This is a genomic window from Streptomyces luomodiensis (assembly GCF_031679605.1).
GTDB lineage: Bacteria > Actinomycetota > Actinomycetes > Streptomycetales > Streptomycetaceae > Streptomyces > Streptomyces luomodiensis.
Genome location: NZ_CP117522.1, coordinates 2690887 through 2806229 on the forward strand (window position 1 = coordinate 2690887; position 115343 = coordinate 2806229).

The 115343-nt window shown below is 71.6% G+C and carries 99 protein-coding genes, 1 tRNA gene and 2 pseudogenes (2 of these 102 only partly in view); 42 read left to right on the forward strand and 60 right to left on the reverse strand.

Annotated features, from left to right (window positions below; all coding sequences use genetic code 11):
• On the reverse strand, positions 1–1282 hold the start of the coding sequence (uvrA, locus tag PS467_RS11555) for an excinuclease ABC subunit UvrA (RefSeq protein WP_311035194.1). It extends 1721 nt beyond the left edge of the window; only the first 1282 of its 3003 coding nucleotides appear in the window; its start codon is at positions 1280–1282; the stop codon falls past the left edge of the window.
• Positions 1283–1589: 307 nt separating this feature from the next.
• Between uvrA and PS467_RS11560 the strand changes: the two genes are divergently transcribed.
• Positions 1590–2246, forward strand: a complete 657-nt coding sequence (locus PS467_RS11560; RefSeq protein WP_268971355.1) for an MBL fold metallo-hydrolase — start codon at positions 1590–1592, stop codon at positions 2244–2246.
• A 103-nt stretch (positions 2247–2349) separates the two neighbouring features.
• Positions 2350–3657 carry an MFS transporter gene (locus PS467_RS11565; RefSeq protein WP_311039828.1) on the forward strand — a complete coding sequence of 436 codons (1308 nt, stop codon included), beginning with the start codon at positions 2350–2352 and terminating at the stop codon, positions 3655–3657.
• Positions 3658–3745: 88 nt separating this feature from the next.
• Here the strand turns inward: PS467_RS11565 and PS467_RS11570 are convergent, their stop codons facing one another.
• The 4 genes from PS467_RS11570 to uvrB all read right to left on the reverse strand — a co-directional run bounded on the left by PS467_RS11570 (position 3746) and on the right by uvrB (position 10012).
• Positions 3746–4750, reverse strand: coding sequence for a TerC family protein (locus PS467_RS11570; protein ID WP_311035195.1), 1005 nt, complete (start codon positions 4748–4750; stop codon positions 3746–3748).
• A 221-nt stretch (positions 4751–4971) separates the two neighbouring features.
• Positions 4972–6888, reverse strand: a complete 1917-nt coding sequence (locus PS467_RS11575; protein WP_311035196.1) for a TerD family protein — start codon at positions 6886–6888, stop codon at positions 4972–4974.
• A 110-nt stretch (positions 6889–6998) separates the two neighbouring features.
• Positions 6999–7577, reverse strand: a complete 579-nt coding sequence (locus PS467_RS11580) for a TerD family protein (protein WP_268971358.1) — start codon at positions 7575–7577, stop codon at positions 6999–7001.
• 296 nt (positions 7578–7873) lie between these two features.
• Entirely contained in the window at positions 7874–10012 is a 2139-nt protein-coding gene (uvrB, locus tag PS467_RS11585; RefSeq protein ID WP_311035197.1) for an excinuclease ABC subunit UvrB, read from the reverse strand.
• 213 nt (positions 10013–10225) lie between these two features.
• Here uvrB and PS467_RS11590 point away from each other — a divergent pair, with 213 nt between their 5' ends.
• From PS467_RS11590 to PS467_RS11605, 4 genes are all read left to right on the forward strand, one after another.
• Positions 10226–11104 (forward strand): glycerophosphodiester phosphodiesterase, encoded by an 879-nt coding sequence (locus PS467_RS11590; RefSeq protein WP_311035198.1) that lies wholly within the window; start codon positions 10226–10228, stop codon positions 11102–11104.
• Positions 11105–11185: 81 nt separating this feature from the next.
• On the forward strand, positions 11186–11821 hold the full coding sequence (locus tag PS467_RS11595; RefSeq protein WP_432280571.1) for a methylated-DNA--[protein]-cysteine S-methyltransferase: 636 nt from the start codon (positions 11186–11188) through the stop codon (positions 11819–11821).
• A gap of 194 nt (positions 11822–12015) precedes the next feature.
• A complete protein-coding gene (locus PS467_RS11600; RefSeq protein ID WP_311035199.1) occupies positions 12016–12669 on the forward strand; it encodes a DUF4360 domain-containing protein in 654 nt (217 codons plus the stop codon).
• Positions 12670–12720: 51 nt separating this feature from the next.
• On the forward strand, positions 12721–13383 hold the full coding sequence (locus tag PS467_RS11605; protein ID WP_311035200.1) for a DUF4360 domain-containing protein: 663 nt from the start codon (positions 12721–12723) through the stop codon (positions 13381–13383).
• A gap of 36 nt (positions 13384–13419) precedes the next feature.
• Here PS467_RS11605 and PS467_RS11610 read toward each other — a convergent pair whose 3' ends face one another.
• Positions 13420–14067, reverse strand: coding sequence for a nucleoside/nucleotide kinase family protein (locus PS467_RS11610; protein ID WP_311035201.1), 648 nt, complete (start codon positions 14065–14067; stop codon positions 13420–13422).
• Positions 14068–14145: 78 nt separating this feature from the next.
• Here PS467_RS11610 and PS467_RS11615 point away from each other — a divergent pair, with 78 nt between their 5' ends.
• Positions 14146–14688, forward strand: a complete 543-nt coding sequence (locus PS467_RS11615) for a DUF1697 domain-containing protein (RefSeq protein ID WP_311035202.1) — start codon at positions 14146–14148, stop codon at positions 14686–14688.
• Between the two features lie 29 nt (positions 14689–14717).
• Here PS467_RS11615 and PS467_RS11620 read toward each other — a convergent pair whose 3' ends face one another.
• Positions 14718–15188, reverse strand: a complete 471-nt coding sequence (locus tag PS467_RS11620; RefSeq protein WP_432280572.1) for a type II toxin-antitoxin system PemK/MazF family toxin — start codon at positions 15186–15188, stop codon at positions 14718–14720.
• Between the two features lie 70 nt (positions 15189–15258).
• Here PS467_RS11620 and PS467_RS11625 point away from each other — a divergent pair, with 70 nt between their 5' ends.
• Complete coding sequence (locus tag PS467_RS11625; RefSeq protein WP_311035203.1) at positions 15259–16482, forward strand: FUSC family protein; 1224 nt, start codon at positions 15259–15261, stop codon at positions 16480–16482.
• 53 nt (positions 16483–16535) lie between these two features.
• On the opposite strand, the gene PS467_RS11630 is transcribed toward PS467_RS11625, so the two are convergent.
• On the reverse strand, positions 16536–17744 hold the full coding sequence (locus PS467_RS11630) for an ADP-ribosylglycohydrolase family protein (RefSeq protein WP_311035204.1): 1209 nt from the start codon (positions 17742–17744) through the stop codon (positions 16536–16538).
• Positions 17745–17888: 144 nt separating this feature from the next.
• Here PS467_RS11630 and PS467_RS11635 point away from each other — a divergent pair, with 144 nt between their 5' ends.
• Together PS467_RS11635 and PS467_RS11640 are read left to right on the forward strand one after the other, a co-directional pair.
• Positions 17889–18182 carry a DUF6343 family protein gene (locus tag PS467_RS11635; RefSeq protein ID WP_311035205.1) on the forward strand — a complete coding sequence of 98 codons (294 nt, stop codon included), beginning with the start codon at positions 17889–17891 and terminating at the stop codon, positions 18180–18182.
• Between the two features lie 126 nt (positions 18183–18308).
• The gene (locus PS467_RS11640; protein ID WP_268971370.1) at positions 18309–18515 is read left to right on the forward strand and encodes a hypothetical protein; all 207 of its coding nucleotides are present in this window, start codon (positions 18309–18311) and stop codon (positions 18513–18515) included.
• A 55-nt stretch (positions 18516–18570) separates the two neighbouring features.
• Here the strand turns inward: PS467_RS11640 and PS467_RS11645 are convergent, their stop codons facing one another.
• The 3 genes from PS467_RS11645 to PS467_RS11655 all read right to left on the reverse strand — a co-directional run bounded on the left by PS467_RS11645 (position 18571) and on the right by PS467_RS11655 (position 20833).
• Positions 18571–18951: a tetratricopeptide repeat protein gene (locus PS467_RS11645; RefSeq protein WP_268971371.1), complete on the reverse strand. Its 381-nt coding sequence runs from the start codon at positions 18949–18951 to the stop codon at positions 18571–18573.
• 290 nt (positions 18952–19241) lie between these two features.
• A complete protein-coding gene (coaE, locus tag PS467_RS11650; RefSeq protein ID WP_311035206.1) occupies positions 19242–19850 on the reverse strand; it encodes a dephospho-CoA kinase in 609 nt (202 codons plus the stop codon).
• A 38-nt stretch (positions 19851–19888) separates the two neighbouring features.
• On the reverse strand, positions 19889–20833 hold the full coding sequence (locus PS467_RS11655) for a PAC2 family protein (protein ID WP_268971374.1): 945 nt from the start codon (positions 20831–20833) through the stop codon (positions 19889–19891).
• Between the two features lie 288 nt (positions 20834–21121).
• Here PS467_RS11655 and PS467_RS11660 point away from each other — a divergent pair, with 288 nt between their 5' ends.
• On the forward strand, positions 21122–21583 hold the full coding sequence (locus PS467_RS11660) for a right-handed parallel beta-helix repeat-containing protein (RefSeq protein ID WP_311035207.1): 462 nt from the start codon (positions 21122–21124) through the stop codon (positions 21581–21583).
• A gap of 156 nt (positions 21584–21739) precedes the next feature.
• On the opposite strand, the gene rpsA is transcribed toward PS467_RS11660, so the two are convergent.
• Positions 21740–23242 carry a 30S ribosomal protein S1 gene (gene rpsA / locus PS467_RS11665; RefSeq protein ID WP_268971376.1) on the reverse strand — a complete coding sequence of 501 codons (1503 nt, stop codon included), beginning with the start codon at positions 23240–23242 and terminating at the stop codon, positions 21740–21742.
• Between the two features lie 370 nt (positions 23243–23612).
• Between rpsA and PS467_RS11670 the strand changes: the two genes are divergently transcribed.
• Positions 23613–24476, forward strand: coding sequence for a class I SAM-dependent methyltransferase (locus PS467_RS11670; RefSeq protein WP_268971377.1), 864 nt, complete (start codon positions 23613–23615; stop codon positions 24474–24476).
• A gap of 10 nt (positions 24477–24486) precedes the next feature.
• Complete coding sequence (gene hrpB, locus PS467_RS11675; protein WP_311035208.1) at positions 24487–27081, forward strand: ATP-dependent helicase HrpB; 2595 nt, start codon at positions 24487–24489, stop codon at positions 27079–27081.
• Between the two features lie 20 nt (positions 27082–27101).
• On the opposite strand, the gene pgfA is transcribed toward hrpB, so the two are convergent.
• From pgfA to polA, 4 genes are all read right to left on the reverse strand, one after another.
• Positions 27102–28118, reverse strand: a complete 1017-nt coding sequence (pgfA, locus tag PS467_RS11680; protein ID WP_311035209.1) for a cell envelope lipid trafficking protein PgfA — start codon at positions 28116–28118, stop codon at positions 27102–27104.
• A gap of 16 nt (positions 28119–28134) precedes the next feature.
• Positions 28135–28269, reverse strand: coding sequence for an SPW_0924 family protein (locus tag PS467_RS11685; protein WP_268971380.1), 135 nt, complete (start codon positions 28267–28269; stop codon positions 28135–28137).
• Between the two features lie 176 nt (positions 28270–28445).
• Positions 28446–30203, reverse strand: a complete 1758-nt coding sequence (locus PS467_RS11690) for a lytic transglycosylase domain-containing protein (protein ID WP_311035210.1) — start codon at positions 30201–30203, stop codon at positions 28446–28448.
• A gap of 113 nt (positions 30204–30316) precedes the next feature.
• Positions 30317–33055: a DNA polymerase I gene (polA, locus tag PS467_RS11695; protein WP_311035211.1), complete on the reverse strand. Its 2739-nt coding sequence runs from the start codon at positions 33053–33055 to the stop codon at positions 30317–30319.
• Between the two features lie 279 nt (positions 33056–33334).
• Between polA and PS467_RS11700 the strand changes: the two genes are divergently transcribed.
• From PS467_RS11700 to PS467_RS11730, 7 genes are all read left to right on the forward strand, one after another.
• Complete coding sequence (locus tag PS467_RS11700; protein WP_311035212.1) at positions 33335–35641, forward strand: FdhF/YdeP family oxidoreductase; 2307 nt, start codon at positions 33335–33337, stop codon at positions 35639–35641.
• Between the two features lie 87 nt (positions 35642–35728).
• Positions 35729–36244 (forward strand): hotdog fold thioesterase, encoded by a 516-nt coding sequence (locus PS467_RS11705; protein WP_311035213.1) that lies wholly within the window; start codon positions 35729–35731, stop codon positions 36242–36244.
• A 585-nt stretch (positions 36245–36829) separates the two neighbouring features.
• Complete coding sequence (locus PS467_RS11710; protein ID WP_311035214.1) at positions 36830–38062, forward strand: branched-chain amino acid ABC transporter substrate-binding protein; 1233 nt, start codon at positions 36830–36832, stop codon at positions 38060–38062.
• 104 nt (positions 38063–38166) lie between these two features.
• Positions 38167–39099 (forward strand): branched-chain amino acid ABC transporter permease, encoded by a 933-nt coding sequence (locus PS467_RS11715; protein WP_311035215.1) that lies wholly within the window; start codon positions 38167–38169, stop codon positions 39097–39099.
• 12 nt (positions 39100–39111) lie between these two features.
• The gene (locus PS467_RS11720; protein ID WP_311035216.1) at positions 39112–40866 is read left to right on the forward strand and encodes a branched-chain amino acid ABC transporter permease; all 1755 of its coding nucleotides are present in this window, start codon (positions 39112–39114) and stop codon (positions 40864–40866) included.
• Entirely contained in the window at positions 40863–41771 is a 909-nt protein-coding gene (locus PS467_RS11725; protein ID WP_311035217.1) for an ABC transporter ATP-binding protein, read from the forward strand. Before PS467_RS11720 ends, PS467_RS11725 begins: the two co-directional genes overlap by 4 nt.
• Positions 41768–42484, forward strand: coding sequence for an ABC transporter ATP-binding protein (locus PS467_RS11730; RefSeq protein WP_268971389.1), 717 nt, complete (start codon positions 41768–41770; stop codon positions 42482–42484). The genes PS467_RS11725 and PS467_RS11730 overlap by 4 nt, the downstream gene beginning before the upstream one ends.
• A 69-nt stretch (positions 42485–42553) precedes the next feature.
• On the opposite strand, the gene PS467_RS11735 is transcribed toward PS467_RS11730, so the two are convergent.
• Complete coding sequence (locus PS467_RS11735; RefSeq protein WP_311035218.1) at positions 42554–43192, reverse strand: ANTAR domain-containing response regulator; 639 nt, start codon at positions 43190–43192, stop codon at positions 42554–42556.
• A gap of 99 nt (positions 43193–43291) precedes the next feature.
• Here PS467_RS11735 and PS467_RS11740 point away from each other — a divergent pair.
• Both PS467_RS11740 and PS467_RS11745 read left to right on the forward strand, forming a co-directional pair.
• A tRNA-Leu gene (locus tag PS467_RS11740) sits at positions 43292–43365 on the forward strand.
• Positions 43366–43475: 110 nt separating this feature from the next.
• Positions 43476–43580: pseudogene (locus PS467_RS11745) on the forward strand (transcriptional regulator); the annotation flags it as partial.
• Between the two features lie 60 nt (positions 43581–43640).
• Here PS467_RS11745 and pyk read toward each other — a convergent pair.
• Both pyk and PS467_RS11755 read right to left on the reverse strand, forming a co-directional pair.
• Complete coding sequence (pyk, locus tag PS467_RS11750; protein WP_311035219.1) at positions 43641–45071, reverse strand: pyruvate kinase; 1431 nt, start codon at positions 45069–45071, stop codon at positions 43641–43643.
• Positions 45072–45205: 134 nt separating this feature from the next.
• Positions 45206–45922 carry an SIMPL domain-containing protein gene (locus tag PS467_RS11755; RefSeq protein WP_311035220.1) on the reverse strand — a complete coding sequence of 239 codons (717 nt, stop codon included), beginning with the start codon at positions 45920–45922 and terminating at the stop codon, positions 45206–45208.
• A gap of 371 nt (positions 45923–46293) precedes the next feature.
• On the opposite strand from PS467_RS11755, the gene PS467_RS11760 reads away from it, so the two are divergent.
• The 3 genes from PS467_RS11760 to PS467_RS11770 all read left to right on the forward strand — a co-directional run bounded on the left by PS467_RS11760 (position 46294) and on the right by PS467_RS11770 (position 51517).
• Complete coding sequence (locus tag PS467_RS11760; protein ID WP_311035221.1) at positions 46294–48105, forward strand: bifunctional metallophosphatase/5'-nucleotidase; 1812 nt, start codon at positions 46294–46296, stop codon at positions 48103–48105.
• A 314-nt stretch (positions 48106–48419) separates the two neighbouring features.
• Positions 48420–49730 carry an MFS transporter gene (locus PS467_RS11765; RefSeq protein ID WP_311035222.1) on the forward strand — a complete coding sequence of 437 codons (1311 nt, stop codon included), beginning with the start codon at positions 48420–48422 and terminating at the stop codon, positions 49728–49730.
• Positions 49731–49798: 68 nt separating this feature from the next.
• The gene (locus PS467_RS11770) at positions 49799–51517 is read left to right on the forward strand and encodes a long-chain fatty acid--CoA ligase (RefSeq protein WP_311035223.1); all 1719 of its coding nucleotides are present in this window, start codon (positions 49799–49801) and stop codon (positions 51515–51517) included.
• Positions 51518–51608: 91 nt separating this feature from the next.
• Here the strand turns inward: PS467_RS11770 and PS467_RS11775 are convergent, their stop codons facing one another.
• Entirely contained in the window at positions 51609–52307 is a 699-nt protein-coding gene (locus tag PS467_RS11775) for a GntR family transcriptional regulator (RefSeq protein ID WP_311035224.1), read from the reverse strand.
• Positions 52308–52440: 133 nt separating this feature from the next.
• Between PS467_RS11775 and leuC the strand changes: the two genes are divergently transcribed.
• The 5 genes from leuC (at position 52441) to PS467_RS11800 (ending at position 58318) form a co-directional block, all read left to right on the forward strand.
• Positions 52441–53841 carry a 3-isopropylmalate dehydratase large subunit gene (leuC, locus tag PS467_RS11780; RefSeq protein ID WP_311035225.1) on the forward strand — a complete coding sequence of 467 codons (1401 nt, stop codon included), beginning with the start codon at positions 52441–52443 and terminating at the stop codon, positions 53839–53841.
• 5 nt (positions 53842–53846) lie between these two features.
• Entirely contained in the window at positions 53847–54437 is a 591-nt protein-coding gene (leuD, locus tag PS467_RS11785; RefSeq protein ID WP_311035226.1) for a 3-isopropylmalate dehydratase small subunit, read from the forward strand.
• Between the two features lie 11 nt (positions 54438–54448).
• Positions 54449–55342, forward strand: coding sequence for an isocitrate lyase/PEP mutase family protein (locus tag PS467_RS11790; RefSeq protein ID WP_311035227.1), 894 nt, complete (start codon positions 54449–54451; stop codon positions 55340–55342).
• 66 nt (positions 55343–55408) lie between these two features.
• A complete protein-coding gene (locus PS467_RS11795) occupies positions 55409–56860 on the forward strand; it encodes an MmgE/PrpD family protein (RefSeq protein ID WP_311035228.1) in 1452 nt (483 codons plus the stop codon).
• Between the two features lie 66 nt (positions 56861–56926).
• Positions 56927–58318: an MmgE/PrpD family protein gene (locus PS467_RS11800; RefSeq protein ID WP_311035229.1), complete on the forward strand. Its 1392-nt coding sequence runs from the start codon at positions 56927–56929 to the stop codon at positions 58316–58318.
• A gap of 21 nt (positions 58319–58339) precedes the next feature.
• On the opposite strand, the gene PS467_RS11805 is transcribed toward PS467_RS11800, so the two are convergent.
• From PS467_RS11805 to PS467_RS11845, 9 genes are all read right to left on the reverse strand, one after another.
• Complete coding sequence (locus tag PS467_RS11805) at positions 58340–59827, reverse strand: lysine N(6)-hydroxylase/L-ornithine N(5)-oxygenase family protein (RefSeq protein WP_311035230.1); 1488 nt, start codon at positions 59825–59827, stop codon at positions 58340–58342.
• Positions 59824–61224 (reverse strand): pyridoxal phosphate-dependent decarboxylase family protein, encoded by a 1401-nt coding sequence (locus PS467_RS11810; protein ID WP_311035231.1) that lies wholly within the window; start codon positions 61222–61224, stop codon positions 59824–59826. The genes PS467_RS11805 and PS467_RS11810 overlap by 4 nt, the downstream gene beginning before the upstream one ends.
• A gap of 186 nt (positions 61225–61410) precedes the next feature.
• Positions 61411–62172: a respiratory nitrate reductase subunit gamma gene (gene narI / locus PS467_RS11815; RefSeq protein ID WP_311035232.1), complete on the reverse strand. Its 762-nt coding sequence runs from the start codon at positions 62170–62172 to the stop codon at positions 61411–61413.
• Positions 62169–62804, reverse strand: coding sequence for a nitrate reductase molybdenum cofactor assembly chaperone (gene narJ, locus PS467_RS11820; RefSeq protein ID WP_311035233.1), 636 nt, complete (start codon positions 62802–62804; stop codon positions 62169–62171). The genes narI and narJ overlap by 4 nt, the downstream gene beginning before the upstream one ends.
• Positions 62801–64441, reverse strand: a complete 1641-nt coding sequence (gene narH / locus PS467_RS11825) for a nitrate reductase subunit beta (RefSeq protein WP_311035234.1) — start codon at positions 64439–64441, stop codon at positions 62801–62803. Before narH ends, narJ begins: the two co-directional genes overlap by 4 nt.
• A 1-nt stretch (position 64442) precedes the next feature.
• Positions 64443–68129, reverse strand: a complete 3687-nt coding sequence (locus PS467_RS11830; RefSeq protein WP_311035235.1) for a nitrate reductase subunit alpha — start codon at positions 68127–68129, stop codon at positions 64443–64445.
• Between the two features lie 361 nt (positions 68130–68490).
• Positions 68491–69513, reverse strand: a complete 1023-nt coding sequence (locus PS467_RS11835; RefSeq protein ID WP_311035236.1) for a tellurite resistance/C4-dicarboxylate transporter family protein — start codon at positions 69511–69513, stop codon at positions 68491–68493.
• A 362-nt stretch (positions 69514–69875) separates the two neighbouring features.
• Positions 69876–72515, reverse strand: coding sequence for an aminopeptidase N (gene pepN, locus PS467_RS11840; protein ID WP_311035237.1), 2640 nt, complete (start codon positions 72513–72515; stop codon positions 69876–69878).
• 302 nt (positions 72516–72817) lie between these two features.
• Entirely contained in the window at positions 72818–73171 is a 354-nt protein-coding gene (locus PS467_RS11845) for a chorismate mutase (protein ID WP_268971409.1), read from the reverse strand.
• A 1154-nt stretch (positions 73172–74325) separates the two neighbouring features.
• Here PS467_RS11845 and PS467_RS11850 point away from each other — a divergent pair.
• A complete protein-coding gene (locus tag PS467_RS11850; protein ID WP_311035238.1) occupies positions 74326–74706 on the forward strand; it encodes a VOC family protein in 381 nt (126 codons plus the stop codon).
• A gap of 100 nt (positions 74707–74806) precedes the next feature.
• Here the strand turns inward: PS467_RS11850 and PS467_RS11855 are convergent, their stop codons facing one another.
• Positions 74807–75604 carry a S1 family peptidase gene (locus tag PS467_RS11855; protein WP_311035239.1) on the reverse strand — a complete coding sequence of 266 codons (798 nt, stop codon included), beginning with the start codon at positions 75602–75604 and terminating at the stop codon, positions 74807–74809.
• 237 nt (positions 75605–75841) lie between these two features.
• On the opposite strand from PS467_RS11855, the gene PS467_RS11860 reads away from it, so the two are divergent.
• Together PS467_RS11860 and PS467_RS11865 are read left to right on the forward strand one after the other, a co-directional pair.
• Positions 75842–76732, forward strand: a complete 891-nt coding sequence (locus PS467_RS11860; protein ID WP_311035240.1) for a hypothetical protein — start codon at positions 75842–75844, stop codon at positions 76730–76732.
• Positions 76733–76984: 252 nt separating this feature from the next.
• The gene (locus PS467_RS11865; RefSeq protein ID WP_311035241.1) at positions 76985–77458 is read left to right on the forward strand and encodes a PPOX class F420-dependent oxidoreductase; all 474 of its coding nucleotides are present in this window, start codon (positions 76985–76987) and stop codon (positions 77456–77458) included.
• Positions 77459–77614: 156 nt separating this feature from the next.
• Here the strand turns inward: PS467_RS11865 and PS467_RS11870 are convergent, their stop codons facing one another.
• The 14 genes and pseudogenes from PS467_RS11870 to hisI form a co-directional block, all read right to left on the reverse strand.
• Positions 77615–79075 carry a glutamate synthase subunit beta gene (locus tag PS467_RS11870; RefSeq protein ID WP_268971414.1) on the reverse strand — a complete coding sequence of 487 codons (1461 nt, stop codon included), beginning with the start codon at positions 79073–79075 and terminating at the stop codon, positions 77615–77617.
• A complete protein-coding gene (gltB, locus tag PS467_RS11875) occupies positions 79068–83618 on the reverse strand; it encodes a glutamate synthase large subunit (protein ID WP_311035242.1) in 4551 nt (1516 codons plus the stop codon). The genes PS467_RS11870 and gltB overlap by 8 nt, the downstream gene beginning before the upstream one ends.
• A gap of 309 nt (positions 83619–83927) precedes the next feature.
• On the reverse strand, positions 83928–84659 hold the full coding sequence (locus tag PS467_RS11880) for a VIT1/CCC1 transporter family protein (RefSeq protein ID WP_311035243.1): 732 nt from the start codon (positions 84657–84659) through the stop codon (positions 83928–83930).
• 188 nt (positions 84660–84847) lie between these two features.
• On the reverse strand, positions 84848–85894 hold the full coding sequence (gene lgt, locus PS467_RS11885) for a prolipoprotein diacylglyceryl transferase (protein WP_311035244.1): 1047 nt from the start codon (positions 85892–85894) through the stop codon (positions 84848–84850).
• Between the two features lie 72 nt (positions 85895–85966).
• The gene (locus PS467_RS11890) at positions 85967–86800 is read right to left on the reverse strand and encodes a DsbA family protein (protein ID WP_311035245.1); all 834 of its coding nucleotides are present in this window, start codon (positions 86798–86800) and stop codon (positions 85967–85969) included.
• A gap of 115 nt (positions 86801–86915) precedes the next feature.
• Positions 86916–87734: a tryptophan synthase subunit alpha gene (gene trpA / locus PS467_RS11895; protein ID WP_311035246.1), complete on the reverse strand. Its 819-nt coding sequence runs from the start codon at positions 87732–87734 to the stop codon at positions 86916–86918.
• Complete coding sequence (gene trpB, locus PS467_RS11900) at positions 87734–89002, reverse strand: tryptophan synthase subunit beta (protein ID WP_311035247.1); 1269 nt, start codon at positions 89000–89002, stop codon at positions 87734–87736. The genes trpA and trpB overlap by 1 nt, the downstream gene beginning before the upstream one ends.
• Before the next feature lie 197 nt (positions 89003–89199).
• Positions 89200–89352: a tryptophan biosynthesis modulator TrpM gene (gene trpM, locus PS467_RS42105; RefSeq protein WP_432280573.1), complete on the reverse strand. Its 153-nt coding sequence runs from the start codon at positions 89350–89352 to the stop codon at positions 89200–89202.
• Between the two features lie 20 nt (positions 89353–89372).
• Positions 89373–90182, reverse strand: coding sequence for an indole-3-glycerol phosphate synthase TrpC (gene trpC / locus PS467_RS11905; RefSeq protein ID WP_268971421.1), 810 nt, complete (start codon positions 90180–90182; stop codon positions 89373–89375).
• A gap of 157 nt (positions 90183–90339) precedes the next feature.
• A complete protein-coding gene (locus PS467_RS11910; RefSeq protein ID WP_268971422.1) occupies positions 90340–90750 on the reverse strand; it encodes a DUF2752 domain-containing protein in 411 nt (136 codons plus the stop codon).
• Positions 90751–90867: 117 nt separating this feature from the next.
• On the reverse strand, positions 90868–91128 hold the full coding sequence (locus PS467_RS11915; protein WP_311035248.1) for an HGxxPAAW family protein: 261 nt from the start codon (positions 91126–91128) through the stop codon (positions 90868–90870).
• Positions 91129–91462: 334 nt separating this feature from the next.
• Positions 91463–92110 (reverse strand): annotated as a pseudogene (locus tag PS467_RS11920) (TIGR02234 family membrane protein); the annotation flags it as partial.
• A gap of 110 nt (positions 92111–92220) precedes the next feature.
• Positions 92221–93711: an anthranilate synthase component I gene (locus PS467_RS11925; protein ID WP_432280574.1), complete on the reverse strand. Its 1491-nt coding sequence runs from the start codon at positions 93709–93711 to the stop codon at positions 92221–92223.
• Between the two features lie 142 nt (positions 93712–93853).
• Entirely contained in the window at positions 93854–94219 is a 366-nt protein-coding gene (gene hisI / locus PS467_RS11930) for a phosphoribosyl-AMP cyclohydrolase (protein WP_268971426.1), read from the reverse strand.
• Between the two features lie 108 nt (positions 94220–94327).
• Here hisI and PS467_RS11935 point away from each other — a divergent pair, with 108 nt between their 5' ends.
• Together PS467_RS11935 and PS467_RS11940 are read left to right on the forward strand one after the other, a co-directional pair.
• Entirely contained in the window at positions 94328–95311 is a 984-nt protein-coding gene (locus PS467_RS11935; protein WP_311035251.1) for a hypothetical protein, read from the forward strand.
• A 91-nt stretch (positions 95312–95402) separates the two neighbouring features.
• On the forward strand, positions 95403–96035 hold the full coding sequence (locus PS467_RS11940) for a TIGR03085 family metal-binding protein (protein ID WP_311035252.1): 633 nt from the start codon (positions 95403–95405) through the stop codon (positions 96033–96035).
• 118 nt (positions 96036–96153) lie between these two features.
• On the opposite strand, the gene PS467_RS11945 is transcribed toward PS467_RS11940, so the two are convergent.
• The 3 genes from PS467_RS11945 to PS467_RS11955 form a co-directional block, all read right to left on the reverse strand.
• Positions 96154–96990, reverse strand: coding sequence for an endo alpha-1,4 polygalactosaminidase (locus PS467_RS11945; RefSeq protein WP_311035253.1), 837 nt, complete (start codon positions 96988–96990; stop codon positions 96154–96156).
• Positions 96991–97307: 317 nt separating this feature from the next.
• On the reverse strand, positions 97308–98051 hold the full coding sequence (locus PS467_RS11950) for an SDR family oxidoreductase (protein WP_311035254.1): 744 nt from the start codon (positions 98049–98051) through the stop codon (positions 97308–97310).
• A gap of 264 nt (positions 98052–98315) precedes the next feature.
• Positions 98316–98441: a hypothetical protein gene (locus PS467_RS11955; protein ID WP_311035255.1), complete on the reverse strand. Its 126-nt coding sequence runs from the start codon at positions 98439–98441 to the stop codon at positions 98316–98318.
• A 19-nt stretch (positions 98442–98460) separates the two neighbouring features.
• On the opposite strand from PS467_RS11955, the gene PS467_RS11960 reads away from it, so the two are divergent.
• The 3 genes from PS467_RS11960 (at position 98461) to PS467_RS11970 (ending at position 100740) form a co-directional block, all read left to right on the forward strand.
• On the forward strand, positions 98461–98931 hold the full coding sequence (locus PS467_RS11960) for an OsmC family protein (RefSeq protein WP_268971431.1): 471 nt from the start codon (positions 98461–98463) through the stop codon (positions 98929–98931).
• A 133-nt stretch (positions 98932–99064) separates the two neighbouring features.
• Complete coding sequence (locus PS467_RS11965) at positions 99065–99706, forward strand: RNA polymerase sigma factor (protein ID WP_311035256.1); 642 nt, start codon at positions 99065–99067, stop codon at positions 99704–99706.
• Positions 99703–100740, forward strand: coding sequence for a CU044_5270 family protein (locus tag PS467_RS11970; protein ID WP_311035257.1), 1038 nt, complete (start codon positions 99703–99705; stop codon positions 100738–100740). The genes PS467_RS11965 and PS467_RS11970 overlap by 4 nt, the downstream gene beginning before the upstream one ends.
• 132 nt (positions 100741–100872) lie before the next feature.
• On the opposite strand, the gene hisF is transcribed toward PS467_RS11970, so the two are convergent.
• From hisF to hisD, 8 genes are read right to left on the reverse strand one after another with little or no spacing between them, the layout of a single operon-like run.
• Positions 100873–101643: an imidazole glycerol phosphate synthase subunit HisF gene (gene hisF / locus PS467_RS11975; RefSeq protein WP_268971435.1), complete on the reverse strand. Its 771-nt coding sequence runs from the start codon at positions 101641–101643 to the stop codon at positions 100873–100875.
• The gene (locus PS467_RS11980; protein WP_311035258.1) at positions 101640–102050 is read right to left on the reverse strand and encodes a Rid family hydrolase; all 411 of its coding nucleotides are present in this window, start codon (positions 102048–102050) and stop codon (positions 101640–101642) included. The genes hisF and PS467_RS11980 overlap by 4 nt, the downstream gene beginning before the upstream one ends.
• A complete protein-coding gene (gene priA / locus PS467_RS11985) occupies positions 102047–102778 on the reverse strand; it encodes a bifunctional 1-(5-phosphoribosyl)-5-((5-phosphoribosylamino)methylideneamino)imidazole-4-carboxamide isomerase/phosphoribosylanthranilate isomerase PriA (protein WP_268971437.1) in 732 nt (243 codons plus the stop codon). The genes PS467_RS11980 and priA overlap by 4 nt, the downstream gene beginning before the upstream one ends.
• 52 nt (positions 102779–102830) lie before the next feature.
• Positions 102831–103487, reverse strand: coding sequence for an imidazole glycerol phosphate synthase subunit HisH (hisH, locus tag PS467_RS11990; RefSeq protein WP_311039830.1), 657 nt, complete (start codon positions 103485–103487; stop codon positions 102831–102833).
• Positions 103488–103501: 14 nt separating this feature from the next.
• Positions 103502–103666, reverse strand: coding sequence for a CG2302 family histidine operon protein (locus tag PS467_RS11995; protein ID WP_268971439.1), 165 nt, complete (start codon positions 103664–103666; stop codon positions 103502–103504).
• 1 nt (position 103667) lies between these two features.
• Positions 103668–104261 (reverse strand): imidazoleglycerol-phosphate dehydratase HisB, encoded by a 594-nt coding sequence (hisB, locus tag PS467_RS12000; RefSeq protein WP_063732372.1) that lies wholly within the window; start codon positions 104259–104261, stop codon positions 103668–103670.
• Complete coding sequence (locus PS467_RS12005; RefSeq protein ID WP_311035259.1) at positions 104258–105376, reverse strand: histidinol-phosphate transaminase; 1119 nt, start codon at positions 105374–105376, stop codon at positions 104258–104260. The genes hisB and PS467_RS12005 overlap by 4 nt, the downstream gene beginning before the upstream one ends.
• Positions 105373–106698 carry a histidinol dehydrogenase gene (hisD, locus tag PS467_RS12010; RefSeq protein ID WP_268971441.1) on the reverse strand — a complete coding sequence of 442 codons (1326 nt, stop codon included), beginning with the start codon at positions 106696–106698 and terminating at the stop codon, positions 105373–105375. The genes PS467_RS12005 and hisD overlap by 4 nt, the downstream gene beginning before the upstream one ends.
• A 156-nt stretch (positions 106699–106854) precedes the next feature.
• Here hisD and PS467_RS12015 point away from each other — a divergent pair, with 156 nt between their 5' ends.
• From PS467_RS12015 to ybaK, 3 genes are all read left to right on the forward strand, one after another.
• Positions 106855–108450 (forward strand): oxidoreductase, encoded by a 1596-nt coding sequence (locus PS467_RS12015; protein ID WP_311035260.1) that lies wholly within the window; start codon positions 106855–106857, stop codon positions 108448–108450.
• Positions 108451–108484: 34 nt separating this feature from the next.
• Complete coding sequence (locus tag PS467_RS12020; protein WP_268971443.1) at positions 108485–109225, forward strand: LON peptidase substrate-binding domain-containing protein; 741 nt, start codon at positions 108485–108487, stop codon at positions 109223–109225.
• 79 nt (positions 109226–109304) lie between these two features.
• On the forward strand, positions 109305–109802 hold the full coding sequence (ybaK, locus tag PS467_RS12025) for a Cys-tRNA(Pro) deacylase (protein ID WP_268971444.1): 498 nt from the start codon (positions 109305–109307) through the stop codon (positions 109800–109802).
• 284 nt (positions 109803–110086) lie between these two features.
• Here ybaK and PS467_RS12030 read toward each other — a convergent pair whose 3' ends face one another.
• The 4 genes from PS467_RS12030 to PS467_RS12045 all read right to left on the reverse strand — a co-directional run bounded on the left by PS467_RS12030 (position 110087) and on the right by PS467_RS12045 (position 114339).
• Positions 110087–110830, reverse strand: coding sequence for a magnesium transporter (locus PS467_RS12030; RefSeq protein WP_311035261.1), 744 nt, complete (start codon positions 110828–110830; stop codon positions 110087–110089).
• A gap of 59 nt (positions 110831–110889) precedes the next feature.
• Positions 110890–111768, reverse strand: coding sequence for an ABC transporter permease (locus tag PS467_RS12035; RefSeq protein ID WP_432280737.1), 879 nt, complete (start codon positions 111766–111768; stop codon positions 110890–110892).
• A 133-nt stretch (positions 111769–111901) separates the two neighbouring features.
• Entirely contained in the window at positions 111902–112942 is a 1041-nt protein-coding gene (locus PS467_RS12040) for an ABC transporter ATP-binding protein (protein ID WP_311035262.1), read from the reverse strand.
• A 77-nt stretch (positions 112943–113019) separates the two neighbouring features.
• Positions 113020–114339 carry an NYN domain-containing protein gene (locus tag PS467_RS12045; RefSeq protein ID WP_311035263.1) on the reverse strand — a complete coding sequence of 440 codons (1320 nt, stop codon included), beginning with the start codon at positions 114337–114339 and terminating at the stop codon, positions 113020–113022.
• Positions 114340–114643: 304 nt separating this feature from the next.
• Here PS467_RS12045 and PS467_RS12050 point away from each other — a divergent pair, with 304 nt between their 5' ends.
• Complete coding sequence (locus PS467_RS12050) at positions 114644–114811, forward strand: hypothetical protein (RefSeq protein ID WP_268971448.1); 168 nt, start codon at positions 114644–114646, stop codon at positions 114809–114811.
• Between the two features lie 134 nt (positions 114812–114945).
• On the opposite strand, the gene dnaE is transcribed toward PS467_RS12050, so the two are convergent.
• A protein-coding gene (dnaE, locus tag PS467_RS12055) for a DNA polymerase III subunit alpha (RefSeq protein WP_311035264.1) crosses the window boundary here: on the reverse strand, positions 114946–115343 show its 3' portion. Its footprint extends 3148 nt past the window's final position; the window shows 398 of its 3546 coding nt (coding positions 3149–3546); its start codon lies off the right edge, out of view; the stop codon is at positions 114946–114948.

A 115343-nucleotide genomic window follows, 5' to 3' on the forward strand; every position in this document is an offset into this window, starting at 1 on the left:
CGGTGACCGCCAGGACGATCGGCTTGAGGCGGGTGCCCTCACAGGTGGGGCAGGGCACCTCGCGCATATAGCCCTCGAACCGCTCCCGGCTGGTGTCGCTCTCCGCCTCCGAGTGGCGCCGCTTCACATACGGCACCGCGCCCTCGAAGGCCGTGGTGTACGCCCGCTGGCGGCCGTAGCGATTGCGGTAGCGGACCTCGATCTGGGTGCGGTGGCCATTGAGCAGCGCCTTCTTGGCGCGCTGCGGAAGCCCGGCCCAGGGGACGTCGGTGCGGAAGCCGAGCGCGTCGGCGAGCGCGCCGACCAGCCGCCCGAAGTAGTCCTTGGTGTGGCCGTGGGACCAGGGGTGGATGGCGCCCTCGTCGAGCGACTTCTCCTCGTCCGGGATGATCAGCTCGGGGTCGACCTCCATCCGGGTGCCGATCCCGGTGCAGTCCGGGCAGGCGCCGAAGGGCGAGTTGAAGGAGAAGGTGCGCGGCTCCAGCTCCTCGAAGGACAGATCGTCGTACGGGCAGTACAGATGCTCGGAGAACATCCGCTCCCGCTGCGGGTCGTCCTCCTCGAGGTCCACGAAGTCGAGGATCACCATGCCGCCGGAGAGGCCGAGCGCGGTCTCCACCGAGTCGGTCAGCCGGCGCTTGGCGCTGTCCTTGACGGTGAGGCGGTCGACGACCACCTCGATGGTGTGCTTCTCCTGCTTCTTCAGCTTCGGCGGATCGGCCAGCTGGATGGTGGTGCCGTCCACCCGGGCCCGGCTGTAGCCCTTGGTCTGGAGATCGGAGAAGAGGTCGACGAACTCCCCCTTGCGCTCGCGCACCAGCGGGGAGAGCACCTGGAAGCGGCTGCCCTCGGGGAGCTCCAGCACCCGGTCCACGATCGCCTGTGGCGACTGGCGGGCGATGGGGCGGCCGCACTCGGGGCAGTGCGGCTTGCCGATCCGGGCGAACAGCAGCCGGAGGTAGTCGTAGACCTCGGTGATGGTACCGACCGTCGAGCGCGGGTTCCGCGAGGTGGACTTCTGGTCGATCGACACCGCGGGGGACAGGCCCTCGATGAAGTCGACATCGGGCTTGTCCATCTGCCCCAGGAACTGACGGGCGTAGGAGGAGAGCGACTCCACGTAGCGACGCTGCCCCTCGGCGAAGATCGTGTCGAACGCGAGGGACGACTTGCCCGACCCGGACAGCCCGGTGAAGACGATGAGCGAGTCGCGAGGAAGGTCGAGCGAGACGTTCTTGAGGTTGTGCTCGCGAGCGCCACGAACGATGAGACGGTCGGCCACGCCGGTCGGCACCTTTCTTGAGAGAGACGGGGTGCGCCGAGCCCGCTCGCGGGGCGGCCCTGCCGGATGGAGCAGAGGCGGAGCGGAGCGAAGCCCCCGACCCAGGGTATGGGGGCACGACGACGATGTCTTAAGGATGCAGCACACCGAGCCTATAGCACGCACATTCGATTCGCGGGAGATGGGAGCGGACTTCACCCGATCGTGTGGCGCGCGGGCGTACTCATCGGTACAAGCTTCGCCGGGTGCCCGGGTATTCCCCGCCCCGACGGTCCCTCGCCCGTTCCCCCCGGACTAGGCTGAGGCCATGACCTACAGCGGAGTGGTGACGGTCGGCGGACCGGCGGACGTGCATGAACTGCCCGATCTCATGATCTCGAAGGTCGCGGTGGGCCCCATGGCCAACAACGCGTACCTGCTGCGCTGCCGGGCCACCGACGAGCAGCTCCTGATCGACGCCGCGGCGGAGCCGCACACCCTGCTGTCCCTCATCGGCGAGAGCGGGATCGCCTCCGTGGTCACCACCCACCGCCACCAGGACCACTGGGGCGCGCTGCGCGAGGTGACGGAGGCCACCGGCGCCCGCACCTACGCGGGCCGCTACGACGCGGAGGGCATCCCGGTGCCGACCGACGTCCTGGTCGAGGACGGCGACACGCTGCGGGTCGGCCGGGTCGAGCTGACCGCCCGCCACCTGGTCGGCCACACCCCGGGCAGCATCGCCCTGATCTACGACGATCCGCACGGCCATCCGCATGTGTTCACCGGCGACTGCCTCTTCCCGGGCGGGGTCGGCAACACCCGTAAGGACCCCAAGGCGTTCGAGAGCCTGATCAACGACGTCGAGACCAAGCTCTTCGACCGGCTTCCGGACGAGACCTGGGTCTACCCCGGCCACGGCGACGACACCACGCTCGGCGCCGAGCGCCCGCACCTCGGGGAGTGGCGCGAGCGCGGCTGGTAGCGGCACGCGCACGGCCCCCGCGCGCCGCGCACCCCCGTACGCCCCGTGACTCCCGGCGGGCCGTGACGGTTGGCGCGTCATGCAGCATGACCGCCCTGTGTCCATGGCCCGCCTCGCCACCGCCTCCCTGGCCGGCACCGCGATCGAGTTCTACGACTTCTTCGTCTACGGCACGGCCGCCGCGCTCGTCCTCGGCCCACTGTTCTTCCCCACCTTCTCCCCGCTGGCCGGCACCCTCGCCGCCTTCGGCACCTTCGCCGTCGGTTTCGTCTCCCGGCCGCTGGGCTCGATGCTCTTCGGGCCCATCGGCGACCGCCACGGCCGCCGGCCGGTGCTCATCGCCTCACTGCTGCTGACGGGAATCGCGACCGTCGCCGTGGGCTTCGTCCCGTCCTACGGCACGATCGGCATCGCCGCCCCCGTACTGCTGCTCGTGCTGCGCTTTCTCCAGGGGCTGGGGCTCGGCGGCGAATGGGGTGGCGCGGTGCTGCTGACCGCCGAGCACGCGCCCGCCGGGCGGCGCGGGCTGTGGTCGGGCTTTCCGCAGGTCGGCCCGGCCATCGGCTTTCTGCTCGCCAACGGCACCATGCTGGCCCTGTCGGCCACGCTGAGCGAGGGCGCGTTCCGGTCCTGGGGGTGGCGGGTGCCGTTCTGGGGCGCGGGGCTGCTGGCGGGCGCCGGGTTGCTGCTGCGGGCCCGGCTGACCGAGAGCCCGCGCTTCCAGGAGCTGGCCGAACGCGACGGCCGGGCCGCCGCGCCGCTGGCCGAGGTGGTGCGCGGCCACTGGCGGCTGGTCCTGCTGACCGCGGGCGGGCTCGCGGTGGGCTATGCCGTCTTCTACACGGTCACGACCTGGTCCCTGGCGTACGGCACGGAACGGCTCGGCATGGCGCGCACCACCGTGCTGGGCTGTGTCATGGCGGCCGTGGCGGCCATGGGGGCCTTGACGCCCCTGGCGGCCCATCTCGGCGACCGCTTCGGGCGGCGGCCGCTGTGCCTGGTGGGCTGTGTGGCCACCGCGGTGTGGATGTTTCCGCTGATCGTGCTGTTGCGCACCGGGGAGCCGCCGCTGATGTTCCTCGGCTTCCTGGGCGCGCTGCTCGCCTTCATCACCATGTTCGCCGTGACCTCGGCCTATCTGCCCGAGCTGTTCGAGGCGCGGGTGCGCTGCACGGGCGCGGCGCTCGGCTACAACCTCGCGGGCGTCCTGGGCGGGGCGCTCACCCCGATCGTGGCGACGGCGCTGTCCCACGGCGACGGCCCGCCCTGGGGCGTCGCCGTGTATCTGACCGCCGCCGCGCTGCTGAGCCTGGGCTGCTTCGTGCTGCTGCCGGAGACACGGCCGACGGCCGACCGTCCGGAAGGACGATCGGCCGTACGGCCTCTGGAGGCCGGGGAGGCGGCTGCGTGAGCCGGTCTCCCGGGTCCGGGACGCGGACGTCGCCGCACGCCCTCGGTCGCCGCCGGGCGCCGTCAGGGCGGTGACGCCGCGGGCGCCGTCAGACGTCGACGCTGTCCTTGTCCCGAGCCCGGCTCTCCCCGTTCCCCGCCTCCACCAGGGCCTGTTTCCTCGAGGCGTGCAGACTGGTGACCGTCGTGACGGCGAGCACCGCGCAGATCACCCCGAGCGAGACCGGGATGCTGATCTCCGGGACGTGCACCCCGGACTCGTGCAGCGCGTGCAGCACCAGCTTGACGCCGATGAAGCCGAGGATGATCGACAGCCCGTACGAGAGGTGGACCAGCTTCTTGAGCAGGCCGCCGATCAGGAAGTACAGCTGGCGCAGGCCCATCAGGGCGAAGGCGTTGGCGGTGAAGACGATGTACGGATCCTGGGTGAGGCCGAAGATCGCGGGTATCGAGTCCAGCGCGAACAGGACGTCCGTGGTGCCGATCGCCAGCATGACGATCAGCATCGGGGTCATCAGCCGCTTGCCGTTCCGCACGATGAACAGCTTGGTTCCGTGGTACTCGTCGGTGGACGGGAACCGCTTCTCGACCGCCTTGAGCAGCCGGTTCTCCTCGAACTCCGCTTCCTCCTCATCGGCCCGCGCCTCCTGGATGAGCTTCCAGGCCGTCCAGATGAGGAACGCGCCGAAGATGTAGAAGACCCAGGCGAAGGTCGAGATGATCGCGGCGCCGGCGGCTATGAAGACCGCGCGCAGCACCAGGGCGATGAGCACTCCCACCATCAGCACACGCTGCTGATAGACCGTCGGCACCGCGAACTTCGCCATGATCAGCACGAAGACGAAGAGATTGTCGACGCTCAGCGACTTCTCGGTGATGAAGCCGGCGAAGAACTCGCCGGAGGGCCCGCCGCCGGCGAAGACCAGCAGCCCGAGCCCGAAGAGCGCGGCAAGGGCGACCCAGACGGCGGTCCAGATCCCGGCCTCCTTGAGGGAGACCTCATGGGGTTTGCGGCCGCCTATGAAGAAGTCGGCGGCGATGAGGGCACACAGCCCACCAATGGTCAGGCCCCACATGGCCCACGAAACGTCCACGGTTCCTCCGGCATTCGTACGGCAATCTCAGCGTCGTCGCTGCCGGAGGTCTCCTCCGCCCATGGCCGAACCGTGGACCGGTGCCCCGGGATGCCGTCCGGTCTCCTGGGGCCGGACGGCATCCGTGGTGACGGGAACACCGCTACAGGAGTACTCCCCTCCGCGTAAAGAAGAGTACAGGAATTCCCATGGGAGAGTAAAGAGATGGGCAAAAGAGCTGGTCAATGCCCATACGACTGGCGGGCCCTCACCATCTGCCGCAGCACCTGGTCCAGCACCTGACTGCCCCGCGGCACCATCGACGGCTCATACGTCCACGCATGGCCCACCCACGGGTCGGCGAGATGGTCGTCGGCGACCGGAGTGAGCCGCAGCAGCGACCGCCACAGCGGATCGAGCACCGGACCGTAGTCCCGCGCGTCCTCACGGTCGGCGACCATCATCAGATGCACGCCCACCGAGGGCCCCTCGTCCGCCAGATAACGCAGCTGAGTGACGGCCCGGTCGTCGAAGCCGTGCGGGAAGTCATGGACGAGCAGCAGCTGCTCGGCGGTGTCCAGATCGGGCGGCAACGCGTCCGTGGCACCGCTGCGCATCGCCATCTGCACCAGGTCGACACGCCGGGTCAGCGAGGCGAGCACCGCGGAGACCCCCTGGGCGCCGGCCGCCGGCGGCTCGCCCAGCGCACCCGACCCCACCAGCGGGGCGAGCGAGCCCGCGGCCGAACCCGCCGGGTCGATCACACACACCGAGAACTCCCCCGCCGGATAGACGGCCAGCAGCCGCGCGGCGATCGTCACCGCCGTGTCCGCGGCCAGTCGGCGCAGCTCGCCAGGGTCGGCCGGCCCCCCGTCGAACGAGCCCGAACGCCCGGCGTCGATCCACAGCCCCCGCTCCAGGGGCAGCCGCACCAGCATGGGGATGCGCAGATCGGCGCGTTCCGGGAGGTGCAGCTCGCCCAGGCGCAGGGCCATCGGCATCTCCATCGGCACCTGGTACGCCTGCCACACCGGGCTGTCCCAGCGGGCGTAGGCGGGCGGCAGCGCCGGCTCCACCACCTCGGCCTCGGCCGTGAGCTGCGCCAGATCGCGGTCGAAGGCGGCGCGGGCCTGCTCGACGAGGTCGGTGTGCTTGGCGCGCGCCGCGGCGCGGGCGGAGTCGGCCGCCGGGCCCACCCGGGTGCGCGGATCGGAGAGCACCCGGTCCAGCTCCTGCTCCATCCGGGACTCCGCGAAGTCCACGGCGCTGCGATAGGCCGCGGTGGTGCGGGCCAGGTCCTCGAACATCCCCCAGACCTGGTTGTAGAGCCGCTCGTCCATGGTCCAGCCGGAGGCGTCGCCCGCGACCGGCCGGGCGGGCTGTCCGGGCGCGGCGGGCGGCGCGGACGGCGGGGGCGGGGGCGGCGCGGCCGTACGGCGGCCGGGGTGCTGGTAGTTGACGGGCCCTTGGCCGGAGGGCGCGCCCTGCGGCTGCTGCTGCGGGGTCTGCGGCTGGGCGGGGGCCGGGGCGGCACCGCCGCCCGCGGTGGCCGTGCGCACCCGGCCGTCGTCCTCGGAACGGGGCGGGGGCTGGGCGACCGAGCGGGCCATGCCCCGCACCACCGCCTCGTTGATCCGCGCCGCGAGTTCGGCGCCCTGCTCGAGCCCCTGGTCCCGCAGCATGGCCGCGAGCCCGTCCGCGTACCCCTGGCCGACGGCGCGCACCTTCCAGGCACCCTGCCTGCGGTAGAGCTCCAGGGCGGCCACCGCGGACTCCGAGTCCAGGCCGGTGATGGTGTAGCCGGCGATCTCGGTGCCGTCGAGGCCGGTGACGGCGACGAACGGCGCGGCCGTGGCGCCGAACCGGTCCGGGCCGCCGACACCGGTCGGCAGCGCGAGCAGCACGGTGACCCGGTGGACGTTCTCGGGCATCGCGTCGAGGTCGACGGCGAGCCGGTGGTCGGCCGCCGCCTGTCTGGGCACCTCTATCCCGGCCAGCTGGGGCGAGGCGGGGTGCGCGACCCCTTCGGCGCCGTGCACCGTGCCCCGCTCATCGCCGAGGGTGGCCCCGGCCACGATCGGATGGCCCGCCGAGATCCGGATCTCCAAACGGGTCTGGGGCAGGGGGTGGTTCTGCCCTCGGACCAGCTCGGCCGTCATGGCTTGCGTCCCCTCGTTGTGTTCCGCGGTGTGCCGTGGATCCGCATGCGTGCGGCTGGTACGGCGAGCGCGCGGGCCCACCGGGACACACGCGCTCGCCGAACGGCGGATTACAGATGCGGCAGGATATGCGGCATCAGGTCCTGGAAGGTGCGTCCGTTGGCCGGCTCGCCGATCGCCCTCATCTGCCAGGCGCTGCCCGCCCGCTGGACGGTGGCCATGATCTGGGCGGTGTACTGCCCGCCGCCGGTGAGGGTGTAGCGGGCGAGCTCCTGGCCATTGGTCTCGTCCACCAGCCGGCAGAACGCGTTCTGCACCTCGGCGAAGGTCTGGCCGGTGAAGGAGTTCACCGTGAAGACGATCTTGTCGATGTGGACCGGCACCCGCTGCAGGTCGACCAGGATCGCCTCGTCGTCGCCGCCCTGCCCGGCGCCGCCGACGAGGTTGTCACCGGTGTGGCGGACCGAGCCGTCGTCGCTGACCAGGTGGCGGAAGAAGACGACATCGGTCGGCTGCTTGTCGGCGAAGAGGACCGCCGACGCGTCGAGGTCGATCTCCCGCGTACGGGAGCCGAACAGCCCGCGGCGGGGCGCCGCCTGCCAGCCCAGCCCCATCCGCACCGCGGTCAGGGTGCCCCCGTCGGCCTTCTGCAGGCTGATGGCCTGTCCCTTGGACATGTTGACCGTCACGCGCTGTCCCTACTCTCGTCTCTCGATTCCCCGTGGCCGCCGCGGGAGTGCGGCCGTGGCCGCGCCGTGTGCACGGCCCTGTCGAAAACCCTATGCACTGCGACCAGGACTCCGGCCGGACGAGCGGGCTTTTGTGTCGGTCTTGCAACACAGCGGAGCAGGTGCGGGTTCGCGGCACGGCAGAGCAGGGGTACGGCCTTGCGCAGGGATGCGGCGTTACGGCACGGCAGGGCAGCCGGGCCGTCCTGTGGCACGGAGAGGGGCGGGCGCCCCGGCGGGTCCGGGGCGCCCGGCCGTCAGGAGACCCCGGCCTCCCGCATCTGCCGCAGCTCCTTCTTCAACTCCGCCACCTCGTCGCGCAGTCGGGCCGCCACCTCGAACTGGAGCTCCGCCGCCGCGGCCCGCATGCGGTCGGTCATCTCCTCGATCTGCTCGGCGAGTTCGGCCGCGGGCCGGTCGGTCAGCACCGGCTCCTTGGCCTTGCCCTTGGCGCCCTTGCCGCCCTTGGCCGCCTTTCCGCCCGCCGCCCCCTCGGGGGTCTTGGCGCCCTTGCCGTCCTTCGTCTTGCGGTAGCCGGTGCCGAGCAGCTCCTCGGTGTCGACGTCCTCGCGAGCGATCTGCGCCACGATGTCGTTGATCTTCTTGCGCAGCGGCTGCGGATCGATCTTGTTGGCCTTGTTGTACGCGATCTGCTTCTCGCGGCGCCGGTTGGTCTCCTCGATGGCCTTCTCCATCGCCGGGGTGACCTTGTCGGCGTACATATGCACCTGGCCCGACACGTTACGGGCGGCCCGGCCGATGGTCTGGATCAGCGAGGTGCCCGAGCGCAGGAAGCCCTCCTTGTCCGCGTCGAGGATGGCGACCAGCGAGACCTCCGGAAGGTCGAGGCCCTCGCGCAGCAGGTTGATCCCCACCAGCACGTCGAACTCGCCGGCGCGCAGCTCGCGCAGCAGCTCGACCCGGCGCAGGGTGTCCACATCGCTGTGCAGATAGCGCACCTGGATGCCGAGCTCCAGCATGTAGTCGGTGAGGTCCTCGGCCATCTTCTTGGTGAGGGTGGTGACCAGCACGCGCTCGTCCTTCTCGGTACGCGTGCGGATCTCGTGGATGAGATCGTCGATCTGGCCCTCGGTCGGCTTGACGACGACCTCGGGGTCGACCAGACCGGTCGGGCGGATGATCTGCTCCACGAAGCCGTCGCCCCGGGAGAGCTCGTACGGGCCGGGGGTCGCAGAGAGGTAGACGGTCTGGTCGACGCGCTCCAGGAACTCCTCCCACTTCAGCGGGCGGTTGTCGAGCGCGGAGGGCAGCCGGAAACCGTGCTCGATCAGGGTCCGCTTACGGGAGGCGTCGCCCTCGTACATCGCGCCGATCTGCGGCACCGTGACATGCGACTCGTCGATGACCAGGAGGAAGTCCTCCGGGAAGTAGTCCAGCAGGGTGTGCGGCGGGGAGCCGGGCTCACGGCCGTCGATGTGCAGCGAGTAGTTCTCGATACCCGAGCAGGTGCCGATCTGCCGCATCATCTCGATGTCGTAGGTGGTGCGCATCCGCAGCCGCTGGGCCTCCAGCAGCTTGCCCTGCTTCTCCAGCCGGGCCAGGGTCTGCGTGAGCTCGGCCTCGATCCCGGCGATGGCCTTCTCCATGCGCTCGGGCCCGGCCACATAGTGGCTGGCCGGGAAGACATAGAGCTCCTGGTCGTCGCTGAGCACCTCGCCGGTGAGCGGGTGGAGCGTGGAGAGCGCCTCGATCTCGTCGCCGAACATCTCGATGCGGACCGCGAGCTCCTCGTAGACCGGGAAGATCTCGACGGTGTCGCCGCGGACCCGGAAGGTGCCCCGGGTGAACGCCATGTCGTTGCGGGTGTACTGGATGTCGACGAAGCGGCGCAGCAGCTGATCGCGGTCGATCTCCTCGCCGACCTTGAGCGGCACCATGCGGTCCACGTACTCCTGCGGCGTGCCGAGGCCGTAGATGCAGGAGACGGATGCCACCACGACCACGTCACGCCGGGTGAGCAGCGAATTCGTCGCCGAGTGGCGCAGCCGCTCCACCTCTTCGTTGATCGAGGAGTCCTTCTCGATGTAGGTGTCCGACTGCGGGACGTACGCCTCGGGCTGGTAGTAGTCGTAGTACGAGACGAAGTACTCGACCGCGTTGTTCGGCAGCAGCTCGCGGAACTCGTTGGCCAGCTGGGCGGCCAGCGTCTTGTTCGGAGCCATGACCAGCGTGGGCCGCTGAAGCTTCTCGATCATCCACGCGGTGGTGGCGGACTTGCCGGTGCCGGTCGCGCCGAGCAGGACGACGTCCTTCTCGCCCGCGCGGACGCGCCGGTCGAGGTCGGCGATGGCCGTGGGCTGGTCACCGCTGGGCTGATAGGGGCTGACGACCTCGAAGGGCGCCACCTTGCGTTCGAGCTGAGTTACGGGCCGCATGTCACCCACGGTACGACTCGCCACTGACAACGGCGGGCGTTCCGCCGCGCCGCCCGCTGCCCGGCGCTCGTCCGGATTGGCATGATCACGCGGGCGATGCCGCCCGCCACGCGAATTTTCCGTCCATCCGATACCTATCCCCCGCTACCGCGCATCTGGGACCCTCTGCCCGTCCATGAGTCAGACGCACGTCAGACGATGCGAGGAGTCCGTATGCAGATCCGCCCGGCCGCCGCGTTAACCGGCGCGCTCATCGGGATGTCCGCGCTCTTCCTCCCCACGGCCGCGGCCCAGGCCACCGGCCATCCGCACCACCACACGGTCACCGTGGCCCACCGGGGGGCCTCCGGGTACGCCCCCGAGAACACCCTGGCCGCCGTCGACGCCGCCGACGACCTGGGCATCGACTGGGTGGAGAACGACGTCCAGCGCACCAAGGACGGCGAGCTGATCGTGATGCACGACACCACGCTGAGCCGGACCACCAACGCCGAGGAGGTCTTCCCGGACCGCGCCCCCTGGAACATCTCCGACTTCACCCTCGACGAGATCGAGAAGCTGGACGCCGGAAGCTGGTTCGGCCCGGAGTTCCAGGGCGAGGCGGTGCCCACCCTGGAGGAGTACATGGACCGGGTTTCGGACAACCACCAAAAGCTCCTCCTGGAGCTCAAGTCCCCCGAGCTCTATCCCGGGATCGAACGCCAGACGCTGCGGGAGCTGCGCAGAGAGGGCTGGCTGGACCACCGGCACAAGCGGCGGCTGATCGTCCAGAGCTTCGACGCCGCGTCCATGCGGACGGTCCACCGGCTGCGGCCGGACGTCAAGACCGGCTTCCTGGGCACCCCGGCCGTCGCCGACCTTCCGGAGTACGCCGAGTTCTCCGACCAGATCAACCCCAGCTACAAGACCATCAACGCCGACTACGTGGCCGCGGTGCAGGCCGTGAAGGGGGCACACGGCAAGCCGCTGGAGGTCTACACCTGGACCGTCAACGACGGCCCGTCGGCGGTCTCGGTCGCGGGCATGGGCGTGGACGGCATCATCACCAACAAGCCCGATGTGGTCCGGGACGCCCTCGACGACGCTTCGTGACCCACCGCTCCTCGAAACGAGGCGCCCCGTCGGCCGAGCGGCCGGCGGGGCGCTGTCGGTGGTGGGTTCTACGCTGAACGCGTGACCATCGCACAGCGGCAGACACGGCGGGACCCGCGGGAGCGACCCGAGCGGGCGGACGCGCGCGCCTGGGCCTGGGCCGTGCCGGCCACGCCCATCGGCCCACTGCTGCTCGCGGCCACCGACGAGGGGCTGGCCCAGGTGGTCTTCCACGCGACGGAGAAGACGGCGGCCGAGGCCGTGGCCAGGCTCACGCGCCGCCTCGGCGCCGGGCCCACGGCCGGGCCGTCCGCGTCCTCCGCCGCCGCGGCCGCCCGGCCGGCGCCTCGGTGCGCCGAGCATCTCGCCGCGGCGATACGGCAGGTGGAGAGCTATTTCGCCGGCGAGACCACGGCGTTCACCCTCCCCCTGGACTGGTCGCTGATCACCGGCTTCAACCGCCGGGTGCTGCGCGAGCTGGCCGCCCATGTCCCCTATGGCACGGTCGTCGGCTACCAGGACCTCGCCGACCGGGTGGGCGAGCCGGGCGCCGCCCGCGCCGTCGGCGTGGCCATGGGGAGCAATCCGCTGCCGGTCGTGGTCCCCTGCCACCGGGTCGTGGAAAGCGGCGGCGGCATCGGCGGCTTCGGCGGGGGGCTGGAGACCAAGCGCGCCCTGCTGGCGCTGGAAGGCGTTCTTCCGCAGCCGCTCTTCTGAATCGTCCGGCCACCGGCCGGGACGGAAATATCTTGTTCCGGAATTCCTCGGCCGTCTTGTGGCGCTTGCCTTTCGCCCTTATCTTAACAGCGGCCTTCCTGCCCTTCGCGCACTTTCCGCTCTTCGCAGTCCTTCCCGCTCCTGGGAAATTCACGGCTCAACTACGTCCCCACAGATGATCGAATTGGAGAGCCATGTCCGGTGTTCTGCTCGCGGGCGGCGCGGTCGCGGCGTTATTCGCCTCCGCCCTTTCCGCCCAGGGGGTTTCCCCGGCCCCCGATGCGCCGTCGGAAAAGATCCAGATAAGCGTCAGGACGGTGAACGGTTCGGGTTGTCCCCAGGGCACCGCCGCCGTGGCCGTGGCCGCTGACAACACGGCCTTCACCGTGACCTACAGCGACTATCTCGCCCAGGTCGGCCCCGACTCGGCCCCCACCGACATCCGCAAGAACTGCCAGCTCAACCTGGGTGTGCACGTACCGCAGGGATTCACCTACGCCATCGCCCAGGTCGACTACCGGGGCTATGGCCACCTCGAAAAGGGCGCCCAGGGCACCGAGAAGGCGAGCTACTACTTCCAGGGCTCGGCGGACACCGCGTCACGGACCCATGACTTCAGCGGTCCGTACGACGACAACTGGCAGACCACCGACAGCACCGACTACAGCGCCCTGGTGTGGGCCCCCTGCGGCCAGGACCGGAACGTCAACATCAACACCGAGCTGCGGGTCAGCGCCGGCACCTCCCCCACGGGCAGCACCAGCTTCATGGCCATGGACTCGACGGACGGCGGGGTCAACACCATTTACCACCTCGCCTGGAAGGAATGTTCCTCCTCCGTCCAGTAACACGGTAAATCCACCATCGCACCCAGAACCTCGAACATCGAATGGAGAATCATGTCCGGTGTTCTCTACGCAGGCGGCATGGTCGCGGCGTTATTCGCCTCGACGCTTACTTCCCAGGCATATGCACAACCGCCGTTCGACACCGTGCCACCCGACAAGATCGTGATTACGGTCGCGACCGTCAACGGATCGGGCTGTCCGGCGGGCACCGCGGCGGTCGCCGTTTCCCCCGACAACACGGCCTTCACCGTGACCTACAGCGACTATCTCGCCCAGGTGGGCAAGGGGTCCACGCCGACGGACTTCAGAAAGAACTGTCAGCTGAGTCTGGTCACGCATGTGCCGCAGGGCTTTTCCTACGCCATCGCCAGTGTCGACTACCGTGGTTTCGCCCATCTGGAAGATGGCGCGTCCGCCACCCAGAAAGCGTCGTACTACTTCCAGGGCCAGTCGCAGACCTCGTCCAACTCGCACGACTTCACCGGCGTCTACGACGACAACTGGCAGACCACCGACGTCTCGGACATCGCTACCGTGGTGTGGTCGCCCTGCGGTGAACTCCGCAACTTCAACATCAACACCGAACTGCGGGTCAACGCCGGAAGCTCCGACACCACCAACACGACGAGCTTCATCACCATGGACTCGACGGACGGCGATGTGAGCACCACCTACCACTTCGCCTGGAAGGAATGCCCGCCGGCCCAGGGGTGACCTCCTGCCCCCGCGCACCGCCCCGGGGCGTCCCCCCTACGGCTCCGGGCGGTGCCAGGCCGGATGCCGGGGGTCGTCCACCCGCACCACCACATCCGCCGCCTCACCGGGTCCCACCTCGTCCTCGTAGCGGGCGAAGGCCGGCAGGGTCCAGTGGTCGTCCTCCTCGGTGCGGCGGGCGAGGGCGGCCGGCGACAGCCGCAGATGCACCGACAGATCGAACGGGAACCAGTGCCCCAGCAGCAGCGCACCGTGCAGCAACAGCACCCCGCCCCGGGGCAGTTCGGCATACGGGCTGCGGGTGGCCCGGTCGGTCACCGGATCCCACAGGTCGGGCAGCACCCGCCCGGTGCCGCCCGGCCCCGGCTCCAGCGGGGTGAAGACCTCCCGCCACAGGGCGCCGGTGTCCAGCCAGCGGTCGTAGTAGGCGTCGGGGTCGCGCTTCCCGTACTCGAAGCGCAGCGAAGCGGGCCGCCAGAACCCCGCCGACGCGACCATCAGCACCGGACGCCCCCGGACCCGCAGCGCCTCCGACAGGCCCCGCGCCAGCTCGGCGGTGGGCGCCGCCGGGGCACCGTCGACGGCCACCCTCAGCCAGGGGCTGCCGTCCGCCGCCGTCAGTCCGGCGATGCGGTCGGCGGTCGCGTCGGTCAGCCGTTCCCAAGTGATCGCTTCGAGCCGCACGCCCCCATCATGCCGTGGCCCCCACGGCATGGGCCGCGGGGCCCGGCTCAGCGGCCCGGGGCAGGTTACGCTCCGGCCATGGCATCTCAGATAGCGCTGCTCCGCGGCATCAATGTGGGCGGGAAGCGGAAGTTCCCCATGGCGCGGCAGCGCGCGCTGATGGCCGAGCTGGGCTTCGGCCGCGTCACCGTCCACCTCCAGACCGGCAACATCGTCTTCGCGGACCCCGGCACCCCGCCCGAGCGGACGGCCCGTACGCTCGAGGACCACTTCGCCGCCGACGTCGGCTTCCCCGTGCCCGTCATGGTCCGTACCCGCGACGAGCTGGCCGCGGTGATCGAGGCCAACCCCTATCCGGAGGCCGCGGCCGAGCCCAGGACCCTGCATGTGGTCTTCCTGGCGGACGTGCCCGCGGACACCGCCGCGCTGGACGCGCTGGATCCGGCCGCCTACGCCCCGGAGGAGTTCCGCCTCGTCGGCCGGGAGATCTTCCTGCGCTGTCCGGACGGGATCGGCCGCTCCAGGCTCGCGGCGAAGGTCACCAACGCCCGGCTCGGCGTGCCGGCCACCGCCCGCAACTGGAACACGGTCACCAAGCTGCTGGCGCTGGCCGACATCTGAGTCCGGGTTCCCCTCGGTCCACGGTTCCCTCAGCTCCAGCCGTACCGCCGCCGCAGCCGCATCACCACCAGGTCGAAGCGCGGCCGGTCCAGGGCGCACGCCTCCCGCCGCATCCCTTCCGGGTGCACCCGCAGCACCCGGTCCAGGTCGACCCAGGACTCGCGCCCGGCCCGGTCCCACGGCCCGGAGCCGATCGCCACCCACTCGCGGTCGTCGTCGTGCCGCTTGCTCGACAGCTGCACGGCGAGCAGCGTCCCGCCCCGCTCCCGCGCGACCACCAGCACCGGCCGGTCCTTGCCGCGGCCGTCGTTCTCCTCGTACGGCACCCAGGTCCAGACGATCTCCCCCGGGTCCGGGTCCCCGTCCGGATCCGGTGCGTACTCCGTCCGCACCCGCCCGACCTGGCGCGGATGGGCCTCGACGGTGGCGGCGGGGCCGGTGCTCCCGGGAAGCACCGCGCCGTCCTCCGTCCCCTGCGTTGCGTTGAATGGCCTGATCACGCGCGACACGTTAACCCGTCCGCGACCGCCGGTGACATGGCGGCCCCCTCGGCGTGGAAGGGGCTAGTACGTGCCCGATGTTCTCGACCCAGTGGCGGAACTCGTCAAACGGCGCCATGACCCGGTCGTCGTCCAGACAGTGCGGTCCACGGCGGCCGCGATCATCGCGTACGTCGTCGCTCTCAAGCTCAGCAAGGAACCCGCTCCGCTCACCGCCCCGCTCACCGCCCTGCTCGTCGTCCAGGTCACCCTCTACGCGACCCTCACCAGGAGCCTGCGCAGGGTGCAGGCCGTGGTCGTGGGTGTCCTGATCGCCATCGGCTTCAGCATCCTGGTGGGGTTGACCTGGTGGAGTCTGGGCCTGATCATCCTCGCCGCGCAGACCGCCGGTTATCTCACGCGGGTGGGCGACTGGGTCCAAGAGGTGGCGATCAGCGCCATGCTGGTCCTCGGCGTCGCCCAGGTGACCACCTACGCCTGGGACCGGGTGCTGGAGACCCTCATCGGGGCCGGCGTCGGAATGGCCTTCAACTTCTTCCTCGCCCCTCCGGTCTGGGTCCAGACGGCCGGCCAGTCCATCGAGGACCTGGCCCGCCGGATGCGTCAGCTGCTGCGGCACATCGGCGAGGAGCTCGGCAGCCAGGTCGCCGTCGACCGCGCCGCCGCCCGCCTCCACGAGGCCCGCCGCCTCGACCACGACATCGCCCAGGTCGACGCCGCGCTCCGCCAGGCGGAGGACAGCGTGCGGCTCAACCCCCGGGTCAAGGAGGGCCTGCTGTACCGCGTGGTGCTCCGCACCGGCCTGGACACGCTGGAGATCTGCACCGTCATCCTGCGCGTGATGACCCGCACCCTGACCGACCTCGCCAAGAAACGGATGGAAGAGCCCCTCTTCCCCCCGGACGTGGCGGACGCCCTACAGGATCTCTTCGTCCACCTCGCCGCCGCCATCGAGAGCTTCGCCATCCTGGTCACCACCCAGGTCAGCGCCAACGCCGAGGAGGCCGAATCCCGGCTGGCCAGCGAGCTCGTCAAGGCCCACGCCAGCCGCGACCGCGCCGCCAATCTCCTGCTGCGCCGGGTCCAGGAGCACCCCCGCCAGTGGCAGCTGCACGGAGCACTGCTCGCGGAGATCGACCGCATCCTCGACGAACTCGACATGGAACAGCGCTCCACCCGCCTCATGGAGGAGCTCGACCGCAGCACCCGGGAGAAGCGCGAGCGCTTCCCCCTCCTCCACAAGCTCCAGCGCTATGTCCGGGGCGAGGACACGGACGGCTCCATGAGGACCTGAGCGGGCGCCCCCGCCGAGGCCGGGGCGCCCGCGCACCGGCTGCCGGGCGCGGGTCAGCTGAGCGGGTAGCGGTCGCGGGGGAAGACCACGTCGTCGTAGGGCTCGTACAGCTCGACGGAGCGGTGGAACTCGGCGGCGAAGTCGTCGGCGAGCTCCGCGATCGTGGCGCGGCCCTCGATCCGGGCCAGCCAGGACGGCGGGAGGCGGAGGTCGCCGTGGTGGGCGCCGAGGAGATTGCCGCAGATGGCGCCCGTCGAGTCGCTGTCGCCCGAGTGGTTGACGGAGAGCAGAAGGGCCGCCTGGACGGGGGTGCGCGGCGGCGCCGGCTCGTAGCTGATCTTGCCGCCGGGGCCGTAGAGGATCTGCTGGGCGGGAGTGCGGGCCAGGGCGCTGTAGACCGCGATGGCCAGCGCCTCCTCGGCGACCCAGCCGCCGCCGAGCGATTCGGCCTTCTCTGCGGTCGGTTCGCCCTCGGCCGCCAGGTCGACCGCTTTGCGGAGGACGGCGGTGGTCTCCTCGTGCCCGGGGTAGCGGGCGAGGAGTTCCAGGGCGCGCAGGGCCGCGCCTTCGAGGGACTCGCCGTCGAGCAGACACGCGATCATGGCGGCCAGGGCCCCGGCCGCGTAGTAGCCCGTCGGATGGCCGTGGGTGATCTGGGCGCAGCGGGCGGAGAGTTCGAAGCAGTCGCGGGGGTCGAGCCCGGTGAGGCCGAACGGCGCCGAGCGCATCACGGTGCCGCAGCCCTTGGAGCCGGGGTTCACCGGGCCGGGGGTGCCGTCGAGGGGGCCGCGCGGGGCCGGGACGTGCTTCGCGGCGAGACCGGAGAGGCAGGCGTTACCGGGAGCGCGGCGCGCGTACAGCCAGGACTGGGTGCGCAGCCAGCCGGACCGGACCACGTCCCCGGCGCCCTCGGCGGGCGGCGGCCCGGGGTGGTTCTGGGTGTCCAGCCAGCGCAGATAGGCATGGCGGACAACGGCGCTGTCGGACCCGTCGGCGCCCTTGGACGAGGACCTGGCATGGGCCCGTATCAGGCCCTCCGCCGTGAAGAGGGTCATCTGGGTGTCATCGGTGATCCGGCCCACGAAACCGCTGTCGTCCGGGACCAGGGTGGTGACACCCGCGGCGCCGTGGGTCTCGCGGATCGCCCGCAGGGAGAGGAACTCGATCGGGTTGCCGAGGGCGTCCCCGATCGCCCCGCCCAGCAGGCAGCCGCGGATACGGGCCCGCTTGGCGGCCGATTCGTCCCATGACTGACGGATCACTGGCAGCTCCTCATCGTTCTCGTCTCGCGCCGTCCCGTCCGGACGCCCAGAACATGATCTCAGGTGTCGGGGCGCGTCCCCCGGCGGTAGATTCGAAATGGCAGAAACCAGGAGGAATCGGGAACAAACGGGAGATGCGCTGCCATGTCGATGAGGCTGATCCGAACGGGTGATGAACCCCTGCACGCGCGCAGCCCCCTGCGCATGCGGCTGGGGCTGGCCACGTGGGGGCTGCTCTGGACACTCGGCGGCGCTGTCGCCTTCGCGCTCGCGGGCCGGCCGGGATGGGCGGCCGCGTGTGCCGCGCTCGCCGTCGTCACGCTGGTCGATCTGGTCCTGGTCATCCGGCACATCCGGCAGGGGCCGCACTATCAGCCCGGCCCGGACGTGCCGCCGTACGCACCGATCATGGAGCGCGGGAATCGCGGGCGGCGCTGAGCGCCGTGGCCGCCGCTTCGGCGGTGACGGGATTGGATATCGACGGCCGGGAGCGCCGCGTTCCGGGAGATACTGCCGAGTACCAGCTGCATACCTGCTGAGTACCTGCCGCGACAGGGGGCCGTCATGGGGGTGCTGGCGATCGGCGTCGCGCTCTGTGCGCTCGGGCTGCTGTTCTCCGGAACCGGAGAGCCGTACGGGCGGCGGGAGGCGCGGCGGGGCCGGGCGGCCGACCCGTACGACATCGCCCGGCAGCGTGGGGTGGCGCTGGGGCTCGGCGGAGTGGTGCTGTTGGGCGCGGTGGTGCTCGGCGGGTTCGCCCTCTGGCGCTGACGGAATCCCCGCCCCGCTCATCCGCGCCCGCTCCCCAGCCCCGCTTGCCCGTCCCCTATCCGTCCCTTCCGCCCTTTTCGCCGAACCGGGCCGCCTCGACGAAGTCCGGGCGGGGGTCGAGCGCCGCCGCCAGCCGGAAGTGGCGGGTGGCCTCGGCCGGGCGGTTGGCCCGCTCCAGGGTGCGGGCCAGGGCGAAGTGGGCGAAGGCGTTGTCCGGCTCGCGCTCCAGGACGAGCTGGAACTCCAGCTCCGCCGAGCGCAGCTGCGCCGCGCCGAAGAAGGCGCGCGCCCGCAGCAGCCGGGCCGCCGTGTTCTCGGGGTGGGCGCTGATGACCGAGTCGAGCAGCTTCACGGCGCCCCGTGGGTCTCGGGCGGCGAGCAGCTGCTCCGCGGCGCGGTAGTCGATGACATGGGTCTCGGGCGTGGGCTCGCGCACAGCCGTTTCCTTCCCCGGGTACGTGCTCGGTGATGAGGCGGTGGATCGAGTGAGGGGATGGGGGAACCGTCACGGTGATCGTTCAGTGATCATTCGTTACGGGGAGCACAACAAGCACCCCCCACGTCGCATTCCCCGCCGCGCTCACCCGCACGCGCCGTACCCCGCCTCCGCTGGTCCCGCACGCTCCGCACCACGCCTCGCTCGGCCCGCACGCGCCGTACCCCACCCCCGCTGGTCCCGCACGCTCCGTGCCACGCCCCCGCCGGTCCCGCGTGCCGGCCGCCCGCTCAGTCCCGCGTGCCGGCCGCCTGCTCGACCAGATCCGCCCAGACCTTTCCGACCTGCGGCTCCAGCGCCTCGATCGGGCCATTGTTGTCGATCACGACATCGGCGACCGCCAGCCGATCCGCACGCGTGGCCTGCGCCGCCATCCGGGCCCGCGCCTCGTCCTCGGTCATGCCGCGCAGCCGTACCAGTCGGTCGAGCTGCGTCTCGGGCGTGGCGTCCACGACCATGACCAGGTCGTAGAGCGGGGCCAGCTGGTTCTCGGCCAGGAGCGGGACGTCATGGACGACGACGGCGTCCGGGGCGGCCGCCGCCTGGAGCTCGGCGGAGCGGTCCCGGACCAGGGGGTGGATGATCGCGTTCAGCGCGCTCAGCCGCTCGGGGTCGTTGAAGACGATCCCGCCGAGCCTGGGCCGGTCCAGGCGGCCGTCTGCGGTCAGCACCTCGGGGCCGAACTCGGCCACGACGGCGGCCAGTCCCGGCGTCCCCGGCTCGACCACCTCCCGAGCGATCCGATCAGAGTCGATCAGCACCGCTCCGTATGAGGTCAGGATGCGTGAGACCTCGCTCTTGCCCGCGCCGATTCCGCCCGTGAGCCCCAGCTTCAGCATGGGGCCCACGCTATACGGCGCGGCGGCGGAGCCATCGCTCAGGCTCCGCCCTCGCCCTCCCGCTCGGCCAGGAACCGCTCGAACTCCGCCCCCAGCTCCTCCGCCGAGGGCAGCTCGGCCGGCTCCGCGACCAGATTGCCACGGCTCTCGGCCCCGGCCACCGCGTCGAACTGGTGCTCAAGCCCCCGGACGAGCGCGACCAGCTCCTCGTCCCCCTCCGAGATCTGCCGCTCGATCTCCTCCTGCGTCTTGAGGGCCTCGTTGCGCAGGGTGTGCGCCGGCCCCGGCAGGACCAGACCGGTGGCCGCGGTGATGGCCTCCAGCGCGGTGAGCGCCGCGTCCGGGTAGGCCGACCGGGCCAGATAGTGCGGCACATGCGCGGCGACGCCGAGCACGTCGTGGCCCGCCTCGGCGAGCCGGTACTCGATCAGGGACTCGGCGCTGCCGGGCACTTGCGCCTCGTCGAAGTAGCCGCGATGACCAGGCATCAGGTCGGTGCGGTTGCCGTGCGGGGTGATGCCGACCGGACGGGTGTGCGGAACGCCCATGGGGATGCCGTGGAAGTTCACCGCGAGCCGCACCCCCAGCCGCTCGACCAGCTGACGCACGGCCGCCGCGAACCGCTCCCACTCCACGTCCGGCTCGGGCCCGGCGAGCAGCAGGAACGGGGCCGCGGTCGCGTCGCGCACCAGATGCAGCTCGATCTTCGGGGTTTCGTACGCGGTCCAGCGGTCGCGCTGGAAGGTGAGCAGCGGGCGACGGGCCCGGTAGTCCACCAGCCGGTCGTGGTCGAAACGCGCGACGACCTTGCGCGGCAGGCCGTCGAGCAGCCGCTCGACGATCTGGTCCCCGGTCTCACCGGCGTCGATATAGCCGTCGAAGTGGTACAGCAGCACCAGCCCGGCCGAGTCCCGCGACATTATCGCGTCGACCTCCGCCAGTCCGCTCGGCTCCCATGCGTACAACTCCTGCGGATCATGCACTGTGACCGCTCCTCCTCGGGTTCGCATCGAAGAACACCGAACGGGGGCGGGGGCATTCCCCGAGCGGGAGGTCCGATCGCCCGGACGGCGGTGAACCGCGCTTCGGCGATGCCCACTTGGGCGGTACGGCAGCGGCCCGATCCCGACGTCGGCGCACGTCGCGGGGTTGACGGCGCTATCCGGCACACCTATCTTCCCGAGCCGTCAGCGGTTCACCATGTCATCCGGCGTTCACTGACCAGAACCGGGCGATCGCGCCGGCTGGTCACGGCACAGGAAGGCAGCCCTATGCACTCCCCCGGCCGCACCCCCACTCGATTACGCACCCTCCTCACCGCCTTCGCCGCCGGACTGATCGCCACCGGCGGGCTGATCGCGGCGGGCACCACGGCGCGGCAGGCCCCGGCCGCCACCGCCGCCCCGATCTCCGTCTTCGACGCGGACGGGCTCAGGGAAGCCCTCGACGCGGCCCGGCCCGGCGATACGATCCGGCTCGCCGACGGCAGCTATCACGGCAGCTTCGAGATCACCGTCTCCGGCACCTCCGACTCGCGGATCACCCTCACCGGCTCGCCGAAGGCGGTCCTCACCGCGCGCGACGGCTATGGGCTGCGCCTGAACGGCGCCTCGTACTGGACCGTCAAGGGGATCACGGTCCGCGGCGACCGGGAGGGCATCAGGATCGACGGTGCCCGGAGCGTGACCGTGGACTCGGTTTCGGTCAGCGTGCGGCGCCCCGACCGCGCCTAAGGCCCGCCTCAAGCGCCCCGAGCACGCGTAAGGCGCGCCCCAGACGCCGAGCGCGCCTAAAGGCCCACTCCCCCGACCACCCGAGCACGCGTAAGGCCCGCTCCCCAAGGGGAGCGGGCCTTACCGGCTCAGCTGGTGCCGACTAGCGGCCGGTGGTCAGCTCTGGCCGCCGGCCAGCTTCTCGCGGAGCGCGGCCAGCGCCTCGTCCGAAGCCAGGGCGCCGGAGTTGTCGGCCGACTCCGAGGAGTACGAACCGCCACCGGACGCCTGCCCGCCCTGCGACGGGGCGGCGCCGCCCGCCTCGGCAGCGGCCTGCTCGTCGGCCTCGCGGGACTTGATGACCTGCGCCTGGTGCTGCTCGAAGCGCTGCTGCGCCTCGGCGTACTGGCGCTCCCACTCCTCGCGCTGCTTCTCGTAGCCGGGCAGCCAGTCGTTGGCCTCCGGGTCGAAGCCCTCGGGGTAGATGTAGTTGCCCTGGTCGTCGTAGGACGCGGCCATGCCGTACAGGGTCGGGTCGAACTCGACCGCGGACGGGTCGGCACCGAAGGACTCGTTGGCCTGCTTCAGCGAGAGGCTGATGCGGCGGCGCTCGAGGTCGATGTCGATGACCTTGACGAAGATCTCGTCGTTGACCTGGACGACCTGCTCCGGGATCTCCACGTGGCGCTCGGCCAGCTCGGAGATGTGGACCAGACCCTCGATGCCCTCGTCCACGCGGACGAACGCACCGAACGGCACGAGCTTGGTGACCTTACCCGGGACGACCTGACCGATCTGGTGGGTCCGGGCGAACTGCTGCCACGGGTCTTCCTGGGTCGCCTTGAGCGACAGGGAGACGCGCTCGCGGTCCATGTCGACGTCCAGGACCTCGACCGTGACCTCCTGGCCGACCTCGACAACCTCGGACGGGTGGTCGATGTGCTTCCAGGACAGCTCGGAGACGTGGACGAGACCGTCGACGCCGCCCAGGTCCACGAACGCACCGAAGTTGACGATGGAGGAGACGACGCCGGAGCGCACCTGGCCCTTCTGGAGGGTGGTGAGGAAGGTCTGGCGGACCTCGCTCTGGGTCTGCTCCAGCCAGGCGCGGCGGGACAGGACCACGTTGTTGCGGTTCTTGTCGAGCTCGATGATCTTCGCCTCGAGCTCCTTGCCCACGTAGGGCTGAAGGTCGCGGACGCGGCGCATCTCCACCAAGGAGGCGGGGAGGAAGCCACGGAGGCCGATGTCGAGGATGAGACCACCCTTGACGACCTCGATGACGGTACCGGTGACGATCCCGTCCTCTTCCTTGATCTTCTCGATGGTCCCCCAGGCGCGCTCGTACTGGGCGCGCTTCTTGGAGAGGATCAGTCGGCCTTCCTTGTCCTCCTTCTGGAGAACGAGGGCCTCGATCTCGTCGCCGACGGCCACGACCTCGTTGGGGTCGACGTCGTGCTTGATCGACAGTTCGCGGGAGGGGATGACGCCTTCGGTCTTGTAACCAATGTCGAGCAGGACCTCGTCCCGGTCGACCTTCACGATGACGCCGTCGACGATGTCGCCGTCGTTGAAGTACTTGATCGTCTCGTCGATCGCGGCGAGGAAGGCTTCCTCGGAACCGATGTCGTTTACCGCCACCTGCGGGGTGGTGCGGGTTGCCTCGGTGCTGCTCGTCATGTGGAAAAGGGCTCCGGTACGGACATGAAGTCGTAGGTACTGCTACGCCAAGGACCCTTATCGCACCGCCGAAGCCGGACAGCCTTGGAGGCGTTCCACTCTTTCCGATTTGCGAGTGATCGAAAAGTGTAAGCGCCTCGACAACCGAGGGGACATACAACAGATGCGAGTGCGGCCTGCTCCGTCCGAGGCGCACAGGCCCGCAGCGCAACTTGTAGCATACGGGGGCAGCCGGGCATGGTCAATGCACGAAGAGCGCACGCGGGGATCAACGCCCCGAACCCGGCAAATTGCACGGTCCGCGCGGCGACGCGGTCCTCGCCGCGTCCCGCAGCCGCAGGTCGAGACAGAGAGTACGACGACACCCGAGATGGTCCAAGAACACGAGCCCAGCACCGCTGGGGAGGCCGCCGAGCCGACGGCCACCCGCCGGATCGCCGACGAGGCGGAGAGCAGCCGGGCCAGCCGGGGATGGTGGGACCGCAACGCGGACGAGTACCAGGAGGAGCACGGCGCCTTCCTGGGTGACGACCGGTTCGTCTGGGGCCCGGAGGGGCTGGACGAGGCGGAGGCCGGGCTGCTGGGTCCGGTGGAGGCGCTCAAGGGGCGCGACGTGCTGGAGGTGGGCGCGGGCGCCGCGCAGTGCGCCCGCTGGCTGGCGGCCCAGGGGGCGCGGCCGGTGGCGCTGGACCTCTCCCACCGGCAGCTGCGGCACGCACGGCGGATCGACGCGGAGGCCGCCGCCTCCGGGGCCCCTGAGGGGTCCGGGGTGGCGCTGGTGCAGGCCGACGCCACGGCCCTGCCCTTCCGGGACGGCTCCTTCGACCTGGCGTGCTCCGCGTACGGGGCGGTGCCGTTCGTGGCCGAGCCGGTGCGGGTGATGCGCGAGGTGCGCCGGGTGCTGCGGCCGGGCGGCCGGTGGGTCTTCGCGGTGACGCATCCGATCCGCTGGGCGTTCCCCGACGAACCGGGGCCCGAGGGGCTGTCCGTCGCCGCCTCCTACTTCGACCGCACGCCCTACGTGGAGCAGGACGAATCGGGCCGGGCCGTCTATGTGGAACACCACCGGACGCTGGGCGACCGGGTACGGGACGTGGTGGCCGGGGGCTTCCGACTGGTCGACCTGGTCGAACCGGAATGGCCCGAGTGGAACCACCAGGAGTGGGGCGGCTGGTCCCCCCTGCGGGGGAACCTGATCCCCGGCACGGCGATCTTCGTATGCGAGCGGGACTGAGGCGGAAGCGTTGACGGCGTCGAACGTCCCCGCGGGCCCGCGCACCGAGGCCCTCGACCGCCTGCCCGTCAAGGACGCCGTGCCCGAGCTGCTGCGCGCGCTCGACGAGCGCGGCGTCGCCGTGCTGTGCGCACCGCCGGGCACCGGTAAGACGACGCTGGTGCCACTGGTGCTCGCCGGGCTGGTGGGCGGCGGACCGGTGCGGCGGGTGCTGGTCGCCGAGCCGCGGCGGATCGCGGCACGGGCCGCCGCGCGGCGGATGGCGTGGCTGCTGGGCGAGCGGACGGGCGGGAAGGTCGGCTTCACCGTGCGCGGCGAGCGGCAGGCCGGGCGCGGCACCGTGGTCGAGGTGGTCACGACCGGTGTGCTGGTGCAGCGGCTGCACCGCGACCAGGAGCTGACCGGCGTCGACGTGGTCGTGCTCGACGAATGCCACGAGCGCCATCTGGACGCCGACACGGCCGCCGCCTTCCTGCTGGACGTCCGGGCCGCGCTGCGCCCCGACCTCCGGCTGATCGCCGCCTCGGCGACGACGGACGCGGAGGGCTGGGCGCGGCTGCTCGGCGAGGGCGGGCCGGACGGCGGGGACGGCCCTGGGGAGCCCGCGCCGGTCGTCTCGGCGCCGGGCGTGTCCCATCCGGTGGAGGTGGTGTGGGCGCCGCCCGAGCGCCCTGTGCGGCCGCCGCACGGGATGCGGGTGGACCCCGCCCTGCTGGACCATGTCGCGGCCGTGGTCCGGCGGGCGCTGCGCGAGCGGGAGGGCGATGTGCTGTGCTTCCTACCGGGCGTCGGGGAGATCGCCCGGGTGGCCGGGAAGCTGGGCGGGCTCGCCGGGGCGGAGGTCCTCCAGGTGCACGGGCGGGCGCCCGCCGCCGTCCAGGAGGCGGTGCTCGCGGGCGCGGACGGCGGACGGCGGCGGGTGGTGCTGGCCACCTCGGTCGCCGAGTCCAGCCTGACCGTGCCGGGCGTGCGGATCGTCGTGGACTGCGGGCTGGCGCGGGAGCCCCGGATGGACCACGCACGCGGACTGAGCGCGCTGACGACCGTAAGGGCGTCACGGGCCGCCGCACGGCAGCGCGCGGGCCGTGCCGGACGTGAGGCGCCCGGGGTGGTCTACCGCTGCTGGCCGGAGGCGGAGGACGCCCGGCTGCCGCGTTTCCCGTCCCCGGAGATCGCCGGCGCGGACCTTACGGCGTTCGCGCTACAGACGGCGTGCTGGGGCGATCCGGACGCCTCGGGTCTGGCACTGCTCGATCCGCCACCCGCCGGGGCGATGACGGCCGCACGCGAGACGCTGGCCGCGATCGGCGCCGTGGACACCGCGGGACGGGCCACCGAACGCGGCACCCGGATGGCCCGCCTCGGCCTCCACCCGCGCCTGGCGCGGGCCCTCATCGACGGCGCGGAGGAGGTCGGCGCACGGCGGGCGGCCGAGGTGGTGGCCCTGCTGAGCGAGGAACCCCCGCGGGAGTACGGCGACGACCTGGCCGCCGCCTGGCGCACCGCCCGCCACGGTGGCGACCCCTACGCCGCCCGCTGGCGCCAGGAGGCCCGGCGGCTCGAACACGCCCTGACCGCCGAGGGGCTCGCGGGTGCGGACGGCGCCCGCGGCGGTGACGGCCTGGCGCGCGGCGAGGACGCGGTGGCGGGGCTGGTGGCCGCGCTGGCGTTTCCGGAGCGGGTGGCCCGGCGACGGGGCGAGCGGGCGTATCTCATGGCCGCCGGGACGGGCGCGGAGCTGGGCGACGGCTCACGGCTGGGCGCGGCCCCGTGGCTCGCGGTGGCCGTCGCGGACCGGCCGGTGGCCGCCGCGTCGGCGCGGGTGCGGCTCGCGGCCGTGACCGACGAGGACACCGCCCGGACCGCGGCCGCGGCGCTGGCCTCGGACGGTGCGGAGGTCCGCTGGGCGGACGGGGACGTGCTGGCGCGCCGGGTGAGCCGGCTCGGCGCGATCGAGCTGGTGTCCCGGCCGCTGGCCGACCTCGATCCGCACGCGGTGCGGCGGGCGCTGCTGGAGGGGCTGCGCCGCGAGGGGACGGGGCTGCTGCGCTGGTCGGCACAGGCCACGGCGGTACGGCAGCGGATGGCGTTTCTCCACCGGGAGCTGGGCGGGGCCTGGCCGGATGTCTCCGACGCGGCGCTGCTGGACCGCGTGGACGACTGGCTCGGGGTGGAGCTGGCGCGCGCCCGCAGACGTGCCGACCTGGAGCGGGTGGACGCCGGGGTGGCGCTGGCCCGGCTGCTGCCGTGGGCCACCGGCGAGGCCGCGCGGTTCGAGGAGCTGGCGCCGGAGCGGATCGAGGTGCCGAGCGGTTCGCGGGTGCGGGTGGACTACGGCGGGGACCGGCCCGTGCTGGCGGTCAAGCTCCAGGAGCTGTTCGGCTGGCAGGAGGCGCCCCGGATCGCGGGCGGCCGGGTGCCGCTGCTGGTCCACCTGCTGTCCCCGGCGGGGCGTCCGGCCGCGGTCACCGCCGATCTGGCGTCGTTCTGGAAGGACGGCTACCGCTCGGTGCGGGCCGAGTTGCGCGGCCGGTATCCCAAGCATCCCTGGCCGGAGGACCCGACGACGGCCGAGCCGACCCGGCGGACCAACGCCCGCCGCTGAGCCCGCGCCCGCGCCGGCCCCTACCGGCTTCGCCGCCACGAGCGAATCCCGGGGACGGATGGTGCCGCGAGGGCCGGTACGGGCCGTCGCCGGTGCGCGGTGCGGTCGCGGGCCTCCAGCAGCAGGGCGAGCGCGAGCAGGGCCGTCCCGAGGATCAGGAAGCCCCACGGCAGATAGGTCGTGAGCGCGAGGACCAGCTGACGCTGGGACGTGACCAGGTCCACGGTGTGCCGGATGTAGTCCTCGCGCATCTTCACATGGCCGGAGAAAACGGTCACCCGGTCGCGGTCGCCCAGCAGCGTGCCGCCGCGCAGCTCCTCCTTGTGGATCTCCTCTCCGTTGACCGGGGCGCCCGTGGTGGGCTCGACCCAGAACATCCGCTTGGTGCTGTACCAGCGGGAGGTGCCGGCCTTGGCGACGGTCTCGGGGGTGACGCCGTCGACCGGCATGGTCTTGGGCAGCGGCACCTTGGTCCAAGGGATGGTCTGTTCGAAGTAGTAGACCTTCAGGCCGCGGAAGGTCCGGGTGCCCTTGTAGTGGATCGGGGCGGAGGTGCGGGTCTGGGCGTCGAAGTAGCGGTAGTCGCGCTTTTCGGTGAGGAACGGCCATTTGTACTCGATGCCGTCGCGGCGCACCGAGTCCCCGTCGACGTGCTCGCCGCCGGCGTGCACCGGGTCCTGGGAGTGGGCGTCGAAGACATAGCGCTCGGGGATCTGGGAGACCATCTTGCCGTCGGGCCCGGCGACGTACGACAGGGCGTCCCAGACGACGACATCGCGCCCGGTCTCCTTCCCGACCTTCTCGGCGGCCGCCACATTGCCGCGCAGGGTCTGCACGATGCTGACCTTGGAGACGGTGTGGGGCTTCATGGTGCCGTAGTCGAGCAGGGTGGCCGGACTCGCCTCCAGGACCGCCGTCTGGTACTCGCTGGGCGGGATCTTGGCCAGCCGGGGATAGGCGTACCAGCGCAGCAGCGGCGCGAGGGCGGCGAAGAAGACGGCGAAGGCCAGCAGCACCAGGCTTGCTCTGCGGCGCATGGCGGATGTCCCTCCCTCAGGGGTGCTCGGGGACCGTGGTGAGCAGGGGGTCCGGGGAGGTCTCCCCGCTGGGCACGCCGATGGCCGTCACCGTCAGGACAATGGCGAGGGCGGCGGCGAGTCCGATCGCGGCGGCGACGAGGGCACGCATACGGGCCTCCTCGTGGGTCCGGTACGAGGCGCTGCCTGACGCGTCGTCAGGGATGGGGCACCGTAGCAACGGGGGCCGCAGATGAGAACACGAAGGCGGGAAAGCGTCGCACCGCCCCCGGGCCCGGCGGGGCCCAGGGGCGGTGCGAGGAAACTGCCCGGTGCGCGGAGCGGCGCTTACGAGGCGGGGGCCTGGGTGACCGTCAGCTCGACGTCCAGCACCGCGCCGCCCTCCGTGGTGAGCCGGAGCAGGAAGGTGCCCGCCTGGTCATCGGTGAGGATCTCCGGCAGCGTGAGCTGCCCGGAGGCGTTGGTCTTCAGGCCGGTCAGAGTGCGGACCGGCTTGCCCGCGGCGTCCAGGAAGTAGGGGCCCTTGTCGTTCGCCTCGGGCTGTTCGGCCGAGGTGATCATGGTGGCGGTCACCGGCACATCCACCGTGGCCTTGCCCTTGTTGGTGGCCGTGACGGTGAGCGCGTCGGCGAAGGAGCCGCCGGTCTGGGCCGTGAGCTTCTTGTCGCCGATCCGGGCCAGCGCATCGGCCTGCGGTACCGGACGGGCCGTGACGGTCGCGGTGAATTCGACCGGGGCGGCCTCCCGCCCCACGGCGGTGGCGCGCACGGTGAAGTCGCCGGCCTTCTCGCCCGCGAGCAGCTTCGGCGCGGTGGCGGTGCCATCGGAGCCGGTCAGCACGGTGGCGGAGGTGACGAGGCCGAGGAAGCGGGCGTCGGTCTCGCCCAGGATCTCGTACCGAACCTTCGCACCGGCCACCGGCTTGCCCGCCGCGTCCACGGCCTTGACCTGCGGCGACTGGGCGAAATTGGTGCCCGCGACGGCGGACAGCCGCTGCGCGCCGACGGTGGTGAGCTTGCTGGTGCCGCTCGGGGTGGTGGGCGGAGTGGTGGTGGGCGGCTTGGGGGTCGGCGTCTGGGAGCCGGGGGTCCCGTCGTCGGTGTCGGCCGGAGGGGTCGGGGTGGAGCTTTCGGAGTCCCCGTCGGGCTTGGGCAGGGTGTGGGCGTCGTGCTCCCCGCCGTTGCCGGTGTCCTTGCCCGCTCCGCTGCCCTTCCCCGTGTCCTTGTCCTTGTCGCCCGAGCCGCCACTGGACTTGTCGCCCGAGGGCAGCACACCGGTGCCGTCGGGGACCTCATGGGTGCCGCGCTTGTAGTACTCGAACCACGACAGGACGGTGTTCAGATACTCCTGCGAGTGGTTGTAGCCGAGGATCGCGCTGTCCAGATCGGCCTTGACGGACAGGTCGCGGCCGCCCGCGCAGAGGTAGCTGCCCGCGGCGAGGGCCGCGTCGTAGATGTTGTTGGGGTCCTTCTCACCGTCACCGTTGCCGTCCCGGCCCCAGCTGGCCCAGGTGGACGGGATGAACTGCATGGGGCCCACGGCCCGGTCATGCGTGCTGTCGCCGTCGTAGGCGCCGCCGTCGGTGTCCTTGATCAGGGCGAAGCCATCGCCGTTGAGCACCGGGCCGAGGATGGGCGAGACGGTGGTGCCGTTCGCGTCCACATTGCCGCCGCGGGCCTGGCCGGACTCGACCTTGCCGATCGCGGCGAGCAGCTGCCAGGGCAGATTGCAGCCGGGGTTGGACTCCCTCAGGGCCGCTTCGGCCTTCTTGTAGGCGGCGAGGACGCTCGCGGGTATGCCCGCCTCGGGCTTGGTGCTGTTCCCGAGCCCCGGCAGGTCGACCGAGGAGCCCGGCTTGTCGGGGGTGACCAACGGCGGCAGATCGGTGTGGTACGACGAACCACCGTCAATGGGGGTGTCGTCCGGCGCCGGTGCCTCCCCGGCCCGCTGCTCCCGGTTCCGGTCACCATGCTCCGAATTGGCGAACCCGGGCGCCTGAGAGGCGGTGAGGGCGGCCATCGCGGCCGCCGCCACCGCTGTCGTGGCCGCCCCCTTACGCAGTCGTCGGCCGATAAGCGGTGCCATCCGAGTGTCCCTCCCGTGTGAACACAGTGCGCTCCCCCGCGCGTCAACCCTGGTGACACTACGACAACTTATGGCCCGGAGCTACCGGTGCAAACACCGCGTCCGCGGATCCCTCAGTGAGCCGCCGACTCCCAGTCGGCGCCCGAGCCGACCGACACGTCCAGCGGGGCGCTCAGCCGGAAGGCGCCCTTCATCTCACGGCGCACCAGCTCCTCGACCCGCTCCCGCTCACCGGGGGCGATCTCCAGCACGATTTCGTCGTGCACCTGGAGCAGCATCCGCGAGGAGAGCTTCTCCTTGGTCAGCGCCGCGTCGACCTTCAGCATCGCGATCTTGACGATATCGGCGGCGGTGCCCTGGATCGGGGCGTTGAGCGCCATCCGTTCGGCCATCTCGCGGCGCTGGCGGTTGTCGCTGGTGAGGTCCGGAAGATAGCGGCGGCGGCCGAGCATGGTCTCCGTATAGCCGGTGGCGCGCGCCTCCTCGACGACCCGCTGAAGATAGTCGCGCACCCCGCCGAACCGCTCGAAGAAGTTCTCCATCAGCTTGCGGGCCTCATCGGGGGTGATGCCCAGCTGCTGGGAGAGGCCGAACGCCGACAGGCCGTACGCCAGTCCGTAGGACATGGCCTTGATCTTGCGGCGCATCTCCGGATCGACCGCCGCCGGCTCGACCGCGAAGACCTGGGAGGCGACCGTGGTGTGCAGATCCTCGCCGGAGGTGAACGCCTCGATCAGGCCCGCGTCCTCGGAGAGATGGGCCATCACGCGCAGCTCGATCTGGCTGTAGTCGGCGGTCATCAGCGACTCGAAGCCGTCACCGACGACGAAGCCGCGCCGGATCGCCCGGCCCTCGTCCGTGCGCACCGGGATGTTCTGGAGATTGGGGTCGGTGGAGGAGAGCCGGCCGGTGGCCGCCACGGTCTGGTTGAAGGTGGTGTGGATGCGGCCGCCGGGGGCGATGGTCTTGATCAGGCCCTCGACGGTGGAGCGCAGCCGGGCCTGCTCACGGTGGCGCAGCATGATCACCGGGAGTTCGTGGTCGGTCTGCGCGGCCAGCCAGGCCAGCGCGTCGGCGTCCGTGGTGTACCCGGTCTTGGTCTTCTTGGTCTTGGGCAGGCCCAGCTCGCCGAAGAGCACCTCCTGGAGCTGCTTGGGCGAGCCGAGGTTGAACTCATGGCCCACCGCGGCGTGCGCCTCCTTCACGGCATGCTGCACGGCGGCCGCGAACTGCTGCTCCATGCGCTCCAGCCAGGAGCGGTCGGCCGCGATGCCCGACCGCTCCATCCGGGCCAGCAGCTCGGAGACCGGCAGCTCCATGTCGTGCAGCAGCCCGTCCGCGCCCACGTCCTTCAGCCGGCCGCCGAACGCCTCGCCCAGGTCCAGGATCGTCCGCGCCTTGATCATCAGGGCGTCCCGCTCGGCCTCGTCATCGGCGCCGAAGGCCAGCTGCCCGCCGTCCGCGGCCACCGCGGGGGACAGCTCACGGCCCAGGTACTCCATCGACAGGGCGTCCAGCTCGAACGAGCGGCGGCCGGGCTTGACCAGATAGGCGGCGAGGGCGGTGTCCATGGTGACGCCCGCGACGGACCAGCCGTGCTCGGCGAAGACCCGCATGATCCCCTTGGCGTTGTGCAGCACCTTGGGGCGGTCCGGGTCCGCGATCCACTCGGCGAACGCCCGCTCGTCGGCCTCGTCCAGCTGCGCGGGGTCGAAGCTCACGGCGGGTCCGGAACCGGTGGCCAGCGCGATCTCGCTGACGCTGCCGCTGCCCAGCGCCCAGGTGTCCACGGTGGCCAGGCCCAGCGGTGCCGCGCGGTGGCTCTCCAGCCAGGGGGCGAGCTCACCCGCGCCCAGCGCCACCCCGTCGACCGCGACGCCCGGCTCCGCGGCCGCGGGCTCCTCCTCCGCCGCGCCCGGGTCGGCGGCCATGATCCGGTCGCGGAAGTTCTGGTGGCGGAACTCCAGCGCGTCCAGGATCACCGAGAGCGCCTCCCGGTCGTACGGGGCGCGCGCCAGCCCCTCCGGACCGGTGGTGAGCTCCACGTCCCGCACCAGCTCGGTCAGCCGGCGGTTGAGCTTCACGGACTCCAGGTGGTCGCGGAACTTCTCGCCGACCTTCCCCTTGACCTCGTCGGCCCGCTCCACCAGCTCCTCGAAGGAGCCGAACTGGTTGATCCACTTCGCCGCGGTCTTCTCGCCGACGCCCGGGATACCGGGGAGGTTGTCCGACGGGTCGCCGCGCAGGGCCGCGAAGTCGGGATACTGGCGCGGGGTGAGGCCGTACTTCTCCTGCACCTTCTCGGGGGTGAACCGGGTCAGCTCGGACACGCCCTTGGTGGGGTAGAGCACCGTGACATGGTCGGTGACCAGCTGGAACGAATCCCGGTCGCCGGTGACGATCAGCACCTCGAAGCCCTGCTCCTCGGCCTGGGTGGCGAGAGTGGCGATCACGTCGTCGGCCTCGAAGCCGTCCACCGCGAACCGCGTGATGTTCATGGCGTCGAGCAGCTCGCCGATCAGCTCGACCTGGCCCTTGAACTCGTCAGGGGTCTTGGAGCGGTTCGCCTTGTACTCCGTGAACTGCTCGGAGCGCCAGGTCTTGCGCGAGACGTCGAACGCCACGGCGAGGTGCGTGGGCCGCTCATCACGGAGCGTGTTCGCCAGCATCGAGGCGAAGCCGTAGATCGCGTTGGTGGTCTGGCCGGTGGTCGTGCTGAAGTTCTCGGCCGGCAACGCGAAGAACGCCCGGTATGCCAGGGAATGCCCGTCCAGCAGGAGCAGGCGGGGACGGTCCTCCCCCGTGCGGTCGGACGCGGGCGCTGCGGTCTTCTTCGATGCTTTCTCTGCCACGCCCCCGATCCTGCCACGCCCCACCGACAATGCTTCCCGCCCCGGCCACCGGGACCAGGCCGGGCACATGATCGGACGGGCACATGACCGACACATGACCAGGCACCTGACCCGACACATGACCGGACCGGCCGCGGGAACGGCCGCGGCCCGAACGGGAGAGGCGGACCACCGGGACCGGCCCGCCACCCCGGACGCCGGTGACCCGTGACAGGATCGGACGCACAGGTCCACGCACCCGCACAGGTCCCGCAACGCTCGAACCCGAAGGGGAGCGAGATGGCAGCCAAGCCGCCCGCAGGCGATCCGGTCCAGGACGCGCCCGAGGTCACACCCCCACGCCACGCCGCCGCCGGACTGCCGGCCGTAGGGCATTCACTGCGCGTCGCCCAGCAGCAGATGGGCGTGCGCCGCACCGCGCTCACCCTCCTGCGCGTCAATCAGAAGGACGGCTTCGACTGCCCCGGCTGCGCCTGGCCCGAGCCCGGCAAGCGCCACACGGCCGAGTTCTGCGAGAACGGCGCGAAGGCCGTCGCCGAGGAGGCCACCCTCCGCCGGGTCACCCCCGACTTCTTCGCCGCCCACCCGGTGGCCGACCTCGCCACCCGCAGCGGCTACTGGCTCGGCCAGCAGGGCCGGCTGACCCAGCCCATGTATCTGGCCGAGGGCGCCGAGCGGTACGAGCCGGTCACCTGGGACCGGGCCTTCGACATCATCGCCGACGAGCTGACCGCGCTGGACTCCCCCGACCAGGCGGTCTTCTACACCTCGGGCCGCACCAGCAACGAGGCGGCCTTCCTCTACCAGCTCTTCGCGCGCGAATTCGGCACCAACAACCTGCCCGACTGCTCCAACATGTGCCATGAGTCCTCCGGCTCGGCACTCACCGAGACCCTCGGCGTCGGCAAGGGCAGCGTGCTGCTGGAGGACCTCTACCAGGCCGACCTGATCATCGTGGCCGGGCAGAACCCCGGCACCAACCACCCGCGCATGCTCTCCGCCCTGGAGAAGGCCAAGGCCAACGGCGCGCAGATCATCTCCGTCAACCCGCTGCCCGAGGCCGGTCTGGAGCGGTTCAAGAACCCGCAGAACGCCCGCGGCCTCGCCGGCGGCGGCACCGCGCTCACCGATCTCTTCCTCCAGATCCGGCTCGGCGGCGACCAGGCCCTCTTCCGCATCCTCAACAAGCTCCTCCTCGAAGCGGCCGACAGCGCCTCCGGCGCGGGCGAGGGCGCCATCGACGAGGCGTTCATCCGCGAGCACACCCACGGCTTCGAGGAGTTCGCCGCCGCGGCCCGCGCCGCCGACTGGGACGAGACACTGCGCGCCACCGGCCTCGACCGCGCCGACATCGACCGCGCGCTGCGCATGGTCCTCGCCTCGAAGCGCACCATCGTGTGCTGGGCGATGGGCCTGACCCAGCACAAGCACGCGGTGCCCACCATCCGGGAGGTCGTCAACTTCCTGCTGCTGCGCGGCAACATCGGCCGCCCCGGCGCCGGGGTCTGCCCGGTGCGCGGCCACAGCAATGTGCAGGGCGACCGCACCATGGGCATCTTCGAGCGCCCCGCCCCGGCCTTCCTCGACGCCCTGGAGCGCGAATTCGGCTTCGCGCCGCCCCGTGAGCACGGCCTCGACGTCGTCCGGGCCATCCGCGCCCTGCGCGACGGCCAGGCCAAGGTCTTCTTCGCCATGGGCGGCAACTTCGTGGCGGCCACCCCGGACACCGAGGTCACCGAGGCCGCGATGCGCGCCGCGCGGCTGACCGTCCACGTCTCCACCAAGCTCAACCGCTCCCATGTGGTCACCGGCGCACGGGCGCTGATCCTGCCCACCCTGGGCCGCACCGAGCGCGATCTCCAGGCCGGCGGACCGCAGTTCGTCACCGTCGAGGACTCCATGGGCATGGTGCACGCCTCCCGCGGGCGCCTGGAGCCCGCCAGCCCCCACCTGCTGTCCGAGCCGGCCATCGTCTGCCGGCTGGCCCGCCGGGTGCTGGGCCCCGCGAGCCGCACCCCCTGGGAGGACTTCGAGAAGGACTACGCGGCGATCCGCGACCGCATCGCCGCCGTCATCCCCGGCTTCGAGGACTTCAACGCCCGGATGAGCGACCCGGCCGGGTTCGCCCTGCCGCACGCCCCGCGCGACAGCCGCAGCTTCCCCACCGCCACCGGCAAGGCCAACTTCACCGCGGCCCCCGTCGAGTACCCCACGGTGCCCGAGGGGCGGCTGCTGCTCCAGACCCTCCGCTCCCACGACCAGTACAACACCACCATCTACGGCCTGGACGACCGCTACCGCGGCATCAAAGGCGGCCGCCGGGTGGTGCTGGTGCACCCCGAGGACGCCCGGGAGCTTGGGCTCGCCGACGGCGGTTACGCCGACCTGGTCAGCGAGTGGACGGACGGCACCGAGCGGCGCGCCACCGGCTTCCGCGTGATCCACTACCCGACCGCACGCGGCTGCGCCGCCTCGTACTACCCGGAGACCAACGTCCTGGTCCCGCTGGACGCCACCGCCGACACCAGCAACACCCCTGCGAGCAAGTCCGTGGTGATCCGTCTGGAACAGACACCCCCGACCTAAGCGTTTGCTCAGTCCCCTGGTAAGAAGGTGGCCACCACCAGCCAAGGCCAAGGTGGCCACCACGAGCAACCGAACGGAGCCGGTCCGATGGGCGAGCAGACCAGCGTGAAGTTCCCGCAAGAGGTCATCGACGAGTACGCGGCGCTCGGTGTGGACCTTCCCGCGCTGTTCTCCGCCGGACACCTCGGCACCCGCATGGGCGTGCAGATCCTCGAAGCCTCCGCCGAGCGCGTCGTGGGCACCATGCCCGTGGAGGGCAACACCCAGCCCTACGGACTGCTGCACGGAGGCGCCTCCGCCGTCCTGGCCGAGACCCTGGGCTCGGTCGGCTCGATGCTCCACGGCGGCAGCGAGCGGATCGCGGTCGGCGTCGACCTCAACTGCACCCACCACCGCGGCGTCCGCTCCGGCCTGGTCACCGGCGTCGCCACCCCCCTCCACCGGGGCCGCTCCACCGCGACCTACGAGATCGTCATCAGCGATGAGCAGGACCGGCGGGTGTGCACCGCCCGCCTCACCTGCCTGCTGCGCGAGGTCGACGACGCCGGCCGCGCCAAGACGGTCGCCGAGATCACCGACGCCAAGGAGCGCGCCCAGGCGTGACGCCCGGCGGGCCGGACGCGCCCGCACCGTCCGGCCCGGCCTTGTTGAAGGCCGGGCCGGACTTCTTTACGGCCGGAAGGACTTCCTTACGGCCGGAAGGACGTCCTTACGGCCGGCCCCGCCCAGCAGAGGGAAGCCCCGCTCGCGGCACCGGACCGATGTCGACGGTTGTAACACTCCGTAACATCGACGCAATGCGAGATCGCGTTTTCAGCGACCGGAACGCCACTCCGAACTCGATCTTTTCGCGCTGATCCGCGCACGGCGCTCCGCACTTCGCTCGCCAGTTCCCCACACTCCTTAGCGGAACTGCACCTTCTCAGTATCCGGACCTGATGATCGGTCCAGATATGCCCCATTCATCCTTTCCGTTCCGCTACACGGACACCCAGAAGTGACGCGCGTCATAACAAGACAGTCACATCATGGCCTGCACCTCTGCCCCCGGTCGCGCCCCACGCTTAGAGTCACAGCCAGTCACGACCCCGTGGGGTGTACGCCGCACCCGCACGGCCATTCCAGGTTCATCCGGCGAGGACACGGCATCCCGTGAACTCGGGTGCCGAGCCAGGGAAAGGATTCCTCGTGCGACACCGTTCCTTGCTCATCATGACCACCGCGATCACTGCGGGCGCCCTCACCCTCAGCGCCTGCGGGTCGCGGGACGACAAAGACGACAGTGGCGGCAAGGACAGCAAGACGACCGTGGTCATCGGTGTCGACGCCCCGCTCACCGGCTCGCTGTCCGCCATCGGCCAGGGCATCAAGAACTCCGTCGACCTCGCGGCGCGCATAGCCAACAAGAACAACGAGGTCGACGGCGTCACCTTCAAGGTCAAACCCTTCGACGACCAGGCCGTGCCCTCCTCCGGCAAGGCAAACGCCACCTCGATGGTCGACGACGAGGAGATCCTCGGCGCGGTCGGCCCGCTCAACTCGGGCGTCGCCCAATCCATGCAAGGCGTCTACGCCAGAGCCGACCTCGCCCAGGTCTCCCCCGCCAACACCAACCCGGCCCTCAGCCAGGGCGACGACTGGGCCTCGGGCAAGAAGTCCCGCCCCTTCAAGACCTACTTCCGCACCGCGACCACCGACATCATCCAGGGCCGCTTCGCCGCGCAGTACTACTACAAGGACGCGAAAAAGCGGAAGGTCTTCGTCATCGACGACAAGCAGGCCTACGGCAACGGCCTCGCCACCATCTTCGCCGAGGAGTTCAAGCGCCTCGGCGGCAAGGTCGTCGGCCGCGACCACCTCACCGTCAAGGAAACCGACTTCTCCGGCATCGCCAACAAGGTCAAGTCCTCCGGCGCCGACTCCGTCTACTTCGGCGGCCAGTACCCCGAGGGCGGTCTCCTCTCCGACCAGGTCAAACAGGCCGGCGCACAGGTCCCCGTCATGGGCGGCGACGGCATCTACGACCCCGCCTTCATCAAGGCGTCCAGCACCAGCAACGACGGCGACCTCGCCACCTCCGTCGGCTACCCGGTCGAACAGCTCGACTCCGCCAAGACGTTCGTGAAGAACTACGCGGCCCAGAACTACGAGGACCCCTACGGCGCCTACGGCGGCTACTCCTACGACGCCGCCTGGGCCATCATCCAGGCCGTCAAGGCCGTCGTCGACGACAACGACGGCAAGCTCCCGGACGACGCCCGCGCCAAGATCACCGAAGCGCTCGGCGACGTCTCCTTCGACGGCGTCACCGGCAAGGTCTCCTTCGACAGCTACGGCGACACCACCAACAAACAGCTGACCGTCTACCAGGTCACCAAGGGCGCCTGGAAGTCCGTGAAGAGCGAGACCTTCAAGGACTGACCACCCGGCGGCGACTCGCACACCCACGAAACGAAACCGCGCGAGGGCGTACACCATCGCCCTCGCGCGGCGTCATATCCGACACGCTCATCGGAGGCCCTGCGGTGCACGAACTGCCGCAAACGCTGGTCAACGGCCTGACCCTCGGCGCCCTCTACGGCTTGATCGCCATCGGGTACACCATGGTCTACGGCATCGTCCAGCTCATCAACTTCGCCCATGGCGAGATCTTCATGATCGGGGGCTTCGGCGCCCTCACCATCCACCTCTGGCTGCCCAGCGGCACCGCACTCGCCCTCGCCCTGCCCCTCATGCTCATCGGCGGCATCATCGCCTCGGTCGCCATCGCCACCGCGGCGGAACGCTTCGCCTACCGCCCCCTGCGCGGCGGCCCCCGGCTCGCCCCCCTGATCACCGCCATCGGACTGTCCATCGCCCTGCAACAGGCCATCTGGGCCTTCTACCCGGACGCCAAGAAACCCCTCAGCTTCCCCCAGTTCGAAGGCGCCTCGTTCGAAATCCTCAGCAACCTCCACATCCAGCGCGGCGACGCCTTCCTCCTCATCGCCGCCCCCCTGTGCATGCTCGCCCTCGGCCTGTTCGTCTCCAAAAGCCGCGCCGGCCGCGCCATGCAGGCCACCGCACAGGACCCCGACACCGCCAAACTCATGGGCATCAACACCGACCGCATCATCATGATGGCCTTCGCCATCGGCGGTGCCTTCGCCGCCGTCGCCGCCCTCTCCCACGGACTCAAATACGGCCAGATCAACTTCGAAATGGGCTTCATCGCCGGCCTCAAGGCATTCACCGCCGCCGTGCTGGGCGGCATCGGCAACATCTACGGCGCCATGCTCGGCGGCGTCGTCCTCGGCATCGTCGAAGCCCTGGCCATCAAATACATCCAGGACATCCCCGGGATGGACCAACTCGGCGGCGGCGCCTGGAAGGACGTATGGGCCTTCACCCTGCTCATCGTCGTCCTGCTGGTCAGGCCACAGGGCCTGCTCGGCGAACGCGTAGCGGACCGGGCGTGAGGGAGTGAACCGATGACCACCGACAAGACCCAGCCCACCGCCACGAACACGACCGAGGCCGGCACCACCACCCCGCGCACCACCTGGCTCCGCGCCCTCACCGCGGCCGGCGGCGTCGCCGCCGTCGCCTCCACCTTCCTCGCCTGGACCTGGACCGCCGAATTCCCCGGCGACCTGACCGTCTACGGCTACCCCGGCGGACTCCAGCTCCTCACCCTCGTCCTCGGAACCGCCACCGCCGTCTTCGCGCTCGCCGCCCTCGGCCTGAAGGGCCTGCGCTGGCTCACCCCCAGCGGCTCCACCCAGGCCCTGCGGCTGCTGGCCCTCGGCACCTTCGCCGTCACCTGGTTCACCGTCATCGCCATCGCCGTCGACCTGAACGGCCTGGTCAACCTGGAACCCGGCGGCTGGATCGCCGCCCTGGCCACCGCCGCCCCCGTCGCCACCACCTTCCTCCTCCCGGACGACACCCACCCGCTGCGCCGCCCCGCCGAACTCCCCTCCTGGGCCGACATCCTGATCATCGCGGCCGTCTTCGCCCTCGGCCTCTACGTGGTCAACTACGGCATCCAGACCGACGCCGACCACCCCGAACCATTCCTCGGCTACCTCATCGCCATCGGATTCGCCGCCGTCGCCCTCGCCAAAGCCGGACTCATCAGCCAGATCAGCGAACTCACCAACGCCTACCGCTCCACCACCCTGGTCGCGGCGCTCATCACCGCCATCGTCTTCCCGTTCTTCCAGGACAAGTCCAGCTTCACCGAACTCGGCGTCAACATCGCCATCTTCGCGACCGTGGCCCTCGGCCTGAACATCGTCGTCGGCCTCGCCGGCCTCCTCGACCTCGGCTACGTCGCCTTCCTCGGCGTCGGCGCCTACACCGCGGCCCTGGTCTCCGGAGCCACCGCCTCCACCATCGACGTGACATTCCCGTTCTGGGCCGCCGTGCTCACCGGCGGCGCGGTCTCCCTGATCTTCGGCGTCGTCATCGGCGCCCCCACCCTGCGGCTGCGCGGCGACTACCTCGCCATCGTCACCCTCGGCTTCGGAGAGATCTTCCGGCTCGCCATGCTCAACCTCGACGGCACCTCCGGCCCCTCCGTCACCAACGGCCCCGACGGCATCCCCAACATCCCCCCGCTGGAGATCTTCGGGTTCAACTTCAACGACGACCACAGCTTCGCCGGACTCACCCTCGACTCCAACGGCAACTACTACCTGCTGATGATGCTGGTCACCGTCCTCGTCGTACTGATCTTCAGCCGCGCGGGCAACTCCCGCATCGGCCGCGCCTGGGTCGCCATCCGCGAGGACGAGACCGCCGCCACCGCCATGGGCATCAACGGCTTCCGCGTCAAGCTCATCGCCTTCGCCCTCGGCGCCACCCTCGCCGGAGTCGCCGGCGCCGTATGGGCCCACTTCCAGTCCACCGTCGTCCCCGAACAGTACGTCTTCGCCGGCCCCGTCCCGCCCAACTCCACCTTCCTGGTCGCCGCCGTCATCCTCGGCGGCATGGGCACCATCGGCGGCCCCCTGCTCGGCGCCACCCTCCTCTACCTCATCCCCAAGAAACTGGAATTCCTCCAGGACTACCAGCTCCTCGCCTTCGGCATCGCGCTCATCCTGCTGATGCGCTTCCGCCCCGAAGGGATCATCCCCAACCGGCGACAGCAGCTCGAATACCACGAGACCGGCCAGCTCGACGTCCCCGGCGCCACCGGACTCAAGGACGCCGCCGTCGGCGTCACCAAGGCGGAGGCATGACAGCGATGACCACCACCACGACCTCCCCCGTGCTCACCGCCACCGGCGTCACCATGCGCTTCGGCGGACTCACGGCCGTACACGCCGTCGACCTCGACGTCCACCCCGGCGAGATCGTCGGCCTCATCGGCCCCAACGGCGCCGGCAAGACCACCTTCTTCAACTGCCTCACCGGCCTCTACGTCCCCACCGAAGGCAGCGTCGCCTACCAGGGCACCGTCCTGCCGCCCAAACCCCACCTCGTCACCCAGGCCGGCATCGCCCGCACCTTCCAGAACATCCGGCTCTTCGCCAACATGACCGTCCTCGAAAACGTCCTCGTCGGCCGCCACACCCGCACCAAAGAGGGCCTGTGGTCCGCCCTCCTGCGCGGCCCCGGCTTCAAACGCGCCGAGACCGCATCCAAAGCCCGCGCCATGGAACTCCTGGAATTCACCGGCCTCGCCGACAAGGCCGACCACCTCTCCCGCAACCTCCCCTACGGCGAACAGCGCAAGCTGGAGATCGCCCGCGCCCTCGCCAGCGACCCCGGACTGCTGCTCCTCGACGAACCCACCGCCGGAATGAACCCCCACGAGACCCGCGCCACCGAGGAACTGGTCTTCGCCATCCGCGACATGGGCACCGCCGTACTCGTCATCGAGCACGACATGCGCTTCATCTTCAACCTCTGCGACCGGGTCGCCGTACTCGTCCAGGGCGAAAAGCTCATCGAGGGCACCTCGGACGTCGTCCAGAGCGATGAACGCGTCATCGCCGCCTACCTCGGCACCCCCTTCGAAGGCGCACCCGGCGCGGAGGAGGCCGCCGAGGTCACGGCCGCGGAGGCCGGGACCGCGGAGGCCGGGGCCAGGCAGGACGAGGCCCACCCGGGCACCACAGCACATACGGAGGACGAACAGTGACCGCACTGCTCGAGGTCGAGGACCTCCGGGTCGCCTACGGCAAGATCGAGGCCGTCAAGGGCATCTCGTTCAGCGTCGAGGCCGGCCAGGTCGTCACCCTCATCGGCACCAACGGCGCGGGCAAGACGACCACCCTGCGCACCCTGTCCGGCCTCCTCCAGCCCCTCGGCGGACGGATCCGCTTCGACGGCAAACCCCTGAAGGGCGTCCCCGCGCACAAGATCGTCGCCCTCGGACTGGCCCACTCACCCGAGGGACGGCACATCTTCCCCCGGCTGACCATCGCCGAGAACCTCCAGCTCGGGGCCTTCCTCCGGAAGGACGCGGACGGCATAGCCGCCGACACGCGCAAGGTCTACGACCTCTTCCCCATCCTCGGCGAACGCCGCGGCCAGGCGGCCGGCACCCTCTCCGGCGGCGAACAGCAGATGCTCGCGATGGGCCGGGCGCTGATGTCCCGCCCCAAGCTGCTGATGCTCGACGAACCCTCGATGGGCCTCTCACCGATCATGATGCAGAAGATCATGCACACCATCGCCGAGCTCAAGGCCCAGGGCACGACGATCCTGCTGGTCGAGCAGAACGCCCAGGCCGCCCTGTCCCTGGCCGACCAGGGCCATGTGATGGAGATCGGCAAGATCGTGCTGTCGGGGACGGGGGAGGCACTGCTGCACGACGAGTCGGTGCGGAAGGCGTACCTCGGCGAGGACTGACGCCCGGACACAGCCGAAGGGCCCGCACCGCCTCATCCGGCGGTGCGGGCCCTTCCGCCGCCTCGTTCCCTACTGCTCCTTGGCGGCCTTCTTCTCCTGCGCGTCCTCGATCACGGCCTCCGCCACCTGCTGCATCGACATCCGGCGGTCCATCGAGGTCTTCTGGATCCAGCGGAAGGCGGCGGGCTCGGTCAGCCCGTACTGGGTTTGCAAGATCGACTTGGCCCGGTCCACGAGCTTGCGGGTCTCCAGCCGCTGGGAGAGGTCGGCGACCTCCTTCTCCAGGGTCTTCAGCTCGGTGAAGCGGGAGACGGCCATCTCGATGGCCGGGACCACATCGCTCTTGCTGAACGGCTTCACCAGATACGCCATCGCCCCCGCGTCCCGGGCCCGCTCGACCAGCTCGCGCTGGGAGAAGGCGGTCAGCATCAGGACGGGGGCGATACGGTCCCCCGCGATCCGCTCGGCGGCGGAGATACCGTCGAGGACCGGCATCTTCACATCGAGGATGACGAGATCGGGGCGGTGCTCCTGGGCGAGCGCGACGGCCGTCTCACCATCGCCCGCCTCGCCGACGACGGAGTACCCCTCCTCCTCGAGCATCTCCTTCAGGTCGAGGCGGATGAGGGCCTCGTCCTCGGCGATGACGACGCGGGTTGTCTGCGGTGGGACGTGCGACTGCGCGTCGGGGGCGTCAGCGGTGCTCACTGTGCTCCTCGTTTTCCTGGCAGGTGGGCCACCACGAGCCTACCGATGTCCTGTATCTTTGACGCACGGAGGGGCTAGACTAACCTTCAGATTGCAGGGGCTCCGGTAGTCCAATCGGCAGAGACGATACCCTCAAAAGGTATTCAGTGTGGGTTCGAATCCCACCCGGGGCACTTTTCCTTCGGTTCCAAGGTCGCCAGTGGATATGGGGATCTTCCCTCAATGAGGTGAACGATCCTTCGAATGGGCGCGCATCGGACGCCCCACGGTCACACTCGCATATGTGTACGACCTGGAAACACGCAAACGCGTTCTTGCCCTGGTTCGCCAAGGGCGCAGCCTCAACTCCGTGAGCAAACAGACGGGGATATCCCGATACGCGACACGCGACGCACGTCGGGCCGAAGTACTGAGCCCAGTACTTCGGCCCCCGGGGAGCGAGGCGCGGTTACCTCAGGTCGTCCGCGCCGATGTGGTGGACGCGGACCAGGTTGGTGGAGCCGGAGACGCCGGGCGGGGAGCCGGCGGTGATGATGACGAGGTCGCCCTTGCGGCAGCGGCCGAGGCGCAGCAGTTCCTCGTCCACCTGGGCCACCATCTCGTCCGTGGAGTCGACCTTCGGGCCGAGGAAGGTCTCGACGCCCCAGGTGAGGTTGAGCTGGGAGCGGGTGTTCGGCTCGGGGGTGAAGGCCAGGAGGGGGATCGGGGAGCGGTAGCGGGAGAGACGGCGGACGGTGTCGCCGGACTGGGTGAACGCGACGAGGAACTTCGCGCCGAGGAAGTCGCCCATCTCGGCCGCCGCGCGGGCCACCGCGCCGCCCTGGGTGCGGGGCTTGTTGCGTTCGGTGAGCGGGGGGAGGCCCTTGGCGAGGATGTCCTCCTCGGCGGCGGCGACGATGCGGCCCATCGTCTTGACGGTGGCGATGGGGTACTTGCCGACGCTGGTCTCGCCGGAGAGCATCACCGCGTCCGTGCCGTCGATGACCGCGTTGGCGACGTCGGATGCCTCCGCCCGGGTGGGGCGGGAGTTGTCGATCATCGAGTCGAGCATCTGGGTGGCGACGATGACCGGCTTGGCGTTCCGCTTGGCCAGTTTGATGGCGCGCTTCTGGACGATCGGCACCTGTTCCAGCGGCATCTCCACGCCGAGGTCGCCGCGGGCGACCATGATGCCGTCGAAGGCGTCGACGATGTCCTCGAGATTGTCGACCGCCTGCGGCTTCTCGATCTTGGCGATGACGGGGAGCCGGCGGTCCTCCTCGTCCATCACCCGGTGGACGTCCACGATGTCGTCGCCGTTGCGGACGAAGGAGAGGGCGATGACGTCGGCGCCGGTGCGCAGTGCCCAGCGCAGGTCCTCGATGTCCTTCTTGGAGAGCGCGGGGACGGAGACGGCGACGCCGGGGAGGTTGAGCCCCTTGTGGTCGGAGACCATGCCGCCTTCGATGACGATGGTGTGCACCCGGGGTCCGTCGACGTCGACGACTTCGAGGGTGACGCGGCCGTCGTCGACGAGGATGCGCTCGCCCTTGCTGACGTCGCCGGCCAGCCCCTCGTAGGTGGTGCCGCAGCGGAACCGGTCGCCCTCGATGGGTTCGACGGTGATGGTGAACTCGTCACCGCGTTCAAGGAGTACGGGACCTTCGCGGAAGCGGCCGAGTCGAATCTTCGGGCCTTGAAGGTCGGCGAGGATGCCGACGCTGCGGCCGGTCTCCAGCGAGGCTTTGCGCACTCGCCGATAACGCTCCTCGTGCTCGGCGTAGGTGCCGTGGCTGAGGTTGAGGCGGGCCACGTCCATTCCGGCTTCGACGAGTGCCTTGATCTGCTCGTACGAGTCGGTGGCGGGTCCCAAGGTACAGACGATTTTTGCTCGGCGCATGGTGCCGAGCCTATGACTTACCGGCGAGTAAAGAACCGTGAACTCCACACTCCTCCATGGCCTTTGGATGGCAGGTTATTGACAACTAATGAAACGTGCACAGGGGTGCTCCGATGAGCGTTCGCGAGGGCGGTTCACAGCTCGGGAGGGGTCATCGTAAAGCGGGCGTTGACCTGTGCGTACACCGTCTGGCGCTGCGGTTCGAGGTCAAGTGCGGCCACGGCGTCCTGGTCGGCGGGGCCGCCGTAGCCGGACCGGCGGCGCGGGGCGGCGACGGCGACGGGCTGGAGCGGGCCCTGCTCCGCCTCGAGGTCGGCGAGCTCGACGAGCGCGACCAGCCGGGCACCGAGTGCTCCGGCGTACTCACGGGCCCGCTGCACCGCCTCGCGCACCGCCTGCTGCCGCGCCCGGCCGTGGGCGGGCGAGTCGGGGCGCAGCCCCCATCGGGGGCCGTCGACGCGGGTGAGTTCGAGGTCGGCGAGGCGGGTGGTGAGTTCGCCCAGTGCGGTGAAGTCGGTAAGGGTCGCGGTGAGGTGCACCCGGCCGTGGTAGGCCCGTACGCGCTCGTGGCGGCTCTTGGGGGCCAGTTCGGGGGTGACCGAGAAGGCGCCGGTCTCCAGCTTCTCGACCGCCTCGCCGTAGGACTTCACCAGTTCGCGGACTTCATTGTTGCGGCGGGTGAGGTCGTCGAGCGCGGCGCGCCGGTCGGCGCCCCGGGCGCTGACGGTGATGGTGATCCGGGCGATCTCGGGGTCGACGTCGAGGCGCGCCTCGCCGAGGACGGCGACGCGCGGGGTGTCGGGGGTGCCGTAGGGCTGGGGCGCGGCGGGCGGCTGGGCGGGCTGGTTCATGGGGCGGGCTCCTGGTCGGGTGTTACGGGGGGTGGTGTTCGGAGCGTACGGCGCGCGGCCCCTCGGCGGGGCGGGGTGACCGGGCCGGGTGGGCTGCCGATGCGCCGGCCCGTCAGCCGGCCCGTCCGCTGACGCCCCCTCAAGCGTGGTGGCACTCACGCGTGGGGGCTCTCACGCGTGGAGGCTCTCACGCGTGGAGGCTCTCACGCGTGGAGGCTCTCACGCGTGGAGGCTCTCACGCGTCGGGGCGGCAACCTGATCGCAACCTGCCGGGGGTGGTGCCAAGTGGTGCGACTGCGCCAGAATCTACGCGCGTTGTGCCCGGTCGGCGGGCTGTCGACGGGTTGTGTACCGCAAGGGGAGACATAGAGATGCCGCTCAACCGTAGGACGTTCCTGGGCCGCTCGGCGGCGACGAGCGCGGGGGTCGCACTGGCCGGGGCCTCGGCCTCCACCGCTGCCGCCGCGCAGGCACGGGGGCACCAGGGCCCCGCCGGCCACCGGAAGCGGTACGCCTTCACCGTGATGGGCACGACCGATCTGCACGGCAACGTGTTCAACTGGGACTACTTCACCGACGCCGAGTTCGACGACACGGCGCACAACGACGTGGGCCTGGCGAAGATCTCCACGCTGGTCGACCAGGTCCGCGAGGAGAAGGGGCGTCGCAATACGCTGCTGATCGACGCGGGTGACACCATCCAGGGCACCCAGTTGTCGTACTACTACGCCAAGGTGGACCCGATCACGGGCGCGGACGGTCCGGTGCATCCCATGGCGCGGGCGATGAACGCGATCGGCTATGACGCGGCGGCGCTGGGCAACCATGAGTTCAACTACGGCATCCCGGTGCTGCGGAAGTTCGAGGAGCAGTGCGACTTCCCGCTGCTGGGGGCGAACGCGCTGGACGCGAAGACGCTGCGGCCGGCCTTCGCGCCGTACTGGATGACGCGGCTGCGCACCCCGTTCGGGCGGGATGTGAAGGTGGCGGTGCTGGGGCTGACCAATCCGGGCATCGCGATCTGGGACAAGGCCAATGTGCAGGGGAAGATGACGTTCCCGGGCCTGGAGGAGCAGGCCGCGAAGTGGGTGCCGCGGCTGCGGTCGATGGGCGCGGACGTGGTGATCGTCTCGGCGCATTCGGGGACCAGCGGCACGTCCAGCTACGGCGACCAGGTGCCGTATGTGGAGAACGCGGCGGCGCTGGTGGCGCGGAAGGTGGCGGGGATCGACGCGATCCTGGTGGGCCACGCGCATGTGGAGATACCCGAGTCACGGGTGGTGAACGAGGAGACGGGGCGCGAGGTGGTGCTCTCGGAGCCGCTCAAGTGGGGTCAGCGGCTCACCCTCTTCGATTTCGAGCTCGAGTGGGAGCGGGGCCGCTGGCAGGTGGCGTCGGTGTCGGCGGAGGTGCTGAACTCCAACACGGCCGAGGAGGACCCGCGGATCGTGCGGCTGCTCGGCGATGAGCACAAGAAGGTCGTCGGCTATGTGAACCAGACCATCGGCACCTGCTCGGTGGCGATGGCGGCCACCGAGGCGCCCTACAAGGACGAGCCGATCATCGACTTCATCAACCATGTGCAGTCGGAGACGGTGAAGGCGGCGCTGGCGGGGACGGAGTACGCGGCGCTGCCGGTGCTCTCGCAGGCGTCCTGTTTCTCCCGGACGGCGGCGATTCCGGCGGGGGAGGTCACGATCCGGCAGGTGGCGGGGTTGTATCCGTTCGAGAACACCCTGGAGGCGCGGGTGCTGACGGGCGCCCAGCTCAAGGAGTATCTGGAGTTCTCGGCGCGCTACTACGTGCAGACCCCGGCGGGCGGTGAGGTGGACCCCGAGAAGCTGACGAACGCCTCGGACACCCCGGACTACAACTACGACGCGGTCGGCGGGCTGACGTACGAGATCGACATCGCGAAGGCGCCGGGGTCGCGGATCGCCGGGCTGAGCTTCGGGGGCAAGCCGATCGACGAGAAGGCGGAGTTCGTGCTGGCGGTCAACAACTACCGGGCGAGCGGGGGTGGCAACTTCCCGCATGTGGCCTCCGCGAAGCAGGTGTGGGCCAATTCGGAGGAGATCCGGAACACGATCATCGCCTGGGTGCAGGCGGAGGGGACGATCGATGTGTCGCGGTTCGGGTCGGTGGACTGGAAGCTGACCCGCGACGGCGTCCCGGTGTTCTGAGGGGTCGTCGGACGGGTCCTGCCCGGAGCAGGACTGACGCGCAGGTGACCGCCGCTTCATGGGAAGCGGCGGTCTTCTTCTTTTTCGGTGCGATGGGCGCGGCGGGGCGATGTGAAAGATTCCCGAAACCAAGCGTTGACGAGCCCACAATATTGTCCCACACTTTTGCCCCATCGACTCGGGCGTCGCGTCGGAGCACCGTCCGCGCGCCGACGAACCCAGACCGACAGGGAGCAACGCATGTCTCACTTGCCCGGCGCCCCTCCGCCACCACAGCCATCGGGTCCCCTCGCCGAGCGTCCGAGGCGGCGACGGTGACCGCCACGGGCCGGGCGACCGCACCCAGCGGATCCGCCTCCGGCACCCACGACACGGTCCGCTGGTACCGACAGGTGGACGCCACGGCATGGCGAGCCCTCATCGCGGGCGGCGGGGCGTGGCTGTTCGAGGTATTCGACGTCACCCTGCTGTCCCTGACCACCCCCGCACTGCTGGCCGACTTCAGTACCACCAAGGCACAGATCGGTCTCATCGGCACTCTCCAAGCCGTGGGGATGCTCGTCGGCGGTATCACCGGGGGCGCGATCGCCGACCGCGTCGGCAGGGTGAAGTCCCTGAGCCGCGCCACCGCCGTATACGCCCTCTTCACGGGCCTGGCGGCGCTGGCGCCCTCCTTGGGGGTCTTCGCGTTGCTGAGGCTCCTCGCCGGCCTGGGATTGGGCGCCACCTGGTCGGCGGGCGCCGCGCTCATCGCCGAAACCTGGCCCGCGGAGCACCGCGGCAAGAGCGGCGCTCTGATGCAGATCGGATGGCCGCTGGGCAACCTGCTCGGGTTGGGTGTCGCGACCGTGGTCACCGCGTCCAACGGGGGAGACCTGCACCACGGTGGTTGGCGGATCCTCTACGCGATCGGGGCGCTGCCGCTGCTGCTCGCTCTCTACATCCGGGTGGCCACACCGGAATCGCCCCGTTGGTCGAGGGATCACACATCGGGGAGCTCGCGCCCCCGGGCCCGCACCCTGCTCGCCCGGGGAACACGTCAACCGCTGCTGCTCGGCCTGGTGTTCGTGCTGGTGCTGCAGTACATGTTCTGGGGCGTGGTCTCCTTCCTGCCGACATACCTGGTCGAGGTCGACGGGCTCTCCATGGCCAAGAGCCTGGCGTTCCTGCTCATCCAGCAGGCGGGGGTGGCGGTGGGAATCATCGCCTATCTGGGTGTCGGGGACCGGTGGGGCCGCAAGCCGGTCTTCATCGCCTATCTCACCGTGACCGTCTGCGGCATACTCCTGCTGATCAGCACCCGCTCACATCCCGCCGCCCTCGTCGCCGGCATCCTCGCCGGGACGGGAGTGAGCGGAATCCTCGCGGGGATCGGCCCCTGGACCGCCGAGCTGGTGCACCGGTCACCCATCCGCGCGACGGCCATGTCCGTCATCTACCACGGTGGACGCATCGGCGGCGCCGCCGCGCCGTACATCATCGGCACCCTCGCCGTGGGGACGACCGGATTCAAGATCGGACTGCTGACCACCGCGCTCGCCACGGTCGCGGCCATCGTCGTCATGGCATTCGCTCCCGAGACCAAAGGCCGGGAACTGACCGCGAACGCCGCCGTCCGCACATAGGACGCGTGCCGCGCCCGCCCAGGACCTCCCCCTGCCGCTCTCCTCCAGTTCAAGGATCCCCGCCTCTCATGTTGAGCACCATGCAGGACGTTCCCCTCACCCTCGCCCGGATTCTGATCCACGGCTCGACGGTGTTCGGGAACTCCACCGTCACCACCTGGTCCGAAAGCCACTCACCACGGCGCCGCGGCTACGCGGAGACCGGCGCACGTGCTGCCCGCCTCGCCCACGCGCTTCGCGAGGAACTCGGAATCCGCGACGGCGACAGGGTCGCCACGTTCATGTGGAACAACGCCGAACACCTGGAGACATATCTCGCCGTCCCCGCGATGGGAGCGGTGCTGCACACCCTCAACCTCCGGCTGGCACCACATCAGCTCTCCTGGATCGTCAACGACGCCGCCGACACCGTGATCATCGTTGACGGATCGCTGTTGCCGCTCCTCGCTCCGGTACTGGCCGGACTGCCCTCGGTCGAGCACCTCATCGTCGCGGGCCCCGGGGACCGCTCCGGGCTCGACGAGGCCCGCACGGCCCGGCGCCGGGCCGGCCGCGGCATCCATGTCCACGACTACGAGGAACTGATCGCGGGGCGGCCCGAGGAATATCCCTGGCGGGAGGAGATGGACGAGCGGTCGGCCGCGGCGCTGTGCCACACCTCCGGCACCACCGGAAACCCGAAAGGCGTCGTCTACAGCCACCGTTCCATCTACCTGCACTCTCTGCAGTTGCAGGCCGCCGACGCCTTCGCCCTCGGCTCCGCGGACACCGCGCTTCCCGTGGTCCCGATGTTCCACGTCAACGCCTGGGGCATCCCGCACGCCGCCTTCATGACCGGTGCCTCCTTGCTGATGCCGGACCGGTTCCTCCAAGGAGCGCCACTCGCCGACATGATCGCCGCAGAACGGCCCACTGTGGCGGCCGCGGTACCGACCGTGTGGTCCGCCCTCCTCACCGAACTCGACGCGCGACCGCGCGACGTGTCCAGCCTGCGCACGGCGGTCGTGGGCGGTTCCGCATGCGCCCCGTCACTGATGCGCGGCCTCGAGAGCCGGCACGGCGTACGGGTCCTCCAGGCTTGGGGGATGACCGAGACCTCACCTTTGGGGGCGCTGGCCCGGCCACCCGCCGGCGTCGACGACGAGCAGGCGTGGACGTACCGGGTCACCCAGGGCCGGGTCCCGGCCTCGGTCCAGGCCCGGCTGGTCGGCCTCGACGGAGCCCCGGTCCCCCACGACGGGCGCACCAGCGGTGAGCTCCAGGTGCGCGGCCCGTGGATCACCGGCTCCTACTACGAGGGGGCCCACCCGGCGACGCCGTCGGACCCTCAGACCCCCGAGGCGCACGAGCGGTTCGACGGGGACTGGCTGCGCACCGGGGACATCGCGACGCTGACCCCGGACGGCTATCTCACACTCACCGACCGCGCGAAGGACCTCATCAAGTCAGGGGGCGAGTGGATCTCCTCGGTCCAGCTCGAGAACCACCTCATGGCGCACCCGGCGGTGGCCGAGGCAGCCGTCGTCGCCGTCCCCGATGAGCGTTGGGGGGAGCGCCCGCTGGCGGCGGTCGTGCTCCGTCCGGGTGCGGACATCGCCTTCGGGCCGCTGCGCGACTTCCTCGCCGGGCACATCGCGTCCTGGCAGTTGCCGGACCACTGGGTCCGCCTGCCCAGCCTTCCGAAGACCTCCGTGGGCAAACTCGACAAAAAAGCGCTCCGGGCTCGGTACGCCGACGGCGAGCTGGACGCCGTTCGCGTCCCCGGGCGCCGGGAGCGGGGGGTCTGAAGGGGCGGAGGGCTCTGCCCGCTCACGGGTTCGCCTGTCCGGCGGCACATGGGACAGGCGAACCCGCCCCTGGCCGGCTGGAGGAGGTCCCTCAGGCGAAGTCGCCGTCCGGGAGCTGCATGATGCCGCTTCTGGTGTGCCTCAGGTGACGGCGCATCAGGTCTTCGGCTCGGGTGCCGTCGCCGTCGAGAATCGCCTCGGCGAGGCTTTGGTGCTCGGTGACCGAGTATTCCCGCATGCCGGTCCTGTCGTGGTTCGCCGCCGCCGAGCGGAACTGGATGCGGAAGGTCTGGATCTGGAGCTGGTCCACCAGCTCCTCCAGGCGCGGATGGGCGCTCAGCTCGACGATGGTGCGGTGGAACCGGATGTTCTCGTCCATGTAGGCCGGCAGTTCGGCGGTGCGGGCGACCTCATGCATGGATTCGAGTGCCGCCACCAGGCGCTGACGGTGATCCGTTTCGCCGATCCGTTGGGCGGCGAGGCGGGCGGCGAGCCCTTCGAGGACCTCGCGCAGTTCGTAGAGCTGAGCCACGTCCTCGCGGGTCAGCCGGCGGATGGAGGCACCCCGATGCGCTTCGATCTGCACGAAGCCGTCGCTGCGCAGCCGGGACAGCGCCTCGCGCAGCGCGTTGCGTCCGACGCCGAGTTCCCGCATGAGGTCGGCCTCCACAAGGCGCTGACCGGGGACGTAGCGGCCGGTCTTGACCCCCTCCCGCACGGTGGCGACCACCCGCTCGACGGCGGATGACGCCCCGCGACGCCCCCCGCCGGTCACTACTTGCTCGGTCACTTTCGGTTTCCTCTCGCTCGATGGGGGCCGGTCTTGCCGGGCCCGGCACGCTGTCCATATTTTGCCCCCTTGCATCATCCTACAATTTCGCCCTACCATCGCCGGGAAATGAGACGTCCTCGAGGAGGTGCGGATGAAGACGTTGGTCGAGAAGGTGTGGGACGCCCATGTCGTGCGGCACGCCGAAGGCGAACCCGACCTGCTGTACATCGACTTCCACCTGCTGCACGAGGGCTCCAGCCCCCAGGCGTTCGCCGGGCTGCGTCAGACCGGCAGGCGGGTGCGGCGCCCGGAGCTGACCATGGCGACCGAGGACCACATCGTCCCGACCCTCGCCATCGACCGCCCGGTCGGGGACCCGGTGGCCCGCATGATGATGGACGCGCTGCGGAGCAACTGCTCCGAGTTCGGGGTCCCGCTGCACCGCATGGGCTCGGCGGACCAGGGGATCGTGCACGTCATCGGCCCGCAGCTGGGGATCACCCAGCCCGGTATGACCATCCTGTGCGGCGACAGCCACACCAGCACCCACGGCGCGTTCGGGGCGCTGGCCCTCGGAATCGGCACCAGCGAGGTCGAGCATGTGCTGGCGACCCAGACGCTGCCCCTGCAGCGGCCGAAGACGATGGCCGTCACGGTGAACGGCCGGCTGCCCGCCGGAGTCACCGCGAAGGACCTGATCCTGTCCGTCATCGCGAAGATCGGCACCGGTGGCGGCCAGGGTCACATCATCGAGTACCGCGGTGAGGCGATCCGGGCGCTGTCGATGGAGGGCCGGATGACGGTGTGCAACATGTCGATCGAAGCCGGCGCCCGAGCCGGGCTGATCGCCCCGGACGAGACGACGTTCGCCTACCTGGCGGGCCGGAAGTACGCCCCGAAGGGCAGGGACTGGGAGACATCGCTGGAGCGCTGGCGCTCCCTGGCCACCGACGAGGGCGCCGCCTTCGACACCGAGGTCGAACTGGACGCCGCCGGACTGTCGCCGTACGTCACCTGGGGCACCAACCCCGGCCAAGCGGTACCGCTGTCCGGCACGGTCCCCGCCCCGGACGGCTTCGCCGACCCCCACAAGCGCACCGCCGCCGAGCAGGCCATGGCCTATATGGGGCTCTCCCCGGGCACCCGGATGCGGGACATCGCCGTCGACACCGTCTTCCTCGGGTCGTGCACCAACGGGCGCCTCGAGGACCTGCGGGCCGCCGCCGAGATCCTGCGCGGCAGGAAGGTCGCGCCGGGGGTGCGGATGGTCGTCGTCCCGGGATCCATGAGCGTCAAGGCCCAGGCCGAGTCGGAGGGACTGCACGAGGTCTTCCTCGCCGCGGGCGCGCAGTGGCGGGCGGCCGGCTGCTCGCTGTGCGTCGGCATGAACGACGACCGGCTCGGGCCCGGACAGCGCTGTGCCTCCACGTCCAACCGCAACTTCGAGGGTCGTCAGGGCAAAGGCGCACGCACTCATCTGGTCTCTCCGGCCACCGCCGCCGCCACCGCCGTCACCGGCCGTCTGACCGCCCCCGCCGACCTGGACGCGTGATCATCATGCAGCCACTGACCGTGCACACCGGATCCGCGGTGCCCTTGCGCCGCAGCAACGTCGACACCGACCAGATCATCCCGGCCCGGTACTGCCTGACGGTGTCCCGCACCGGATTCGCCGACCATCTGTTCCACACCTGGCGCCAGGACCCCGATTTCGTACTCAACCGGCCCGAGTACACGCACGCCTCCGTGCTGCTGGCCGGGCCCGACTTCGGCACCGGCTCCTCCCGGGAACACGCCGTGTGGGCCCTCCAGGACTTCGGCTTCCGCGTGGTGGTGTCCGCCCGCTTCGGCGACATCTTCCGCGGCAACGCCACCAAATCGGGCCTCCTCCCCGCCCAACTCGACGAGGACGCCGTCCTCGCCCTCCAGCAGCGCGTCGAAGCGGACCCCGCCCTACCGGTCACCCTGGACGTCATCGAGCGCCGGGTGCGCTGCGCGGAGCTGGATCTGCCCCTGGAGATCGACGACTTCACCCGCCGACGGTTCCTCGAAGGGCTCGACGACATCGACCTGACCCTGCGGCACGCCGCCGCCATCACCGCCTACGAGGCCGGGCGGCCCGCGGGGCTGCCCGCCGTCCGGGCCTGAGGAGCGAGACCATGAGCACTTCCCCCGCGGCCCGACTGCGCCGGCTGATCGCCGGCGAGGAACTGATCGTCGCTCCCGGCATCTACGACGGTCTGACGGCCGCCCTGGCCGAGCGTCATGGCTTCCCCGCGGCGTACGTCAGCGGCGGGGCGGCGTCCTGCGCCGTCCTCGGACGCCCCGACCTCGGTCTGATGACGGCCTCGGAGATGATCGCGCACACCTCCCGGCTGCGCTCGGCGACCTCGCTCCCGCTGGTGGTCGACATCGATACCGGTTACGGCAACGAACTCAACGTCCGCCACACGATCGAGTCCTACGTCCGGGTCGGCGCGGCCGCGGTGCACCTCGAGGACCAGGTCTTCCCCAAACGCTGCGGCCACCTGTCCGGCAAGGCCGTCATCCCCACGGAGGACGCCGTCTCCAAGGTGCGGGCGGCGGTGGCCGCCCGCGCCGACGCGGACCTGGTGGTCATCGCCCGCACCGACGCCCGTGCGCCGCTGGGGTTGCGGGAGGCCATCGACCGGGCGAACCGCTTCGCCGACGCCGGCGCGGACATGATCTTCCTCGAGGCACCCGAGAGTGTCGCGGAGATGGAGACCATCGCCGAACGGGTCGAGGTCCCGCTGGTCGCCAACGTGCTGGCCAACTCCAGGACGCCGGTGCTGTCCACCGAGGAGCTGGCACAGCTCGGCTTCCGGCTGGCCCTCTACCCGGCCATCACCGCCAGTGCCGCGGTCACCGCGGTGGACACCGCACTGGCGACCCTCGGCGAACGGGGCCGCCCTCCTGAGCAGGACGCCCACGGGCCCGCCGCCCTGTTCGACATCGTCGGACTCGACGACTGGCTGGAATGGTCCGAGCACTACACGGGCACCAGCGCCGCCAAGCCGCACGCCCCTGAGTGAGCCCGGCCGCAGATCGCCACGAAACCTTCCGGCACCGCACCTCGCGCGAAGAGAGACCGAACGGAAATGAGCGCATCACACCGCCCCCGGAACACCGGCGCCCCGGCAAGCGACCCCACCGGGCCGACCGGCAGGCTGGCCACCTGGCTGGCCGACACCACCCTCGACGACATCCCGGCCTCCGTACGCGAGCGCGCCAAGCACCTGCTGCTCGACGGCGTCGGCTGTGCGCTGGTCGGCGCCCAACTCCCCGTGTCCCGCACCGGCGTCGAGGCCGTCACGGCACTGGACGACGCCGGAAGTGCCGTGATCATCGGTTGGGACGGCCGCACCACCAGCGCGCCCTCGGCGGCGATGCTCAACTCCAGCTTCATCCAGGGATTCGAGCTCGACGACTACCACCCCCTCGCCCCGCTGCACAGCAACTCCCTCGTCCTGCCCGCCCTGCTCGCCGCCGCATCCCGCGTCGGAACAGTGTCGGGCTCCCGCTTTCTGCTCGGCGCGATCCTCGGCTACGAGACCGGGCCGCGGGTCGGGCTGGCCCTGCACGGTCTGGAGATGCTGTCCCGTGGCTGGCACTCGGGCCCGGTGTTCGGCACCCACGCCGCGGCCGCGGCGGCCGGGGCCCTCTACGGCCTTGACGCCGCGGGATTTGAGGACACCCTCGGAATCGCCGGCACCCAGTCCGGCGGGCTGATGGCCGCCCAGTTCGAATCGATGGTCAAGCGGATGCAGCACGGTTTCGCCGCGCGCAACGGCCTCACCGCCGCCGCGCTCGCCGCCTCCGGATACGTCGGCATCAAGCGCGTCTTCGAGCGCGAGTACGGCGGCTTCCTGGCCACCTTCGGTGAAGGACACAGCCCCGATGCCCGGCAGATCGCCGACACCCTGGGCAGCGTCTGGGAGACCGAGCGCATCGCCGTCAAGGCGTACGCCGCCATGGGCGGCCTGCACGCCGCCATCGACGCCGCTCTGAAGCTGCGCAGGGAACTTCCGCTGTCCGTCGAGGACATCGAGCACATCCGTATCGACGTCGCCGAAGCCGCCTTCCACCACGGCGGATGGCAGGCCGTACGCCCCCTCGAACCGATCGGGGCCCAGATGAACCTCGCCTACGCCGTGGCCGCCGCGCTGATCGACGGAGCCGTCCTCATCGACCAGTTCACCGATGAACGGATCAACCGCGACGACGTCTGGTACCTCATCGACCGGACCGAAAGCCGTCACGAAGCGGCCTACGACCAGCTCCCGCACGACGAGCGGCTGACCACCCGACTCCGCCTGACCCTCAAGGACGGCAGCCGGCACGAAACCCTCGTCACCCACCCCCGCGGCACCGGCGACCGCCCCCTGAGCAACACCGACATCGTCGCCAAGTACCGCGATCTGACCCACGCGGTCATCACCCCGGACCGGCAGGCCGCCATCGAACACGCCGTCCTCGGCCTCGACGGCCTCGAGGACATCACCGCACTGGCGGACCTGCTGTCCCCCGCGGCGCGCCCGGCGCTCGGCTGAGGGGCCTTCCCGAGAGGTGCACCGGAGCACCCGCCCACCCCGGATACGAACGGAGGCGCCGACTTCATGACCACACCCGCCGAGACCCTGTCCGCCTCGCCCGCGGGACCGACGGCCGAACTCGCCCGGTTCGTCTCGCGACTGCGCTTCGAGGATCTTCCGGCCTCCGTGGTGACACGGTTGTCGCAGTGCCTGCTCGACTTCATCGGCGTGACCGTCGGCGGCAGCGCCCAGGCCGACTCCAGCCCGGCCGTCATCAACGCGGTGCGCAGCCTCGCACCGCCTGACGGCCCGGCCACCTGCGTCGGCCACGAGCGCGGCTACCCGTGGCAGTACGCCGCACTGCTCAATGGAGCCTTCGCGCACAGTCTCGACTTCGACGACACCAACATCACGAGCGCGCTGCATCCCGGTGCTCCGGTGATTCCAGCAGCCCTGGCCGTCGCCGAGCGCGAAGACGCCACCGGAGCCGAGTTCCTCACCGCGCTCGCCGCGGGCTACGAGACCTGCTGCCGCGTCGGTGCCGCGCTCGGGCAGAGCGCCTACGACCGCGGGTTCCACCCCACCGCCATCGCGGGCCTGTTCGGCGCCGTGGCGGCCGGGGCGCGGCTGATGAACACCACCGCCGAACAGCTCACCGCCGCCTTCGGACTCGCCGGCTCCATGGCGGCCGGGTCCATGCAGTACCTGGAGAACGGGAGCTGGAACAAGCGGCTCCATCCGGGGCTCGCCGCACACAACGCCATCCTGTCCCTCGCCTTCACCGCATCCGGATTCCGCGGTGCGGAGCAGGCTCTGGAAGGACGCCATGGGCTGCTCAGCTCCTACAGCGATGCCCCGCGCCCCCAGCTGATCACCGACGGCCTCGGCGAACACTGGCTGCTGTCCGACACCGGAATCAAGCCCTACCCCGCCTGCCGCCTCGCCCACGGGGCGATCGACGCGGCCCTGCGGCTGCGCCAGAGCCTGGGCGGAACCATCCCGCCGTCCGCGGAGATCAGCGTGCGCGTCTCACCGCGGGCCTACACGATCGTCGGTACGGACGAGGCACACAAGACCCATCCGGCCAACACCGTCGACGCCCAGTTCAGCGTCTACTTCCAGACGAGTGTCGCGCTGCTCGACGGCGCCGTCGACTGGTCGAGCTACCAGCGCCTGGGCGACGCCGACGTCCTGGCCCTCACCAAGCGTCTCCACGTCACCGCCGACGACCGGGTTCCCGACGCGGGAGCCGTCCTCACCTGCCGCCTGGACGACGGCCGGGCACCCGAGATACGCGTCGACCAGCCGTCCGGCGAACCCGGCGGCGACCTGCCGTGGGAGCCGGTCGAGGCCAAGTACTACGCACTCGTCCGCACCCTCTACAAAGAGGAGCAGGCCCGCGGAATCGTTCAGCAGGTCAGGACGCTGCCCGAAGGGGTCCGCATCCGCTCGCTCGCCCGCAGCCTTCGTACGTGACGCCCCCTCGCCCCCACGCGGTCAGGTTCGGGTGCGGGCGAGGGGGCCGCGCTGGTCGGGGAGGTGCGGGCTGCCGATGACGGTGCCGCACCGCCCCGACGGCTGGAGGCCGAAGGTGGTGAACGCGGTGCGGGACGGCAGCCGGTAGGCGGGCTCGGCGAGCAGCGAGTTGAGGATGACGGCGGAGCGCCATGCGGCGAGGCCGAGGTCGGGGGTGCCGACGCCGTGGGTGTGGCGCTCGGCGTTCTGGACGTACACCGAGCCTTTGATCATGGGGTCGAGGACCAGGCGGTGGTCGGCGTCGACGCGGGGGCGCTCGGAGGCGTCCCGCCGGATGTAGGGGTCGAGGGCGGCGAGGAGGGTGTCGACGGGGCGCTCACGGTAGCCGGTGGCGAGGACGACGGCCTCGGTGGTGTGGCGGGCCCGGGTGCCCTGCTGGATGTGTTCCAGGTGGAGTTCGAGGCGGGCGGCGGCGATGCGTCCCGCGGTGCGGACGGTGACGCCGGGGGTGAGGACGGCGCCGGGCCAGCCGTCGGCGTGCTGGGCGCGGCGGTAGAGCTCGTGGTGGATGGCGTCGATGGTTTCGTGGGCGATGCCCTTGTAGAGCTGCCACTGGCGGGGCAGCAGCTGGTCGCGGACGGGTTCGGGCAGGGTGTGGAAGTAGCGGGTGTAGTCCGGGCTGAACTGCTCGAGGCCGAGTTTGCTGTATTCCATGGGCGCGAAGGCGGGGGTGCGGGCGAGCCAGTGGAGTCCTTCGGCGCCGAGGGGGCGGTTGCGCAGCAGGTCGAGGAAGACCTCGGCGCCGGACTGGCCGGAGCCGATGACGGTGACGTGGCCGGTGGCCAGGAGCCGTTCGCGGTGTTCGAGGTAGTCGGAGGAGTGCAGGACGGGGACGTTGGGGGCGTCGGCGAGGGGGCGGAGGGGTTCGGGGACGTACGGTTCGGTGCCGACGCCGAGGACGAGGTTGCGGGCGTAGGCGCGGCCGGGGGTCCGGCTCTCGTGGTCGGTGACGGTGGGGTCGGGGGTGTGCGGGCCGGCGGCCGGGCCGAGGCGGGTGTAGTCGATTTCGAACAGTTGGTGTTCGTGGTCCCAGCGGACGGCGTCGACGCGGTGGCCGAAGTGGAGTCCGGGGAGTTGTTCGCTGACCCAGCGGCAGTAGGCGTCGTATTCGGCGCGCTCGATGTGGAAGCGCTCGGCGATGTAGAAGGGGAAGAGCCGCTCGTGGGCCTTGAGGTAGTGGAGGAAGCTCCAGGGGCTGGTGGGGTCGGCGAGGGTGACCAGGTCGGCGAGGAAGGGGACTTGGATGGTGGCGCCGTCGATGAGGAGGCCGGGGTGCCAGTGGAAGGCGGGCCGCTGTTCGTAGCAGGCGGTGCGCAGGGCGGGGACGCCGTGGGCGAGGGCGGCGAGGGAGAGGTTGAACGGGCCGATGCCGACACCGGCCAGGTCCAGGGGCCGGTCGGCGGTGGCGGCGGGCTCGGCGGCGGGGCGGGTGGGGGGTGCGGTGCTCATGGGGTGGTGTTGCCTTCCACGAGTTCGAGCAGCCCGCGCAGGTCGTCGGGCTGGGTGTGCGGGTGCAGGACGGTGGCCTTGAGCCACAGTCCTTCGGGGGTGGTGGCGCGGCCGAGGACGGCCGTGCCGTGGTGGAGGAGGCGGCGGCGCAGTGCGGCGACGGCGGCGGGTGGTGCCCCGGTGGGGCGGAAGAGGACGGTGCTGAGGGTGGGGCGGGCGTGGAGTTCGAGTCCGGGGCGGGCCTCGATGAGGTCGGCGAGGGCTTGCGCGGCCGCGCAGACGTGGTCGACGAGGTCGCCGAGGCCGCGGCGGCCGAGTGCCCGCAGGGTGACGGCGATCTTGAGGATGTCGGGGCGGCGGGTGGTGCGGAGGGAGCGGCCGAGCAGGTCGGGGATGCCGGCGTGGGTGTCGTCGTCGGCGTTGAGGTAGTCGGCGTGGTGGGCCAGGGGGGTGAGGGCGGCGGTGTCGGGGACGGCGAGGAGGCCCGCGGCGACGGGTTGCCAGCCGAGTTTGTGCAGGTCGAGGGCGACGGTGTGGGCGCGGTCGAGTCCGTGGAGCCGTTTGTGGAGGGTGTCGCTGAAGAGGAGGGGTGCGCCGTAGGCGGCGTCGATGTGGAGGGTGGCGGAGTGGTGGTCGCAGATGTCGGCGATCTCGGGGAGCGGGTCGATGGCTCCGGTGTCGGTGGTGCCGGCGGTGGCGACGACGAGGGTGGGGGCGGCGGGCAGCCGGTCGAGGGCGGTGTGGAGCGCGGCCGGGTCGAGGACGCCGGCGGGGGTGGGGAGGGTGTGCGGTGCGGGGAGTCCGAGGAGCCAGGCGGCGCGGTGGATGCTGTGGTGGGCGTTGGCGCCGTGGATGATCCGCGGTGGCCGGCCGCCCGCGGCTTCGCGGGCGAGGAGCAGGGCGAGTTGGTTGGACTCGCTGCCGCCGGTGGTGACGAGGGCGTCGGGGGCGGGGCCGTGGGGGTGGACGAGTTCGGCCAGGGCGCGGCAGGTGAGCGCCTCCAGTTCGCAGGCGGCGGGGGCCTGGTCCCAGGAGTCGAGGGAGGGGTTGAGCGCGGAGACCGCGAGGTCGGCGGCGGTGGCGACGGCGAGTGGCGGGCAGTGCAGATGGGCGGTGCAGCGGGGGTCGGCGGGGTCGGCGGCGCCGTGGGCGAGGGCGCGGACGAGGGTGCGCAGTGCGTGGTGGGGCCCCTCCCCTTCGTCGGGGATGAGCGGCCGGGCCGCCTCCCGTATCCGCCGGGCCACCGCGGCGGGTCCCCCGGCCGGGAGCGGTCCGCCGCGGTCGGCGGCGCCGTGGGCGAGGGCGTGGAGGACGGTGTCGAGCATCGGGCGGAGCGCGCCCGGTCCGTCGTGGCCGCCGGCGAGGAGGCGGGCGGTTGCGGATGCGGGCTCGGGCATGGGGGTGCCCCTAGGGGGTGTGGTGGACTCGGGCGGGTGGGAGTGGTCGGGGGGCGGTCAGGGGTGCCCCAAACTACTTCGCACTGCGGTGGTCGGGCCGGTGTCGGCGGGAAGTGCACCCGTACGTGGTACGGCCCGGTGGTGCGGATTGATCCGCACCACCGGGCCGTCCGGAGGCCGCCGCTGTCAGGTCCTGGCCCGGCCCTGCCGCCGGGGGGCCGGGGTGCCGGTGTCGGCGCCGGTGAGGGCGGGGTGCCGGTGGGGGTGGGCCGGGGTGCGGGAGCGGTAGACGACGTAGGGCCTGGTGAGGTAGCCGATGGGGGCGGTGAAGGCGTGGACGAGGCGGCTGAAGGGCCACAGGGCGAACAGGGCCATGGCCAGGAGGGCGTGGAGCCGGTAGGCCAGGGGGGCGTGGGTCATGGCGGGCACGTCGGGGTCGAGGGTGAACAGGCTGCGGAACCAGACGGAGACGCCCTGCCGGTAGTCGTAGGCGTGGTGGCCGGCGCCGGTGGCGGTGGCGGTGAGTCCGGCGAGGAGGACGGCGGCGAGCAGCGGGTAGAGGGCCTTGTCGGTGCGGTTGGTGGCCGCCCGGACGGCTGGTACGCGCAGCCGCCGGTGGAGGAGTATGCCCAGGCCGGCGGCGGTGGCCAGGCCGGCGGTGCCGCCGACGAGCAGGGCGCCCGCGTGGTAGAGCGATTCGCTGACGCGCAGTCGTTCGGTGAGGGCTTCGGGGATGAGCAGGCCCATGACGTGTCCGGCGATCACGAAGAGCAGTCCGTAGTGGAAGAGGGGGCCGCCGATGGCGAGCAGCCGGTGTTCGTGGAGCTGGCTGGAGCGGGTGGTGAAGCCGAAGCGGTCGTAGTGGTAGCGCCAGGCGCTGCCGCCGGTGAAGAGGGCGAGCACGAGGTAGGGGAGGACGCCCCACAGGGCGGTGTCGAGGTGGTTCATCGGCCGGTTCCTCGCACGGCGGAGGGCTTCAAGGAGGGGTTTGCGGAGAAGGGGGCCAGGCCCACGGTTTCGGTGGGCGGTCCGCCGCGGGCGAGGGCGAGGGCCTGGGCGCGGTCGGCGGGTGAGGGTCCGGGCAGGGTGTCGCAGACGGCGCGCAGGATGTCGGCGTACGGGCTGCCGTGGTCGGTGAGGGCCATCCTGAGCAGTTCCAGGGCGGCGCGGTGGTCGCGCAGGAGCGCGCTGCCGGGGTCCGGGCAGCGGGCGGCGAACTCCAGCAGGAGGGGCAGGTGGTCGGGGAGTTCGTTCTCGGGGGGTGCCCATCCGTGGGCGCGGTAGTGGGCCTTGAGGGCGGCGAGGGTGGAGCCGCGGCGGCGGGTGTCCCCGTCGGTGTAGTAGGTGAGGTGCAGGGTGCGGCGGCGGCTGCGGTCGAAGGTGCGGACGTAGGCGGAGGCCAGGTCGAGCACCGGGGTGCCGTCGACGGCGGCGCAGAACCGCAGCAGGGGCGCGGCGGCGGGGGTGGCGAGTTCGGTGAGGCAGTCGCGTACCAGTGTGTGGCGGGCGGGCCAGTCGGGTCCGGGGTAGCCGAGGAGGAGGGCAGCGGCCTGGTGCAGGGCGGGGGTGGCGGGGTTCACCGGGTGTCCCCGTTCCGCTTCGGGAACAGTCCGGCGGGGCGGCCGCGGCCGTTCCAGTTGAGCAGGTTGATCCGGCTGGCGAGGCCGGAGGCGGTGCCGGCGGGTTCGGGTGCCGGGGGTGTGTGGAAGGCGTCGGCGCCGGGCGGGCCGTAGGGCATCATGCCGGGCAGTCCGTCGCCGTCGAGGCTGCAGGAGTCCAGGGAGGCGTCGCCGCCGGGACCGGTGGTGTAGCTGGTGGGAATGACGTAGCGCTCCTCGTACTTGGCGAGGGCCAGCAGCCGGTACAGGGCCTCGATGCCGTCCTGGTCCAGGCCGACGGCCGCCGCGATGGCGGGGTCGCGTTCCTCGCCGAGGTTGATCCGGCGCATATGGCTGCGCATGGCGGCCAGCCGGCACAGGGCGGCCTCGACCGGTTCGGGGTCGCCGGCGGTGAAGAGTTCGGCGAGGTAGCCCAGGGGGATGCGCAGGCTGTCGATGGCGCCGAAGAGGTTGACGGGGTCCTCGCCGTCGTGGCCGGTGGTGGTGAGCGCGTCCACGACCGGGGAGAGCGGGGGGACGTACCAGACCATGGGCATGGTGCGGTATTCGGGGTGCAGGGGCAGGGCCACCCGGTAGCGGGTGATGAGGGCGTGCACCGGGGAGCGCCGGGCGGCCTCGATCCAGTCGTTGGGGATGCCGGAGTCGGCGGCGGCGCGGGCGACGGCGGGGTCGTGGGGGTCGAGGAAGCAGCCGAGCTGGGCCTCGTAGAGGTCCTTTTCATCGGGGGTGGCGGCGGCCTCGCCGACCTTGTCGGGGTCGTAGAGCATGACGCCGAGGTAGCGCAGCCGTCCCACGCAGGTCTCGGAGCACACGGTGGGTTCCCCGGCCTCGATGCGCGGGTAGCACAGGGTGCACTTCTCGGCCTTGCCGCTGCGGTGGTTGAAGTAGATCTTCTTGTACGGGCAGCCGCTGACGCACATGCGCCAGCCGCGGCAGCGGTCCTGGTCGACCAGGACGATGCCGTCCTCGATCCGCTTGTACAGCGCGCCGGAGGGGCAGACGGCGACGCAGGAGGGGTTGAGGCAGTGCTCGCAGATGCGCGGCAGGTAGAACATGAAGGCCTGTTCGTACTCCAGCCGGACCTGTTCGCTCATCTTGGCCAGGACGGGGTCGCCGGCGATGTGTTCGGGGCCGCCGCCGAGGTCGTCGTCCCAGTTGGGTCCCCAGGTGACGGCGGTGGGCCGGCCGTCGATGAGGGAGCGGGGCGGGGCGGTGGGCACGTCGTCGCCGAGCGGGGCGGTGGTGAGGGTGTCGTAGTCGTACGTCCAGGGCTGGTAGTAGTCGTCCAGCCGGGGCAGTTCGGGGTTGGCGAACAGCCGGGCGAGGCGGCGGGCCCGGCCGCCGGTGCGCGGCACCAGCCTGCCGCCTTTGAGGTGCCAGCCGCCCTTCCAGGTGTCCTGGTCCTGGTAGCCGCGGGGGTAGCCCTGGCCGGGGCGGGTCTCGACGTTGTTGAACCAGACGTATTCGGTGCCGGAGCGGTTGGTCCAGGTCTGTTTGCAGGTGACCGAGCAGGTGTGGCAGCCGATGCACTTGTCGAGATTCATGACCATGGCGACCTGGGCCATCACCCGGGGGGTGCGCGGGCGGTGACGCGGCATGTCAGTACTCCACGTTCTGGGAGCGGCGCCGGATGACGGTGACCGCGTCCCGCTGGTTGCCGGTGGGGCCGTAGTAGTTGGGGGCGAAGGAGAGCTGGGCGTAGCCGCCGATGAGGTGGGTGGGTTTGATGAGCAGTTTGGTGAGGGCGTTGTGCACTCCGCCGCGGCGGCCGGTGGCCTCGGACTTGGGCACGTTCACCAGCCGTTCCTGCACGTGGTACATGAACACGGTGCCGGTGGGCATGCGGTGGGAGACCACGGCGCGGGCGACCACGACGCCGTTGGCGTTGACGGCCTCGATCCAGTCGTTGTCGGATACGCCGATGGCCTGGGCGTCGGGGACGCTGAGCCAGATGACGGGGCCGCCGCGGGCCAGGGTCTGCATGATCAGGTTTTCCTGGTACTCGGAGTGGATGGACCACTTGGAGTGCGGGGTGATGTAGCGGACGGTGACCGCGCGGCCGGTGTCGCCGTCCGCTCCCGGCGGGGCCTCGCCGAGGGCGGCCAGGTCCAGCGGGGGCCGGTAGACGGGGAGTTGTTCGCCCAGTTCGGCCATCCAGGCGTGGTCGAGGTAGAAGTGCTGGCGGCCGGTGAGGGTGTGCCAGGGTTTGTGGTGCTCGGTGTTGATGGTGAACGGCGCGTACCGGCGGTCGGGGGCCTCCTTGCCGGACCATTCGAAGCTGGCGCCGACCTGGACGGGCCTGGCCTGGGTGTCGGAGAACACCACCCGGCGCTCGGCCACCGAGGCGCCCAGTGCGGTGAGGCCGGAGTCGGGGCCGCAGCGCTCGGCGAGCCGGGCGAACCCTTCGGCGGCGATGCGCCCGTTGGTGGTGCCCGACAGGGCGAGGATGGCCTCGCACAGCTTGGCGTCGGTGTCCAGCAGGGGCCGGCCCGCCGCGGCGCCGCCGGTCGCGGTGCCACAGCGGTCGGCCAGCCAGGCGGCTTCCGGGTCCGGGTGCACGGTGATGCCCTTGACCTGCATGCCCGCCTGCTGGGCGAGCGGGCCGAAGGCGGCGAGCCGGTCGGCGACGGCGGTGTAGTCGCGGGTCACCAGGGTGACGTTCGGCAGGTTGACACCGGGTGCGGCGGGGGTGTGGCCGTCCCGCCAGTCCGGGACGGTCCCGCCGGGCTGGGCGGTTTCCCCGGGGGTGTCGTGCAGGAGGGCGGTGGCGACCAGGTCGTGGGCGGTGTCCAGCCGTCCGGCGGCCAGTTCGCTGAGTTTGCGGGCGAGGCCGTGGAAGATGTCGAAGTCGGTGCGGGCCTGCCAGGGCGGGATGATGGCCGGGGTGAAGGCGTGCACGTAGGGGTGCATGTCGGTGCTGGACAGGTCGTGTTTCTCGTACCAGGTGGCGGCGGGGAGCACGAGGTCGGCGAAGAGGGTGGTGGAGGTCATCCGGAAGTCCAGCGCGAGCAGCAGGTCGAGCTTTCCGCGGGGCGCCTGGTCCTGCCAGGTGAGGTCGGCCGGCCGGCTCTCCGGCGGGGTCTCCTCGGCGGTGGCGTTGTCCTGGGCGCCCAGCAGATGGCGCAGGAAGTACTCGTTGCCCTTGGCGGAGGAGCCGATGAGGTTGGCCCGCCAGACGGTGAGCACGCGGGGCCAGTTCTCCGGCGCGTCCGGGTTCTCGCAGGCGAACTCCAGGTCGCCGGAGGTGAGGTGATCGGCGAGCCACTCCCCCGCCGGGCGTCCGCTCTCCTTCACCCGGCGGCCCAGTTCCAGGGGGTTGGCGGAGAAGGTGGGGTAGGAGGGCATCCAGCCCAGCCGCATGGACTGGGCGACCAGATCGGCGGTGTGGCGGCCGGTGAACAGTCCCCGGCCGGTGGGTGAGGCCAGCGCGTCGGCCCCGTACCGTTCGTAGCGCCACTGGGAGGTGTGCAGGTACCAGTACGGGGTGCCCGCCATCTGCCGGGACGGCCGGGTCCAGTCGGCGGCGGTGGACAGCTGCTGCCAGCCGGTGAAGGGACGCACCTTCTCCTGGCCCACGTAGTGTGCCCAGCCGCCGCCGTTGACGCCCTGGCAGCCGGTGAGCAGCAGCAGGGTGAGGAAGGAGCGGTAGATGGTGTCGGAGTGGAACCAGTGGTTGGTGCCGGCGCCCATCACGATCATGCAGCGGCCGCGGGTCTTCTCCGCGGTGCCCGCGAACTCCCGGGCGGCGCGGATCACGGCGGCGGCCGGGACCGAGGTGATGGCCTCCTGCCAGGCCGGGGTGGGCGCCGCCGAGGCGTCGTCGTAGCCGGTGGGCCACTGTCCGGCCAGGCCGGGGCGGTCGACCCCGTACTGGGCCAGGAGCAGGTCGAAGACGGTGGTGACCAGGCGTCCGCCGATCCGCCGGGCCGGGACGGCGCGCCGGGTGGTGGCGCCGGGTTCGTCGAAGCGGGGCAGTTCGACCTCGACGGCCTGGGCGCCGGTGGTGCCGTGGAGGGTGAGCCGTGGGGTGATGCCGCGCAGGTCCAGGTTCCAGCGGCCTTCGCCGCCGTCGGCCCAGCGGTCGCCGAGGGTGCCGTTCGGGACCGCGGGGCGGTCGGTCCCGGCGTCGTGGAGCACCGGCATCCAGCGGCGGGCCGCCCGGTCCACATGGGCGGCCAGGTCCGGTTCGGTGGCCTCCAGGTCGGCGGCGGTGAGGAACCGGCCGGGGGTGTGGGTTCCGGGCCGCTCCCGCTCCTCCAGCTCGACCAGGAAGGGCAGGTCGGTGAAGCGCCGGGCGTAGTCGGTGAAGTAGGGGACCTCGCGCTGGACGAAGTATTCCTTGAGGATGACGTGTCCCATCGCCATGGCGACCGCCCCGTCGGTCCCGGGGTGGGGGTGCAGCCATTCGTCGGCGAACTTGGTGGCGTCGGCGTAGTCCGGGGAGACCACCACCACTTTCTGTCCCCGGTAGCGGGCCTCGGCCATCCAGTGGGCGTCGGGGGTGCGGGTGACCGGCACGTTCGAGCCCCACAGCATCAGATAGGCCGCGTCCCACCAGTCGCCCGATTCGGGGACGTCGGTCTGGTCGCCGAACACCTGGGGGGAGGCGATCGGCAGGTCCGCGTACCAGTCGTAGAAGGAGATCATCGGGGCGCCGATCAGCGCCATGAAGCGGGCGCCGACGGCGTGGGAGGCCATCGACATGGCCGGGATGGGGGAGAAACCGGCGATCCGGTCCGGGCCGTGGGCGGACAGGGTGTGCACATGGGCGGCGGCCGCGATCTCCAGGGCCTCCTCCCAGCCGATCCGCACCAGCCCGCCCTTGCCGCGGGCCGACTGGTAGCGGCGCCGCTTGACCGGGTCCGAGGTGATCTCGGCCCAGGCGGCCACCGGGTCGCCGAGCCGGTCGCGGGCCTCCCGGTAGAGCTCGACCAGCACCCCGCGGGCGAGGGGGTGGCGCACTCGGGTCGGCGAGTAGGTGTACCAGGAGAAGGAGGCGCCGCGCGGGCAGCCCCGTGGTTCGTACTCGGGGCGGTCGGGGCCGACCGAGGGGTAGTCGGTCTGCTGGGTCTCCCAGGTGATCAGCCCGTCCTTGACGTAGACCTTCCAGGAGCAGGATCCGGTGCAGTTGACGCCGTGGGTGGACCGCACCACCCGGTCGTGCGCCCAGCGTTCGCGGTACGGGGAGTCCTCCACGGTCTGGTCGGTCCGGTAGACGGCCCGCAGATCGGTGCTGGCCGGGAGGCGGCGGAGCGACGTCCCGGCCGCGAGCAGTCTCTCGGTCACCGCCGCGGCGACGGCCCCGGCTCCCCCTGGTGCTGTGCGGTTTCGTGCTGTGCGGCTTCGTGCTGTGCGGCGCGCCACGGTCCAGCTCCTTCGGCTGTGGCTCCGTGCCGAAGGGTCGGCCGGGGCTTCGAATGCGTGCTGCGCGTCAGCATCACTCGGGCATCGGCCGGGCCGTATGAGCCCATTAAGTCATTTAGCAACCCCTAGATCGGTTTTTTCTCGCGGTTTGCCGAGCTTGCGCCGGGCATGTGCGCCCAAGGCGGCGCTGCGGTTAACAGCAGTTGACGGCACATCATTTTTGCCTGATAGGCAAGCGGGGAGACCGCACCGCATCGGTGCCGGGCGTCCGCCGGCCAGGGTTTCACTTCTCTTGACCCGGCTTCTGGCCGGAATTCGCCCCCGTCGGCCGAGGCCGTCGCGCATGGGTCAACCCGGCCGCGACCAGCGCCCACATACCCAGAGCGACCCAGGCGGCGACATGTCCGAGGGCCACCAGGCGGCGGATTCCCTCGGTCTCGCCGAGGGCCGCCGTGGACACGGCGTACATGCCCGTGGGGAACACGATGGTCCAGAAGGCCGGCTCGTACCCCAGGGGCACCCGGTGCACCAGATGCCGCCAGACGCCGGCGGCCAGCAGCGGCGGCAGCAGGCAGGTGGCCCAGCCCCACAGGGCGAGGAGGACGACGCGGAGCACCGGCCCCGGATGCGGGGTACCGAGCCCCTGGTGCGCCAGCCGGGCACCGGCGAGGAGGCTGATCGCGCAGGCCCCCATCGTGATCCAGTAGGGCGGCGCCAGCTCCCGCGGCCGTATCCCGAACCGGGTCAGCCGGCCGGCCACCACCGTGGCCACCGCCGCGTACAGCAGGACTCCGGCCGCCCAGCCGAACGCCTCGGCCGGCCGGGCCCGGCCGGGCGCCAGCGCGGCCACCGCCAGCACGGTGGACTGGAGTCCCACCACGCACAGGAACCAGGTGCCGTCCGCCCGCCGCACCATCCCGCCCGCTCCGAGCCGGTACGCCAGCCGCGCCACGCACCCCAGCAGGACGGCACAGACGGGGACGGCCATCGCCGGCAGGGCCACGGCGGCCGCCCGCCACGGCCCGGACGCCAGCCGGACGGCGAGCACGTCGGAGCCGGCGACGAAGGTGAAGAAGCCGAAGAGCCGTCCGGGATCCCGCAGGTCGGCGGCGACCTCGCCCGGATACCGCGCCACCCGCCACACCAGCCCCGCCAGCAGCCCGCCGTAGACCACCACAGCCACCGCCAGCAGGGCGTCCGACAGCCGTCGGGCGCCGTCCGCCGCGAGTGCCTGGGACACGATTCCGGTCGCCATCACCGGGGCGAAGGCGCTGGGCGGGAGGTTACGCGCGGTAACGCTGGGCATGGTCCGTATCACGCCAGCAGGCTGCCACCGCACCGGCGGCCGGGGGCCGCGGCCGGGAAGACCGGGCCGCGGCGGGGATGTCTTTGGCCACCGGTTGCACAAGAGTCTCACAAGCCCCCTTGGCGGACGCTTTAACCAGCGCAGACCGTTCCCATAGCCGAGGGGCCCGGGGCCGGCCGTGGAAACGGGCCACGATGGCGTGAAGGGCCCCTTCGAACGCCCGTCCGCCCGGCTCAGGGCCGGTTCGGCGGGCAGTTTTCGGCCGCCCGCCCCGCCTCGCCTCGCCGCCCGCCCCGCCTCGCCGCCCGCCCCGCCGGTCCGCCGCACCTGGCCGACCGCCCCGCCTCGCCGGTCCGCCGTGGCTATCCCTCCTGCTTCCGGCGTACGGCCAGGGCGCGCCGTAGATCGTCGAGCTGATCGGCGAGCCGGCGGCGCAGGGCGGGCTGGGCGTCGGGGTTCGCCAGGCACTCCTCGCCCAGCCGCAGGGTTTCGGGGTCCACGGTGCTCGGGAAGCCGAAGCGGGCCATGGTGTCGGCGATGGCGGGGCCGCGGCGGGCGCCCAGCGCGGTGGCGGCCGGGAAGTAGCGCGGCACGTAAGCGGCGAGGACGTCGTGGTGCTCGGGCTGCCAGAAGCCGGTGAGGGTCGCGGTGACCAGGTAGTTGGAGAGCTCGCCCGGCTCGGTGTCCGCGCCCCGGCCGTCCCCGGCGCCGTCCTCCGCGCCGTCCTCCGCGCCGCCGAAGAGGGTCCGCCAGGCGGCCTCCTTGGCGTCGGCGTCGGGCAGCGCGGCCCGGCAGCGGGCCGCGCCCTCCTGGCCGGTGGCGCTGGAGTCGCGGGCGAGTTCGGCGTCGATGTCGGCGGGTCCGACGGCGCCCAGGACGGCGAGCCGGCCGAGGATCTGCCAGCGCAGCTCGGGGTCGAGGGCCGGGCCGCCGGGGACGGTGTCGCCGTCGAGCCAGTCGCTCAGCTCGGCGGGGGCCGTGGCGCTGCCGATGAACGTGCGTACGGCGGCGAGCCGCAGTCCGGGCCCGGAGCCGTCCTCGGTGCGGCGCAGCAGATCGCGGCAGGTGGCGCTGATGGTGGCCAGGGCCGCGGGGCGCTGGTCCGCGGGGAGGTAGCGGTCGGCGATCTGGGTGCGGGCGAAGGCGAGGACGCCCTGGACGATCGCTATGTCGGTCTCGTGCGGCAGATGGGCACGGGCGGCCTCGAGGTACTCGGCGGGCCGGAGGTCGCCGTCGCGCACCATGTCACGGGCGGCGTTCCAGACCACGGCGCGGCTGACGGCGTCGGGCAGGCCGGACAGGGAGCGGACGACGGCCTTCCAGGAGCCGGGGTCGAGCCGGATCTTGGCGTAGGTCAGGTCACCGTCGTTGAGGAGCAGCAGATCGGGGCGGGGCCCGGTGAAGGAGAGGGTGAGACCGGGCTCGACGCCGTCGAGCTCGGCCTCCACGCGTTCGCGCAGCACCAGCTGGTGCGGGGCGGCGGGGGCGTGGTCGTACAGGCCGATGGCGATGCGGTGCGGACGGCTGACCGGACCCGCGCCGGGACCGCTCCCGTCCCGGCCGTCCCCGTGCGGGCCACTGCCCTGGTGGCGGATCTCGGCGCTCCACCGGTCGCCGTTGGCGCTGATGGCGGGGGTGAGGGTGTCGACGCCGGTGGTGCGCAGCCAGCGGTCGGCCCAGGCGTGGACGTCGCGGCCGGAGGAGCGGGCGAGGGAGTCGATGAAGTCGGCGAGGGTGGCGTTGCCGAAGCGGTGCCGGGCGAAGTGGTCGTTGATGCCGTCGAGGAACGTCTTCTCACCGAGCCAGGTGACGAGCTGGCGCAGCGCGGAGGCCCCCTTGGCGTAGGAGATGCCGTCGAAGTTGAGGCGGGCCGCGGCGGTGTCGGGGACCAGCTCGGGCGCGGGGGCGACCGGGTGGGTGGAGGGGCGCTGGTCGGCGTCGTAACCCCAGTTCTTGCGGCGGACGCCGAAGTCGGCCCAGGTGTCGGTGTAGCGGGTGGTCTCGGTGAGGATCTGGTAGCCCATGTACTCGGCGAAGGACTCGTTCAGCCAGATGTCGTCCCACCACTTCATGGTGACGAGGTCGCCGAACCACATATGGGCCATCTCGTGGGCGATGACCATGGCGCGGGTCTGGCGCTCGGCGTCGGTGACGGCGGAACGGAAGACGAATTCGTCCCGGAAGGTGACCAGGCCGGGGTTCTCCATGGCGCCGGAGTTGAATTCGGGGACGAACGCCTGGTCGTAGGAGTCGAAGGGGTAGGGCTCCTGGAAGATCTCGTGGTACCGGTCGAAGCAGCGCCGGGTGATCTCGAACAGCTCGTCGGCGTCGGCTTCGAGGTAGGGGGCGAGCGAGCGGCGGACATGCAGCCCGAAGGGCAGTCCGGCGTGCTCGGTGCGCACCGAGTGGTACGGGCCGGCGGCCAGCGCCATCAGATAGGTGCTGATGGGCGGCGTCGGCGCGAGCTGCCAGCGGCCCTCCTCGGGGGCGCCGACGCGGGTGGCGACGCCGTTGCCGAGGACGGTCCACTGCGGCGGGGCGGTGACCCGGACGTCGAAGACGGCCTTGAGGTCGGGCTGGTCGAACGCGGCGAAGACGTCGTTCGCGTCGGCCATGCAGCACATGGTGTAGAGGTAGGTCTCGCCGTCGGCGGGGTCGGTGAAGCGGTGCATGCCCTCGCCGGTGTGGGAGTAGCGCATGTCCGCCTCGACCCGCAGCTCGTGCTCGCCCTCGGTGAGCGCGGTGAGCGGAAGCCGTCCGTCGGCGAGCGCCTCGGCGGCACCGGTGAGGTCAAGCTCGCGACCGTCGAGCACGGCCCGGTGGAGTGCGGCCGGCTGTAGCTCGACGAAGGTGTCCGCGCCCGCCTCGCGCGCACTGAAGCGAATGGTGGTGGTGGAGCCGAAGAGCTCCTCCCCGCGGGTGAGGTCGAGTTCGATGGTGTAGCGGTGGACCTCGATGAGGCGGGCTCGGATCTGCGCTTCGTCGCGCGTCAGTACGGACATGGAGACATGCTGCCCTACGTGCGGCGGGCCGCACACGGGTGGGAAGTGGTTGCCCGGCGCGGCCGGGCCCCGGACGCACTACCGGAGTGCGCCCCGGGGGTGCCCAGCCGGGGGCACGCCGACCATTGACCACGGCCGCATGGGGCCCGGCGCCGTACTGCCGCCGTCACGGATGCGGCCGCGTGAACGGACCTACAGCCGCGGCCGGGCGGGCGGGGAGCAGCCGCTGCCGCGCAGTGGCCCAGGCCGGCGTGGTCGCTCCGCGTCGGCGCCGAGCAACGTGACGTCACTGCGAGCCGGGGTCAGGAGCGGGCGATGGTCTCGTGGTGCCGGATGACCTCGGCGATGATGAAGTTGAGCAGCTTCTCGGCGAAGCCGGGGTCGAGCTTGGCGCTCTCGGCGAGCTGGCGCAGCCGGGTGATCTGGCGGGCCTCACGGGCCGGGTCGGCCGGGGGGAGCCGGTGGGCGGCCTTGAGGTGGCCGACCTGCTGGGTGCATTTGAAGCGCTCGGCGAGCATGTGGACCACGGCCGCGTCGATGTTGTCGATGCTCTCGCGCAGCCGGGTCAGCTCGTCGAAGACGGCCGGGTCGATGCTCTCGGTGTCCCCCGGCGTCACCGGCTGGTCGGCGGTGCGGTCGCTCGTGCTGTGCGTCATGCCTCCAGAGCCTACTTTTCCCGGGGCCGGCTCGGCTTCGGGTCCGGAGTGCGGACGGAGCGCGGACCGCCCCGACCCCTGTGGGGGGTTCGGATCGGCCCTGCGGGGGGCCGGAACGGGGGCGGGGCGGTCGCGGGGAGGGCCGCTCCCGGTACGGCGCCTCACCATGGAGGAGGGGCCTGAGCGGGGAGAGGTTCCCTTTCGGACCCGGCTTTCCCGCCGCCGCTTCCGGACGGAGCCACTCCGGGTGAGCCCGGCCGCTCCGGACGGGGCCACGCCCCGGCCGGGCTCGCGGCAGCCCGCGCGGCCGGGATACGGGACGTGCCGCGCCGGGCCCGAGCCACTCCGGACGGGATCGTCCCGAACGGCGCCACCCCGGCCCCGAGCCACTCCGGACGGAGCCACTCCGGGTGAGCCCGGCCGCTCCGGACGGGGCCACGCCCCGGCCGGGCTCGCGGCAGCCCGCGCGGCCGGGATACGGGACGTGCCGCGCCGGGCCCGAGCCACTCCGGACGGGATCGTCCCGAACGGGGCCACTCCGGCCCCGAGCCACTCCGGACGGAGTCGCGACCGGACGGAGTCGTGCTGGGCCCGAGCCGCTCTGGGCGGAGTCGCGGCCGGACGAAGTCGTGCCGGGCCCGAGCCACTCCGGACGGAGCCACGCCCCGGCCAGGCTCGCGGCAAGCCGCGCGGCCGGGATACGGAACCCTGCCGCGCGCCGGCCCCGAGCCACTCCGGACGGAGTCGCGGCCGGACGGCCAGCCGTGCCGGACCCGAGCCACTCCGGGCAGAGCCACGCCCCGGCCAGGCTCGCGGCAGCCCGCGCGGCCGGGATACGGAACCCTGCCGCGCGCCGGCCCCGAGCCACTCCGGACGGAGTCGCGGCCGGACGGCCAGCCGTGCCGGACCCGAGCCACTCCGGGCAGAGCCACGCCCCGGCCAGGCTCGCGGCAGCCCGCGCGGCCGGGATACGGAACCCTGCCGCGCGCCGGCCCCGAGCCACTCCGGACGGAGTCGCGGCCGGACGGCCAGCCGTGCCGGACCCGAGCCACTCCGGGCAGAGCCACGCCCCGGCCAGGCTCGCGGCAGCCCGCGCGGCCGGGAAGCGGAACCTGCCACGCCGGGCCCGAGCCGCTCCGGACTAGGGTTCCGGCATGATCGCGACGCTTCAGTGCACCGTCATCGACTGTCCCGACCCCGCCGCACTGGCCGCCTTCTACGGGCGGATCCTGGGCTGGCGGGTGGACGACAGCGATCCGGAGTGGGCGACCCTGACGGCCGAGGACGGCCGGCGGCTGGCCTTTCAGCTCGCGCCGGACCATCAGCCGCCGCGCTGGCCGGACCCGGCCCGTCCGCAGCAGATCCATCTGGACTTCGATGTGGAAACGCGCGCGGACGCGGAGCGGGCGCAGCGGGACCTGATCGGGCTCGGGGCGACGTTTCTGCACGACAGCGGTGGGGAGCGCAGCGGCTTCCGGGTCTTCAGCGATCCGGCGGGGCATCCGTTCTGCATCTGCTACGGACAAACCGGATAGATCTAACAGACCCGATAGGGCAGGCAGAGCCGGCCGGGGCCGCCCGAAGGCCGGGTCCCGGTCGGCTCTGCCCCCGCGCTGCGGCGGGGCCGCTGACGGGTCAGCCGTCGAGCTGGGTCGCGGCCGCCTTGATGTCCTCGGCGAAGGTACTCACCTCGGTGTAGACGCCGGGCTTGCCGGGCCGTGCGCAGCCCTCGCCCCAGCTGACGATGCCGACCTGGATCCACTGGCCGCTGTCGTCCTTGCGGAACATCGGGCCGCCGGAGTCGCCCTGGCAGGTGTCCACGCCGCCCTCGTCCACCTTCCCGGCGCAGAGCTCCTCGTCGGCGACGAGCTCGTCGTACGCGGCCTTGCAGGTGGCGTCGTCGACGAACGGCACGGTGGCCTTGAGCAGGTAGCGCTGCTGGTCGCCGCCCTCGGCGTCGGCGCCCCAGCCGGCGATGGTGAAGTCGCCCTCGTTGTAATCCGTGGTGTCGGCGATCTTCAGGGTGGGCTGGTCGATCGGCTCGGCGAGCTTGATGAGCGCCCAGTCCTTGCCGGTGCCGTTGTAGCCGGGGGCCTGGAGGACCTCGGTGGACTTGACCTCGATGGCGTCCGGGTCCTGGAGGTCGACGACGCCCGCGGTGGCGGTGATGGAGGTGTCGGCGCCGCTGCCGTCCACACAGTGGGCGGCGGTGAGCACGATGTCCTGGGTGTAGAGCGCGCCGCCACAGCCCATGGACAGCCGGACCATGAAGGGGAATTCGCCCTGGGCGGCGCGGGTGCCGCCGACGACGGAGGGGCTGGGCTCAGGGCCGGTGGGGGCGGCACTGGCACTGCCGGGGGTGAGGCTGAAGGCGGCGAGGGCGACCGCGCCGAGGGCCGAGGCTCTCTTGATGTGCTTCCAAGGGTTCCGCAACGGACTTTCCTTTCGTGGGGGGTTGCGCGCTATGTCAGGCACATGCCAACTCAAAAATCCGGAATCCGCTCCGAAATCCCGTGGCCGAGCCGGTAAAGCGCCCTGTGATTATCCGGAGCCGATGATCCGGATGACAAGGGTTGGTTTCCGGCCAGCGCGGCCTCCCCACCGCCGCGGCGAACGGCCGTAAGGTTGACGCCGGACAGGGCGCGCGGACGACGGCACGGGGGTGACGGCGTGGCGGCACCGGGCAGCGACATCGAGCACGGCTATCCCCACCTGGACACCATCCGGGCCGCGATCACCGCGCTCTACCACCGGCTGTCCCGCGACACCGTGGACACCTTCGGGCTCAGCGTGCTCCCCGGCGATGTGGCCTTCTCCGACCAGGACGACCTCTACCTGGGCGTGCAGCGGGTCGCCCGGGTCATGGTGCAGCATCTGCGGCTGCCCGAGGCCCGGATGATCGTGAGCTTCCGGGAGATGCGGCATGCGGGGAATGTGGACCTCGCCGCGGGCCCGGAGTACTTCATCGAGCTCAACTCCCGCTTCAAGACGCACCGCAGGGACATCGGCGCGGCCCTCGCCCATGAGGTCACGCATGTGTATCTGCACCGGCTGGATCTGTCGTTCCCCGGCACCCGCGACAACGAAATCCTCACCGACACCACCGCCGCCTATCTGGGCACGGGCTGGCTGCTGCTCGACGCCTACCGCCAGGACTCGCTCACCAGCCAGAAGCTGGGCTATCTGACGCCGGAGGAGTTCGGCTATGTGCTGGCCAAGCGGGCGCTGCTGTTCGCCGAGGACCCGTCCCCCTGGTTCACCTCTCCCCAGGCGTACGAGGCGTACGCCAAGGGGCTGGAGCTGGCCCGCCGCGACCAGGCCCAGCCGCCGCTGGCCGCCGCCGGCTGGACCGGCCGCCGCCGCTACGCCAAGGACCGCCGGTCGGCCCGGTCCGACCATCCCTCCCCCACCACCGGAGGCGACTACGCCTTCGACGGCGGCCCTCCGCTGAGCGTCTCCTTCCCCTGCCCGACCTGCCGTCAGCGCATCCGGGTCCCGGTGCGCGGCCGGCTGCGGGCCCGCTGCGGGCTGTGCCGGACGGTGCTGGAATGCGACACCTGACGCGCCCTGACGCAGGTACCACCTGACGCGGCACGACCTCACGCGGCAGGACCTGACCCGGCATGACCTGACGCGGCACGGCCTCACGCCGTACGACCTCACGCGGCAGGACCTGACACGGCACGACCTGACGCGATGCCACCTCACCCCGTACCACCTCACGCCGGCCACTTACGCGGGACGGCACCCGACGCCGGACCGGCCGGTCGTCGTGCGCGCTTCGAGCGTGCTCGACGTCGTACGCTCGCCTGCATGAGTCCCACCATCGCCACCAACACCCGTGTCGGCCTCGACGAGCTGCTGGAGTTCGTACGCCCGCGCCACCGTGCGCTGCTGATGACCCGCCGGGCCGACGGCTCGCCCCAGGCGTCCCCGCTGACCTGCGGAGTCGACGACTCCGGCCGTATCGTCGTGTCCACCTACCCCGAGCGCGCCAAGGTGCGCAACGCCAAGCGCGACCCGGCCGTGAGCGTCGTCGTGCTGTCCGACGAGTGGAACGGCCCCTGGGTGCAGATCGACGGCACCGCCGAGGTGATCGATCCCCCGGAGTCCGTGGAGCCGCTGGTCGAGTACTACCGCAACATCGCGGGCGAGCACCCGGACTGGGACGAGTACCGCGAGGCCATGCGCAAGCAGGGCAAGTCGCTGATCCGTATCACCCCCGAACGCTGGGGTCCGGTCGCCACCGGCGGCTTCCCGGCCCGGCTGGTGGAGAGCGGGTCCTGAGGCCTCGGCACCGCCCCGCGCGCCCGTGAACGCCATACGGCGCCCGCCCCCGGGGAATGGGGGAAGGCGCCGTACGGCCGGTCCGTACGCCGTTGTACGGACGTCAGATCCGGGACCTCCGGGAGAGCCCGGAGGGTCACCCGCGGTGAAGCGCGGTCAGACCGCGAGGGCCCGGTCGGTGGGGCGGATCGGGGCGGGCAGCTCGCTGGCCCCGGTCAGGTAGCGGTCCACCCCGCGCGCCGCGGAGCGGCCCTCGGCGATGGCCCAGACGATCAGCGACTGGCCGCGGCCCGCGTCACCGGCCACGAAGACACCGGGCACGTTGGTGGCGAAGTCGGCGTCGCGCGCGATGTTGCCGCGCTGGTCCAGCTCCAGACCGAACTGCTCGACCAGGCCGTTCTTCTGGTCGGTGCCGGTGAAGCCCATGGCGAGGGTGACCAGCTGGGCCGGGATCTTCCGCTCGGTGCCCGGCTTCTGCTCCAGCTTGCCGTCCTTGAACTCCACCTCGATCAGGTGCAGCCACTGGACGTTGCCGTCCTCGTCGCCCTCGAAGTGGGTGGTGGAGACGGAGTAGAGCCGCTCGCCGCCCTCCTCGTGGGCCGAGGTGACCTTGTAGAGCATCGGGAAGGTCGGCCAGGGCTGGTTGGCGTTCCGCTCGTCGCCGGGCTTCGGCATGATCTCCAGCTGGGTGACGGAGGCGGCACCCTGCCGGTGGGCGGTGCCGACGCAGTCCGCGCCGGTATCACCGCCGCCGATGACCACGACGTGCTTGCCCTCGGCGGTGATCGGGGACGTGGTGAGGTCGCCCTCCTGCACCTTGTTGGCCAGCGGCAGGTACTCCATCGCGAAGTGGATGCCGTTCAGCTCCCGGCCCGGCACGGGCAGGTCGCGCGAGGTGGTGGCGCCGGCCGCGATGACCACGGCGTCGTACCGCTTGCGGAGCTTGGCGGCGTCGATGTCGCGGCCGATCTCCGTCTCGGTGCGGAACTTGGTGCCCTCCGCGCGCATCTGCTCGATACGCCGGTTGATGTGCCGCTTCTCCATCTTGAACTCGGGGATGCCGTAGCGCAGCAGCCCGCCGATGCGGTCGGCCCGCTCGTAGACGGCGACCGTGTGGCCGGCCCGGGTCAGCTGCTGGGCGGCGGCCAGGCCGGCCGGTCCCGAGCCGATGACGGCGACGGTCTTGCCGCTGAGCCGCTCCGGCGGCTGCGGGGTGACATCGCCGGCGTCCCACGCCTTGTCGATGATGGTGACCTCGACGTTCTTGATGGTCACCGGCGGCTGGTTGATGCCGAGCACACAGGCCGACTCGCACGGGGCCGGGCACAGCCGCCCGGTGAACTCCGGGAAGTTGTTGGTCGCGTGCAGCCGCTCGCTGGCCTCGCGCCAGTCCTCCCGGTAGGCGTAGTCGTTCCACTCGGGGATGAGGTTCCCCAGCGGACAGCCGTTGTGACAGAACGGGATGCCACAGTCCATGCACCGGCCGGCCTGCTTGCTGATGATCGGCAGCAGCGAACCGGGGACGTAGACCTCGTTCCAGTCCTTGACGCGCTCGCCCACCGGACGGGTCTTGGCGACCTCGCGGTCAGTGGACAGGAAGCCCTTGGGGTCAGCCATTGATCGCCGCCTCCATCATCTTCTCGTGGGTCTCGGACTCGGAGAGCCCGGCACGCTCGGCGGCTTCCTTGGCGGCGAGCACGGCCTGGTACGTAGCAGGGATGATCTTGCTGAAGCGCGGGAGGGCGGCCTCCCAGTCGTCGAGCAGCGCACCCGCGACGGTGGAGCCGGTCTCCTCGTGGTGGCGGCGCACCGCGTCGTGCAGCCACCGCTTGTCGGCGTCGTCCAGCCCACCGACGGCATCCCGGAGGTCGCCGTTGACGTTGTCCCGGTCGAGGTCGATCACGTACGCGACACCGCCGGACATACCCGCCGCGAAGTTCCGGCCGGTGGGTCCGAGGACGACGGCGTGGCCGCCGGTCATGTACTCACAGCCGTGGTCGCCCACGCCCTCGGAGACGACCGTGGCGCCGGAGTTGCGGACGCAGAACCGCTCGCCGACCCGGCCGCGCAGGTACATCTCACCGCCGGTCGCACCGTACGCGAGGGTGTTGCCCGCGATGGTCGAGTACTCGGCGAGGTGGTCCGCGCTCCGGTCCGGGCGGACCACGATCCGGCCACCGGAGAGGCCCTTGCCCACGTAGTCATTGGCGTCGCCCTCGAGCCGCAGCGTGACACCGCGGGGCACGAACGCGCCGAAGGACTGGCCGGCCGAACCGGTGAAGGTGATGTCGATGGTGTCGTCGGGCAGGCCCGCGCCGCCGAACTTCCGGGTCACCTCATGGCCGAGCATGGTGCCCACGGTCCGGTTGATGTTGCGGATCGCGACCTGGGCGCGGACCGGCTGGGCGGTCTCGGCGCTGTCGGCGTTCAGCGCGTCGGCCGCCAGCTTGATCAGCTGGTTGTCCAGCGCCTTGGCCAGGCCGTGGTCCTGCTCGACCGCCTGGTGGCGGACGGCGCCCTCGGGCAGCTCGGGCACGTACAGCAGCGGGGCGAGGTCCAGTCCTTGCGCCTTCCAGTGCTGTACGGCGCGGGTGGTGTCCAGCAGCTCGGCGTGGCCGATGGCCTCGTCCAGCGTGCGGAAGCCCAGCTCGGCGAGGAGCTCGCGGACCTCCTCGGCGATGAACTCGAAGAAGTTCACCACGAACTCGGCCTTGCCGCTGTAGCGCTCGCGCAGCACCGGGTTCTGGGTGGCGATGCCGACCGGGCAGGTGTCCAGGTGGCAGACGCGCATCATCACACAGCCGGAGACGACCAGCGGCGCGGTGGCGAAGCCGAACTCCTCGGCACCGAGCAGGGCGGCGATGACCACGTCACGGCCGGTCTTCAGCTGGCCGTCGGTCTGCACCACGATACGGTCACGCAACCCGTTGAGCAGCAGCGTCTGCTGGGTCTCGGCGAGGCCGAGCTCCCAGGGGCCGCCCGCGTGCTTGAGCGAGGTGAGCGGCGAGGCGCCGGTGCCGCCGTCGTGGCCGGAGATCAGCACCACATCGGCGTGCGCCTTGGAGACACCCGCGGCCACGGTGCCGACGCCGACCTCGGAGACCAGCTTGACGTGGATGCGCGCCTGCGGGTTGGCGTTCTTCAGGTCGTGGATCAGCTGGGCCAGATCCTCGATCGAGTAGATGTCGTGGTGCGGCGGCGGGGAGATCAGGCCGACGCCCGGGGTGGAGTGCCGGGTCTTGGCGACCCACGGGTAGACCTTGTGGCCGGGCAGCTGACCGCCCTCACCGGGCTTGGCGCCCTGGGCCATCTTGATCTGGATGTCGTCGGAGTTGACCAGGTACTCGCTGGTCACACCGAAGCGGCCGGAGGCCACCTGCTTGATCGACGACCGCCGGGCGGGGTCGTGCAGCCGGTCGGAGTCCTCGCCGCCCTCACCGGTGTTGGACTTGCCGCCCAGCTGGTTCATGGCGATGGCGAGGGTCTCGTGCGCCTCCTGGGAGATGGAGCCGTAACTCATGGCGCCGGTGGAGAACCGCTTGACGATCTCGCTGACCGGCTCGACCTCGTCGATCGGGATCGAGGGGCGCTCGTTCTTGAAGGAGAACAGGCCGCGCAGCGTCATCAGCCGCTCGGACTGCTCGTTCACCCGGCCGGTGTACTTCTTGAAGATGTCGTAGCGACGCGACCGGGTGGAGTGCTGGAGCCGGAAGACCGTCTCGGGGTCGAAGAGGTGCGGCTCGCCCTCACGGCGCCACTGGTACTCGCCGCCGATCTCCAGCGCCCGGTGGGCGGAGGGGACGCCGGAGGCGGGGTACGCCTTGGCGTGGCGGGCGGCGACCTCCTTGGCGACGACGTCCAGGCCCGCGCCGCCGATCTTGGTGGCGGTGCCGTGGAAGTAGGTGTCCACGAAGGACTCGTCCAGACCGACGGCCTCGAAGACCTGCGCGCCCCGGTAGGAGGCCACGGTCGAGATGCCCATCTTGGACATGACCTTCAGGACGCCCTTGCCGAGCGCCTTGATCAGGTTCTTGATCGCGACCTCGGCCTCGACCCCGGGCAGGAAGGTGCCCGCCCGGACCAGGTCCTCGACCGACTCCATGGCCAGGTACGGGTTGACGGCCGCGGCCCCGTAGCCGATCAGCAGCGCGACATGGTGCACCTCGCGGACGTCGCCCGCCTCGACCAGCAGCCCCACCTGGGTGCGCTGCTTGGTGCGGATCAGGTGGTGGTGGACCGCGGAGGTGAGCAGCAGCGAGGGGATCGGGGCGTGCTCGGCGTCCGAGTGGCGGTCGGAGAGCACGATCAGCCGGGCGCCGTCCTCGATGGCGGCGTCGGCCTCGGCGCAGATCTCGTCCAGCCGGGCGGCGAGCGCCTGACCGCCGCCGCCGACCCGGTACAGGCCCGAGAGGGTCGCCGCCTTGAGGCCGGGCATGTCGCCGTCGGCGTTGATGTGGATGAGCTTGGCCAGCTCATCGTTGTCGATCACCGGGAAGGGCAGGGTAACGCTGCGACAGGAGGCCGCGGTCGGCTCCAGCAGATTGCCCTGCGGGCCCAGCGAGGAGATCAGCGAGGTGACCAGCTCCTCGCGGATCGCGTCCAGCGGCGGGTTGGTGACCTGCGCGAACAGCTGGGTGAAGTAGTCGAACAGCAGCCGCGGCCGCTCGGAAAGGGCGGCGATCGGCGAGTCGGTGCCCATCGAGCCGATCGGCTCGGCGCCGGTCTTGGCCATCGGCGCGAGCAGGACGCGCAGCTCCTCCTCGGTGTAGCCGAAGGTCTGCTGGCGGCGGGTGACCGAGGCGTGGGTGTGCACGATGTGCTCGCGCTCGGGCAGGTCGGCCAGGCCGATCAGACCGGCCTCGAGCCACTCGCCGTACGGCTGCTCGGCGGCCAGCTGGGCCTTGATCTCGTCGTCCTCGATGATGCGGTGCTCGACGGTGTCGACCAGGAACATCCGGCCCGGCTGGAGCCGGCCCTTGCGGACCACCTTGGCCGGGTCGATGTCCAGGACGCCGACCTCGGAGGAGAGCACGACCAGACCGTCGTCGGTGACCCAGTAGCGGCCGGGGCGCAGACCGTTGCGGTCCAGCACGGCGCCGACCTGGGTGCCGTCGGTGAAGGTGACACAGGCCGGGCCGTCCCAGGGCTCCATCATCGTGGAGTGGTACTGGTAGAAGGCGCGCCGGGCCGGGTCCATGGAGGGGTGGTTCTCCCACGCCTCGGGGACCATCATCAGCACCGAGTGCGGCAGCGAGCGGCCGCCGAGGTGGAGCAGCTCCAGGACCTCGTCGAAGGTCGCCGAGTCGGAGGCGTCCGGGGTGCAGATGGGGAAGACCCGCTCCAGCGCCTTGTCCCCGAACAGGTCGCTGACCAGCTGGGACTCCCGGGCACGCATCCAGTTGCGGTTGCCCTGGACGGTGTTGATCTCACCGTTGTGGGCGACGAAGCGGTACGGGTGGGCCAGCGGCCAGCTCGGGAAGGTGTTGGTGGAGAACCGGGAGTGGACCAGCGCGATGGCCGTGGCGAAGCGGCGGTCGGAGAGGTCCGGGAAGAACGGCTCCAGCTGTCCGGTGGTCAGCATGCCCTTGTAGACCAGGGTGCGGGAGGACAGCGAGGGGAAGTAGACCCCCGCCTCGCGCTCGGCACGCTTGCGCAGCATGAACGCCTTGCGGTCCAGGGCCACGCCGGTGCTGGTGCCGTCGGCCACGAAGAGCTGACGGAAGACGGGCATGGTGGCACGGGCCCCGTTGCCCAGCAGCTCGGGGGCGACGGGCACCTCGCGCCAGCCGAGGACGGTGAGCCCCTCGTCGGCGGCGAGCCGCTCGATCTGCTCCACGGCGGCCGCGCCCTCGGTCTCCCCCTCGGGGAGGAACGCGATGCCCACCGCGTAGGCACCGGCCTCGGGCAGCTCGAAGCCGGTCACACTGGCCCGCAGGAAGGCGTCCGGGACCTGGACGAGGATGCCCGCACCATCGCCGGAGTCGGGCTCGGAACCGGTGGCGCCGCGGTGCTCGAGGTTCCTCAGCACGGTGAGAGCCTGCTCCACGAGCTCATGGCTGGCCTCGCCGGTGAGGGTCGCCACGAAGCCGACGCCACAGGCGTCGTGCTCATTGCGCGGGTCGTACATCCCCTGTCGGGCGGGGTGGGATGCAGAACGCATCGGCTCTCCCGTCGTCGTCATGGCATTGTGCGTGTGCCGAGGGACGACGTTGGCCCTCCGCGAAATTTCATGCAGGTTACATGATGAGCAGCTTCTCGGAAACCGGAAGTTCCGTTTCATCATGCGGACACCCCGGAGCGGGGTGACGTCAGGCGATGCAGGCGATACGGGCAAGAACGGACCGAGCGACCGACGTCGCCAAGGCGCTGATCGGGCGACACTGCCCAAGCGCTTCGGGCTTATGCCCGCCTGTAAAAGGATCGAAACCGTCGAGTAACGGCGTAATTATGCGGCTCGCCGTATGGTATGTCATCCTACGGCCGTTCCGAAGAAAGTGCCCAGGGCGTAGGTCACACCCGCCGCCGCACCGCCCAGCGCCAGCTGCCGCAGCCCGCTGTACCACCAGGAGCGGGCGGTCACCCGCGCCACCACCGCACCGCAGCCGAACAGCCCGATCAGCGCCAGCAGCACGGCCGGCCACAGCGCCGTGGCGCCCAGCAGATACGGCAGCACCGGCAGCAGCGCGCCCAGCGCGAAGCAGCCGAACGAGGACACCGCCGCGACCAGCGGCGACGGAAGGTCGTCCGGGTCCACGCCCAGCTCCTCGCGGGCGTGTATCTCCAGCGCCTGCTCGGGGTCCCGGGACAGCTGCTCGGCCACCTCCCGGGCCAGGGCCGGCTCCACACCGCGCGACTCGTAGAGCGCCGCCAGCTCCTCCAGCTCGTCCACCGGGTGCTTGCGCAGCTCGCGCCGCTCCACCTCCAGCTCGGCCTGGACCAGATCGCGCTGGGAGGCGACGGAGGTGTACTCACCGGCGGCCATGGAGAAGGCGCCGGCCGCCAGTCCCGCCAGACCGGTGATCACGATGGTCTGCCGGTCCACGGCACCGCCGGCCACACCGGTCATCAGCGCGAGGTTGGAGACCAGTCCGTCCATGGCACCGAAGACGGCCGGACGCAGCCAGCCGCCGTTCACATCACGGTGGGTGTGGTTGTCGCGGTGGGCGATATGCGGGGACTCGGCGCTGTCGATGACGGACATATGAAGATGTGCTCCCTTCGCGAAGGGTGTGGCGATGCTGCGCTCACTCCAACGGTTCGAAGGTACGCACGGATTCCCCTGCTCCGCCAGCAAGGAAGGCCGAACTTACCTCGCTGACCTGCGGAAACGTAAAGAGGCCGCCGAACCCCGAGGGGGTCGGCGGCCTGTTGGGCGCACGGTGGCGCGGGTCAGGGTTTCTGGGAGGGCTCCGCCTCGGCGGCCACCGCACCGGTCGTGTCCGCGGCCGGCTTGTCCGTGGTCGTGTCCGCGTCGGTCGCGTCCGGCTTGGTCGCGTCCGCGGCGGCCTCGTCGACAGCGGCCTTGTCCGCCGCCGCCGTGTCCGTCGCCGTGTCCGCCGCCTTGTCCGCGCCCGGCCCGTCCGTGTCGCCGCTCTTCTCGGTCGCGTCCCCGACCGCCGCGGGCTCCACGACCGCCTCCCGGCCGGGGGCCTTCTTCGCGGAGATCACCATGTAGGCCACCGCGCCCAGGAAGACCACGATGGACGTCCAGTCGTTGAGCCGCAGCCCCAGCACATGGTGGGCGTCGTCCACCCGCAGGTACTCGATCCAGAAGCGGCCCACGGTGTAGGCCGCGACATAGAGGGCGAACGCCCGGCCATGTCCCAGCGTGAAGCGACGGTCCGCCCAGATCACCAGCAGGGCCACCCCGACGCACCACAGCGACTCGTACAGGAAGGTCGGGTGGTACGTGCCGGCCACCCGGCCCGCGTCGGCGTCGCCGTCGATCTTCAGCGCCCACGGCAGCGTGGTCGCCTTGCCGTACAGCTCCTGGTTGAACCAGTTGCCCCAGCGCCCGATCGCCTGGGCGAAGGCGATCCCGGGGGCGATGGCGTCCGCGTACGCCGGGAGCGGGATGCCCCGGCGGCGGCAGCCGATCCAGGCGCCCAGCGCACCCAGCGCCACGGCCCCCCAGATCCCGAGGCCGCCCTGCCAGATCTTGAAGGCGTCCACCCAGTCACGGCCGTCGGTGAAGTACAGCTCGTAATCGGTGATGACGTGGTAGAGGCGCCCTCCGACCAGGCCGAAGGGCACGGCCCAGACGGCGATGTCGGCGACGGTGCCGACCTGGCCGCCCCGGGCGACCCAGCGCCGCCCGCCGAGCCAGACCGCGACGAAGACGCCGATGATGATGCAGAACGCATAGCCGCGCAGCGGGACCGGACCGAGATAGATCACGCCGGACGACGGGCTGGGAATGTAAGCGAGGAGGTCCATGGCAGGACCGACGCTACCGTGCCGGGCGGGAGATGCGGCAACCCACCCGGCACAACGGCTGCATAACGAGGGTCAGTCGCGGGTCGCCGCGAGGACCATGCGCTTGAGCTTCTTGGGGCTCAGCGGCTTGTCGGGGTCGCCGTACACGGACTTCCCGTCCAGCAGCACCGTCGGGGTGGAGGCGTAGCCGGAGTGGGTGAAGACGTCGTTGGACTTCCGTACCCAGGTGTCGTGCCGGCCGTCCTCGACGCACTTCCGGAAGGCGGGGGTGACCAGCCCGGGGACCGTGCCGGCCAGCTTGATCAGCCTGCTGTTGTGGGCGTAGGCGTCCCGGGTCTCCTCGGGCTGATGGCGGTAGAGCACATCGTGGTACGCCCGGAACGTGTCGGGGTCCCGGTCCTGGGCGCAGGCCGCCGCGTTCGCCGCGCGGAGCGAACCGGTGCCGCCGAGGTTTCCGTCGATGATCGTCACCAGGTGGTACTCGACCCTGAGCCGGCCGTCGTCCTGGAGCTCGTGGACGGTCTTACGGAAGACGTCCTCGAACTGCTTGCACCCGGGGCAGCGGAAGTCCTCGAACACCGTCAGGGTCGCCGGGGCGCCCTTCCCCGATCCCTTGCTCGATTCCCCCGGCTCGCCCGGCTCCCCCTTCTTCCCCGAGGGGATCACCAGACGTCCCTTGCCGACCGCTCCGCGCGGCGGCACCACGGCGCTGCCCGACTTGCCCGAGTCGTCCTCGGTTCTGGACGCGAACACGCCCACCCCCGCGGCCACGGCGAAGACGGCCACCACCGCCCCCAGGACCCCCAGCGTCCGCTTCCGCTTCGCGCGCGCCCGCTCCCGTTCACGCTGTTCCCGCAGGCGCTCACGAGCGCCGCGCTTTCCCTCACCACGGTTTCTCTGGCTCACGCCCTCGCCTAACGAGGCGGAGGAGCACCGCTGAGCTCCTCCGCCTCGTTGTTCCCTCCAACGAGTGACCCTCCAACGGCCGACCAGCGGCCGATCGGCGGTCGATCGGCGTCGGCTAGTGGCCGGCGCGGACGCCCTCCGCCAGGTCACCCGCGAGCTCGCGCAGCCCCGCCAGACCGGCCTCGGTGTCGCCGTCGGCGTCCAGCAGCCGCTTGACGAAGGCCGAGCCCACGATGACGCCGTCGGCGAACCCCGCGACCTCCGCCGCCTGCGTGGCATTGGAGACGCCGAGCCCCACGCACACCGGAAGCGAGGTGGTGCCACGGGTGCGCTCCACCAGCGCGCGCGCCTCCTGTCCCACCGATTCCCTCGTTCCGGTGACGCCCATCAGGGACGCCGCGTAGACGAAACCGCTGCCCGCCGCCGTGATCTTCGCCAGCCGCTCGTCACGGCTGCTGGGCGCGACCACGAACACGGTCGCCAGACCGTGCTGCTCGGCGGCCTTCCGCCAGATCTCCGACTCCTCGACCGGCAGATCGGGCAGGATGCAGCCCGCGCCGCCCACCTCGGCGAGATCGGCGGCGAACCGCTCGACGCCGTACCGGTCCACGGGGTTCCAGTACGTCATGCACAGGATCGGCGCGCCCGTCCGGGCGTGCACCTCCCCCACCGTGCGGATCACATCGCGGATCTTGACCCCGCCGCGCAGCGCGATGTCGTCGGCGGTCTGGATCACCGGTCCGTCCAGCACCGGGTCGCTGTGCGGCAGGCCGACCTCGACGATGTCGCAGCCGCCCTCGATCATGGCGGTCATCGCGTCCACCCCGCCGTCGACGGAGGGGAAACCGGCGGGCAGATAGCCGACGAGCGCGGCGCGCCCCTCGCCCTTGGCCTTCGCCAGGACCGATCCCAGCAGCTCCAGATTCCCGGCCATCACTTCGCCCCCTGGTCGTTCCGCTGCTCGTTCCGCTGCTCGTCCCGGTCGTACAGCCCGAAGTACCGGGCCGCCGTGTCCATGTCCTTGTCGCCGCGCCCGGAGAGGTTGACCAGCACCATGCCGTCGCTCCCCAGCTCACGGCCGAGGTCCAGGGCGCCCGCCAGCGCGTGGGCGCTCTCGATCGCCGGGATGATGCCCTCGGTCCGCGACAGCAGCCGCAGCGCCCGCATCGCCTCGTCGTCGGTGACCGCCCGGTACTCGGCGCGGCCGGTGTCCTTCAGGTACGCGTGCTCCGGTCCGACGCCGGGGTAGTCCAGTCCGGCCGAGATCGAGTACGGCTCGGTGATCTGGCCGTCCTCGTCCTGGAGCACATACGACCGGGAGCCGTGCAGGATGCCGGGCTCGCCCTGGCTCAGCGTGGCCGCGTGCTCCCCGGTGGCCACCCCGTGCCCGGCGGGCTCGAAGCCGACGATCCGCACGCTCTCGTCCGGCAGGAAGGCGTGGAACAGCCCGATCGCGTTGGACCCGCCGCCCACGCAGGCCGCGACCGCGTCCGGCAGCCGCCCGGTCCGCTCCAGGATCTGCCGCCGGGCCTCCACGCCGATCACCCGGTGGAAGTCGCGCACCAGGGCCGGGAAGGGGTGGGGTCCGGCCACGGTGCCGAAGAGATAGTGGGTGCGGTCCACATTGGCGACCCAGTCCCGGAACGCCTCGTTGATGGCGTCCTTCAGGGTGCGGCTGCCGGACTTCACGGCGATGACCTCGGCGCCCAGCATCCGCATCCGCGCCACGTTGAGCGCCTGCCGCTGGGTGTCCACCTCGCCCATGTAGATGGTGCACTCGAGCCCGAACAGCGCACACGCGGTGGCCGTGGCCACGCCGTGCTGACCGGCGCCGGTCTCGGCGATGACGCGGGTCTTGCCCATGCGCTTGGTGAGCAGGGCCTGGCCCAGTACGTTGTTGATCTTGTGGGAGCCGGTGTGGTTGAGGTCCTCCCGCTTGAGGAAGACCCGGGCACCCCCGGCGTGCTCGGCGAACCGCGGCACCTCGGTCAGCGCGCTGGGCCGGCCGGTGTAGTTGACCATCAGGTCCTCGAGCTCGGCCGCGAAGGCGGGGTCCGCCTTGGCCTTCTCGTACTCGGCGGCGACCTCGTCGACCGCGGCGACGAGCGCCTCGGGGATGAACTTGCCGCCGAAGGCGCCGAAATACCCCTCGGCGCTGGGCACCTGACCCTCCGGGTCCGGGATGAAGAAATCAGAGGACATGCGATGTACTCCTCGTTCGGGGCATCGCCCCGCAACAGGTGTGATGGGTGTGGGGAACCGTGTCCGAGCGGGCCGACGGGGCACGTCGCTGTCGAGACGTCGATACGCGATAGGGCGATAGACCGATACGGCGATACATCGACAAACGACACCTCCCGGCGGTGGCCGGGGGCTGTCAAACCCCTAAAAGGCCCTGCTCAGCGCGTTGCCGCCCGGCGCCATCGACGCCCGTTGATCTGCCCCGGCTCGCATCCGATGTGATAGCGCACGCGCCGCCCCCGCACCCGCCGCGCGGGCGCACGGCAGCCCCGGGGCCGACAGCCCCGGGCCAGGCGCGCGTACGTCTCCATGGTCCGCCGTTCCCGTCTCGTCAGTCCCGGCCGTGGCGCAGCGCCGGATGGGCGCCCGCGGCCACCAGGTCGGCCACCGCGGCCTTGGGGTCGCGTCCGGTCACCAGGGACTCGCCGACCAGCACCGCGTCCGCGCCGTCGTTCGCGTAGGCGATCAGGTCGTGCGGTCCGCGCACGCCCGACTCCGCGATCTTGACGATGTGGTCCGGGATCTCCGGTGCGATCCGGGCGAAGTTCGAGCGGTCCACCTCGAGGGTCTTGAGGTTGCGCGCGTTGACCCCGATCACCCGGGCCCCCGCGTCGACCGCACGGGCCACCTCTTCCTCGTCGTGCACCTCGACCAGCGGCGTCAGCCCGATCGACTGGGCCCGCTCGATGAGCGAGACCAGGGCCTCCTGCTCCAGGGCGGCGACGATCAAAAGGATCACGTCGGCGCCGTACGCCCGCGCCTCCCACAGCTGGTACGAGGTGACGATGAAGTCCTTACGGAGCACCGGGATGTCGACCTTGGCCCTTACGGCCTCCAGGTCGGCCAGCGAGCCGCCGAAGCGCCGCTGCTCGGTCAGCACGCTGATGACGGCCGCGCCGCCCGCCTCGTAGTCGGCGGCGAGCCCGGCGGGGTCGGCGATCGCGGCGAGCGCGCCCTTGGACGGGCTGGACCGCTTGACCTCGCAGATCACCTTGACGCTGTCGCCCTTGAGGGCGGCGGCACCGTCCTTCGCCGGCCGCGCGCCGGCCGCCCGCTGCTTGAGCTCGTCGAGGGTGACGCGCGCCTGCCGCTCCGCGAGGTCGGCACGGACTCCGTCGATGATCTCGTCGAGCACACTCACCGAGCGGCCCCCTTCCGGGACGGGGATGAAGCTTCTGATCGGCGCCGGGCGGGGCGGTCCACCGCGTCACCCGGCACTGCGATGGTAGCCGCCGTAAGGCCGAAGTTTCGCATCCGGTTGACGCAGATGCCCACCACGTGGACATACAGAACAGCGGTCATGGCGTCAGCAGTCCCCCGAACGGAAAATTCCGGACAATGGTGAAAACCAGGGCCGCGCCGCCGAGCGCGCCCGCGTGCCAGAGCCGCGCCGCCGGGAAGCGGCCGCGCACGCACCACACCACCCAGCAGACGGCGAAGACGGCGTAGCAGCCGACGGCGAGGGCGTTGTCGCGCAGGGCGGCCGGCAGATCGCCGTGCACGAGGGCATGGGCGCCGCGCAGCCCGCCGCAGCCGGGGCAGTACAGCCCCGTGAGCCGCAGCAGCGGGCAGACGGGATAGTGACCGGGCTCCCGGGGGTCGACGGCGCCGACGTAGCCGAAGGCGGCGAGGACACCCGCGAGCACGCCGAAAGGGGCGGCGAGGCGCCGCACCAGGGGGACCGGGACGGCCGGCGGTGGTTCGGTCACACCGCCGAGTCTGCCCGGGGAGCCATCGAGGCGCGGCCCGGGGCCTGTGTGCCGGCCTCCGAACGGCTCAGTGCCGAGCGAGGTGGAGGCGGCCGGAGCCCCGGACCGCGCCCCGGCTCACTGCTGGGTCTGCGCCTGCGCCTGCGGCTGCGACTTCGCCGCGGGCTGCGGCTGCGGGTGCTGCGACTTGGGCATGCCCAGCCCGGCCGCGCGCATCGCCGCGCCGACGACGCCGCCGAGGGCGACGATCACGATGCCCGCCCAGAAGCCGACCGGCTTGGCCGCCACGGTGAACGCGCCGGCGACACAGAATCCGATGAAAGCGATGGTGACACCGGTCCAGGCGGCCGGGGTGTGTCCGTGGTTGTGACCCGCCATGAATACTCCTCGTAGCTGTACTGCGCCTGGTCCGGGCGCCCGGGGGCGAACGCTCCCACGCCATTGTCCCCGACGCGCGAAACACCCTTGAGCGGGGGTGGACCTTGCGGTACGAGAGGGAGGGCAGGCGGGCGGGCGGCCCGGACGGATGGGCGGGTGGGCAGCCCCGGACGGGCTCACTAGGCGCCCCGGACGGGCCCCCTAGGCGCCTCGGACGGGCCCCCTAGGCGCCCCGCTCGGCCTCCTGCCGCACCGAGGCCTCAACCGGGGTCTCGGTCGGGGTCTCGGTCGGGGTCTCGGTCGGGGTCTCGGTCGGGGTCTCGGCCGGCGCCTCGGTCGGGTCCTCGCCCCGGTCCAGGGCCTTCCACAGCTCCTCGGGGCGGTCCGGGTCGGGGGCCGGTGCGCCGCGCCGGACGCGGCCGCGGCCCGCGGTGCCCGAGCGCTCGTACCGCCCGGACATGGCGGGCCAGTGGCGGCCGTACCCCAGGGCGAGAACGCCCGCGAGCAGCAGCAGCACCCCGCCCGCCGCCGCGACCCACGGCCAGGTGGTGTACGCCACGTCGTGGATCGGGCTATGGGTCAGTCCGCTCACCTTGGACGCCTTCTCCTCCAGCGCCGCCTTGTCGGAGGCGCCGAGGACCGAGCTGATGACGATGCCCGCGCCGCTGAGGGCGAGCAGCGCCGCGACGACGACGCGGCCGAGGCGGCGCACGGCGAAGACCGCGACCAGCGCGGCGAGGCCGACGACCGCGAGCGCGCCGGGCAGCCCGGTGATGTCATCGCCGTTGGCGCTCTGCGGGAGGGAGCCCTGGGCGACCGAGGCGGTGCCCTCGGCCCACTTGCGGCTGGTGGCCAGCAGGACGAGGGCGGCACCGAGCGCACCGGCGAGCAGGGCGATGGCAAGGCTGCTTCGGCGGCCGCGCGCGGCGGGGGCGGAGGGCTCGTTCTCGGCCCTGGGCTGAGGTACGGCTGCTGCAGTCACGCCTACCACTATCCCCCACCGGGGTACGGGACCCGTTCCCGGGGATACCGGACCGACGAACCGTTCCCGGCGATACGGGACCGTCGGACCGTTCCCCGGGAATACGGGACCTACCGCCCCAGCCGGTTCGCCGAGTGCACCGCCCGGAGCACCGCGGCCGCCTTGTTGCGGCACTCCGCGTCCTCGGCCACCGGGTCGGAGTCGGCGACGATCCCCGCGCCCGCCTGGACGTACGCCGTGCCCTCGCGCAGCAGCGCGGTACGGATGGCGATCGCGGTGTCGGAGTCGCCCGCGAAGTCGAGATAGCCGACACAGCCGCCGTACAGCCCGCGGCGGCTCGGCTCCAGCTCCTCGATGATCTGGAGCGCCCGCGGCTTGGGGGCGCCGGAGAGGGTGCCCGCGGGGAAGCAGGCGGTGAGCACGTCGAAGGCCGTACGGCCCTCGGCGAGGCTGCCGGTGACCGTCGAGACGATGTGCATGACATGGCTGTAGCGCTCGATCGACATGAAGTCGACGACCTCGACGCTGCCGGGCTCGCAGACCCGGCCCAGGTCATTGCGGCCGAGGTCGACGAGCATCAGGTGCTCGGCCCGCTCCTTGGGGTCGGCGAGCAGCTCTTCGGCGAGGGCGGCGTCCTCCTGCGGAGTGGCGCCCCGGTGCCGGGTGCCGGCGATGGGGTGCAGCATGGCCCGGCCGTCCTCGACCTTGACCAGGGCCTCCGGGCTGGAGCCCACCACGTCGAAGCCCTCGAACCGGAAGAGGTACATATAGGGGCTCGGGTTGGTGGCGCGCAGCACCCGGTAGACGTCGAGGGCGCTCGCGGAACACGGCGTCTCGAACCGCTGCGAGGGGACGACCTGGAACGCCTCGCCCGCGCGGATGCGCTCCTTGATGTCGTCCACGGCCGCCATGAAGTCCTCGCCGCCCCACAGCGCGGTGTACTCGGGCAGCTCGGAGTCGGGCAGCGCGGCGGGGTCGGTGGGCATGGGGCGGACGAGGTCGGCGGCCATCGCGTCGAGCCGCGCCACGGCGTCCGCGTACGCCTCGTCCACGCCCGTTTCGAGGTCGTTGTGGTTGATCGCGTTGGCGATCAGCAGCACGGTGCCGTCCCAGTGGTCCAGCACCGCGAGGTCCGAGGTGAGCAGCATGGTCAGCTCGGGCAGCCGCAGATCGTCCCGCCCGTGCTCGCCGACCTTCTCCAGGCGGCGGACGATGTCATAGCCGAGGTAGCCGACCATGCCGCCGGTGAACGGCGGCAGCTGGACCAGGCCCCCGAGGTCACGGGGGGTGTGCAGGGCCTCGACGGTGGCGCGCAGCGCCTGGAGGGGGTCGCCTTCGGTGGGCACGCCGACGGGCGGGGTGCCCAGCCAGTGGGCGCGGCCGTCGCGCTCGGTGAGGGTGGCGGCGCTGCGGACGCCGATGAAGGAGTAGCGGGACCAGGAGCGGCCGTTCTCGGCGGATTCGAGCAGGAAGGTGCCGGGCCGCTCGGCGGCCAGTTTGCGGTAGAGGCCCACGGGGGTGTCGCCGTCCGCGAGCAGCTTGCGGCTGACGGGGATGACGCGGCGGTCGGCCGCCAGCTTGCGGAAGGTCTCGAGATCCATCGTGACAGCGTCCTGGGTCGAGGGCCGGGAAGCCCGGCGGGGCACGGGGACTGGGTTGGATGGTGGCCGGGTCGGATGGCGGCCGGTCGGTGGCTGATCTGTCGCTGGTCTGTCGCCGGTCGGTGGCCGGTCTGTGGCCGGTCTACTGGCCGAGCGGGAGCACGTCGGCGTCGAAGCAGGTGCGGTCGCCGGTGTGGCAGGCGGCGCCGACCTGGTCGACCTTGACGAGGATGGTGTCGGCGTCGCAGTCGAGGGCGACGGACTTGACCAGCTGGACATGGCCGGAGGTGTCGCCCTTGACCCAGTACTCCTGGCGGCTGCGGCTCCAATAGGTGCAGCGGCCGGTGGTGAGGGTGCGGTGCAGCGCCTCGTCGTCCATCCAGCCGAGCATCAGCACCTCACCGGTGTCGTACTGCTGGGCGATGGCGGGAAGCAGCCCGTCGGCACCGCGCTTGAGGCGGGCGGCGAGGGCCGGGTCGAGGGCGGAGGGGCGGTCGGAGCCGGTCATGCGACCATTCTGCACGGCCGGGCGGGCGTCCCCGCGAACAATCCCTGTCCGGCCGGCCCGCCCGAGCCCGATGACCGGGTTGTCGGTGGAATGGGGCATGCTTCGGACATGACGTTTCCGCCGCCGTCGAACGACCCCAACCGGCCTGGAGACGGCGGGGGGTTCGGTCCGCCGCCGCCACCACAGCCACAGCCACAGCCACCGCAGCAGGGCTTCGGGCCGCCGCCCGCGGCGGACCAGCCCGCTCAACCGGGTCCGCCCGGCCGGCCGGGTCCGCCCGCGCTGCCGAGTGGCGGTTTCGGCCCGCCCCACCCGCCGGTGCCGCTGCCCGGCGGTCCACCGCCGGGCGCTGTGCCGCCGGGCTCCATACCCCCGGGCGCGCTGCCGCCCCCTCCCCCTCCGCCCGGCAGCAGCGGCTCCAAGGTCACCGCGATCGTCATCGCGGCGGTGGTGGCCGTCGCGGTGGTCGTCGGCGCGATCGTCATCGGGACGAAGGACGACGGCGGCAAGGAGACGTCGGCCGACGCCGGCCCGTCCGCCTCCGCCTCGGACAGTCCCCTCTCCTCGCCCTCGGATGCCGGACCGTCCGCCTCCGCCGCCCCGCCGGGCTCGGAGGACCCCGGCCAGGGCGCGCCGCTGGGCGGTGGGAGCGATGTCCCCGACGGCGATCCGGACGCCTCGGACTCGGCGGACCCGGGTGCGTCGGAGTCCGCCGCGCCCGGTGACCGGGTGCCGTATGTGGTGCTCGATCCCGGCCAGTGCTTCGACCATCCGGCGCTGGACAGCAGCGTCACCAAGATCGAGAAGCGGTCCTGCCGCAGCCCGCACGACGGCGAGGTGATCGCCAATGAGACGCTGAGCGGTGACTTCTCCTCCGAGAAGGCGATCCAGTCCAAGGCGCTCTCGCTGTGCGGCACGGACGCCAAGAACCGGCTGAAGAGCATCCCCAACGACGGCCGGATGTACTACTACTACGCGCTCTATCCCGCCCTGAGCACCTACACCGTCCAGGGCGAGGACCAGGTCTCCTGCGCGCTCACGCTGAGCGCCGGCCCGGACGGCAAGAAGCTGAGCGAGCCCCTGCCGGGGTGAGCCCTGGCCGGGGTGGGCCCGGCGCGGTGGCGGGCAAGCCTCAGCGGCGATTCTCATGGCCGCGGGCGGGACCCGGCCGTAGGGTGGCCGTATGTCCACTCACGCGAAGCGCGAACGCCTGCTCCTCGCCGACCTCTTGGAGAACGCGGGCCCCGGTGCCCCCACGCTGTGCGAGGGCTGGACCACCCGCGATCTGGCGGCCCATCTGGTGGTCCGCGAGCGCCGCCCCGACGCGGCCGCCGGGGTGCTGGTCAAGCCGCTGGCCGCGCGGCTGGCCCGGGTGCAGGAGGAGTTCGCGGCGAAGCCGTACGAGGAGTTGCTCCAGCTGTTCCGCACCGGTCCGCCGCGGATGTCGCCGTTCGCGCTGAAGCAGGTGGACGAGGGGGCCAACAGCTTCGAGTTCTACGTCCACGCCGAGGATGTGCGCCGGGCCCGGCCGGACTGGACACCGCGCGAGCTGGACCCGGTCTTCGCCGACACGCTGTGGTCCCGGATCGAGCGCGGCGCCCGGGTGTTCGGCCGCCGCTCCCCGGTCGGCCTGGTGCTGCGCCGTCCGGACGGCCGTACGGCGGTGGCCCGCCGAGGCGTCCCGGTCGTCACGGTCACCGGCGAACCGGGCGAGTTGGTGCTCTTCCTCACCGGCCGTCAGAAGGCCGCCCGGGTCGAGCTGGAGGGCGACAAGGAGGCCGTGGCGGCGGCGCAGGAGGCCAAGCTCGGCATCTGAGCGGCCTCGCCCGGCCGGCCCGGCCCCCTGTGGGTCACCGCGCCCGGCCGCACCGGGCCCGTGAGGAACCCACGAGCCCCGCCCGCCCGCGCGGCGGGCGGGGCGTCGAGCGGACTCCCTAGCACGTCTCCCGGACGTAGTCCTCGCTGTCGTCGGTGGAGACGTCCACGTCCCGCAGGACGACGCTGAGCCGGTCGCCCCAGCCCTCGCACGCCTTGGCGAAGCCCTCCTCGCCGTACTCGACGACCACGACGTGATCGTCGTACGCCTTGGCGAACGCGTCGCACTCGTCGTACTGGCCGCACTCCTCGACCACCGCGAAGTCCAGCCCGGCCGCCTTCCGGCCGGACAGCAGCTCGGCGGTGTTCTTCTGACCGATGGCCAGCCCCTGGGCGTGGGCGTGCTCGGACAGCAGGGCGATGAACGCCTTGGCGTCGCTGGGGGTCAGCAGGTCCTGGGAGCGTTCGTAGCTGTCGTAGTTGTCGGGCTCGATGGCGTCGAAGCCCTTGTCGGCGCAGCCGTCGATCCAGGTGTTGACCTTGTCGGCCACGCGCTCGCGCTTCTTGGCGGTGCTGATGTCGAGCAGCGGCTCGTTCCAGTCCTCGTCGATGACCAGATCGCCGTTCTTGTCGCGCAGCAGCAGGTCGTCCGGCCACTGCTTGCGCTCGCCCGGCTGGACCTGGAAGGCGTTGACGTAGCAGATGTTGTAGAGCCCGTCCGCCGGGGAGTCCGCGCGGTCGCGGCTGACGATGTCGACGCCCTTCGGCGGGGTGTACCCCCCGCCGATCTGGTAGTCGAAACCGCCGTGGACGGGCGGCAGCGCCACTTCGGACGCGTCGGCCCCGTTGGCCCCGTTGGACAGGGACACGGCCACGACGGCGGCGGCGACGGCGGCCGCCGCCACCGAGGCAGCGGCCCAGCGGCGGCGAAGGCGGTGGGCATGGCTGGCTGGCATGAAAGCTCCAACACTCGCGGGCAACGACCCCGCCTCGGACGGCATCCGCCGTCCTGGCGACTGAGTCCGGGCTCGGGACCGGAACCGGGTCCCCTACCGGCTGGGCGCGCCTCTTGCCTCTTGGGCGGCACCGGGCTGGACACCCGTGCGACTGCTGCGATCAAAGCGGGCCCCGGCAACGGCGTCAAGTCGGCAGGCCACGGGACCGGACTCGCCGCCTCCGGGCCGGCTGAGCCGACGTCAGCCCCGCGTCGGCCCGCGCGTCGAGCCGCCCGGGGAACGGCGGCCCCGAATGCCGCCGATGCGCGCCCGTGCCCCTACTGGGCGCTCGCGGCCGGGCGGACCACGATCTCGTTGACGTCGACCTCGGCGGGCTGGCCGATGGCGTAGGCAATGGCGTCCGCGATCGCGGAGGCGGGGATGGCCACCGAGCGGTAGGTCTTCATGGCCTCGCGGGCGCCCTCATCGGAGATGGAGTCGGCGAGTTCGGACTCGGTCACGCCCGGGGAGACCAGGCTGGCCCGGATGTCACCGGCCGACTCCTGGCGCAGCCCCTCCGTGATGGCGCGGACGGCGAACTTGGTGGCGCAGTACACCGCGGCGGTCGGCGACACCTCGTACGCGCCGACCGAGGCGATGTTCACGATGTGCCCACCGCCCTGCTCCTTCATCACCGGCAGGGCCGCGGCGATGCCGTACAGCACCCCGCGCACGTTCACATCGAGCATCCGGTCCCACTCGTCGACCTTCAGCGCCTCCAGCGGCGAGAGCGGCATCACCCCGGCGTTGTTGACGATCACATCCACCCGCCCGAACCGCTCCCGGGCGGCGGCCACGAAGGCGCGCACGTCCTCGGCCGAGGTGACATCGAGCCGCTGGTACGCGGCGGTGCCGCCGTCGGCGGTGATCTGCGCGGCCAGCTCGCCGAGCCGCTCGGTCCGGCGCGCCCCCAGGTAGACCCGGTGCCCGTCGGCGGCGAGCCGACGGGCGGTCGCCTCCCCGATCCCACTGCTGGCCCCGGTGATGAGCACGACCTTGTCCGTGACGTTCCTGGCGTTCATGGCGGTATCCCTTTCGATCCTGCTGCCGTTCGCTGTCCTGCACCACCGAGTCTGCGCAGGTCAGCGGCCCCATACCAGGACGCCCTTCTCCTGGGTGCGCCACACCCGGTCGGGGCTGCGGATACGGTCACACCTCGATCGCGCTCGCCCGCAGCGGGCCGACGAAGCCGCACCCGCGCCGGGAATCCGGGGTTGTGCACCTCGGCGGAGCGGGTCGAGTCCGCTCGCCCCGTCCACGCCGATGGCCGCATCTGACCGTCCCCGCTAGGTTCGGAACCCGCGCACCTGGACCGACAGGCCGAGTGCCCGCGCGTTGTTCTGCGGAGTGCGGCCGAAGACGACCGCGAGCAGGACGGCGAGGTACGCGGTCCCGATCCCGCCGTAGATCATGAAAGGGAGCACGCAGACGATGGGCCGGAAGCACTCCTACCGCACCACCGTCCGCTGGACCGGCAACACCGGTTCGGGGACGAGTGGTTACCGCGACTACGGGCGGTCGCACGACGTCATCGGCGACGGCAAGCCGACCCTGCGGGCCAGTGCCGATCCCGCGTTCCTGGGGGATGCGGAGTGCTGGAATCCGGAGGAGTTCCTGCTGGCCTCGCTCTCCCAGTGCCACATGCTGACCTACCTCTCCGTGTGCGCCCGGGACGGGGTGCGGGTCACGGCGTACGAGGACGTCGCCACCGGGGTCATGGAGGAGGCGGCCGGGCACAGCGGGCGCTTCACCGAGGTGGTGCTGAACCCGGTGGTCACCGTCGCCGACGCGGCGATGGTGGAGCGGGCGCGCGCGGCGCACAGGGACGCGCACGAGGCGTGTTTCATCGCCAACTCGGTCAACTTCCCCGTCCTGCACCAGCCCACCGTCCGGGTCGGCTGAGCTCAGGCCGCCGTCGGCGGGGACCCCGTCGCCGAGCAGCCGGGCACGGTCAGCACCCGCGCAGCAGATGTGGCGCAGGTCACGGGAACCACCTCCGGCGTGCGGAGAGGCACGGGTGTGAGGTGTAAACGACATGACTGAGGGTGTGCGGGCGCGGATTCGGGCGGGTGACCGCGAGGCGTTCGCAGAGCTCTACGAGAGTTACGCGCGCACGGTGTACAACCACGCCTACCGGCTGACCGGCGACTGGTCGGTCGCCGAGGAGGTGATGGGGGACACGTTCCTCGACGCCTGGCGTAACCGGGAGCAACTGGAGCCCGGCGACGGCACGCTGAAACCGTGGCTGCTGGGCGTGGCGACGAACAAGGCGCGGAACGCCAACCGGGGCATCGGCCGCCGGCTGGCCTTCCTGGCCCGCCGCCCCGCCCCCGACCCGGTGGCGGACTTCGCCGACGAGGCCGCCGGGCGCATCGACGACGCCCGCCGGCTCGCGGCCGTACGCACGGTGTACGGCCGCCTGCGGCGCGGCGAGCAGGAGGTGCTGGCGCTGTGCGTATGGTCCGGCCTGGACTACGCGCAGGCCGCGCAGGCGCTGGGGGTTCCGGTGGGGACCGTGCGCTCGCGGCTGTCCCGCGCCCGCGCCCGGCTGCGGAAGCTCGCCGAGCAGAAACTCGCGGAAGAAAAGAAGGAACCGCGATCTCGCCGCGGAGAGGTACAGAGCGAGGCCGCGTTCGCGGCCCTGCCCTTTCAGGAACTTCAGGAGGAACCCCGATGAACGCCGCCGGCTCCGGTCCCGCACGGGCCGGGCACGAGGAAGCGGAGCGCGAGGAACTGGCCCGGCTGCTTCCCGCCCCGGCCGAACGGGACGTTCCTTCCGAGCCCTACCTCCACCACAAGGACCGTTTGATGCAGCACATCGATGACGACCAGAACCGCACCGCCCCCGCGCCCGCCCAGAAGATCCGGCGGCGGATGCTGCGCCCGGCGCTGCTGATGCCCGCCGCGGGCCTGGCGCTGGCCGGGGCGCTGGCCGTCACCCTCACCGCGGGCGGGGAGTCCGGCAACGGCTCCGGCCAGCCCCGGGAGAGCGCCGCCGTCCTGCTCGACCGGATCGCCGGCGTCGCCGAGAAGACGGACGTCGAGCCGGTACGGGAAGACCAGTTGGTCTACGTCAAGAGTCTGATGGCGGGAGCCGAGCTGAAAGAGGACGGCTCCTCCAAGCTGGACCCGCTGCACGAGCGGGAGATCTGGAAGTCGCAGATCTCCAAGCCAGTGATCAAGATCGGCCTGATCCACGAGGACGGGGCCTACTTCCCGCTCAACGAGGGGGGCCCCGGCACTCCGGCGGGCGTCCACCGGCCGACGTACCTCTGGCTGTCGTCCCTGCCCACCGACCCGGACGCCCTCCTCAAGGAGCTGTACCGGATGGCCGAGCCGGAGGAGGGGCACGAGAAGGCGCAGGCCGTCTTCGACCTGATCGGCGAACTGCTGTCGGAGAACGTCATGCCGCCGGAGAACGCCGCCGCCATCTACAAGGCCGCCGCGAAGCTCCCCGGGGTGCAGCGCGTCGACGACGCGGTGGACGCGGCCGGGCGGCACGGGGTCGGCATCGCCCGTACCGACAAGTGGGCGTCGACCGCCACCGAATGGGTCTTCGACCGGGACAGCCTGGCCTTCCTCGGCGAGCGCCGCTACCGGACGAAGGACATCGGGGCGGGCAAGAAGGGCGACATCCTGGAGAAGTTCGCGGTCCTGGAACGCGGCATCGTCGACGCGTACCGCGAGCGGCCGGACTCGGACACGAAGTAGACGGGCCCCGGGGGTGGGGCGGACCGTGCTGCGGTCCGTCCCGCCCCCGGCCGTTGGGCCAGGGCCCTTCCGGCGGATCTCGGCCGGAGGAGGAGCGGTGTCGCGGGGCCGCGACGACCCACCGGACAGGGCCTAGCGGACCGGGTGCCCTGCCCTCCGCAGTTCGTCCTTGACCTGGCCGATCCGCAGATCGCCGAAGTGGAAGACGGACGCGGCCAGCACCGCGTCCGCGCCCGCGGCGATCGCCGGCGGGAAGTCGGCGAGCTTCCCCGCGCCGCCGCTGGCGATGACCGGGATGGTGACGTGCTTGCGGACGGCCTCGATCATGGCCGTGTCGTAGCCGTCCTTGGTGCCGTCCGCGTCCATGGAGTTCAGCAGGATCTCCCCGGCGCCCAGCTCCGCGGCGCGATGGGCCCACTCGACGGCGTCGATACCGGTGCCGCGGCGGCCGCCGTGGGTGGTGACCTCGTAGCCGGAGGCCGTCACCGTCCCTTCGGGACAGGCGCGGGCGTCGACCGAGAGGACCAGGACCTGGCTGCCGAAGCGCTCGGCGATCTCGCGGATGAGCTCGGGGCGGGCGATGGCGGCGGTGTTGACGCCGACCTTGTCCGCCCCGGCGCGCAGCAGCTTGTCGACGTCCTCCGGGGTGCGGACGCCCCCGCCGACCGTCAGCGGGATGAAAACCTGCTCGGCGGTGCGGCGGACCACGTCGTAGGTGGTCTCGCGGTCGCCGGAGGAGGCGGTGATGTCGAGGAAGGTCAGCTCGTCCGCGCCCTCCTCGCCGTAGACCTTGGCCATCTCGACCGGATCGCCCGCGTCGCGCAGATTCTGGAAGTTGACGCCCTTGACGACCCGGCCGTTGTCCACGTCCAGGCAGGGGATGACTCGGACCGCCAGGGTCATGACTGTCGTGCTCCTCGGAATGCTTCCAGTTCCACTTCCACCAGGACCCGCGAGTCGACGAAGCCGGACACCACGACCAGCGTGGCGGCGGGGCGCACGGCGTCGAAGAGCTCCTTGTGGGCGCGGCCCACCTCGTCCACGTCGCGGGCGTGGGTGATGTACATACGGGTGCGGACCACCGATTCGACGCCCAGGTCGAACTTCTTCAGGACGTCCAGCGCATGGCCGAAGGCCGCGAGGGTCTGTTCGTACGGATCGCCCTCGCCCTCCAGCACACCGCGCTCCGCGAGCGGCATCGTCCCGGAGACGAGCACCAGGTCACCGGCCTCCACGGCCCGTGCGAACCCGATGTTCTCCTCCCAGGGGCTCTCGGTCTGGACCCGCCGCGCGGTCTCGGGTGAGGTCATACGGATACCGCCTCCAACGCCTCTTCCAAGGTGAACGCCTTGGCGTAGAGCGCCTTGCCCACAATGGCGCCCTCGACACCTTCCGGTACCAGGGTCGCAAGGGCGCGCAGGTCGTCGAGGGAGGAAACGCCGCCGGAGGCGACGACGGGCTTGGTCGTCGCGGCGCAGACGTTGCGCAGCAGCTCCAGGTTGGGGCCCTGGAGGGTGCCGTCCTTGGCGATGTCGGTGACGACGTAGCGGGCACAGCCCTCGGAGTCGAGGCGGGCCAGGGTCTCGTACAGGTCGCCGCCGTCACGGGTCCAGCCGCGGCCGCGCAGGGTGGTGCCGCGCACGTCGAGGCCCACCGCGATGAGGTCGCCGTGCTCGGCGATGACCTTGGCGACCCATTCGGGGGTCTCCAGGGCGGCCGTGCCGAGGTTCACCCGGGCGCAGCCGGTGGCCAGGGCGGCGGCCAGCGAGGCGTCGTCGCGGATGCCGCCGGACAGCTCGACCTTGAGGTCCATGGCGCGGGCCACCTCGGCGATCTGCGCGCGGTTGTCCCCGGTGCCGAAGGCGGCGTCGAGGTCCACCAGGTGCAGCCATTCGGCGCCCGCCCGCTGCCAGGCCAGGGCGGCCTCCATCGGGTCGCCGTACGACGTCTCGGAGCCGGACTCGCCGTGCACGAGGCGGACGGCCTGGCCGTCGCGGACGTCGACGGCGGGGAGGAGTTCGAGGCGGTGCGTGGGCATGCGGGCAACCTTCGGTCGGTCGTGCGGGCGGGTGGGAGCCGGCGCGGGCCGGTCAGAGCGTGTCGAGCCAGTTGCGGAGCAGCCGCGCTCCGGCGTCACCCGACTTCTCGGGGTGGAACTGGGTGGCCCACAGCGGGCCGTTCTCCACGGCGGCGACGAACGGCTCGCCATGGGTGGTCCAGGAGACCTTGGGAGCGGGGATGTGCGGGTTGGTGACCTCCAGCTCCCAGGTGCGGACCGCGTAGGAGTGGACGAAGTAGAACCGCTCGCCCTCGTCCAGCCCGGCGAAGAGCCGCGAGTCCTGGGGCGCCGTGACCGTGTTCCAGCCCATGTGGGGGACGACGGGGGCGCGCAGCGGCTCGACCGTGCCGGGCCACTCCTCCAGGCCCTCGGCCTCGACGCCGTGCTCGATACCGCGCCCGAAGAGGATCTGCATGCCGACGCAGATGCCCATGACCGGGCGGCCGCCGGACAGCCGGCGCCCCACGATCCAGTCGCCGCGCGCCGCGCGCAGCCCCTGCATACAGGCGGCGAAGGCGCCGACGCCGGGGACGAGGAGGCCGTCGGCGGCCATGGCCGCCTCGTAGTCGCGGGTGATCTCGACCCGCGCGCCGACGTGGGCGAGAGCCCGCTCGGCGGAGCGTACGTTGCCGAATCCGTAGTCGAAGACCACGACGTTCTTCGGCGTCTTGGTGGGCACGGGCTTCATGGGGGTGTCGTCGCTCAATTCCACACCTCGAGCCGCAGGACCCCGGCGAGCAGCGCCATCGCGGCGCCGACGCCGAGCAGCGTGATGATGCTCTTGGACATGCCCTGCTTGACGAAGGAGATGACCCCGCCGAGCAGGAACAGTCCGAGGAGGATGAACGCGGTCGACAGGCCGTTCACGTTAGAGGGCGCCCTTCGTGGAGGGGAGGATTCCGGCGGCCCGGGGGTCGCGCTCACTGGCGTAGCGCAGGGCCCGCGCCAGGGCCTTGAACTGGCACTCCACGATGTGGTGCGCGTTGCGCCCGTAGGGGACGTGGACGTGCAGGGCGACCTGCGCCTGGGCCACGAAGGACTCCAGGATGTGCCGGGTCATCGTGGTGTCGTACGCGCCGATCATCGGCGCGATGTTCTCCGGCTCGCTGTGCACCAGGTACGGGCGGCCGGAGAGATCGACCGTCACCTGGGCCAGGGATTCGTCGAGCGGCACCGTGCAGTTGCCGAAGCGGTAGATGCCCGTCTTGTCGCCGAGCGCCTGCTTGAAGGCGGCGCCGAGCGCGAGGGCGGTGTCCTCGATGGTGTGGTGGGTGTCGATGTGCAGGTCGCCCTCGGTCTTGACGGTGAGGTCGAAGAGGCCGTGGCGGCCGAGCTGGTCGAGCATGTGGTCGTAGAAGCCGACACCTGTCGACACATCGACCTGGCCGGTGCCGTCGAGGTCGATCTCGACGACCACCGAGGTCTCCTTGGTGGTGCGCTCCACGCGGCCTACGCGGGTCATGCGCTCTTCTCCTTCATCAGCTCGCGTACCGCGTCGAGGAACGCGTCGTTCTCGGCGGGGGTGCCCGCGGTGACCCGCAGCCATCCCGGTACGCCGTTGTCACGGACCAGGACGCCCCGGTCCAGCAGGCCCTGCCACGCCGCGTGGGCGTCCTCGAAGCGGCCGAACTGGACGAAGTTGGCGTCGGAGTCGGTCACCTCGCAGCCGATGGTGCGCAGCTCGCTCACCAGCCGGTCGCGCTCGGCCTTCAGCGCCTCGACGTACCCCAGCAGCGTATCGGTGTGCTCCAGGGCGGCCAGCGCGGTGGCCTGCGTGATGGCGGACAGGTGGTACGGCAGGCGGACCAGCTGGACGGCGTCGACGACCGCCGGGTCGGCGGCGAGATAGCCCAGCCGCAGCCCGGCCGCGCCGAACGCCTTGGACATGGTCCGCGAGAGCACCAGCCGCGGCCGCCCCTCGATCAGCGGCAGCAGCGACGGACGGTGGCTGAACTCCCCGTACGCCTCGTCCACGACGACGAGCGCCCCGGCGGCGTCCGCCCTGGCGGCCTGCGCCGCGTCGTGGAGCGCCAGCACCGTCTCGGCCTCGACGGCCGTGCCCGTCGGATTGTTCGGCGAGGTGATGAACACGACATCGGGGCGGTGCTCGGCGATGGCCTTACGGGCGGCATCGACATCGATGGTGAAATCGGCGTTCCGGGGACCGGAAATCCAGCCGGTGCCGGTGCCACGGGAGATCAGCGCGTGCATCGAGTACGAGGGCTCGAAGCCGATCGCGGTGCGCCCCGGCCCGCCGAAGGTCTGCAGCAGTTGCTGGAGCACCTCGTTGGACCCGTTGGCCGCCCACACGTTCGCGACGCCGACTTCGAGACCGGCCGTACGGCTGAGGTAGCGGGCCAGCTCGGTGCGGAGCTCGACCGCGTCCCGGTCCGGGTAGCGGTTGAGGTTCCGGGCCGCCTCGGCGACCCGCTCGGCGATCCGCGCGACCAGCGGCTCGGGCAGCGGATAGGGGTTCTCGTTGGTGTTCAGCCGTACGGGCACATCGAGCTGCGGGGCGCCGTACGGGGACTTGCCACGGAGCTCGTCCCGGATCGGGAGATCGTCAATGCGGGTCACTTGCTCGGTGGCACCTTCCAGTCGAACCTTGCCTTCACCGCGGCGCCGTGCGCGGGCAGATCCTCCGCCTCGGCGAGCGTCACCACATGGCCGGCGACCTCGGCCAGCGCCTCCCGGCTGTAGTCCACCACATGGATACCGCGCAGGAAGGACTGCACGGACAGCCCCGAGGAGTGGCAGGCGCAGCCGCCCGTGGGCAGCACATGGTTGGAGCCCGCCGCGTAGTCGCCGAGCGACACCGGCGCATAGGCCCCGACGAAGATCGCCCCGGCGTTGCGCACCCGGGCCGCGACGCCCGCCGCGTCCTGGGTCTGGATCTCCAGGTGCTCGGCGGCGTACGCGTCCACGACGGCCAGGCCCTGCTCCAGACCGTCGACCAGCACGATGCCGGACTGCCGCCCGGACAGCGCCGGCGCGATCCGGTCCGCGACGTGCTTGGTGGCCGCGACCTGGACCTCCAGCTCCTTCTCGACCGCGGTGGCCAGCTCCTCGGAGTCGGTGACCAGCACGGACGCGGCCAGCGGATCGTGCTCGGCCTGGCTGATCAGGTCGGCGGCGACGTGCACCGGGTCGGCGGTGGCGTCGGCGAGGATGGCGATCTCGGTCGGCCCGGCCTCGGCGTCGATGCCGATCCGGCCCTTGAGCAGCCGCTTGGCCGCGGCGACCCAGATGTTGCCCGGACCGGTCACCATGGAGACCGGACGGCAGTCCTCGGTGCCGTAGGCGAACATGGCCACGGCCTGCGCGCCGCCCGCCGCGTACACCTCCTCGACGCCCAGCAGCGCGCACGCGGCCAGGATCGTGGGGTGCGGCAGCCCGCCGAACTCGCTCTGCGGCGGGGAGGCGACGGCCATCGAGCCGACCCCGGCCTCCTGCGCGGGCACCACGTTCATCACCACGGACGACGGGTAGACCGAGCGCCCGCCCGGTACGTACAGACCGACGCGCTCGACCGGCACCCAGCGCTCGGTGACCGTGCCGCCCGGCACCACCTGGGTGGTGTGGTCGGTGCGCCGCTGCTCGCGGTGGACCAGCCGGGCCCGCCGGATGGACTCCTCCAGAGCGGCCCGCACGGCCGGGTCCAGCTCGGCGAGGGCGCGCCCCAGCGCCTCCGCGGGGACCCGCACCCGCTCTATGGTGACGCCGTCGAACCGATGGGCGTACTCGATCAGCGCAGCGGTACCACGATGGCGCACGTCGTCGCAGATGGGCCGGACCTTCTCCAGGGCGGCCTCGACATCGAGCTCGGCACGGGGCAGCAGGTCGCGGTCGATCCCGCCCTCGGGGAAGGCGGCGCCGCGCAGATCGATACGGGAGATCACGCGCCCAATTGTCTCAGACCCGCCACGGCGTCCCTCCCCCCGTATCAGCCAGTGATACGGACCCCCTAAGTTGACCCTGACCGTTGGCGTTCAACCGGTTACTCAGCGGGAATGTGGTCCGTACGGGGACACGGAGAATCAGGAGGGGACACGGCTGTGACCGAGCCGCACGATGGCGATCCACCCCCGGGTCTCGATCTGACCACCGCCGAATGGGGCATGTGGCAGGCGTTCCGCAACGGCAGCACCCATGATCTGCGCACCTCGCACCCCCAGCGGAACGACCCCTCCGGCCCGTACGCATGGGGGCCGGAGCGCAGTGTCCGCGCGCGTGTCGTGGCCCTGCTGCTGCTGGACGGGCCGCCCGCGCAGCCGGGCCGGGTGTCCGCGCTCAAGCTCAACGGGGTGCACATCACCGGCACGCTCGACCTGGCCGGCGGCAACATCGAGCCCTATGTGGAGCTGAAGAACTGCCGCTTCGAGCGGGAGGTGCTGCTCCCCGAGTCGCAGTTCACCACCCTGCGCCTGGTGGGCTGCGCCCTCCCCCGGCTGGAGGCGGCCCGGCTGCGCACCGAGGGGGATCTGCATCTGCCGCGCTGTGTGGTCGAGCACGGCATCCGGCTCACCGACGCCCATATCGGCACGGATTTACTGCTCAACCAGCTGATCGTGCGCCGTGACCGCCGGGGCATGTCGATCAGCGCCGACGGGCTGTCCGTCGCCCAGGACTTCCAGGCCGACATGATCGAGTCGTATGGCGAGCTGAGCCTGCGCGGGGCGCAGATCGGGGTGTCGCTCAGCCTGCGCGGCAGCCGGCTGCGCAACCCTTACGGCCGCCGCGCGCTCAACGCGCCGCAGCTGACCGTGGAGCGCAGCCTCTACCTCACCGCGGGCGGGGTGAGCACGTACTCCAGCGGCTCCACACCGCCGTACGGCACCGCCTCCACCCCGACCCGCGGCACCCGTATCCAGCGTTTCGAATGCGAGGGCGGCATCCGGCTCGACGACGCGCGGATCGGCGACGCCATCGACTTCGACCAGGCCCGCTTCATCATGGAGAGCGACCAGGAGCTCTCGCTGCGCCGGGTCCAGACGCCCGAGCTGCGCTTCCTCGGGGAACGGCCACAGCGCGGACGAGTGATCCTCTCCGGCGCCCGGGTGGTCAACCTGGTGGACAAGTCGGTGAGCTGGCCGGGGCCGGGCGGGCTGACCATGGCCGGGTTCAGCTATGAGTGTCTGATCCCGCGCGGCCACTTCCCGCTGTCCCGGCGGCTGGAGTGGGTGGCCGCCGCGACCCCCGAGTACGCGCCCGAGCCGTACGAGATGCTGGCCAACACCATGCGGGCCAGCGGCGAGGACGCCGACGCGCGCGAGGTGCTGCTCGCCAAGCAGCGCCGCCGCCGGGAGACGCTGCCGCTCGCCGGGAAGGTGTGGGGCTACCTCCAGGACTGGACGGTGGCCTACGGCTACCGTCCGGGCCGGGCGGCGGTGTGGATGGCGGTGCTGTGGGCGGTCGGCTCGGTGTTCTTCGCGCACAACCGGCCGGAGGCGATGAAGCCGGACGAATCCCCGCACTGGAACGCCTCGCTCTACACCCTTGACCTGCTGATCCCGGTCATCGACCTGGGCATGGACGGCTACTGGAAACCCGAGGGCCCGGTCCAATGGGCGTCCATCGTCATGATCCTGCTGGGCTGGGTGCTGGCCACCGCGGTGGCCGCCGGCGCCTCACGACTGCTGCGGCGCCAGTGAAAGGCGGCGCGCGGGGCCATTAGGCTTACGCCCCGTGACCTCCGCGCGCCTTCCGCTCTTCCCGCTGAACACGGTGCTGTTCCCGGGGCTCGTCATGCCCCTGAACGTCTTCGAACAGCGGTATCGCTCCCTGATGCGCGATCTGTCGGCGCTCCCCCAGGACGCGCCGCGCCGGTTCGGGGTGATCGCGATCCGGGACGGCCACGAGGTCGCCCCGAGCGCGATCGGCCTCCCGGACTCCGTCACGCTGCCGGACCCCGGCCCCACGGCCGGGTTCGGCCCGGACCCCGCCAAGTCCTTCTATTCCGTGGGCTGTGTGGCGGACGCGGCCACCATCCGGGAGCAGGAGGACGGCACCTTCGAGGTGCTGGCCACCGGCACCACCCGGTTCGAGCTGCTCTCCGTGGACTCCTCCGGTCCCTATCTGTCGGCCGAGGTCAAGGAGCTGGAGGAGGAACAGGGAGAGGGCGCCGGGGCGCTGGCCTCGGGGGTCGTACGAGCCTTCCGGATGTACCAGAAGCGGCTCGCGGGCGCCCGTGAACGGACCCTGGCGGCCGAGCAGGACCTGCCGGGCGAACCGTCCGTCCTCTCGTATCTGGTGGCGGCGGCGGCCGTGCTCGACACGCCCGCGAAGCAGCGGCTGCTCCAGGCGCCGGACACCGCGAGCCGGCTGGCCGAGGAGCTGAAACTGCTGCGCGCCGAGAGCGCGGTCATCGGTAAGCTCCCGTCGCTCCCCGCCGTCGACCTGACCCGCCGTCCCACCAGCCCCAACTGAGCAGAGAATCGACGCAGACGAACCGACGCAGACGAACTGACGCAGACGAACTGACGCAGACGAATCGACGCAGACCACCATGGCCAAGAAGTCCAAGAAGACCTCCGCGGGCACCCCCGCCACCACCGCGCTGACCGCCGCGGGCACCGACTTCACCCTGCACTCCTACGAGCACGACCCGGCCGCCCCCTCCTACGGCGAGGAGGCCGCCCAGGCGCTCGGCGTCGAACCGGGCCGGGTCTTCAAGACCCTGGTCGCCAGCGTCGACGACCGCCTTACGGTCGCCATCGTCCCGGTCTCGGCCACGCTCGACCTCAAGGCGCTCGCCTCGGCGGTGGGCGGGAAGCGCGCCACGATGGCGGACCCCGCGGTGGCCGAGCGCACCACGGGCTATGTGCGGGGCGGGATCTCCCCGCTCGGTCAGCGCAAGCGCCTTCCCACGGCCCTGGACGCGTCGGCCACCGGCTACGAGACGATCTGCGTCTCGGCGGGCCGGCGCGGGCTGGAGGTCGAGCTGTCGCCCAAGGACCTGGCGTCGCTGACCGACGCGGTGCTGGCGCCGATCGCCCGCACCTAGGGCGTGTTTCGAAAGTAGCGCCGTCCGCCCGGAGGGCGGGCCCCGCGGCGTCTGGTGCGTGTGATCGCAAGGCGGAGGGTCGTCCTCGTAGTGGGCCTACTCGGACGATCCCGACAACGCGGCGAGCGCGCGTGCCAGGCGTCGCGGGGCAGGCGGGACTTTCGAAACACGCCCTAGGGGCCCGCCGGCAACCGGCAGGGGGCGCGGGGCCCCGGGCGAGGGCGGCTCAGGCCCTGAGCGGGCCCTGTGAGCCCCCGGGCCCCCGGGCCCTCGCCGAAGGGCGCCTAGCGCGCTCCCGAGCCCGCCGCGGGCGGCAGGGCCGGCTCCGGATCGCGGGGGCCGAACAGCCCCGTCAGCGCCAGGTGGATCACCATCGCCGCCACCGACCACGACAGCAGCGCGCCCTTCGCGCCCAGCTTCAGCGGTCCGTCGAAGGTGACGCCCTTACCGGCCGACTTGGCATGAGCCACGACGTCCGAGGTGGGTCCCAGCCATACGCCCAGCCGCCAGGCGATCACCGAGGCGAGCACCCCGCCGATCGCCAGCCCGACGACCAGCGCGATACCGCCGCGGCGGAAGAGCAGAAAGACGACGACGGCCGAGACCACCCCGAAGGCGAGCCCGAGCAGCGTGAACACACCGTCCGCGCCGATCGCGTCCTCACCTTCCGAGTTCGCCAGATAAACGGCGGAGCCGTCCGAGACCAGCGGCACCTTCGGCGCCCACCACAGCCACAGCAGCCCGAGAAGCACCCCCGCGACCGCCACCGCGATGGCGACCAGCGACGCCTGCACCAGTTCGGCGCGCAACTCGGGCCCCGGCTCGGACTGCTCCGAGTGCTCCGGGTGGTCCGAGTGGTCGGGGTGGCCAGGGTGGTCGGGATGACCGGACTGCCCGGGATGGCTGCTTTGCTCCGGGTGCCCGGAATGTTCGGGGTGTCCGTACGGCTGCCCCTGGGACGGCGGCCGGCCCCCGGCAGGATCATCGTGCGGCGAAGGCTGATCATGTGGCGTCAACGGTGCGGTCACCCCGTCATCGTGCCAGGCGGATGGCGTACATCGGTCGGCGGGAGGTTCACTGCGGCGCGTCACCGCACCGCCGCCCGCCGATAGGCCCAGGTCGCGGCCGCGAGGGACACCACGGCCACCCCCGCGCACACCCCGAGGTCGGCACAGATCACCCACCAGTCGGGCTGCCCGTCGAAGGACCGCGCCAGGGCCTCCACACCGTACGTCGAGGGCAGCAGATCGCGCACGTACGACACTACCTGCGGCATCCGGGCCGCGGGCAGCACGCCCAGCAGCAGCGCGGCGGACATCCCCAACTGCCCGCACAGCGTGGCGAGTTCCTGGCGCGGTGCGAGCAGCCCCAGCGCGGCGCCGAGTCCGGCGAGGGCGGCGCCGGAGAGCGGGATCACGGCGAGGAGGATCCACAGATGCGCCATGGGCAGCTGGAAGAGGGCACTGCCCATGACCGCGGTGACGGCGGTCCCGGGCACGGTGAAGGAGGCGTACGCGGCGGCCGCCCCGAGCACCACGGCCGCGGGCGGCACCGGCAGGGTCGCGTAGTGGTCGAGCCCGCCGCTGGCCCGCAGCTGGCCGAAGTACTGCGCGAGCAGGTTGAGCGCCACGAAGGCGACGACGAGCACGCTCGACCCGGCCACCACGGACCGTGCCTCGTTTCCGCCGTCCACCACCCCGCGCATCAGGATCATGATCCCGACGGACTGGAAGGTCGCCACGAACAGCAGGGGTATCCGGGCCACCCGGGCCCGCGAGAGCTGGGCGCGGTAGACCGCGGCGAGCGCGGGGAAGAGCCGTGCCCGCGCCGCCAGGGGCGCGGGCACATCACCGGCCCCGCCGGACGCCCCCGACGTACCAGAGGCGTCAGGAGCACCGGAGACACCCGAGGTACCGGAGGCACCGGGCACACCTGTGGTCCCGGACACACCGGACAGGGCGGGCACGACACTCACGTTGCGCTGCTCCTTCACCTACACGGGTCTACGGTTCTACGGCTTCACGGTTCTACGGCTGCATGGCTCTACGGCCCGAAATACGGTCACGGCCACCGGCGCGTTCACCGGAGCGCCCCGGCCATCACGCCTTCACCAGCCCCTGCGCGCCCTCCGCACGGCCGCCCAGGGCGAGGTACACATCCTCCAGGCTCGGCGTGGCGAGAGTGAAATCGTCCAGCGCGGCGAAGGCGGGACCACCGGTCACGGTGGCGACGGCGGCGCGCGCGTCGTCCGGCGCGAGCCGCAGCGTCCAGCGCCGCCCCAGGGCCCCGTCCGCGGCCCGAGCCGCCTCGGCGGCCTTCCGCAGGGCGGCGACCCCGGGCACGTCCAGCGGCGGCTCGGTGCGCCACACCAGCTCCAGCCGCACCTCGTCGGCGACCAGCGCCTTGAGCCCGGCGGGCGTGTCGCAGGCGATCACCCGGCCGCGGTCCAGCACGGCGACCCGGTCCAGAACCGTTTCCGCCTCGATCACGTTGTGGGTGACCAGCAGCACCGTGACCCCCCGCTCGGCCCGCCGCCGGTCCACGGCCGCCCATACGGCGCGCCGGGCCACGGGGTCCATCCCGGTGGTGGGCTCGTCCAGCACCAGCAGCGGCCGCTCCCCGACCAGCGCGGCGGCGACGCAGGCCAGCCGCCGCTGCCCGCCGGAGAGCTTCTTCAGCGGCCGCCCGGCGAGTCCCCCGAGCCCCAGCTCCTCGATCACCGCGTCCCGCTCCGCGCGGGCCGCGCGGTTGTCCAGCCCGCGCAGCCGCGCGGTGGTCTCGGCGGCGAGGGAGACGGTCAGCTCGTCCAGCGCGGTCGAGTCCTGGCCGAGATAGCCCAGCAGCCGGGCGGCGCGCTCGGGGTGGCGTACCAGATCGTGGCCGAGCACCCGCACCCTGCCCTCGTCGGGCCGCAGCAGGCCGGTGAGCTGCCGTACCAGGGTGGACTTGCCGGCGCCGTTGGGCCCGAGCAGCCCGAAGACCTCGCCGCGCACCACATCGAGGTCGATGCCGTCGCTGGCCCGGACGGCGGGCGTGGCGGGCGCGCCGCGCCGGCCACGCGCCGCGGGATAGGTCTTGACCAGGCCGCGCACGGTGCACACCACATCGCCGCTCGTCGCCTGTTTCGCGCCCGTCCTCACGAGCTATGAGGGTACGCGCCCAAACACCCACACCCGCGCCCGGGGCCCGTGCCCGCGGCGGGAGAACGGCGGGCAGGCTACTCCCCGGCCGGTGCGTGCTCCGCCGCCGAACGGACGTCGATCTCACGCCAGAAGCCCGCCCGGATCGCATAGCGGTCGTGCTCGTCGATCTGGTCGTCCTTGTGGGCCAGCAGCCCGAAGCGGGCCGCGTAGCGCAGCAGTTCGCCGTCGATACGGTGCGGGATGCGGGGGTACTCGGTGGAGAGCTGGTGCAGATGGCCCGGATCGGCGAGCCGGTCGGCCCAGCGGCGGGCGAAGACCTGGCCGACCTCGAACGGATCGCCGCTGACGGCGGTGATGTCCTCCTCGCGGTCGGCCCAGCGCTGCTCGGCGCTGGTGAGCTGGGCCAGCATGGGCAGGTTGGCGGTCTCCGGCGGCTCCCCCACCCCGGTGCCGGGGCCGCGGTCGATCCAGCCCTTGTCGGAGGACCAGCGCAGGGTGGCACCGGCGGCCTGCTGCCGCTCCGCCTGGCCGCCGGGCACGGCCGGGCCGCGGCCCAGGTCGGCGAGGTCCTTGGGGGTGGGCACGCCCCGGCCGGCGCCCCCTGCCGCGGTGTCCGGGCCCGCCCCGGGGGCCGCGGCGGCGGGACGGCCGGGAGCGGCCGCCGGGTCGGTCACCCCGGCGCCGGTCCTGGCGGTGCCGTTGCGGCCGGGGGGCGCCTCGCCCGCGCCGGGCGGGGCGGCCGCGGCGGCGGCAGCGGCGGCCGCCGCCGTCTCCGGCAGCGGGGCGGAGAGGATGGCCGCGATCTCCGGGCGCGGCTCGGAGACGGGCGCGCAGGGCCCGGGAAGCTCCTTGGCGCGCACCGCCCGGGTGATCCAGGCACGGTCCAGGACGCGCCGCTCATCGGCCTCGGCGACGAGGTCCTCGGACTGGTTGTAGTCGCCGTCGGCGGCCTGGACCGCCCACAGGTGGACGGCGACGCCGTGTTCCTTGGCCGACATCAGTCCGGGCAGCAGATCCCCGTCGCCGGTGACGAGCACGATGTCGGAGCAGGCGCGGTTGCGGGCGAGCTCGGTGAGCTCGGCGTGCATGGCGGCGTCGACGCCCTTCTGGGCCCAACGGCCGTCACTGCGGGTGAGCGCGCCCAGCCGGACGGTCACCCGGGGCATCACGCGCAGCCTCCGGTGCTCGGGCTGCGGGACGCGGTCGGGGGCGCCGTCGAACCAGTAGATGCGCAGCAGCGGACGCTCGGTCTCGGCCTCGGCCCGCTCCCGCAGGCCCTGGATGAGGGTCGCGTGGTCAACGGAAATACGCGACCGGGCGGGCTCCCCGGCCAGCAGGCTCGCGGCGGCGCCCAGCAGATACCCGGCGTCCACCAGGACGACGCAGCGGTCCACGTTCCACCCTCTTTCCTGACGGTCCAGTCCTCGGTCGCCCCCCGCACACAGCCATGCCCCGGATCTCCCCTTCGGCCTTCCTTCGAGTCTGCCCGACCGTACGGGGGGTTATCAGTCCGAACTGGATCACCGGCGTGGCGGATACGGCCTACCCGCCAACACCCTCCTTCTCACTCACGGTAATTGCCCGAAATGCACGGGTCACCGTGGCGTGTCACTGTTCTTCCCGAAGGGATTCTCACCGGAGGGCCCTTCATCGGGGGACTCTTCGCCGGGGGCTGATCCCAACTGGAGGAACACCACCATGGGCAAGAACAAGAACCGCACTCGCAAGCAGCAGCAGGAGCAGGGCATGGCCGACCGCCCCGCCGAGCAGCAGTCCTCGATGGACGCGCAGTCGCAGGCGATGCGGTCGGAGGGCAGCCCGTCGACGGCGCGCAAGACCCGGCAGAAGAGCTTCGGCCACAACTGAGGCACCGCGCGGCGGCACCGGCCGCCGCGACGGCGGGCCGCGCGGCAGCGGCCCCGGGGCGCGCCCGTGCCGGGCGCGCCCCGCGCGCTGAAGGGGGCCGGGTCAGCGAGGCGAACGCCGGCCGGGCCGGGCGGTCACCCGGCCAGACAGGACGCCCCCAGCAGCACCTTGAGGTCGCCGAAGAGCGCCGGGTCGGGGGTGACGCGGTGCCGGTCGAGCCGCAGCACGGTGGTCTTCCGGGCCCCCTGGAGCTTGATCCGCACCTCGGTGGAGCCGCGGTGGTGGGTGAGCACCTCGCCGAGCTTCTCGACCAGCGGCGGGGTGACCTTGACCGTGGGAATGGTGATCGTCACGGGCGCGTTGGCCGACGCCTCGGACAGATCGGGAACCATCAGCTCCATGGCGACCAGCCGGGGCACGTCCTCGCGCTTGTCCAGCCGGCCCTTGACGAAGACGACCGCGTCCTCCACGAGCTGGGTGGAGACCAGCTGGTAGGTGGCGGGGAAGAACATGCACTCGATGGAGCCGGCCA

What these genes read in the sequence shown, in the direction of transcription:
- PS467_RS11560 (WP_268971355.1), top strand. Translation starts at nt 1,590, where the DNA reads ATGACCTACAGCGGAGTGGTGACGGTCGGCGGACCGGCGGACGTGCAT.
- PS467_RS11565 (WP_311039828.1), top strand. Translation starts at nt 2,350, where the DNA reads ATGGCCCGCCTCGCCACCGCCTCCCTGGCCGGCACCGCGATCGAGTTC.
- PS467_RS11575 (WP_311035196.1), bottom strand. Translation starts at nt 6,888, where the DNA reads ATGACGGCCGAGCTGGTCCGAGGGCAGAACCACCCCCTGCCCCAGACC.
- uvrB (WP_311035197.1), bottom strand. Translation starts at nt 10,012, where the DNA reads ATGCGGCCCGTAACTCAGCTCGAACGCAAGGTGGCGCCCTTCGAGGTC.
- PS467_RS11590 (WP_311035198.1), top strand. Translation starts at nt 10,226, where the DNA reads ATGCAGATCCGCCCGGCCGCCGCGTTAACCGGCGCGCTCATCGGGATG.
- PS467_RS11600 (WP_311035199.1), top strand. Translation starts at nt 12,016, where the DNA reads ATGTCCGGTGTTCTGCTCGCGGGCGGCGCGGTCGCGGCGTTATTCGCC.
- PS467_RS11605 (WP_311035200.1), top strand. Translation starts at nt 12,721, where the DNA reads ATGTCCGGTGTTCTCTACGCAGGCGGCATGGTCGCGGCGTTATTCGCC.
- PS467_RS11615 (WP_311035202.1), top strand. Translation starts at nt 14,146, where the DNA reads ATGGCATCTCAGATAGCGCTGCTCCGCGGCATCAATGTGGGCGGGAAG.
- PS467_RS11635 (WP_311035205.1), top strand. Translation starts at nt 17,889, where the DNA reads ATGTCGATGAGGCTGATCCGAACGGGTGATGAACCCCTGCACGCGCGC.
- PS467_RS11640 (WP_268971370.1), top strand. Translation starts at nt 18,309, where the DNA reads ATGGGGGTGCTGGCGATCGGCGTCGCGCTCTGTGCGCTCGGGCTGCTG.
- coaE (WP_311035206.1), bottom strand. Translation starts at nt 19,850, where the DNA reads ATGCTGAAGCTGGGGCTCACGGGCGGAATCGGCGCGGGCAAGAGCGAG.
- PS467_RS11660 (WP_311035207.1), top strand. Translation starts at nt 21,122, where the DNA reads ATGCACTCCCCCGGCCGCACCCCCACTCGATTACGCACCCTCCTCACC.
- rpsA (WP_268971376.1), bottom strand. Translation starts at nt 23,242, where the DNA reads ATGACGAGCAGCACCGAGGCAACCCGCACCACCCCGCAGGTGGCGGTA.
- PS467_RS11670 (WP_268971377.1), top strand. Translation starts at nt 23,613, where the DNA reads ATGGTCCAAGAACACGAGCCCAGCACCGCTGGGGAGGCCGCCGAGCCG.
- pgfA (WP_311035209.1), bottom strand. Translation starts at nt 28,118, where the DNA reads ATGCGCCGCAGAGCAAGCCTGGTGCTGCTGGCCTTCGCCGTCTTCTTC.
- PS467_RS11685 (WP_268971380.1), bottom strand. Translation starts at nt 28,269, where the DNA reads ATGCGTGCCCTCGTCGCCGCCGCGATCGGACTCGCCGCCGCCCTCGCC.
- PS467_RS11690 (WP_311035210.1), bottom strand. Translation starts at nt 30,203, where the DNA reads ATGGCACCGCTTATCGGCCGACGACTGCGTAAGGGGGCGGCCACGACA.
- PS467_RS11700 (WP_311035212.1), top strand. Translation starts at nt 33,335, where the DNA reads ATGGCAGCCAAGCCGCCCGCAGGCGATCCGGTCCAGGACGCGCCCGAG.
- PS467_RS11705 (WP_311035213.1), top strand. Translation starts at nt 35,729, where the DNA reads ATGGGCGAGCAGACCAGCGTGAAGTTCCCGCAAGAGGTCATCGACGAG.
- PS467_RS11720 (WP_311035216.1), top strand. Translation starts at nt 39,112, where the DNA reads ATGACCACCGACAAGACCCAGCCCACCGCCACGAACACGACCGAGGCC.
- PS467_RS11725 (WP_311035217.1), top strand. Translation starts at nt 40,863, where the DNA reads ATGACAGCGATGACCACCACCACGACCTCCCCCGTGCTCACCGCCACC.
- pyk (WP_311035219.1), bottom strand. Translation starts at nt 45,071, where the DNA reads ATGCGCCGAGCAAAAATCGTCTGTACCTTGGGACCCGCCACCGACTCG.
- PS467_RS11755 (WP_311035220.1), bottom strand. Translation starts at nt 45,922, where the DNA reads ATGAACCAGCCCGCCCAGCCGCCCGCCGCGCCCCAGCCCTACGGCACC.
- PS467_RS11760 (WP_311035221.1), top strand. Translation starts at nt 46,294, where the DNA reads ATGCCGCTCAACCGTAGGACGTTCCTGGGCCGCTCGGCGGCGACGAGC.
- PS467_RS11770 (WP_311035223.1), top strand. Translation starts at nt 49,799, where the DNA reads ATGTTGAGCACCATGCAGGACGTTCCCCTCACCCTCGCCCGGATTCTG.
- leuC (WP_311035225.1), top strand. Translation starts at nt 52,441, where the DNA reads ATGAAGACGTTGGTCGAGAAGGTGTGGGACGCCCATGTCGTGCGGCAC.
- leuD (WP_311035226.1), top strand. Translation starts at nt 53,847, where the DNA reads ATGCAGCCACTGACCGTGCACACCGGATCCGCGGTGCCCTTGCGCCGC.
- PS467_RS11790 (WP_311035227.1), top strand. Translation starts at nt 54,449, where the DNA reads ATGAGCACTTCCCCCGCGGCCCGACTGCGCCGGCTGATCGCCGGCGAG.
- PS467_RS11795 (WP_311035228.1), top strand. Translation starts at nt 55,409, where the DNA reads ATGAGCGCATCACACCGCCCCCGGAACACCGGCGCCCCGGCAAGCGAC.
- PS467_RS11800 (WP_311035229.1), top strand. Translation starts at nt 56,927, where the DNA reads ATGACCACACCCGCCGAGACCCTGTCCGCCTCGCCCGCGGGACCGACG.
- PS467_RS11805 (WP_311035230.1), bottom strand. Translation starts at nt 59,827, where the DNA reads ATGAGCACCGCACCCCCCACCCGCCCCGCCGCCGAGCCCGCCGCCACC.
- PS467_RS11810 (WP_311035231.1), bottom strand. Translation starts at nt 61,224, where the DNA reads ATGCCCGAGCCCGCATCCGCAACCGCCCGCCTCCTCGCCGGCGGCCAC.
- narI (WP_311035232.1), bottom strand. Translation starts at nt 62,172, where the DNA reads ATGAACCACCTCGACACCGCCCTGTGGGGCGTCCTCCCCTACCTCGTG.
- narH (WP_311035234.1), bottom strand. Translation starts at nt 64,441, where the DNA reads ATGCCGCGTCACCGCCCGCGCACCCCCCGGGTGATGGCCCAGGTCGCC.
- PS467_RS11835 (WP_311035236.1), bottom strand. Translation starts at nt 69,513, where the DNA reads ATGCCCAGCGTTACCGCGCGTAACCTCCCGCCCAGCGCCTTCGCCCCG.
- pepN (WP_311035237.1), bottom strand. Translation starts at nt 72,515, where the DNA reads ATGTCCGTACTGACGCGCGACGAAGCGCAGATCCGAGCCCGCCTCATC.
- PS467_RS11845 (WP_268971409.1), bottom strand. Translation starts at nt 73,171, where the DNA reads ATGACGCACAGCACGAGCGACCGCACCGCCGACCAGCCGGTGACGCCG.
- PS467_RS11850 (WP_311035238.1), top strand. Translation starts at nt 74,326, where the DNA reads ATGATCGCGACGCTTCAGTGCACCGTCATCGACTGTCCCGACCCCGCC.
- PS467_RS11865 (WP_311035241.1), top strand. Translation starts at nt 76,985, where the DNA reads ATGAGTCCCACCATCGCCACCAACACCCGTGTCGGCCTCGACGAGCTG.
- PS467_RS11870 (WP_268971414.1), bottom strand. Translation starts at nt 79,075, where the DNA reads ATGGCTGACCCCAAGGGCTTCCTGTCCACTGACCGCGAGGTCGCCAAG.
- gltB (WP_311035242.1), bottom strand. Translation starts at nt 83,618, where the DNA reads ATGCGTTCTGCATCCCACCCCGCCCGACAGGGGATGTACGACCCGCGC.
- PS467_RS11880 (WP_311035243.1), bottom strand. Translation starts at nt 84,659, where the DNA reads ATGTCCGTCATCGACAGCGCCGAGTCCCCGCATATCGCCCACCGCGAC.
- lgt (WP_311035244.1), bottom strand. Translation starts at nt 85,894, where the DNA reads ATGGACCTCCTCGCTTACATTCCCAGCCCGTCGTCCGGCGTGATCTAT.
- trpA (WP_311035246.1), bottom strand. Translation starts at nt 87,734, where the DNA reads ATGGCCGGGAATCTGGAGCTGCTGGGATCGGTCCTGGCGAAGGCCAAG.
- trpB (WP_311035247.1), bottom strand. Translation starts at nt 89,002, where the DNA reads ATGTCCTCTGATTTCTTCATCCCGGACCCGGAGGGTCAGGTGCCCAGC.
- trpM (WP_432280573.1), bottom strand. Translation starts at nt 89,352, where the DNA reads ATGGAGACGTACGCGCGCCTGGCCCGGGGCTGTCGGCCCCGGGGCTGC.
- PS467_RS11915 (WP_311035248.1), bottom strand. Translation starts at nt 91,128, where the DNA reads ATGGCGGGTCACAACCACGGACACACCCCGGCCGCCTGGACCGGTGTC.
- PS467_RS11925 (WP_432280574.1), bottom strand. Translation starts at nt 93,711, where the DNA reads ATGGATCTCGAGACCTTCCGCAAGCTGGCGGCCGACCGCCGCGTCATC.
- hisI (WP_268971426.1), bottom strand. Translation starts at nt 94,219, where the DNA reads ATGACCGGCTCCGACCGCCCCTCCGCCCTCGACCCGGCCCTCGCCGCC.
- PS467_RS11935 (WP_311035251.1), top strand. Translation starts at nt 94,328, where the DNA reads ATGACGTTTCCGCCGCCGTCGAACGACCCCAACCGGCCTGGAGACGGC.
- PS467_RS11940 (WP_311035252.1), top strand. Translation starts at nt 95,403, where the DNA reads ATGTCCACTCACGCGAAGCGCGAACGCCTGCTCCTCGCCGACCTCTTG.
- PS467_RS11945 (WP_311035253.1), bottom strand. Translation starts at nt 96,990, where the DNA reads ATGCCAGCCAGCCATGCCCACCGCCTTCGCCGCCGCTGGGCCGCTGCC.
- PS467_RS11950 (WP_311035254.1), bottom strand. Translation starts at nt 98,051, where the DNA reads ATGAACGCCAGGAACGTCACGGACAAGGTCGTGCTCATCACCGGGGCC.
- PS467_RS11955 (WP_311035255.1), bottom strand. Translation starts at nt 98,441, where the DNA reads ATGATCTACGGCGGGATCGGGACCGCGTACCTCGCCGTCCTGCTCGCG.
- PS467_RS11960 (WP_268971431.1), top strand. Translation starts at nt 98,461, where the DNA reads ATGGGCCGGAAGCACTCCTACCGCACCACCGTCCGCTGGACCGGCAAC.
- PS467_RS11965 (WP_311035256.1), top strand. Translation starts at nt 99,065, where the DNA reads ATGACTGAGGGTGTGCGGGCGCGGATTCGGGCGGGTGACCGCGAGGCG.
- PS467_RS11970 (WP_311035257.1), top strand. Translation starts at nt 99,703, where the DNA reads ATGAACGCCGCCGGCTCCGGTCCCGCACGGGCCGGGCACGAGGAAGCG.
- hisF (WP_268971435.1), bottom strand. Translation starts at nt 101,643, where the DNA reads ATGACCCTGGCGGTCCGAGTCATCCCCTGCCTGGACGTGGACAACGGC.
- PS467_RS11980 (WP_311035258.1), bottom strand. Translation starts at nt 102,050, where the DNA reads ATGACCTCACCCGAGACCGCGCGGCGGGTCCAGACCGAGAGCCCCTGG.
- priA (WP_268971437.1), bottom strand. Translation starts at nt 102,778, where the DNA reads ATGCCCACGCACCGCCTCGAACTCCTCCCCGCCGTCGACGTCCGCGAC.
- hisH (WP_311039830.1), bottom strand. Translation starts at nt 103,487, where the DNA reads ATGAAGCCCGTGCCCACCAAGACGCCGAAGAACGTCGTGGTCTTCGAC.
- hisB (WP_063732372.1), bottom strand. Translation starts at nt 104,261, where the DNA reads ATGACCCGCGTAGGCCGCGTGGAGCGCACCACCAAGGAGACCTCGGTG.
- ybaK (WP_268971444.1), top strand. Translation starts at nt 109,305, where the DNA reads ATGGCCAAGAAGTCCAAGAAGACCTCCGCGGGCACCCCCGCCACCACC.
- PS467_RS12050 (WP_268971448.1), top strand. Translation starts at nt 114,644, where the DNA reads ATGGGCAAGAACAAGAACCGCACTCGCAAGCAGCAGCAGGAGCAGGGC.